The sequence below is a fragment of the Enterobacter sp. 342 genome, assembly GCF_036663495.1.
Lineage (GTDB): Bacteria > Pseudomonadota > Gammaproteobacteria > Enterobacterales > Enterobacteriaceae > Enterobacter.
Map to the genome: position 1 here is coordinate 1 of NZ_JAWUEI010000013.1, position 115,343 is coordinate 115,343.

General features: G+C 54.6%; 106 protein-coding genes, 1 tRNA gene, 2 pseudogenes and 1 riboswitch (1 of these 110 running past the window's edge). Of the genes and pseudogenes, 50 read left to right on the plus strand and 59 right to left on the minus strand.

Annotated features, from left to right (window positions below; translation table 11 throughout):
- The 13 genes from V6E55_RS12395 to gss all read right to left on the minus strand — a co-directional run.
- On the minus strand, positions 1-1,037 hold a 1,037-nt coding region (locus tag V6E55_RS12395), incomplete at its 3' end, for a type VI secretion system Vgr family protein (RefSeq protein ID WP_316942926.1).
- Positions 1,034-3,688: a type VI secretion system ATPase TssH gene (tssH, locus tag V6E55_RS12400; protein WP_316942927.1), complete on the minus strand. Its 2,655-nt coding sequence runs from the start codon at positions 3,686-3,688 to the stop codon at positions 1,034-1,036. The genes tssH and V6E55_RS12395, both read right to left, overlap by 4 nt.
- Positions 3,689-3,859: 171 nt before the next feature.
- Positions 3,860-4,351, minus strand: coding sequence for a type VI secretion system effector Hcp (gene hcp, locus V6E55_RS12405; RefSeq protein WP_001007319.1), 492 nt, complete (start codon positions 4,349-4,351; stop codon positions 3,860-3,862).
- Positions 4,352-4,356: 5 nt separating this feature from the next.
- Positions 4,357-6,069 carry an OmpA family protein gene (locus V6E55_RS12410; RefSeq protein WP_316942931.1) on the minus strand — a complete coding sequence of 571 codons (1,713 nt, stop codon included), beginning with the start codon at positions 6,067-6,069 and terminating at the stop codon, positions 4,357-4,359.
- Complete coding sequence (tssL, locus tag V6E55_RS12415) at positions 6,066-6,755, minus strand: type VI secretion system protein TssL, short form (RefSeq protein ID WP_316942932.1); 690 nt, start codon at positions 6,753-6,755, stop codon at positions 6,066-6,068. Before tssL ends, V6E55_RS12410 begins: the two co-directional genes overlap by 4 nt.
- Positions 6,752-8,092, minus strand: a complete 1,341-nt coding sequence (gene tssK, locus V6E55_RS12420) for a type VI secretion system baseplate subunit TssK (protein WP_316942933.1) — start codon at positions 8,090-8,092, stop codon at positions 6,752-6,754. Before tssK ends, tssL begins: the two co-directional genes overlap by 4 nt.
- Before the next feature lie 17 nt (positions 8,093-8,109).
- Entirely contained in the window at positions 8,110-9,657 is a 1,548-nt protein-coding gene (tssC, locus tag V6E55_RS12425; protein ID WP_028019674.1) for a type VI secretion system contractile sheath large subunit, read from the minus strand.
- 33 nt (positions 9,658-9,690) lie between these two features.
- Positions 9,691-10,191: a type VI secretion system contractile sheath small subunit gene (gene tssB, locus V6E55_RS12430; protein ID WP_028019673.1), complete on the minus strand. Its 501-nt coding sequence runs from the start codon at positions 10,189-10,191 to the stop codon at positions 9,691-9,693.
- Positions 10,192-10,851: 660 nt separating this feature from the next.
- Positions 10,852-11,481: a DUF1109 domain-containing protein gene (locus tag V6E55_RS12435; RefSeq protein ID WP_316942934.1), complete on the minus strand. Its 630-nt coding sequence runs from the start codon at positions 11,479-11,481 to the stop codon at positions 10,852-10,854.
- On the minus strand, positions 11,468-12,025 hold the full coding sequence (locus V6E55_RS12440; protein WP_316942936.1) for a sigma-70 family RNA polymerase sigma factor: 558 nt from the start codon (positions 12,023-12,025) through the stop codon (positions 11,468-11,470). Before V6E55_RS12440 ends, V6E55_RS12435 begins: the two co-directional genes overlap by 14 nt.
- Positions 12,026-12,045: 20 nt before the next feature.
- On the minus strand, positions 12,046-13,278 hold the full coding sequence (locus V6E55_RS12445) for a protein-disulfide reductase DsbD family protein (protein ID WP_316942937.1): 1,233 nt from the start codon (positions 13,276-13,278) through the stop codon (positions 12,046-12,048).
- Positions 13,279-13,298: 20 nt separating this feature from the next.
- Positions 13,299-13,850: a peroxiredoxin gene (locus V6E55_RS12450; RefSeq protein ID WP_114979996.1), complete on the minus strand. Its 552-nt coding sequence runs from the start codon at positions 13,848-13,850 to the stop codon at positions 13,299-13,301.
- A gap of 128 nt (positions 13,851-13,978) precedes the next feature.
- A complete protein-coding gene (gene gss, locus V6E55_RS12455; protein ID WP_236921585.1) occupies positions 13,979-15,841 on the minus strand; it encodes a bifunctional glutathionylspermidine amidase/synthase in 1,863 nt (620 codons plus the stop codon).
- 184 nt (positions 15,842-16,025) lie between these two features.
- On the opposite strand from gss, the gene yghU reads away from it, so the two are divergent.
- Complete coding sequence (gene yghU, locus V6E55_RS12460; protein ID WP_114979994.1) at positions 16,026-16,892, plus strand: glutathione-dependent disulfide-bond oxidoreductase; 867 nt, start codon at positions 16,026-16,028, stop codon at positions 16,890-16,892.
- 160 nt (positions 16,893-17,052) lie between these two features.
- Positions 17,053-17,385, plus strand: a complete 333-nt coding sequence (locus V6E55_RS12465; protein ID WP_114979993.1) for a YMGG-like glycine zipper-containing protein — start codon at positions 17,053-17,055, stop codon at positions 17,383-17,385.
- Positions 17,386-17,565: 180 nt separating this feature from the next.
- Here V6E55_RS12465 and V6E55_RS12470 read toward each other — a convergent pair whose 3' ends face one another.
- Positions 17,566-19,113 (minus strand): methyl-accepting chemotaxis protein, encoded by a 1,548-nt coding sequence (locus tag V6E55_RS12470; protein WP_316942938.1) that lies wholly within the window; start codon positions 19,111-19,113, stop codon positions 17,566-17,568.
- A gap of 245 nt (positions 19,114-19,358) precedes the next feature.
- On the opposite strand from V6E55_RS12470, the pseudogene V6E55_RS12475 reads away from it, so the two are divergent.
- Positions 19,359-20,384, plus strand: a pseudogene (locus tag V6E55_RS12475) (aldo/keto reductase); the annotation flags it as partial.
- 44 nt (positions 20,385-20,428) lie between these two features.
- Here the strand turns inward: V6E55_RS12475 and V6E55_RS12480 are convergent.
- Both V6E55_RS12480 and V6E55_RS12485 read right to left on the minus strand, forming a co-directional pair.
- Positions 20,429-20,917: a TIGR00645 family protein gene (locus tag V6E55_RS12480; RefSeq protein WP_114979988.1), complete on the minus strand. Its 489-nt coding sequence runs from the start codon at positions 20,915-20,917 to the stop codon at positions 20,429-20,431.
- An 81-nt stretch (positions 20,918-20,998) separates the two neighbouring features.
- Entirely contained in the window at positions 20,999-21,502 is a 504-nt protein-coding gene (locus V6E55_RS12485; RefSeq protein ID WP_129994967.1) for an ESA_00282 family adhesion-associated protein, read from the minus strand.
- 103 nt (positions 21,503-21,605) lie between these two features.
- Here V6E55_RS12485 and V6E55_RS12490 point away from each other — a divergent pair, with 103 nt between their 5' ends.
- Positions 21,606-22,010 (plus strand): hypothetical protein, encoded by a 405-nt coding sequence (locus tag V6E55_RS12490; protein WP_129994966.1) that lies wholly within the window; start codon positions 21,606-21,608, stop codon positions 22,008-22,010.
- A 1-nt stretch (position 22,011) separates the two neighbouring features.
- Positions 22,012-22,461 (plus strand): cytoplasmic protein, encoded by a 450-nt coding sequence (locus V6E55_RS12495; protein WP_316942940.1) that lies wholly within the window; start codon positions 22,012-22,014, stop codon positions 22,459-22,461.
- A gap of 42 nt (positions 22,462-22,503) precedes the next feature.
- Here the strand turns inward: V6E55_RS12495 and exbD are convergent, their stop codons facing one another.
- Both exbD and exbB read right to left on the minus strand, forming a co-directional pair.
- Positions 22,504-22,929: a TonB system transport protein ExbD gene (gene exbD, locus V6E55_RS12500; protein ID WP_114979984.1), complete on the minus strand. Its 426-nt coding sequence runs from the start codon at positions 22,927-22,929 to the stop codon at positions 22,504-22,506.
- Positions 22,930-22,933: 4 nt separating this feature from the next.
- A complete protein-coding gene (gene exbB, locus V6E55_RS12505) occupies positions 22,934-23,665 on the minus strand; it encodes a tol-pal system-associated acyl-CoA thioesterase (protein ID WP_114979983.1) in 732 nt (243 codons plus the stop codon).
- Between the two features lie 251 nt (positions 23,666-23,916).
- Here exbB and metC point away from each other — a divergent pair, with 251 nt between their 5' ends.
- On the plus strand, positions 23,917-25,104 hold the full coding sequence (gene metC, locus V6E55_RS12510) for a cystathionine beta-lyase (protein ID WP_316942941.1): 1,188 nt from the start codon (positions 23,917-23,919) through the stop codon (positions 25,102-25,104).
- A 143-nt stretch (positions 25,105-25,247) separates the two neighbouring features.
- Positions 25,248-25,907: a DedA family general envelope maintenance protein YghB gene (gene yghB, locus V6E55_RS12515; RefSeq protein ID WP_028019647.1), complete on the plus strand. Its 660-nt coding sequence runs from the start codon at positions 25,248-25,250 to the stop codon at positions 25,905-25,907.
- 46 nt (positions 25,908-25,953) lie between these two features.
- On the opposite strand, the gene V6E55_RS12520 is transcribed toward yghB, so the two are convergent.
- Entirely contained in the window at positions 25,954-26,853 is a 900-nt protein-coding gene (locus V6E55_RS12520) for an AraC family transcriptional regulator (protein WP_129994964.1), read from the minus strand.
- A 194-nt stretch (positions 26,854-27,047) separates the two neighbouring features.
- Here V6E55_RS12520 and yqhD point away from each other — a divergent pair, with 194 nt between their 5' ends.
- Positions 27,048-28,211: an alcohol dehydrogenase gene (gene yqhD / locus V6E55_RS12525; RefSeq protein ID WP_028019645.1), complete on the plus strand. Its 1,164-nt coding sequence runs from the start codon at positions 27,048-27,050 to the stop codon at positions 28,209-28,211.
- Between the two features lie 105 nt (positions 28,212-28,316).
- Positions 28,317-29,144, plus strand: a complete 828-nt coding sequence (gene dkgA / locus V6E55_RS12530) for a 2,5-didehydrogluconate reductase DkgA (protein ID WP_316942942.1) — start codon at positions 28,317-28,319, stop codon at positions 29,142-29,144.
- Between the two features lie 34 nt (positions 29,145-29,178).
- Here dkgA and V6E55_RS12535 read toward each other — a convergent pair whose 3' ends face one another.
- On the minus strand, positions 29,179-31,350 hold the full coding sequence (locus tag V6E55_RS12535) for a YgiQ family radical SAM protein (RefSeq protein WP_316942943.1): 2,172 nt from the start codon (positions 31,348-31,350) through the stop codon (positions 29,179-29,181).
- A 200-nt stretch (positions 31,351-31,550) separates the two neighbouring features.
- On the opposite strand from V6E55_RS12535, the gene V6E55_RS12540 reads away from it, so the two are divergent.
- Positions 31,551-33,026, plus strand: coding sequence for a TrkH family potassium uptake protein (locus V6E55_RS12540; RefSeq protein ID WP_316942944.1), 1,476 nt, complete (start codon positions 31,551-31,553; stop codon positions 33,024-33,026).
- A 31-nt stretch (positions 33,027-33,057) separates the two neighbouring features.
- Here V6E55_RS12540 and ftsP read toward each other — a convergent pair whose 3' ends face one another.
- The 4 genes from ftsP to V6E55_RS12560 form a co-directional block, all read right to left on the minus strand.
- Entirely contained in the window at positions 33,058-34,470 is a 1,413-nt protein-coding gene (gene ftsP / locus V6E55_RS12545; protein ID WP_114979978.1) for a cell division protein FtsP, read from the minus strand.
- A gap of 58 nt (positions 34,471-34,528) precedes the next feature.
- Positions 34,529-35,266, minus strand: coding sequence for a 1-acylglycerol-3-phosphate O-acyltransferase (gene plsC / locus V6E55_RS12550; protein ID WP_049005051.1), 738 nt, complete (start codon positions 35,264-35,266; stop codon positions 34,529-34,531).
- 163 nt (positions 35,267-35,429) lie between these two features.
- Positions 35,430-37,688 (minus strand): DNA topoisomerase IV subunit A, encoded by a 2,259-nt coding sequence (gene parC, locus V6E55_RS12555; RefSeq protein WP_316942945.1) that lies wholly within the window; start codon positions 37,686-37,688, stop codon positions 35,430-35,432.
- Between the two features lie 118 nt (positions 37,689-37,806).
- On the minus strand, positions 37,807-38,208 hold the full coding sequence (locus V6E55_RS12560; protein ID WP_316942946.1) for a YgiW/YdeI family stress tolerance OB fold protein: 402 nt from the start codon (positions 38,206-38,208) through the stop codon (positions 37,807-37,809).
- Positions 38,209-38,346: 138 nt separating this feature from the next.
- Here V6E55_RS12560 and qseB point away from each other — a divergent pair, with 138 nt between their 5' ends.
- The 4 genes from qseB to V6E55_RS12580 all read left to right on the plus strand — a co-directional run bounded on the left by qseB (position 38,347) and on the right by V6E55_RS12580 (position 41,374).
- Positions 38,347-39,006 carry a quorum sensing response regulator transcription factor QseB gene (gene qseB, locus V6E55_RS12565; RefSeq protein ID WP_316942947.1) on the plus strand — a complete coding sequence of 220 codons (660 nt, stop codon included), beginning with the start codon at positions 38,347-38,349 and terminating at the stop codon, positions 39,004-39,006.
- Positions 39,003-40,340, plus strand: coding sequence for a quorum sensing histidine kinase QseC (gene qseC / locus V6E55_RS12570; protein ID WP_316942948.1), 1,338 nt, complete (start codon positions 39,003-39,005; stop codon positions 40,338-40,340). Before qseB ends, qseC begins: the two co-directional genes overlap by 4 nt.
- A 105-nt stretch (positions 40,341-40,445) precedes the next feature.
- Complete coding sequence (locus V6E55_RS12575; RefSeq protein ID WP_129994958.1) at positions 40,446-41,027, plus strand: NAD(P)H-dependent oxidoreductase; 582 nt, start codon at positions 40,446-40,448, stop codon at positions 41,025-41,027.
- Between the two features lie 32 nt (positions 41,028-41,059).
- Entirely contained in the window at positions 41,060-41,374 is a 315-nt protein-coding gene (locus tag V6E55_RS12580) for a putative quinol monooxygenase (RefSeq protein WP_316942950.1), read from the plus strand.
- Positions 41,375-41,420: 46 nt separating this feature from the next.
- Here V6E55_RS12580 and V6E55_RS12585 read toward each other — a convergent pair whose 3' ends face one another.
- From V6E55_RS12585 to V6E55_RS12605, 5 genes are read right to left on the minus strand one after another with little or no spacing between them, the layout of a single operon-like run.
- Positions 41,421-42,308, minus strand: coding sequence for a MurR/RpiR family transcriptional regulator (locus V6E55_RS12585; protein ID WP_316942952.1), 888 nt, complete (start codon positions 42,306-42,308; stop codon positions 41,421-41,423).
- Positions 42,305-43,255: an iron-siderophore ABC transporter substrate-binding protein gene (locus V6E55_RS12590; RefSeq protein ID WP_316942953.1), complete on the minus strand. Its 951-nt coding sequence runs from the start codon at positions 43,253-43,255 to the stop codon at positions 42,305-42,307. Before V6E55_RS12590 ends, V6E55_RS12585 begins: the two co-directional genes overlap by 4 nt.
- A gap of 10 nt (positions 43,256-43,265) precedes the next feature.
- Positions 43,266-44,306: a FecCD family ABC transporter permease gene (locus V6E55_RS12595; protein ID WP_316942955.1), complete on the minus strand. Its 1,041-nt coding sequence runs from the start codon at positions 44,304-44,306 to the stop codon at positions 43,266-43,268.
- The gene (locus tag V6E55_RS12600; RefSeq protein ID WP_316942957.1) at positions 44,303-45,286 is read right to left on the minus strand and encodes a FecCD family ABC transporter permease; all 984 of its coding nucleotides are present in this window, start codon (positions 45,284-45,286) and stop codon (positions 44,303-44,305) included. The genes V6E55_RS12595 and V6E55_RS12600 overlap by 4 nt, the downstream gene beginning before the upstream one ends.
- Entirely contained in the window at positions 45,283-46,095 is an 813-nt protein-coding gene (locus V6E55_RS12605) for an ABC transporter ATP-binding protein (RefSeq protein WP_316942959.1), read from the minus strand. Before V6E55_RS12605 ends, V6E55_RS12600 begins: the two co-directional genes overlap by 4 nt.
- Positions 46,096-46,477: 382 nt before the next feature.
- Between V6E55_RS12605 and V6E55_RS12610 the strand changes: the two genes are divergently transcribed.
- Complete coding sequence (locus V6E55_RS12610) at positions 46,478-48,619, plus strand: TonB-dependent siderophore receptor (RefSeq protein WP_316942960.1); 2,142 nt, start codon at positions 46,478-46,480, stop codon at positions 48,617-48,619.
- 37 nt (positions 48,620-48,656) lie between these two features.
- On the opposite strand, the gene parE is transcribed toward V6E55_RS12610, so the two are convergent.
- From parE to nudF, 5 genes are read right to left on the minus strand one after another with little or no spacing between them, the layout of a single operon-like run.
- Positions 48,657-50,549, minus strand: coding sequence for a DNA topoisomerase IV subunit B (gene parE / locus V6E55_RS12615; protein ID WP_316942962.1), 1,893 nt, complete (start codon positions 50,547-50,549; stop codon positions 48,657-48,659).
- Positions 50,550-50,577: 28 nt separating this feature from the next.
- Positions 50,578-51,159: an esterase YqiA gene (gene yqiA / locus V6E55_RS12620; protein WP_114979966.1), complete on the minus strand. Its 582-nt coding sequence runs from the start codon at positions 51,157-51,159 to the stop codon at positions 50,578-50,580.
- Positions 51,159-51,986 carry a 3',5'-cyclic-AMP phosphodiesterase gene (gene cpdA, locus V6E55_RS12625; RefSeq protein WP_114979965.1) on the minus strand — a complete coding sequence of 276 codons (828 nt, stop codon included), beginning with the start codon at positions 51,984-51,986 and terminating at the stop codon, positions 51,159-51,161. The genes yqiA and cpdA overlap by 1 nt, the downstream gene beginning before the upstream one ends.
- A gap of 27 nt (positions 51,987-52,013) precedes the next feature.
- The gene (locus V6E55_RS12630; protein ID WP_014833293.1) at positions 52,014-52,436 is read right to left on the minus strand and encodes a DUF1249 family protein; all 423 of its coding nucleotides are present in this window, start codon (positions 52,434-52,436) and stop codon (positions 52,014-52,016) included.
- Positions 52,433-53,065 carry an ADP-ribose diphosphatase gene (gene nudF, locus V6E55_RS12635; RefSeq protein WP_028017156.1) on the minus strand — a complete coding sequence of 211 codons (633 nt, stop codon included), beginning with the start codon at positions 53,063-53,065 and terminating at the stop codon, positions 52,433-52,435. The genes V6E55_RS12630 and nudF overlap by 4 nt, the downstream gene beginning before the upstream one ends.
- A gap of 204 nt (positions 53,066-53,269) precedes the next feature.
- Between nudF and tolC the strand changes: the two genes are divergently transcribed.
- From tolC to V6E55_RS12650, 3 genes are all read left to right on the plus strand, one after another.
- On the plus strand, positions 53,270-54,748 hold the full coding sequence (gene tolC, locus V6E55_RS12640; protein WP_114979964.1) for an outer membrane channel protein TolC: 1,479 nt from the start codon (positions 53,270-53,272) through the stop codon (positions 54,746-54,748).
- 161 nt (positions 54,749-54,909) lie between these two features.
- Positions 54,910-55,575, plus strand: a complete 666-nt coding sequence (locus tag V6E55_RS12645; protein WP_236920538.1) for a DUF1190 family protein — start codon at positions 54,910-54,912, stop codon at positions 55,573-55,575.
- Positions 55,576-55,577: 2 nt separating this feature from the next.
- A complete protein-coding gene (locus tag V6E55_RS12650) occupies positions 55,578-56,738 on the plus strand; it encodes a glutathionylspermidine synthase family protein (RefSeq protein ID WP_316942965.1) in 1,161 nt (386 codons plus the stop codon).
- 77 nt (positions 56,739-56,815) lie between these two features.
- On the opposite strand, the gene ygiD is transcribed toward V6E55_RS12650, so the two are convergent.
- Positions 56,816-57,604, minus strand: a complete 789-nt coding sequence (ygiD, locus tag V6E55_RS12655) for a 4,5-DOPA dioxygenase extradiol (RefSeq protein WP_316942966.1) — start codon at positions 57,602-57,604, stop codon at positions 56,816-56,818.
- A gap of 196 nt (positions 57,605-57,800) precedes the next feature.
- Here ygiD and zupT point away from each other — a divergent pair, with 196 nt between their 5' ends.
- The 5 genes from zupT to V6E55_RS12680 all read left to right on the plus strand — a co-directional run bounded on the left by zupT (position 57,801) and on the right by V6E55_RS12680 (position 63,788).
- Positions 57,801-58,574, plus strand: coding sequence for a zinc transporter ZupT (gene zupT, locus V6E55_RS12660; protein ID WP_316942967.1), 774 nt, complete (start codon positions 57,801-57,803; stop codon positions 58,572-58,574).
- A 326-nt stretch (positions 58,575-58,900) separates the two neighbouring features.
- Complete coding sequence (locus V6E55_RS12665) at positions 58,901-59,461, plus strand: fimbrial protein (RefSeq protein WP_114979959.1); 561 nt, start codon at positions 58,901-58,903, stop codon at positions 59,459-59,461.
- 75 nt (positions 59,462-59,536) lie between these two features.
- Positions 59,537-61,975 (plus strand): fimbria/pilus outer membrane usher protein, encoded by a 2,439-nt coding sequence (locus tag V6E55_RS12670; protein WP_316942968.1) that lies wholly within the window; start codon positions 59,537-59,539, stop codon positions 61,973-61,975.
- 9 nt (positions 61,976-61,984) lie between these two features.
- A complete protein-coding gene (locus tag V6E55_RS12675; protein WP_316943004.1) occupies positions 61,985-62,743 on the plus strand; it encodes a fimbrial biogenesis chaperone in 759 nt (252 codons plus the stop codon).
- A complete protein-coding gene (locus V6E55_RS12680; RefSeq protein ID WP_129994946.1) occupies positions 62,727-63,788 on the plus strand; it encodes a type 1 fimbrial protein in 1,062 nt (353 codons plus the stop codon). Before V6E55_RS12675 ends, V6E55_RS12680 begins: the two co-directional genes overlap by 17 nt.
- 44 nt (positions 63,789-63,832) lie before the next feature.
- On the opposite strand, the gene ribB is transcribed toward V6E55_RS12680, so the two are convergent.
- Complete coding sequence (gene ribB, locus V6E55_RS12685) at positions 63,833-64,486, minus strand: 3,4-dihydroxy-2-butanone-4-phosphate synthase (RefSeq protein ID WP_010435670.1); 654 nt, start codon at positions 64,484-64,486, stop codon at positions 63,833-63,835.
- A 106-nt stretch (positions 64,487-64,592) separates the two neighbouring features.
- A riboswitch (FMN riboswitch) is annotated at positions 64,593-64,743 on the minus strand.
- Between the two features lie 120 nt (positions 64,744-64,863).
- On the opposite strand from ribB, the gene ubiK reads away from it, so the two are divergent.
- Complete coding sequence (gene ubiK / locus V6E55_RS12690) at positions 64,864-65,160, plus strand: ubiquinone biosynthesis accessory factor UbiK (RefSeq protein WP_316942969.1); 297 nt, start codon at positions 64,864-64,866, stop codon at positions 65,158-65,160.
- Between the two features lie 72 nt (positions 65,161-65,232).
- Here the strand turns inward: ubiK and hldE are convergent, their stop codons facing one another.
- From hldE to V6E55_RS12705, 3 genes are read right to left on the minus strand one after another with little or no spacing between them, the layout of a single operon-like run.
- Positions 65,233-66,663 carry a bifunctional D-glycero-beta-D-manno-heptose-7-phosphate kinase/D-glycero-beta-D-manno-heptose 1-phosphate adenylyltransferase HldE gene (hldE, locus tag V6E55_RS12695; protein WP_114978733.1) on the minus strand — a complete coding sequence of 477 codons (1,431 nt, stop codon included), beginning with the start codon at positions 66,661-66,663 and terminating at the stop codon, positions 65,233-65,235.
- Positions 66,664-66,703: 40 nt separating this feature from the next.
- Complete coding sequence (gene glnE / locus V6E55_RS12700; RefSeq protein WP_316942970.1) at positions 66,704-69,559, minus strand: bifunctional [glutamate--ammonia ligase]-adenylyl-L-tyrosine phosphorylase/[glutamate--ammonia-ligase] adenylyltransferase; 2,856 nt, start codon at positions 69,557-69,559, stop codon at positions 66,704-66,706.
- A 21-nt stretch (positions 69,560-69,580) separates the two neighbouring features.
- Positions 69,581-70,882: a CYTH domain-containing protein gene (locus tag V6E55_RS12705; protein WP_316942971.1), complete on the minus strand. Its 1,302-nt coding sequence runs from the start codon at positions 70,880-70,882 to the stop codon at positions 69,581-69,583.
- Positions 70,883-71,111: 229 nt separating this feature from the next.
- On the opposite strand from V6E55_RS12705, the gene V6E55_RS12710 reads away from it, so the two are divergent.
- Both V6E55_RS12710 and V6E55_RS12715 read left to right on the plus strand, forming a co-directional pair.
- The gene (locus V6E55_RS12710; RefSeq protein WP_025912514.1) at positions 71,112-71,732 is read left to right on the plus strand and encodes a TIGR04211 family SH3 domain-containing protein; all 621 of its coding nucleotides are present in this window, start codon (positions 71,112-71,114) and stop codon (positions 71,730-71,732) included.
- A 60-nt stretch (positions 71,733-71,792) separates the two neighbouring features.
- Entirely contained in the window at positions 71,793-73,034 is a 1,242-nt protein-coding gene (locus V6E55_RS12715; protein ID WP_316942972.1) for a multifunctional CCA addition/repair protein, read from the plus strand.
- A 10-nt stretch (positions 73,035-73,044) separates the two neighbouring features.
- Here the strand turns inward: V6E55_RS12715 and bacA are convergent, their stop codons facing one another.
- Both bacA and folB read right to left on the minus strand, forming a co-directional pair.
- On the minus strand, positions 73,045-73,866 hold the full coding sequence (gene bacA / locus V6E55_RS12720; protein WP_316942974.1) for an undecaprenyl-diphosphate phosphatase: 822 nt from the start codon (positions 73,864-73,866) through the stop codon (positions 73,045-73,047).
- Positions 73,867-73,973: 107 nt separating this feature from the next.
- Positions 73,974-74,342: a bifunctional dihydroneopterin aldolase/7,8-dihydroneopterin epimerase gene (gene folB, locus V6E55_RS12725; protein WP_316942975.1), complete on the minus strand. Its 369-nt coding sequence runs from the start codon at positions 74,340-74,342 to the stop codon at positions 73,974-73,976.
- A 107-nt stretch (positions 74,343-74,449) separates the two neighbouring features.
- Here folB and plsY point away from each other — a divergent pair, with 107 nt between their 5' ends.
- The 9 genes from plsY (at position 74,450) to ureG (ending at position 80,660) form a co-directional block, all read left to right on the plus strand.
- Positions 74,450-75,064 carry a glycerol-3-phosphate 1-O-acyltransferase PlsY gene (plsY, locus tag V6E55_RS12730; protein ID WP_028017138.1) on the plus strand — a complete coding sequence of 205 codons (615 nt, stop codon included), beginning with the start codon at positions 74,450-74,452 and terminating at the stop codon, positions 75,062-75,064.
- Positions 75,065-75,174: 110 nt separating this feature from the next.
- Complete coding sequence (locus V6E55_RS12735) at positions 75,175-76,002, plus strand: urease accessory protein UreD (RefSeq protein WP_129994942.1); 828 nt, start codon at positions 75,175-75,177, stop codon at positions 76,000-76,002.
- A 10-nt stretch (positions 76,003-76,012) separates the two neighbouring features.
- Complete coding sequence (locus V6E55_RS12740; RefSeq protein WP_003862556.1) at positions 76,013-76,315, plus strand: urease subunit gamma; 303 nt, start codon at positions 76,013-76,015, stop codon at positions 76,313-76,315.
- Between the two features lie 10 nt (positions 76,316-76,325).
- Positions 76,326-76,640, plus strand: a complete 315-nt coding sequence (locus V6E55_RS12745) for an urease subunit beta (protein WP_316942976.1) — start codon at positions 76,326-76,328, stop codon at positions 76,638-76,640.
- Positions 76,633-78,336 carry an urease subunit alpha gene (ureC, locus tag V6E55_RS12750; protein WP_316942977.1) on the plus strand — a complete coding sequence of 568 codons (1,704 nt, stop codon included), beginning with the start codon at positions 76,633-76,635 and terminating at the stop codon, positions 78,334-78,336. The genes V6E55_RS12745 and ureC overlap by 8 nt, the downstream gene beginning before the upstream one ends.
- 9 nt (positions 78,337-78,345) lie before the next feature.
- The gene (gene ureE, locus V6E55_RS12755; RefSeq protein ID WP_114978742.1) at positions 78,346-78,810 is read left to right on the plus strand and encodes an urease accessory protein UreE; all 465 of its coding nucleotides are present in this window, start codon (positions 78,346-78,348) and stop codon (positions 78,808-78,810) included.
- Positions 78,811-78,819: 9 nt separating this feature from the next.
- Positions 78,820-79,359: a HupE/UreJ family protein gene (locus V6E55_RS12760; RefSeq protein WP_236920548.1), complete on the plus strand. Its 540-nt coding sequence runs from the start codon at positions 78,820-78,822 to the stop codon at positions 79,357-79,359.
- On the plus strand, positions 79,359-80,033 hold the full coding sequence (locus tag V6E55_RS12765; protein WP_316942978.1) for an urease accessory protein UreF: 675 nt from the start codon (positions 79,359-79,361) through the stop codon (positions 80,031-80,033). The genes V6E55_RS12760 and V6E55_RS12765 overlap by 1 nt, the downstream gene beginning before the upstream one ends.
- 9 nt (positions 80,034-80,042) lie before the next feature.
- Complete coding sequence (gene ureG / locus V6E55_RS12770; RefSeq protein ID WP_028017131.1) at positions 80,043-80,660, plus strand: urease accessory protein UreG; 618 nt, start codon at positions 80,043-80,045, stop codon at positions 80,658-80,660.
- 47 nt (positions 80,661-80,707) lie between these two features.
- On the opposite strand, the gene tsaD is transcribed toward ureG, so the two are convergent.
- On the minus strand, positions 80,708-81,721 hold the full coding sequence (gene tsaD / locus V6E55_RS12775; RefSeq protein ID WP_316942979.1) for a tRNA (adenosine(37)-N6)-threonylcarbamoyltransferase complex transferase subunit TsaD: 1,014 nt from the start codon (positions 81,719-81,721) through the stop codon (positions 80,708-80,710).
- A 236-nt stretch (positions 81,722-81,957) separates the two neighbouring features.
- On the opposite strand from tsaD, the gene rpsU reads away from it, so the two are divergent.
- The 5 genes from rpsU to V6E55_RS12800 all read left to right on the plus strand — a co-directional run bounded on the left by rpsU (position 81,958) and on the right by V6E55_RS12800 (position 89,255).
- Complete coding sequence (rpsU, locus tag V6E55_RS12780) at positions 81,958-82,173, plus strand: 30S ribosomal protein S21 (protein WP_001144069.1); 216 nt, start codon at positions 81,958-81,960, stop codon at positions 82,171-82,173.
- 115 nt (positions 82,174-82,288) lie between these two features.
- Positions 82,289-84,034, plus strand: coding sequence for a DNA primase (gene dnaG, locus V6E55_RS12785; protein ID WP_023294585.1), 1,746 nt, complete (start codon positions 82,289-82,291; stop codon positions 84,032-84,034).
- A gap of 154 nt (positions 84,035-84,188) precedes the next feature.
- Positions 84,189-86,036, plus strand: coding sequence for an RNA polymerase sigma factor RpoD (gene rpoD / locus V6E55_RS12790; RefSeq protein WP_114978745.1), 1,848 nt, complete (start codon positions 84,189-84,191; stop codon positions 86,034-86,036).
- A 161-nt stretch (positions 86,037-86,197) separates the two neighbouring features.
- Complete coding sequence (yncE, locus tag V6E55_RS12795; RefSeq protein WP_316942980.1) at positions 86,198-87,247, plus strand: 7-bladed beta-propeller protein YncE; 1,050 nt, start codon at positions 86,198-86,200, stop codon at positions 87,245-87,247.
- Between the two features lie 10 nt (positions 87,248-87,257).
- Positions 87,258-89,255, plus strand: a complete 1,998-nt coding sequence (locus tag V6E55_RS12800; RefSeq protein WP_236921716.1) for a TonB-dependent receptor domain-containing protein — start codon at positions 87,258-87,260, stop codon at positions 89,253-89,255.
- A gap of 30 nt (positions 89,256-89,285) precedes the next feature.
- Here V6E55_RS12800 and mug read toward each other — a convergent pair whose 3' ends face one another.
- A complete protein-coding gene (gene mug, locus V6E55_RS12805; RefSeq protein WP_316942981.1) occupies positions 89,286-89,792 on the minus strand; it encodes a G/U mismatch-specific DNA glycosylase in 507 nt (168 codons plus the stop codon).
- 124 nt (positions 89,793-89,916) lie between these two features.
- Here mug and V6E55_RS12810 point away from each other — a divergent pair.
- Positions 89,917-89,992, plus strand: a tRNA-Ile gene (locus tag V6E55_RS12810).
- 110 nt (positions 89,993-90,102) lie between these two features.
- Here V6E55_RS12810 and V6E55_RS12815 read toward each other — a convergent pair.
- From V6E55_RS12815 to V6E55_RS12825, 4 genes and pseudogenes are all read right to left on the minus strand, one after another.
- Complete coding sequence (locus V6E55_RS12815) at positions 90,103-90,639, minus strand: serine acetyltransferase (protein WP_316942982.1); 537 nt, start codon at positions 90,637-90,639, stop codon at positions 90,103-90,105.
- A 638-nt stretch (positions 90,640-91,277) separates the two neighbouring features.
- Positions 91,278-91,897, minus strand: a pseudogene (locus V6E55_RS12820) (hypothetical protein); the annotation flags it as partial.
- Positions 91,810-91,986, minus strand: coding sequence for a hypothetical protein (locus V6E55_RS25835; RefSeq protein ID WP_410493453.1), 177 nt, complete (start codon positions 91,984-91,986; stop codon positions 91,810-91,812). The pseudogene V6E55_RS12820 and the gene V6E55_RS25835, both read right to left, overlap by 88 nt.
- Before the next feature lie 117 nt (positions 91,987-92,103).
- Positions 92,104-92,358: a hypothetical protein gene (locus V6E55_RS12825; protein WP_236920847.1), complete on the minus strand. Its 255-nt coding sequence runs from the start codon at positions 92,356-92,358 to the stop codon at positions 92,104-92,106.
- A gap of 71 nt (positions 92,359-92,429) precedes the next feature.
- On the opposite strand from V6E55_RS12825, the gene V6E55_RS12830 reads away from it, so the two are divergent.
- Complete coding sequence (locus tag V6E55_RS12830; protein WP_316942983.1) at positions 92,430-93,140, plus strand: hypothetical protein; 711 nt, start codon at positions 92,430-92,432, stop codon at positions 93,138-93,140.
- A 274-nt stretch (positions 93,141-93,414) separates the two neighbouring features.
- On the opposite strand, the gene V6E55_RS12835 is transcribed toward V6E55_RS12830, so the two are convergent.
- Positions 93,415-94,098: an outer membrane protein gene (locus V6E55_RS12835; protein ID WP_316942984.1), complete on the minus strand. Its 684-nt coding sequence runs from the start codon at positions 94,096-94,098 to the stop codon at positions 93,415-93,417.
- A 364-nt stretch (positions 94,099-94,462) separates the two neighbouring features.
- On the opposite strand from V6E55_RS12835, the gene V6E55_RS12840 reads away from it, so the two are divergent.
- Positions 94,463-95,632 (plus strand): DNA repair protein, encoded by a 1,170-nt coding sequence (locus V6E55_RS12840; protein WP_316942985.1) that lies wholly within the window; start codon positions 94,463-94,465, stop codon positions 95,630-95,632.
- Here V6E55_RS12840 and V6E55_RS12845 read toward each other — a convergent pair whose 3' ends face one another.
- Positions 95,633-96,397 carry a siderophore-interacting protein gene (locus V6E55_RS12845; RefSeq protein ID WP_316942986.1) on the minus strand — a complete coding sequence of 255 codons (765 nt, stop codon included), beginning with the start codon at positions 96,395-96,397 and terminating at the stop codon, positions 95,633-95,635.
- Positions 96,398-96,543: 146 nt separating this feature from the next.
- Here V6E55_RS12845 and V6E55_RS12850 point away from each other — a divergent pair, with 146 nt between their 5' ends.
- Positions 96,544-97,038, plus strand: coding sequence for a PadR family transcriptional regulator (locus V6E55_RS12850; RefSeq protein ID WP_316942987.1), 495 nt, complete (start codon positions 96,544-96,546; stop codon positions 97,036-97,038).
- Here the strand turns inward: V6E55_RS12850 and V6E55_RS12855 are convergent.
- Entirely contained in the window at positions 97,035-98,594 is a 1,560-nt protein-coding gene (locus tag V6E55_RS12855; protein WP_316942988.1) for a methyl-accepting chemotaxis protein, read from the minus strand. The two genes, V6E55_RS12850 and V6E55_RS12855, sit on opposite strands and share 4 nt — an antisense overlap.
- A gap of 336 nt (positions 98,595-98,930) precedes the next feature.
- Positions 98,931-100,451 (minus strand): methyl-accepting chemotaxis protein, encoded by a 1,521-nt coding sequence (locus V6E55_RS12860; protein ID WP_316942990.1) that lies wholly within the window; start codon positions 100,449-100,451, stop codon positions 98,931-98,933.
- Positions 100,452-100,886: 435 nt separating this feature from the next.
- On the opposite strand from V6E55_RS12860, the gene ygjG reads away from it, so the two are divergent.
- Positions 100,887-102,266 carry a putrescine aminotransferase gene (gene ygjG / locus V6E55_RS12865; protein WP_167587185.1) on the plus strand — a complete coding sequence of 460 codons (1,380 nt, stop codon included), beginning with the start codon at positions 100,887-100,889 and terminating at the stop codon, positions 102,264-102,266.
- A gap of 38 nt (positions 102,267-102,304) precedes the next feature.
- Here ygjG and V6E55_RS12870 read toward each other — a convergent pair whose 3' ends face one another.
- Positions 102,305-102,907, minus strand: a complete 603-nt coding sequence (locus tag V6E55_RS12870) for a helix-turn-helix domain-containing protein (RefSeq protein ID WP_316942993.1) — start codon at positions 102,905-102,907, stop codon at positions 102,305-102,307.
- Between the two features lie 42 nt (positions 102,908-102,949).
- Between V6E55_RS12870 and V6E55_RS12875 the strand changes: the two genes are divergently transcribed.
- Entirely contained in the window at positions 102,950-103,636 is a 687-nt protein-coding gene (locus V6E55_RS12875; protein WP_316942994.1) for a B3/B4 domain-containing protein, read from the plus strand.
- Between the two features lie 12 nt (positions 103,637-103,648).
- Positions 103,649-104,497, plus strand: coding sequence for a dihydrodipicolinate synthase family protein (locus V6E55_RS12880; protein WP_129994924.1), 849 nt, complete (start codon positions 103,649-103,651; stop codon positions 104,495-104,497).
- A gap of 50 nt (positions 104,498-104,547) precedes the next feature.
- Here the strand turns inward: V6E55_RS12880 and lsrG are convergent, their stop codons facing one another.
- The 6 genes from lsrG to lsrA are packed head-to-tail and all read right to left on the minus strand — an operon-like array spanning position 104,548 to position 110,233.
- Positions 104,548-104,841 (minus strand): (4S)-4-hydroxy-5-phosphonooxypentane-2,3-dione isomerase, encoded by a 294-nt coding sequence (lsrG, locus tag V6E55_RS12885; RefSeq protein ID WP_008503162.1) that lies wholly within the window; start codon positions 104,839-104,841, stop codon positions 104,548-104,550.
- Positions 104,838-105,725: a 3-hydroxy-5-phosphonooxypentane-2,4-dione thiolase gene (lsrF, locus tag V6E55_RS12890; RefSeq protein WP_028017118.1), complete on the minus strand. Its 888-nt coding sequence runs from the start codon at positions 105,723-105,725 to the stop codon at positions 104,838-104,840. Before lsrF ends, lsrG begins: the two co-directional genes overlap by 4 nt.
- Positions 105,726-105,736: 11 nt before the next feature.
- A complete protein-coding gene (lsrB, locus tag V6E55_RS12895; RefSeq protein ID WP_028017117.1) occupies positions 105,737-106,738 on the minus strand; it encodes an autoinducer 2 ABC transporter substrate-binding protein LsrB in 1,002 nt (333 codons plus the stop codon).
- 1 nt (position 106,739) lies between these two features.
- Positions 106,740-107,717 carry an autoinducer 2 ABC transporter permease LsrD gene (lsrD, locus tag V6E55_RS12900; protein WP_316942995.1) on the minus strand — a complete coding sequence of 326 codons (978 nt, stop codon included), beginning with the start codon at positions 107,715-107,717 and terminating at the stop codon, positions 106,740-106,742.
- Positions 107,718-108,749: an autoinducer 2 ABC transporter permease LsrC gene (gene lsrC / locus V6E55_RS12905; protein ID WP_316942996.1), complete on the minus strand. Its 1,032-nt coding sequence runs from the start codon at positions 108,747-108,749 to the stop codon at positions 107,718-107,720.
- Complete coding sequence (gene lsrA, locus V6E55_RS12910) at positions 108,746-110,233, minus strand: autoinducer 2 ABC transporter ATP-binding protein LsrA (protein WP_316943005.1); 1,488 nt, start codon at positions 110,231-110,233, stop codon at positions 108,746-108,748. Before lsrA ends, lsrC begins: the two co-directional genes overlap by 4 nt.
- A 215-nt stretch (positions 110,234-110,448) precedes the next feature.
- Here lsrA and lsrR point away from each other — a divergent pair, with 215 nt between their 5' ends.
- The 3 genes from lsrR to V6E55_RS12925 all read left to right on the plus strand — a co-directional run bounded on the left by lsrR (position 110,449) and on the right by V6E55_RS12925 (position 115,214).
- Entirely contained in the window at positions 110,449-111,420 is a 972-nt protein-coding gene (gene lsrR, locus V6E55_RS12915; protein ID WP_316942997.1) for a transcriptional regulator LsrR, read from the plus strand.
- A 32-nt stretch (positions 111,421-111,452) separates the two neighbouring features.
- Positions 111,453-113,027 (plus strand): autoinducer-2 kinase, encoded by a 1,575-nt coding sequence (gene lsrK, locus V6E55_RS12920; RefSeq protein WP_316942998.1) that lies wholly within the window; start codon positions 111,453-111,455, stop codon positions 113,025-113,027.
- Between the two features lie 165 nt (positions 113,028-113,192).
- Positions 113,193-115,214 carry an NADPH-dependent 2,4-dienoyl-CoA reductase gene (locus V6E55_RS12925; protein ID WP_316942999.1) on the plus strand — a complete coding sequence of 674 codons (2,022 nt, stop codon included), beginning with the start codon at positions 113,193-113,195 and terminating at the stop codon, positions 115,212-115,214.
- Here V6E55_RS12925 and rlmG read toward each other — a convergent pair.
- Positions 115,211-115,343: the 3' end of a 23S rRNA (guanine(1835)-N(2))-methyltransferase RlmG gene (gene rlmG, locus V6E55_RS12930; protein ID WP_028017110.1), read on the minus strand. 1,004 nt of this gene lie beyond the right edge of the window; 133 of the gene's 1,137 nt are visible here — the last part of the coding sequence; its start codon lies beyond the right edge, outside the window — the gene reads right to left on this strand; the stop codon is at positions 115,211-115,213. The two genes, V6E55_RS12925 and rlmG, sit on opposite strands and share 4 nt — an antisense overlap.

The window sequence follows — 115,343 nt, forward strand, 5'->3', positions numbered from 1 at the left end:
ACACCCTTGCTGAACACCTCAGCCACTTCGTAGCCGCCGCTGACCTTCAGCACCTGGCCCGGAAAGAGGGTCGGACAACTGGTGATGGCCTGCGTCCGGGTCTGGCCATTCAGGTAGCGCTCATGACGGATGCGGGCGTAAAACGCCCCTGACTCCGGGGCCGGGTTGCGGTCATACGCACTGCCCTGCGTCAGGTAGTTGTCGGCCCAGTGATAGGCATCACCGTAAGTAGTCGCATCCCCGCGGGTCGCATCCACCCGGGTGTTCATGTCTTCCGTCGCCTGACGGTAGTTGTAGTCCCGGGTGCTGACCTGTTTCGGCACCACGTTATGATGGCATTCCATGCCCCAGACCGAGTCCACGCCTTTGGAATGCTGGCCCGACGGCGGCACCGACGGCAGGGTCAGGCCTTTCTCGTAACCCTGCTGGCTGTCGTAAAACTCCACCACGTCTATGTTCAGGCGCCTGTCGGTGGTGAAGCGGAACCAGATACCCACTTCGCCCAGCAGACGGGTGATAAAGTGCAGGTCATTCTCGCCGTACTGCATCACCTGCTCACGACGCGGGTACTCTTTTGAGAGTGAGAACAGAAAATCCTGACCGCGCATGTTGTGCCGCTCGCGCAGAATTTTTTCCACAATCTGCGGAACGGACATGTCCTGATAAATAGCGTTCTGGTGCGAACGGTCGAGCAGCGCCAGACGCGGTTGCAGGGTCAGGGCGTAGTGAGTTTCATCCTTCGAGGTGCCGAGGCGTTCAAAACCCGTGACCACCCCCTGAAGCACCCGCACCGGCTGCTGTATTTTGATGCCATAACCCTGGTCTACCGGGGCCTGCAGCGTCATGGAGCTCGCTTTCATCAGCATCATCTCTTTGCTGATGGCATGGTCAGAGCTGGTGAACTCTATGCGGTAGCTGAACGGTTTACTTAAGGCCTCATCGCCCTCAAAGGCCAGCACATCGAGTTCCGCCGCACAGCCTTTCACCGCCAGCAGGTGGTGGTTATGGCTGAATCTGATTGGGGGATTACTGCTCATGCGTGCACTCCTTGTGTACGGTCAAACTCCAGCGAGATACCTTCTTCGTCGCTCCAGCCGAGCGTCAGGGAGTGTGGTTTTTGCTTCGCCGCCATATAGGTCAGCAGTTGCTGACTCAGCACCGGCAGAATCTGCTGATTGAGCAGGCTGTCGACGTTACGCGCACCAGTATCCGGCAGCAGGCAGGCTGCGGTCAGGGCGTCATACAGGCTCTCATCAATATGCGTGGTCAGGCCGTAGTGACGATGTAAACGCTTCCTGACCTGTGCGAGCTTCATCTCCACAATGGTACGCATGGCCGCTTCCGACAGCGGGCGATAAATCACGGTCTGGAAGCGGGCGAGCAGTGCTGGCTGGAAGTGGTCACGCAGAATCGGGCGCAGCAGTTCGTGCAGGTCGGCTTCGGTGGCCTCCGGCTGTTCGTCAAGCAGATGCATCAGGTGATCGCTGCCGAGGTTGGAGGTCATCAGGATAACGGTGTTGCGGAAGTCGATTTCTCGGCCTTCGCCATCACGCATAAAGCCGCGATCGAACACCTGGTAGAACAGGTTCATGACGTCTCGGTGCGCCTTTTCCACTTCATCGAGCAATACCACGCTGTAAGGGCGCTTACGCACCGCTTCAGTGAGAATACCGCCCTGACCGTAACCCACGTAACCCGGAGGTGAGCCCTTCAACTGGGAAACGGTGTGCGGCTCCTGGTACTCGGACAGGTTGATGGTGATCAGCGATTTTTCACCGCCGTACATCACGTCTGCCAGTGCAAGCGCAGTTTCAGTCTTACCGACGCCACTCGGGCCAATCAGCAGGAACACGCCCTGCGGACCGTTCTCGGACGTAAGCCCAGTTTTCGCCGCACGCAGGCGCTGGGCGATGGCGGTCAGCGCCACGTCCTGCCCAACCACGCGCTTGCCGATTTCGTTTTCCAGGGTTAACAGCTCAGTTTGCTCGTCCTTCATCAGCGAGGAGAGTGGTACGCCCGTCCAGTCTGCGATCACAGTGGCAACGGTGCGCACGTCTACATCAACGGAGAGCAGCGGGTTGCTGTGCTGCATGCCATTAAGCTCCTGTTGCAGCGCGAGCATTTCACTCTGGCGGGAGATATCCTGGCGGCATTCCAGCAGTTGTTCAGTCAGTCTCAATTCCTGACCGTACTGGGTTTCCAGTTTGTCGAGCCCGATGATAAGGTCATTCTCTTCCTGCTCGATGGCGCTCAGGCGTTCACCGTGGCTCTGATTGCCGACTGCGATATCTTCCAGCAGCGCCTGCTTCTCCATTTCAAGAGAGGTAATCTGCGCGCGAATGCGGGTCAGCTGTTCCGGCATAGTGTCGAGGCTCATGCGCACGCGCGCAGCGGCGGTGTCCAGCAGATCAACCGCCTTGTCCGGCAACTGGCGGCCGGTCAGGTAGCGACGGGAGAGTGTGACCGCGGCACGGACCGCATCGTCTGTGATATGCACGTTGTGATGTTCGGCGTAGCGGGATTTCAGGCCGCGCAGCATCAGACACGCTGTGTCATCGTCCGGCTCGTCGACTTTCACCATCTGGAAGCGGCGCTCCAGGGCGGCATCGCGCTCGAAATATTGTTTGTATTCAGACCAGGTGGTGGCGGCGATGGTGCGCAGTTCACCGCGCGCCAGCGCAGGTTTCAGCAGGTTGGCGGCATCCGCACCACCGGCCTGGTTACCGGCACCGATGATAGTGTGGGCTTCGTCAATAAACAGCAGGATCGGCACTGGTGACTGCTGCACAGCATCAATGACGTTTTTCAGACGCTGCTCGAATTCGCCCTTCACGCCTGCCCCCGCCTGCAGCAGGCCGAGATCCAGTGTGCGTAGTACCACTGACTTGAGGGATTCCGGCACATTACCCTCGGCGATACGCAACGCCAGGCCCTCGACCAGCGCCGTTTTGCCGACGCCAGGTTCGCCCACCAGAATTGGATTGTTTTTGCGACGCCGCGAGAGAATGTCCACCATCTGGCGAATTTCAGTATCACGACCAAACACCGGGTCGATCTTGCCCTCTTTCGCTTTGGCGGTTACGTCGAGGGTGAATTTATCCAGCGCGTTCTGCAATGCCGGGCTTAGTTCGCCTTCTCTTATCTCAGCACCAACAGGACGTCCGACAAATTCCACTTCGCCACCGTGGTTTTGTGCCAGTTCAGCCTCCTGTTGCACATCCGGGCGCTCGTCGGACTGCGCATCCAGCAGCGGGCGCAGGCGTTCCAGCTGGCTCTGCCCGAGCGTCAGCAGTGGCCACAGACCATCGCAGCGCGCCAGTTTAGGCTTATCGACCAGCGCCATCAGCAAATGCACACTGCGGATGTGCTCTTCCCCATTAAGGGAGGCAATCAACCATGCTTCCTGCATCAGCGTCTGAATGCTGTCTGAAAGCTGCGGGCGACTGCGAACAGAGCGGGGAAGTGTATCCAGCCAGCCGAGCAAATCCTGCCACAGCGTATCCATATCCCACTCGTAGCGGCGTGCCAGTACCGTCAGGTCACCTTCCCCCTGTTCGAGCAGCTTCAGCAGCCAGTGCTCCGGCAAAATTTCCGCATGGGCGCGGGTCTGGCAGAGCGACGCTGCGCCTTCCATCGCACGGGCACAGTAAGGGTTCAGACGTCGCAACAGGATGGCTGGATTTTCCATGAATCTCTCTCTTTGTCGGTTCCTGGACACGCTACCGCCCATCGCTGTTTCCCGTGAAGGGGACCAAAGCGCATATGGTCAGGCTGGCAGTTTGTGGTTTTCTTTGCTGAAAGCCCGTTTCAGACAGGCACTCAGCAAAAAACTGCGGACAGGGCCCTGTCCGCATGCGACTTACGCAGTAGCGCGTTCGTTCCAGGAATCGGAATGAATGATGTTGCCGTCTTTGTAGGTCCAGGTGATTTTTTCGTAACGCAGTTCGATCTGCTCGAGGTGGTTGTGCTTCTCGAAAGAAGGATCCTTGATGTCGTGCATCACAGGGTTCACTTTCACCACTTTCACGTTTTCCAGTTTGGTGTTGAAGTATTCAACTTCCTGGCCCGCGTCGTTGATCTTGTACCACTTGAATTCCGCAGACTTCAGGGTCTGACCGGTAGTCACAGCCTTGTAGAGGTACGGGCTGGAGGAGTCGATTTCCTTGGTGAACAGGAATGGGGTGTGGATACGGGTACCGGTCAGCTTGCCGGTGTTGTTATCGGTCGGGATGTACAGGTTATGCTCCTGCGCCACCACCTCGATGCTGCCTTCACGATCCTGAACGTCCACAGAACCTTTGATGTCCGCGCCGCCATCGTCTTTCAGCCAAAGATAAACAGGAATTGCCATGAGAGTTACTCTCCATTTGATTGTGATACGTCATCATCCTGCGATGACGCTGGGGTTTTGCCAGGTATCTGACAGGCATTGGCCTGCGGTACCAGACTGATTTCGACACGGCGGTTGAGCGCTCTGCCCTCCGGAGTGTCATTGGTTGCGACCGGGCGGCTCTCGCCATAGCCCTGCACCGCAAAACAGCTTTCCGGTACATCACCGGTGTCACGCATCCAGTCACGCACCGCTTCGGCACGTTTCAGGGACAACGTCTGGTTCAGTTGCGGATTGCCGGTGTTATCGGTATGCCCGGACACGACAATCAGCCAGCCCGGCTTCGCCTTCACGCCGACCAGAGAATTCACCAGCATTTTGGTCGAACCGGCTTTCAGCGCCGACTTGCCTGAATCGAACAGCGACATGCTGTCGAGGCGGACAATCTTTGGTACCGGTTTGGGTTTCGGCTGCGGTTCAGGCGGCGGAGGCGGTGGCACATAAGAGCGGATCGCATCCAGCACCGGTATTCGCAGACGCTCACCCTGATACAGACCGAGGCTCATCCGTATCGGTACGCCATTACGCGCCCAGCCATCCAGCTCTGCAGCATCGTCACGCAGGACAGCAACGGCATCGGCTTTTGGGCCGAAATCATGTATCGGGATACGGTCGTAACGGGCAATGTCGAAGCTCACACGCTGCAGCAACTGACGATTGTTCCAGCCACTACTGAGCAGCGCCGCAATCGCCGCCAGCGTGAAAAGACCAAGTGCACAACGCCAGGTTCGCCCACGCGGCGTCAGGCCTCGCCCTTCGGGCAGCAGTGGCAGGATAAAATCCGGGAACGGGGAGATAACCGTACTGTCCGTTCCTATCGGCTGCCATCCCGCCACCTGCTGCATTGCAGTGTGACGAGAAAGCCACGCCGTCCAGGCCGATGTGGCCAGACTTCCGGCAAGGATTGGTCCCATACCCCACAGAACCGCAACAGGTGTAATTACAGGAATATCGGGGTTCTCATCCATAAAGACAGCTTTGACGTGCTGATGGAACCAACCCATCAGACTGTTCATCAACACTTGTTGCTGCATCGCAGGCGACCCGTCGGTGCTGACCCATGCAGCAATTGAGGCCGGCGCTGAAGACTCACGCCAGACTCTCACGCCTTCCCCTGAGATAGCCGCCTGCCAGAGCAAGTCATTCGTCATCGCGCTGCCAATCTGACCATTCAGAACCAGCGGCACAGAATGACCTGTTTCTTTCCGCAATCGGCTGATTTGCCAACGCAAAGCCAGCAGACGACTGGTCAGGACTTCGCTATCGATGTGTTTCTGAGGACAGACGCTGACCATCACCGACAACTGACAACCCCAGTCAGGGCGCAACTCCAGTACCTGGCGAGCAACCTGCTCCAGATCCTGATGATCCTCCACGCGGATCCAGCATCCCTGCGTGACAGTGAGCACCGGTGACTGCTGCATACATGCCAGCGGCAGATCGCCACAGACCAGCACCACGGGCTGACGGTAAGTGGCCTCGGGGAGGTCATCCAGACACAGGGGGTCGTCATGCCCCGAACGACGACAGGCAACAGTCCAGAGCACCAGGATTAGCCCCAGTAACGCCAGCAGAGTGAGCACAGAACCCAGGCGGTTGCCCGGCAGGAAACCCAGGCAGACCACTGCACTCAGCAGGGCGGCCCACAGCGCAAGCCCGCGCTGTTGTGCGGGACTCATTTCACGGCTCCCGGCAGAAGGGCCAACAGCGTCTGATCCAACCAGTGATCCAGTCCCCACCAGAGTGCGGCGACAACCACCACGCTCAGGCCGATACGCACGGGCCATGACGCCAGCCAACCACCCATTCCTCGTCCGGTAAGGCTTTCCACCAGAACCGGATGAGCTTGTGGGTAGCTGAATGGCGTGACATGTTCACTGAGTGCGTTGATGAGTTTCTGGCGCTCCGGATCGTTCAGAGAACGAAAACTGCCGAGGAAACCCAGCATCATGACCCGCTGGAAGCAGGTCACAACAGCGTGGTCAGGCGCCGGTTCGCGCAGCACATCACGCATCCGATCGCACAGCGTATCACCGGCATCCATGGTGCCGAGGAAGTGCCCCAGCAGGGGAATGTCATACCACTGCACGCAAGCATCATCCTCCACACCGCGACCTTTAACCGCTTCATCAAGCAGCGCACACTGCGCAGTGAGAATATGCTGACAACTGGCTTCATCGAGTTCGCTCACTTTCAGCTCACGCTGCACACGCTCGACATCAGCAATGCAACGCTCCCACAAGGTGCGCCCTTCTCCATCCTGGAACGTCGGACCGTGGCGCAGGCTGATCACCTGCAGCCAGGTGTCCTGCAGCAGGGCATCAATATCAATGGACGCAGCAGAACTGCGTTTAGGCTCACTCATGTTCTCAATACCGCAAAGAGTTCAAGTTCAGGCTCGCCGAGCATGCCCGGAACGTAAAACATACAGGTGCCACCCTGAAGCATTTCGGTGGCCAGAGGATGAGAGGCATCAAGGCTGAAATACTGGTTTTCCAGGCGCAGTGGAATGGCTGCCGGTACATGACGGAGTGGCATTAGAGGTACACCCACCCGTGATGAATTGACGATACTCCTGACATGATCGGGACTGCCGACCTTGCACTGCCGCGGGAACTGCTCCTGCAACTGCGCCACCGGTATCGGTGAACGTACGGAAAGGTAGTAATCCGCTCCTTCGCGCAGACGTGGGTCATGCAGACGGGCCTGCCAGAAGTGAAGTCGGGCATCATGTTCAAGCTCAATAGCTACCACCCGCGACGGCAGGCTGGCTTCCAGCAGGTCACCCAGCAAATCAAACAGCGGCGGGAAGACATTATTCAGTTGCTCATGTTGCCAGACCGGAATAGCACTCACCTGGTGCTCCAGCGAGAAGGTCAGCAGACTGCCCGCAAGCCTTGCCAGCTCCGGATACAGACGCTCGGGCGGACTTTGCGGGTGTCGCTGAAACTGTCCAAGAACTGGCTCTGCACTGTTCAGAGCATTGAGCAACCAGAACAGGGACACGTCGGCCACGGCAAAATCGGCCATACGTTCATTGCTTTCACGACGCATCGCCATCAGCCGGCTCAGCCGGATGCGCAACTGAGACATCAGTTGCTCAAGCTGGGTTACCAGCCAGCGGCTACCCTGAATGCTCAGAAGCGGTGGGAGAAATGTTTCATCCAGCAACCATGCTCCCTGAGAGTCTTGCTGCAGACGGACTACCGGGCAGGTCAGATAATCGCTGTTGGTCTGATGGGCAAAGCGCAGGGTCAGCTCCGGCTGCATCACAGCAATCTGACGGGAATCTTCGCCAAAAGTATTGCGGACATCCCGCCAGCACTGGCGATAACGTACCGGACGTTCAGCCACTTCATCGGGTTTGAGGCAATTCCCGCCGTTGGCCCGTAGCAGCGGGAGAGCCAGAACTACCACCACGTTATGCGATTCACCCTCGAGCGATAGCACCGGAGGCAGGGCGTCCGCATTTTCGGTATCAATCAACGTGCCGTCCGGGAAACGGATGTGCAAATGACGGGCCTGCAGGCGGCCCAGTTTCAGTGCATCCGGTTCGAAAGTGGCATCAATCATCCCCCAGGGTTGGGAGAGCCCCAGTCGGGCAATGCATTCCGCGGACCAGGCCGCATACGCGGCCTGTTGCTGGAAGTGCTGGGGAGAGACCATAACGCCCCTGCCCCATAACGGTTGTTCCGTTCTCATTGGCTTCCTGCCTTAGCTTATGATTTCGCCTTCGGCATCTGGGAAACCAGTGACAGGTTGACGTCCATCCCTTCCACCTGGAAGTGCGGGATAGCAAACAGCTTCACGCGGAAGAAGCCCGGGTTATCCTCAATATCTTCCACCACCACTTTCGCATCGCGCAGTGGGTGTGATGCCTGCAACTCATCACCTGGATCGGTCATTTCTGTCACCAGACCGCGAACCCAGGTGTTCAGTTCCAGCTCCAGCAGACGACGATCTTTAGTGGTGCCGATATTTTCACGCTGAATCAACTTCAGGTAATGTGCGATACGCGACAGCAGGAAGATGTACGGCAGACGGGCGTTGATGCGGCTGTTGGCGGTAGCATCAGCAGTGTCGTACAGCGCCGGTTTCTGGGTGGAGTTCGCCGAGAAGAAGCACGCATAATCGCGGTTGCGGTAGTAGGACAAAGGAATGAACCCCAAATTCGCAAATTCAAATTCACGGGTTTCCGGGATCATCACTTCTGACGGGATCTTGACCTGATTACCGGTGCCCAGGTCATACAGATGGATTGGTAAGTCCTGGACGGCACCACCGGCCTGCGGGCCACGAATTTGTACACACCAGCCATTGTTGATGAAGCTGCGAACCATGTTGGATGCAAAGGCAAACGAGGCGTTGGTCCACAGGTATTTGTCGTGATCCGGGCCCTTCACTTCCTCGACGTAGTTGAAGCTGCGCACCGGCACAGTGTCCGGGCCATACGGCAGACGACCCAGCACGCGTGGCATCACCAGGCCGATATAACGGGAATCATCCGTCTCGCGGAACGATTTCCACTTGATGTACTCCGCACGGTCGAAGTAGTTACCAATGTCTTTGATGGCTGCGACATCTTCCATGGTATCTTTCAGGAAGAATTTCGGACCTGCAGAGCCGATAAACGGCATATGCGCGGCTGCAGAGACTTTTGAGATGTTGCGCAACAGGGCAACATCCTGCGCAGACGCGTCAAATTCGTAAGCGGAAATCAGCGCAGCAATCGGCTCTCCACCCGGCGTGTCATACTCATCAATGTATGTCTGTTTATATAATCCGCTCTGGATAATTTCCGGGCTGTCTTCGAAGTCCTGACGCAGATCTTCTTTAGACATATCAAGCAGTTCGACTTTCACGTTCTGGCGGAAATCGGTTTTGTCGACAAGGGATTTAACACCGCGCCACAAACTTTCTACCGCCTGAAAGTCCTCATGGTGCATGACAGCGTCAAGCTGACGACTAATCTGGTAATCCAGCTCTGCGATATGATGGTCAATCAGGTTTTTGTCGAGTTTTTCAACTTTCGAACCCGATTTTGTCAGGCACTCCAGAAACACCTGCATCCCGGCTGTTAGACGTTCATCAGCGGTCGCATCCGACATCGCCTGCGCATCTTGCCAGATATCCAGTGCACTCAGTTCAGACACCGGGTTCAGATTGATTTTCTCAAACAGAGACGCATAAACCCCACCTGCTGCAGGACGTTCAAGCACCACACTCTCGCCACCAGCGGCATTCTCATTTTTTACAGACATCAACATCTTCCTTATTAATCCGTTAAAACAACGTGACCGTTATGGCTGTTTTGGAGCCAGAGCAGACAGCTCAGTTCTGAGTTCTGCGCTCAATTCCGGGTCGAGGAGAATTTTTTCCAGCTCCTTTCGGAATGCCTGGTTATCCAGCAGGTTTGCTTTTAAATCACGAAGCAAATTGCGCATGGACAGCATCGCCTTCAGCTGTGGAATTTGTCGTGAGACCTGTTCCGGGGTGAAATCCTTCATGCTCTGGAATGTCAGGCTGATATTGTCTTCACTGCCATCACCGGCAAGTGTGTTTTTGACGGTCAGATTTACTTTTGGGGAATATTCGGAAAGCACAGAGTCAAAGTTATTTTTGTTCAGATTAACTTTTTTACGCTCGGATAATGACGCGGACTCCTGGCCATGACTGAAATCGCCAGCCACCAGTAATTTCAGAGGCAGCTCCGTTTTCTTACTCGCGCCACCGGTATGCAGATCCAGTTTTAGATTAATACGTGCCTTAGGAATTTCGGATTGATAGGAAGAGTTAGACATAGCTGTCCCTGTTCTATGGAGTTATAAAAACGATCAATACCAGCGAGAATTTAATAAGAATGGCAAACCCAGCCAGAACATCTTCCTGGTTCACATAATCCGACGAGAATCAAAATCCCGGAGTTAAAAGCGAGCGCATTCTATTCACCAGCATGTCGACACTGTATTTTGGGTATTGTTCTGAAATAAAAAAATTTCGGATAAGACCCAATGACTGGAGTGTAGGAACGTTCCCTTCAGGACTGGAATCGAAAATATGTAACAAAAAGCTACAAAAGAAGCGTTTACCACAAAGAGATCATCTTTCTGATTTATAAGAATTTTCTCTATAACACCCTGCAAACCCCATGGAATAAGGGTGTTCAGCAAGTGATCGATTTCACTTAAGCTCGGAAACGTGCAAAATCTCACCGGATACGTGAAATATCTGATTTTGTACTTTTAAAGAAAAATGAGAGATTGGAAGTGACGAAGCACGTTTAAAATAGCCCTCACAACCAGCATGATGAGCACTATTAATTCATTTATAAAATCATAAAATACACACAAAATTATTCACAGGAACTATCAATCAATAGTCCCAACAGAACAATACCGGAAAGAATATAAGAAAATTATCGCTATGAGCGATGCAATCACGCTCTGTCGATGAGTTTAAATTCACTTTACTCTGACCCATCGCCATCCCACAGCCATCGTCGTCACCACAATCGTTACTCCCGCCGCCACATGCAGCAGAAAATCTAATGGATGTACCTCCACCGGATGGCAAAATGACAGTAACGTCAGCGCCATACAGGACACCCCCGCTCCAGCGATAGCTAACGTACGCAACGGAAACAGCGTCCGCGTTCTGCGTAAATACGCGATCACAATCGCGACCATTGGTGTGCTCACCGCCATCATAAACAGATAGCAATTCACCTCGTCGGGATGATGGGCCTGAGCATGCGTCCGTCCAAGGCTTAACACCGCGCCCCCCAGCCAGAGTGCAATCAACGGTGCGAACCCTTTCCAGCCCAACAGCTTACGTCCGGCAATACTCAGCAGAAACGCATTGCGAATTGCCAGTGTCCCCATGACAAATGCCAGAATAAGCTGAAACGCCGCAAGTATTGCGCCGGATTGCGTCCAGTCTGTCGCCACTCGCTGAAACACCAGACTGCTTAGCCAGCCACACGGCAGTGCCATCAGCAGCCATGCAACAACGCGTCGGTTGCTTGCCCAGGGCCGACGTATCGGATTGGCATCCTGACTGAGTTTTGCAATTAAAAGATTATGATCGGCCATGGTTCGCTCCCATCCGGCGAAGGTTGGTTAGTGCTCTGTGTAGTAACGATTTCACGGCGGCAACGCTTAAATTATGACGAGCAGCAGCCTCCGCAAGACTCATTTCCTGTAGATGGATATGCTCCACAATCTGGCGCTGACGCGAAGGAAGCTGGTCTAATATCATCGCCAGCTCTTCTTCCCTTTCTGCATCTTCCGGGGTGTTGTCAGAGACCTCCTCTGCAATCTGCCCATCATCCGTTTCACGTAACCAGTGACGGCCACGTCGGCGTAATGCGTCAACGGTTCTGGCCTGGACGATAGCCATCAACCAGGGCAAAAAAGGACAGGCTGGATCGTAGGTATGCCGCACCCGGTGAACCGTCAACAGAACGTCCTGAATAACGTCGTCCACCAGCACGTTGTCGGCAATCTGCTTGCGAACAATCGCCCGGATCACCGGGACGATCGCCCGTAACAACTGTGTATAAGCCTCGCGATCGCCCTCCTGAGCGCGAGCCATTAGCGCGGGCCAGGCTTCACGCGGCGCTAAACCGCTATCCATTTTTCGCCATGGCAGTTACCTCATGCTTTTTTACCGGATGCCTGATTCAGGGCGTTTACGACAATTGAGGGCGTCAGTACCTGAGGAAGCACTTTCGGTGCGCTGCCATCTGCGGGATAAACCACGTAGAGAGGTAACCCGCCCTGCCCGAAGGTATTCATCGCATCATCAATATCGGCGTTAAATCTGGTGGAATCCGCCACCATATAGACGGTTCCCGTCTCGGCCAGGGCCTGTTTTACCGCCGCGGTTGAGAGTGACGTTCGCTCGTTCACCTGGCAAGTGATACACCACGACGCCGTAAAATCCACAAAAATGGCTTTGCCATGCCCGCGCATTTTTTCAACCGTCTGCGGTGACCACGTTACCCGTGTGATGTTTTCTGCGCTCAGCACTTCCGGCTGAGAGACCTGAGTGCGCATCACACCTGGCAGCGGGCCGATAGCCGCAATAAACAATACCAGGGTAACCGCCAGCAGCGCTTTATAGGGCTGACCGGTAAAGCGTCTGCGCTGTGCCATACCATATAGCCACGCCGCAAAGCTCACCACCACCGCACTGGCAAGCATGGCTGCCAACGCCGTCGTACCTGCCTGCTGTGTAAGTACCCACACCAGCCAGGCGAAGGCACCGAGCATTGGGAACGCCAGCCCACGCTTGAGGATATCCATCCAGGCACCAGGGCGGGGCAAGCGTTCGGCAATGACCGGGAAGAGTGAGATCAGCGTAAACGGTGCGGCGAACCCGAGTGCCAGCGCGAGAAAAATACCCAGCGAAACGGCCGGGGTCTGCACCAGTGCATACCCTACCGCCCCGGCCATAAAGGGTGCAGAGCATGGTGTCGCGACCACAATCGCCAGCGCGCCAGTTAATGCCGAGCGGGTAAACGCGCCGCGCCCGACCGAAATTTCCCCTGCCCGTTGCAGTGATAACCCCACCTCAAACACACCGAGCAGGTTCAGTGCCGCTCCCAGAATAACCAGCGCCAGTGCAGCAATCACCAGCGGTGACTGAAGCTGGAACCCCCAGCCAACAGCCATTCCACCCGCCCGTAACGCCAACAATACGCCTGCTAAGACCAGCATGGTAAAAATCACACCCAGCAGAAACCCAAGCCCTTCGGTGCTCGCGCTCCGGGTATCACCCTGATGACGTAAAATTCCTAACGCCTTAAGGGAGATAACAGGAAAGACACAGGGCATGAAGTTGAGAATAATGCCGCCCACAAAGGCGGCCAGCATCGCTGTTAACATAGCAAACCCCGGCGGCTAAATTACGAATGCGAATTTGCGTATTTTTTCACGGCATCCATGGTTTTCTGGATGTGCTCGTCAGGGTTGCGATCGGTATAACTCATCAGGATCTTGCCATCCGGTGCGATAACGAATGAAGTACGATCAGACACCGTTTTACCGTTCATCTGCATCAACGTCTGGTATTCGGCTGCCACTTTCGCGCCAGGATCAGCCGCAACGGCAAATTTATCGCGACACTCCAGCTTCGAGAACTCATCCACCTGATCGACGTTGCCGGCGGTTACCCCCACCACAGTTGCGCCCAGTTTTCTGAAGTCATCCGTCGCTTCAGCGAAAGCATGAGCCTCAAGGGTGCAGCCTTTGGTAAAGGCCGCCGGGAAGAAATAGAGCACCACCGGGCCTTTCTGCAGCGCCTGCTGAAGGGAGAAAGTGAGCGGTTTACCGCCAAGCGCGCCCTGCAGACTGAAATCTGGCGCTTTCGCACCCGCTTCAAGGGCAGCATGAGCACTCAGGGTGAAAAGGGAAAGACTCAAAACGGCGGCGGCTGACAAGGTTTTCAAACGTTTCATGGTCGGCTCCATCAGGGAAAAAGGTGCTGTATGAATAATAGTTCGCACGCTAACGCCTGAAGGTTTCGCTCACGGATAAAAAAATCCGCAAGGGTCGCTTGCGGATCTTTGCTTACGTTCTGCGGAGGCTATTCATCTTTCACCACAATCAATGGCTCAATATCGCTCTCTTTCTTCACCACCAGCGAGTCGTCACCTCGCAGACAGGTACCGCCGTAGTTACCGCCCACGGTAAAGGTACAAACCTGAATGTGTTTGCCATCAACGTTTGGCAGGCACCACAGCTGCTGGTAGATGTTTTTGCGGTCGACAAACTTGCCGCTGGATTTATCCAGCAGCTCATCCTCAGGGCTGATCAAATCGATATTGCTGCCGCAGCGTCCGGCAATCGGTTTAACGGCATAGCCGGTCTGTTTCAGCAGGTCGTTAACCTCAAAATCGGTATCAAGCAGGTAACGATGATTCGGGAACAGCTGCCAGAGCACCGGGAGGATCGCCTTGTTGCCGGGAATAACCGTCCACAGCGGTTCAAACACCAGAACTTCCGGGCGCAGCAGGACGTCGATCAGCCGGACTTCACCCTCGGGATGCCCGGTACGGATCGGCACTGCGGCATACTCGGTTTCGCTCACCTCGCGGATTTGTTCGATTGCGGTTTCCCACGCCCAGGTCTTCCACACGCAATTCACGTGACGGCCTTCGTCGTCAATCAATTGTCCGGCTGCATCCCAGCTCAGGGCACTGAGCCCATGCAGAATTTTGGTTTCAAACCCGGCCTGCAACAAAGAACGCTGAATAAAGAGCGCGTGATAATCCTCCTCGACATCGTTGTCCTGCATGATGTGCACAAACGGACGCGCATGGCTGTGTTTCCACGCCCCGGTCAGCTCTTCCAGCAACCCTTCCGCCGGATTGTGTCCGTTGCCGCGGTAACCGTTTTTGACCCACTCTTCGAGGATTAACCCACCCTCAGTGTGACAGGATGCGGAATCAGCGTTGTACTCGTAAACCTTGATGCCCCGCTCATCCATGCAGAAATCCATACGACCGGTAATCATGTGGTGACGGCGCCATTGCCAGGAGAGACGCAGACGTGGCCAGAGAATTTTAGGGATGTCGAAAAGTGCCAGTAAGTTGTCGTCTTTCAACACCTTGTCGGTCGCGTGCAGGTACATCAGGTGCAGTTCGTTAGTCGCTTTGATCAGCTCCTGCTCGGCGCTTTCCGTGATGGTGAAGTACTGGCAGGGATCTTTATTGATAAAGTGGCCGTTCGCGCGGACATATGCCTGCTGCAACGTGTCGTTTTCGTTAAGCCATTTACCGTCGAACTGACGTTTGTTTTTCAGCCGCGCGCCGCTGATTTTTAACAGCGCACCGTCGATTTCCGGCTGGGGAATGCTGTGTTCGGTGTCGTCCGTCTGGATCATCCAGCCGAGAATTTCAGTGTCGGTGAAGGTGTCATGAATGGTGTAGCACCCGTTCTCGACACTCAAACGCAGCTCGCGCGTCCACTGCTGCCCAAGCGGCAACGGAGAGTGGATGACGTTCTGCTCCGCGATACGGACCTTATCGTCCAGAAGTTGGGTAATCACCGCAACGTGGCCGGTCTCATGAAACTCCCCACCCTTTTGCCAGATAAGCAGCGCTCCGGCTCTCGGCGCGCGTTTCGAACCATTGGCAAACGCCTGTAACGGCAGAATGTTATCGTTCACCACCTGGCGCAAAAAGCGCAGGGAGAAGATCTCCCACGCCATGCCGACATCGGTAAAAACGAAACCATAGTTGAGGAACAGGAAACGGCGGGCAAACTCAACACATTGCCACTTGTGGCCCATGTATTCGTTGCCGATATAGCTGCGAAAATCCGCATCTTCCGGGTACTTACGCGGATCAAGACTGCCGTAATTTGAGGAGTAAATCGCCACGCCACCCGGCGCATAGCCTAATAACGTCCCGAATGGCGCGTCACTGCTTAACTTTCCTTTACGCATGTATCCAACCTAAAACAGGCAGGCGGCAATTTTTTTAAAGGGTTGTCGTCGTCTGCACGTTGTAATTAACCTGACAGAGGTGGATTTATCATACACCTGCCCTGCCCATTACGCTCACATCGTTAAACGGTTCCTCTATCACCTGCTACACTGCCTCAACACATCACTCAAAAGGCAGGCCAACATGTCAGACAACACGTATCAGCCACCGAAAGTGTGGGAATGGAAAAAGAACAACGGCGGTGCATTTGCCAACATCAACCGTCCCATCTCCGGTGCGACACATGAGAAAGAACTCCCTGTGGGTTCTCATCCGCTTCAGCTCTACTCCCTGGGAACACCGAACGGTCAGAAAGTAACGATTATGCTCGAAGAGCTGCTAGCGCTGGGCGTAACAGGGGCCGAGTACGATGCGTGGTTGATCCGCATTGGCGAAGGCGATCAGTTCTCCAGCGGCTTTGTTGAGGTGAACCCAAACTCGAAAATACCCGCGCTTCGTGACCACTCCACGACCCCACCGACGCGCGTATTTGAATCCGGTAGCATTCTGCTTTACCTGGCAGAAAAATTTGGTCACTTCCTGCCAAAAGATCCTGCAGGCCGCACAGAAACCCTGAACTGGCTGTTCTGGCTGCAAGGGGCCGCCCCGTTCCTCGGCGGTGGTTTTGGCCACTTCTACAACTACGCGCCGGTGAAAATTGAATATGCGATTGACCGCTTCACCATGGAAGCCAAACGCCTGTTCGACGTGCTGGATAAACAACTCGCCCGCGGCCGTTACGTGGCAGGTGAAGAATACACCATCGCCGATATGGCAATCTGGCCGTGGTTTGGCTGCGTCGCGCTGGGGAGCGTATATAACGCCGCCGAGTTCCTGGACGCGGAGAAGTACACCAACGTTCAGCGCTGGGCGAAAGACATTGCACATCGCCCAGCCGTGAAGCGTGGACGTATCGTGAACCGCACCAGCGGTGAGTTGAACGAGCAGCTCCACGAACGCCACGCTGCGAGTGACTTCGATACCCATACTGAAGACAAACGTCAGGCATGATGACTGGCCGGGCGGGTCACCGCCCGGCTGCAAGGATCCTTTCCCAGGGCATGATTAGCCTAAAGGCTGACCCTATATTGCTGGCACTATTTGTCCGTTTTTCTCACACCAGACGGTGAGACACGACGAATTAACCGACAGCAGTCACAAAGGATCTGTTATGAAACTTATTAAAACAACGCTGGTTATCAGCGCTCTCATTTTTTCTACCTCGGGAATGGCCATCGACAAAACAGCTGCCGGCGCGGTAGCAGGCGCGGCTATTGGCGCAGCCACGGGCAAAGATCTGAAATCAACCGTTGGCGGCGCCGTCGTTGGTGCAGGCACGGGGGCGATGTTCAAAAACGGCGAAAAAGGCAAAGACGCACGTAAGGGCGGTGCCGTAGGTGCTGTGGTTGGCGCGGGCGCGGCTGCGGTGACAGGCAATAACGTGCTGAAAGGTGCGGCCGTTGGCGCGGGTACAGGCGCGCTGATTGGTGAAGCGACGCACTGATAAGATCTCGCCGGGCGACACTGCGTGTTGCCCGGCATGAATGATATCCCGGCCACACTGTGCGCTTATCAATAGCGCCATATCCCTGAACGATTCTCGTAAAATTCATCAATCGCTGGCAGATACCGAGAACAGCACAAGAAAATGCAAGGCCGCACCAGGCGACCCTGCAACATAGTGTTATGCCGTCAGGCGGAACTTCTGCACCGAGCGCTGAAGCTCTTCGGTCTGGCGCTCCAGCGCCGCCGCTGCCGCAGAAACCTCTTCAACCAGCGAGGCGTTCTGCTGGGTAACACCGTCCATCTGCGTAATGGCAATCCCGACCTGAGAAATGCCCTTACTTTGCTCCTCAGAGGCGGAAGCGATTTGCTTCATAATGGTCGTCACTTCCGTCACGTCGCGCAAAATCGCATCCATGGTGGTACCGGTGTCACCCACCAGTTGGGCACCCTGCTCTACGCGGGTAACGGAATCAGCGATCAGCCCTTCAATTTCTTTTGCCGCGTTGGCGCTGCGGCTTGCCAGGTTACGGACTTCTCCCGCCACCACGGCGAAACCACGGCCCTGTTCACCCGCGCGCGCCGCTTCAACGGCCGCATTGAGTGCCAGAATATTGGTCTGGAAGGCAATACTATTGATAACGTTAGTGATTTCAGCAATTTTCTTCGAGCTTTCTGAAATACCGCTCATGGTGGTCACCACTTCTTCCACCAGCGAGCCGCCACGGCTGGCGGTGGTCGATGCCACATCTGCCAGTTGGCTTGCCTGACGCGCGCTTTCCGCGTTCAGTGTCACAGTTGCAGTCAGTTGTTCCATGCTGGCAGCCGTCTCTTCCAGTGCAGCAGCCTGCTCTTCGGTACGGGAAGAGAGATCGTTATTACCGCTGGAGATTTCCGTCGCACCGCGCCAGATATTTTCACTGCCGGAGCGGATCGTGCTGACCGCTTCGCGCAGACTGTCCTGCATCGCGCTCAACAAAGGAACCAGCTGTCCCACGCAGTTGCGGCCGAAGGGTTCAATTGGCTGACTGAGATCGCCCTGGGCAATCTGGCGGAACTGCTGGCGAATGCGGCCCAGCGGTTTGACCAGCATCGCGACCAGGTAGCGGTCGGTGAAAAGCAGGATCAGCAGGCCGATAATGGTGGCGGTGATAATCACCGTACGGGTCATACTGGTCAGGTTGTCCACCACCACACGGGTGCTGTCGAGCGCCTTCGCGGCCGCGTTGTTAAAGTTCTCAGCTGCGGCACCAAACGCGCGGCTTAGCGGTGGGGTAACGTTATTGGCCTGCTGGCGATAGCCATCCAGAGTCTCCAGCTTCGCCTGCTGCATTTGCGGCGTGACACCTTGATCAAGCAGCGCCTGCCAGGTACCGATGACCTGAGCAGAAATCTGTTCATCCATCGGTCCTGGCGAGATCGCTTTCATCTCGGCGAGTTTCTTACCCATGTTATCCAGAGCCTGTTGGGCAGAGGCTAAATCCGGCGTGCCACCTGCGGCTTTGACTTCCATCGCACGGCTCAAACGGGTCACGAAGCGGAAATATTGATCATTACCCTGACTGAGTACCGTCATCTGTTTGACCAGTTGACGATCCACGTCATTGCCATCCGAAACACGCGAAAGGGACCAGGTACTGTACAGACCAACACCCGCCCACATTAAACAAAAGATCCCGAGGATCGTCAGCATGACGAAGCGGATCGTGAAATTACGGAGCATATTCATAAGTCTTCCTTGCCGTGAGGGTGAATTCGCCCAGAGGCGAGTACTTCTCTCGTTATCGGCAGGAACCGGGGAAATTATAACGTTTTGTGATCATTTTTGATTAGCGTGGCTTCATTGGTCACACAGCTGTCATTAACCATTATCCCCGCGCTTAGTTATGTCATTTGTGTTGTGATAAGTTCAGAATGAAAACGTTGTTTCGAAAATTCAACGATAAGAAAGGAGACATCATGTCCTGAACCCCTAACCCCGCCCGCTATGAAAATATGCAGTACCGCTACTGTGGAAAAAGTGGCTTGCGCCTGCCAGCACTGTCGCTTGGTTTGTGGCATAGCTTTGGCCACATACACCCTCTCGAATCCCAGCGCGCGCTACTGCGTAAAGCCTTCGATCTCGGTATTACCCATTTTGATCTTGCCAATAACTACGGCCCACCAGCGGGTAGTGCGGAAGAAAATTTTGGCCGCCTTCTGCGGGAGGATTTTGCTGGCTATCGCGACGAACTGATTATCTCCACTAAAGCGGGTTACGACATGTGGCCGGGGCCGTATGGGTCAGGCGGTTCGCGCAAATATCTGCTTGCCAGTCTCGATCAAAGTCTGAAGCGGATGGGTCTGGAGTATGTTGATATTTTCTATTCCCATCGCGTCGATGAAAACACGCCGATGGAAGAAACCGCCGCGGCGCTGGCTCATGCAGTGCAAAGCGGTAAAGCGCTGTATATCGGGATTTCATCCTATTCAACGGAGCGCACTCAGAAAATGGCGGACCTGTTGCAGGAGTGGAAAATTCCGCTGCTTATTCATCAGCCATCCTACAATCTGCTCAACCGCTGGGTAGATAACACCGGCCTGCTGGATACGCTTAAGAAAAACGGGACGGGTTGCATTGCGTTTACCCCGCTGGCGCAGGGGTTGCTTACCGGCAAATACCTGAACGGGATCCCTGAAGATTCTCGCATGCAGCGCGAAGGTAAAAAGGTGCGCGGTCTGACGGAAAAAATGCTGACCGAAGCCAATCTCAACAGTCTGCGTTTGCTGAGTGAAATGGCCCATGTCCGCGGACAGACAATGGCGCAGATGGCACTAAGCTGGTTGCTCAAGGATGAACGCGTCACCTCAGTGCTGATCGGTGCAAGTCGCCCGGCACAGATCGAAGAAAACGTTCGGGCCCTGGATAACCTGCACTTCAGCGAAGATGAACTGGAAAGGATTGATCGACATGTTGCGGACGGGGAGTTGAACCTGTGGCAGGCATCATCGGATAAATAGATCTTTTTCGCCCCCTCAGCCCGTAGGCCGAGGGGGACAATACTTTACTTCTTACTGATCTTATCCAGATACCCCATAACAAACGCTGACAACACAAACGTCAGATGGATAATGACGTACCACATCAGTTTGTTATCCGGGACATTTTTCGCGTCCATAAATACGCGTAGCAGGTGGATAGAGGAGATCGCCACAATCGACGCGGCCACTTTATTCTTCAGCGACGAGGCATCCATTTTGCCCAGCCAGTTGAGCTTCTCTTTACGCTCATCAATATCCAGCTGGGAGACAAAATTTTCATAACCGGAGAACATCACCATCACCAGCAATCCGCCCACCAGCGTCATATCCACCAGAGACAGCAGAACCAGAATCAAATCCGCTTCAGCAATGGAAAAAATGTTCGGCAGAACATGCCAGATTTCCTGAAAGAACTTAATCGTCAGTGCGATCAGCGCCAGCGAAAGGCCAAAATAGACGGGAGCCAGTATCCAGCGAGAGGCGTACATGGCATTTTCAAAAAAGCGTTCCATAAAGTCCTGTTTGCAAAAGAAACCAGCGCCCAGTATATCGCAACGGCGCTGACTGTTTGCAATAACTCAACGGTACGTCACTCAGACGTTATCCGGGTTAACCTCCGGACGCGCATACTCCGGCCAGACAAGCGCCACCAGCTCAGGGTAGGCTTCCAGACTGAACTCACGAAAACACTGACGCAGATTTAATACGTCGAGGTCGGAATATGACACCTTCTCACCGTTCAGACAGCGCTTTTTGATATTATCATAATATTTATACACTGCTGAATTCAGGTCGCTGCAGCGACGCTGAGCCTCAAACAGTCCGGGCGTATCATTAATTTCCGACATTTTCATGCGTTTAATTGTCGCATGCAAAAAGTCGATATATTCATGGTTCACTCGCCAGTACCAAACAGGCGTAACTGAGTTCATCAATACGGAGAAATGATCTTCCCCTTCCTCTTTTGTCATCCGCTCAGGTTGCGGTGGTTCACTGGTGTCTTTCGACACTTTCGTTTTATTGAATTCCTGCATCAATAAAAGAACACCAGCGGTCAGTAATAGTAATGTGATGACCGTGTAAAAGATGCTGTTCATGGGTAGGCTCCATTTTTTTTGATTTTAAAATTGCCTCATGATATTGTCAACGAATCTCACGCCTTTACCAACCCCACCCTGTTGAAATTAAAGGAAATTAAAAATGCTGCCCGACTATCTCGTCCCGGCTAAGTACCACATTGCGTCTGTGGAACAGCAACCCGCGGAAGCAGAAAAAGAGGCGAGTTTCACTCAGGGAAAAAGAAAGCTCTCCGATTTCGAGCCTGACATATTAATTGGCGTTTCCCAAACAGGGAAATCACGTAATATGTTACTGGAAGAGCACGATCGCCATATAAAGGACCGCTTATTTCGCGCTATAAAAATTGAAGCCTTTGTCCATCTGTTGAATGACCTGCAAGCCGAAGGTGAAATAGATGCCCAGAAACTAAGTCAAATAATGGCCGAGAAAACCGAAGAAATTAATGAAGCGGGCAATGAAATTTGGCTTAATTTAATTACACGCGAAAAAAACAACCCAATTTTTTATAACCTGGGGGAAGATTAACGTGAAAGAAATTAAAAACAACGACGTTTATTTGACTTTAGATGATAAAAAAAGTGATGAATTTATCTTAAAGCAAAATCTCGAGGCACTGCGAACCACAAAAAATACCGAGATGACGCGTATTACACAAGACCTGGTATCGATCCCGGCCACGCTGGTCCGTCTGAAATGGCAGAATCGCCGCGAAATTTATCCGCTACAGGTGAAAGAAGAAATTTACGGTGCGGTGATGAACGCCATCGTTGAACAGCGGCCAGAACTGAAAGAGAAGCTTCTCGGACGTCTTGAGGCCAATTATCAGTACCTGCTTGCCAGAGAAATCGCCACCCTGCGTCTGACGCGCAAGCTGTCAGACGGTGAGTACCGTACCTCAAACGTCACCTGCGTTGCGCTTGATGAGGATGCGCTGGCAACTTCCCCTACCGCACCGACAGATAACAAAAAAACATAAACCGACAGACCTAAAAAAAGCCGGCTTTCGCCAGCTTCTTTATCACTTCGAGGCCGCTTTCTCTTCGCCGACCAGTCCTATCTTCAGATAACCCGCCTGATGCAGTGTGTCCATTACCTTCATCATGGTTTCATAATCGACGGTTTTATCCGCACGGAAGAAGACCGTGGTGTCCTTCTTGCCGCCAGTGAGCTGATCCAGCGCCGGGATGACTGAGTCGGCCGTCACCGGGTCGTTCCCGAGGAACATGGATTTATCCGCTTTTACCGAGATATAGATTGGCTTCTCCGGGCGCGGCTGTGGCTGGCTGGAAGAAGCGGGTAGATTCACCTTCACATCCACCGTCGCCAGCGGCGCTGCCACCATGAAGATAATCAGCAGAACCAGCATAACGTCGATAAACGGCGTTACGTTGATTTCATGCATTTCGCCGTTATCGTCCAGATTTTCGTTCAGACGCATCGCCATAGCATCAACCTGCGCGCAGTTTAGACGCCGCATGCACCGGCTTAACCGAGCTGGCATTCAAATCAAGATCGCGACTTTGCAGCAGCAGAACCTGCGCGGCAACATCACCAAGAGTAGCTTTGTAACTGCCAATCATACGCGCGAAGATGTTGTAGATAACCACAGCCGGGATTGCGGCAACCAGACCGATTGCCGTCGCCAGCAGCGCTTCCGCGATACCCGGCGCAACCACCGCAAGGTTGGTAGTTTGAGACTGCGCGATACCGATAAAGCTGTTCATGATGCCCCAGACCGTACCGAAAAGCCCGATGAAAGGAGAGATCGCACCGATCGTCGCCAGATAACCATTACCACGGCCCATATGTCGCCCAACAGCAGCAACACGACGCTCCAGACGGAAGCCGGTACGTTCTTTAATACCTTCGTTATCTTCACTGCCAGCGGAAAGTTCCAGCTCATTCTGAGCTTCATTAACTAACAGGGTGGTCAGGCTTTTTACGTGGAAGGATGAGGTCATATCGGAAGCCTGATCCAGAGAGCGGGCTTCAGCCAGTTGCTGTTGCTCCCGCTTAAGGCGACGCTTCTGCGCAAGCAGCTCAGCACTCTTGCTGAAGAAGATAGCCCAGGTGACAACGGACGCCAGAATCAGGCCGATCATCACAATCTTAACCACGATGTCAGCATGTTGATACATGCCCCAAACGGAGAGATCCGTCTGCATCAAATTATTACCCACTCTGTATCTCCAGGACGCAAATCACAAAATCTGAACGTAATAATATCAAAACGTCGTCGAATTGATAGTAGTTCTCATTAGTATTTACATGGTGCCGTAATTTTCGCTCACTTTCCTTGCGCTTACGCAGTAAAAATTTCTTATGCGTTTTTTTGCTAATATTTTCTGCTTATTCGATAAGCATCCGGGTGCAGTTTTTTACAATCGTGGTAGTCTGGACGTCCAGACGTATAAAAACAGGGTTAGCGAACATGACAAAGAAGCATCTTGATACCACGCTGGTACAGGCTGGACGCAGCAAGAAATACACTCGGGGATCGGTCAATAGCGTGATTCAACGAGCCTCCTCACTGGTATTTGATACCGTTGAGGAGAAAAAAATCGCCACGCGTAACCGCGCAAAAGGCGGACTTTTTTATGGTCGTCGTGGCACGCTAACCCATTTTTCACTCCAGGAGGCCATGTGCGAACTGGAAGGCGGCGTGGGCTGTGCGCTGTTCCCGTGTGGGGCGGCAGCCGTCGCCAATACTATTCTGGCGTTTGTGGAACAAGGCGATCATATCCTGATGACCAACACCGCCTATGAACCCAGCCAGGACTTCTGTACCAAAATCCTCAGTAAGCTCGGCGTAACAACCGGTTGGTTCGACCCGCTGATCGGTGAAGGCATCGCAGAACTTATTCAGCCAAACACGCGCATTGTGTTCCTGGAATCTCCAGGGTCTATCACCATGGAAGTCCACGACGTCCCGGCTATCGTGAAATCGGTTCGCAGCAAAGCGCCAGAGGCGATCATCATGATCGACAACACGTGGGCGGCTGGCGTGCTGTTTAAAGCACTGGAATTCGACATTGATATCTCGATTCAGGCGGCGACCAAATACCTGATTGGCCATTCTGACGGCATGATTGGCACTGCGGTATCCAATGCACGCTGCTGGGATCAACTGCGTGAAAATGCCTACCTGATGGGGCAAATGGTGGATGCGGACACCGCCTACATGACCAGCCGCGGGATCCGTACTCTGGGTGTGCGCCTGCGTCAGCATCACGAAAGCAGCCTGAAAATAGCCGAATGGCTGGCGCAACACCCGCAGGTTGAACGCGTCAACCATCCGGCGTTACCGGGCAGCAAAGGTCATGAATACTGGCAACGTGACTTTACGGGGAGTAGCGGTTTGTTCTCATTCGTTCTTAAAAAACGGCTGGATAATGACGAACTGGCAAACTATCTGGATAATTTTACCCTCTTCAGCATGGCCTACTCCTGGGGCGGCTTTGAATCCCTGATCCTGCCTAACCAACCGGAGCAGATTGCGGCTTTACGTCCCGGCGGCGAAGTGGACTTCAGCGGAACCCTGATTCGACTGCATATCGGTTTAGAAAATGTAGACGATTTAATTGCGGATTTAACAGCAGGGTTTGAACGTATCGTGTAGAGTGCTGGCTGAAAATGTACTCCCTGGACGTTTTTGTGAACATTGCCACCAGAAAAGTCCGCATTAGTTGCGCCCGGGATCAAACCCGAAGCGCAAATAAAGGAGTACAATAGCTCTATATCTGCTGTTCCACAGGAAAGTCCATGGCTGTTATTCAAGATATTATCGCAGCGCTCTGGCAACACGATTTTGCCGCGCTGGCGGACCCTCACGTCTTAGGTATCGTCTATTTCGTGATGTTCGCGACTCTGTTTCTGGAAAATGGATTACTGCCAGCGTCATTTTTACCCGGTGACAGTTTGCTTTTACTTGCCGGGGCGTTAATCGGCAAAGGTGTCATGGACTTCACGCCAACGATGGTGATCCTCACTTCCGCAGCCAGTCTGGGTTGCTGGCTGAGTTATTTGCAGGGCCGCTGGCTTGGAAACACGCGCGTCGTGAAAAGCTGGCTGGCGCAGTTACCGCATAAATATCATCAACGTGCGACCTGCATGTTTGATCGACACGGCCTGCTGGCACTGCTGGCCGGGCGTTTTTTGGCGTTTGTTCGCACGCTTCTGCCAACAATGGCCGGCATTTCTGGTCTGTCGAACCGCCGCTTCCAGTTCTTCAACTGGCTGAGCGCTCTGTTGTGGGTTGGTGTGGTCACGACGCTCGGCTACGCGCTGAATATGATCCCGTTCGTAAAACACCACGAAGATCAGGTGATGACCTTTCTGATGGTGCTGCCGATTTTCCTGCTGGTGGCAGGGCTGGTAGGGACCATTGCGGTAGTGATTAAGAAAAAGTACTGCAGTGCATAAACAAAAGCCGGGTGGCGCTACCGCTTACCCGGCCTACGCTTCCCCGTCACGCTCCCTGCATGGTTCTGATACGTGACGCATCTTCCCCAGGCGTGACGCCGAAGTAGCGCTTAAATTCCCGACTGAACTGCGACGCACTTTCATAGCCCACCCGCATCGCCGCCGCGCTGGCCTTCATACCATCGTGGATCATCAGCATCCGCGCCTTATGCAGACGGTAGGTTTTGAGATATTGCAGCGGTGAAGTGCTGGTGACCGACTTAAAATTATGGTGAAACGCCGAGACACTCATGTTCGCTTCTGCAGCGAGTTGGTCGACACTCAGGTTTTCCGTGTACTGACTTTCAATACGTTTTAGCACGCGGCTTATCAGGCTGAAGTGGGTCTGTCGGCTCACCAGCGCAAGTAAGGCCCCCCCACCCGGCCCCAGCAGTACATGGTAGAGGATCTCGCGGATAATCTGCTTGCCGAGAATTCGTGCATCCAGCGGCCTTTCCATCACGTCCAGCAGACGCTCAATGGCGCAGAGGATCTCTTCAGATAATGTCGCTGAGTTAATCCCGCTTGATGCCATTGATGGCTGGAAAAGCTCGTCCTCGCCAATATCCATCAGCAGCTCCTGCAACTGAAGAATATCGACATTGACGCGAATACCAGCCAGCGGAACGGCCTCTGTCGCGAAAGTTTCACATTCAAAGGGTAAAGGTACTGTCAGCAGCAGGTATTCATTGGTGTCGTAACGGAAAACACGTTCATTGATATAGCCAATTTTATGGCCTGAAAAGAGAAAAACGATGCCGGGCTGATACATGACCGGCGTACGCGTCCCGGGTTGGGTACCGTAGAGCAGGCGAATGTCCGGCAGCAAATTGCTGACACCATTTTCATTATCTATCAGTCTCTTAATCTGCATTGTGAGCTGATGACAGATCGCTTCACGGTTCATGTTACGTTACTCCGGATACGGTTTCCGACGTTGATAGTGTGCGTGCTTTTCCGCACTTTCTCCAGCGCTCTGTAGAAATGGGCAAGACATCGGCAGGAATGTGCATTGAGAGGATAGCCCCGGACAGCCACAATGTGCAGCATCAGGTAGCCTTCGCGCCACCACGATTTTTCACCCACATAAGGGAACGAGCAATGAACAACTTTAATCTCCACACCCCAACCCGCATTCTGTTTGGTAAAGGCGCTATTGCCGAGTTGCGCGCACAGATCCCTGCTGACGCCCGCGTACTGATCACCTACGGTGGCGGCAGCGTGAAAAAAACCGGCGTGCTGGATCAGGTTTACAGTGCCCTGGAAGGTCTGGACGTGCGTGAATTCGGCGGTATTGAACCAAACCCGTCTTACGAAACGCTGATGAACGCAGTGAAAATCGCCCGCGAAGAGAACATCACCTTCCTGCTGGCCGTTGGCGGTGGCTCTGTGCTGGACGGCACCAAATTCATCGCCGCAGCGGCACATTACGCTGACGGTATCGACCCATGGCATATCCTGGAAACCCGTGGCAGCGACGTGAAAAGCGCTATCCCGATGGGCTCCGTACTGACTCTGCCAGCCACGGGCTCTGAATCCAACAAAGGTGCCGTGATCTCCCGCAAAACTACGGGTGATAAGCAGGCCTTTATGAACGAACATGTTCAGCCTGTTTTCGCCATCCTCGACCCGGTTTACACCTACACCCTGCCTGCACGTCAGGTGGCTAACGGTGTGGTCGACGCCTTTGTGCATACCGTTGAGCAGTACGTGACCTACCCGGTGGATGCCAAAATTCAGGATCGCTTCGCAGAAGGCATTCTGCTGACGCTGGTTGAAGAAGGTCCGAAGGCGCTGAAAGAGCCAGAAAACTACGATGTTCGCGCCAATGTGATGTGGGCGGCAACGCAGGCGCTTAATGGCCTTATCGGTGCGGGTGTGCCTCAGGACTGGGCAACCCATATGCTGGGCCACGAACTGACGGCAATGCACGGTCTGGATCACGCTCAGACGCTGGCCGTTGTTCTGCCTGCGCTGTGGAACGAAAAACGTGATACCAAACGCGCCAAACTGCTGCAATACGCTGAGCGCGTGTGGAACATTACCGAAGGTTCTGACGATGCGCGTATTGATGCCGCCATCGAAGCGACCCGCAACTTCTTCGAAGGCCTGGGCGTGCCAACGCGTCTCTCTGGCTACGGCCTGGATGGCAGCTCTATCCCTGCCCTGCTGGCAAAACTGGAAGAACACGGCATGACCCACCTGGGTGAGCATGGCGACATCACGCTGGACGTGAGCCGTCGTATCTACGAAGCGGCACGCTAAGCGTTTTTGTCCTCCCGACTTTCGTTTTTTGACATTTCGTCCAGACTTAATGCACAACCCATCGCCGGAGGAACCCTCCGGCGATGCGCACCTGAAGGAGGAAAAATGGCAAACCAAACCGTAATCAGGCTGCAGGACGGCAACGTGATGCCCCAACTGGGGCTAGGTGTATGGAAAGCCGGTAACGACGAGGTCGTCTCCGCCATTCATAAAGCCCTGGAAGTCGGCTACAGGTCGATTGATACCGCCGCTGCGTACAAAAACGAAGACGGCGTGGGTAAGGCACTGGCCAGCGCTGGCGTCCCCCGCGATGAGTTATTCATCACCACAAAACTGTGGAACGACGATCAAAAGCGCCCCCGCGAAGCCCTGCAGGAAAGCCTGGACAAGCTCCGGCTCGAATACATCGATCTCTGGCTGATGCACTGGCCGGTTCCGGCTATCGACCATTATGTTGATGCCTGGGAAGGAATGATTGAGCTGCAAAAAGAGGGGCGGGTGAAAAGTATCGGTGTCTGTAATTTCCAGGTTCACCACCTGCAGCGCCTGATCGACGAGACAGGTATCGCTCCTGTCATCAATCAGATCGAGCTGCACCCGCTGATGCAGCAGCGCCAGCTTCACGCCTGGAACGCCACGCATAAAATCCAGACCGAGTCCTGGAGTCCGCTGGCTCAGGGTGGTGAAGGCGTATTTGATCAGAAAATTATTCGCGACCTGGCGGATAAATACGGTAAGACGCCGGCACAGATTGTGATTCGCTGGCATCTGGATAACGGCCTGGTGGTGATCCCGAAATCGGTCACCCCTTCGCGCATCGCCGAGAACTTCGACGTCTGGGATTTCCGCCTGGATAAAGATGAGTTGGGTGAGATTGCGAAACTGGATAAGGGCAAACGGCTTGGGCCAGACCCGGATCAGTTTGGCGGATAGATAAAAAAAACCCCGGCTTGCCGGGGTTTTTATTTTACGCTTTACGTTTGGCTGGCTTCTTCGCCGTCATCCCACCATTCGAACGCTGGTGCACGATCGGCGTGTGCTTGGTCAACGCCGGGCGCGTATTGCGATTCTGACGGCGCGCCTCGCGCATTTCATCCAGGGTTGGAGCCGGTACCAGACAGTCGCGACGCGAGCCAATCAGGTGCTTTTTACCCATCTCTTCCAGCGCCTGACGGATCAGCGGCCAGTTTTTCGGATCGTGATAACGCAGCAGCGCTTTGTGCAGACGGCGCTGTTTATCCCCTTTCGGCACCACCACGTCTTCACTCTTATAACCAATTTTACTCAGCGGGTTTTTGCCGGTGTAATACATGGTCGTCGAGTTGGCGAGCGGTGACGGGTAGAAGTTCTGCACCTGATCCAGACGGAATCGACGTTGTTTCAGCCACAACGCCAGGTTCACCATGTCCTCATCGCGCGTACCCGGGTGGGCAGAGATGAAGTAAGGGATCAGGTACTGCTCTTTCCCTGCCTGCTTAGAGTAGGTATCGAACAACTGTTTAAAGCGATCATAGCTGCCCATGCCCGGCTTCATCATTTTCGACAGCGGGCCTTCTTCGGTGTGCTCTGGCGCAATCTTCAGATAGCCGCCAACGTGGTGTGTCGCCAGCTCTTTGATATAACGCGGATCTTCCACGGCGATATCGTAACGTACTCCGGAAGCGATCAGGATCTTCTTGATACCTTTCAGATCGCGAGCGCGGCGATAGAGATTGATTGTCGGCTCATGGTTGGTATCCATGTGCTGGCAGATATCCGGATAGACACAGGACAGACGACGGCAGGTTTGCTCTGCACGCGGCGACTTACAGCGCAGCATGTACATGTTGGCGGTTGGGCCGCCAAGATCGGAGATCACGCCAGTAAAACCCGGTACGGTATCGCGAATAGCTTCGATCTCATTGATGATCGAATCTTCAGAGCGGCTCTGGATAATGCGTCCTTCATGCTCGGTAATAGAGCAGAACGAGCACCCGCCGAAACAACCACGCATGATGTTGATCGAGAAGCGGATCATCTCATACGCCGGGATACGGGCGTTACCGTATGCCGGGTGCGGCACGCGCTTATACGGCAGTGCAAAGACGCTATCCATCTCTTCAGTTGACAGCGGGATCGCTGGCGGGTTGATCCAGATATAGCGCTCGCCGTGTTTTTGCAGCAATGCGCGGGCACAGCCCGGGTTGGTTTCATGGTGCAGAATACGGGACGCATGCGCGTAGAGCACTTTGTCAGCTTTTACCTTCTCGTAGGACGGCAGCAGCACATACGTTTTTTCCCACGGTTTCGGGCGTGGCGGCTGCACAACAATAGCCTTCGCTTCCGCTTTCTTTGGCTCAACCGGCTTGTTATCCGCACACGGCAAATCTTCACCATACGGATGCGGGATCGGGTCGATTTTGCCCGGCATATCAATAATACGGGAATCCACCCCACTCCAGCCCGGCAGCGCCTCTTTCACCATGATCGCGGTATTACGCACGTCGCGAATACTGCTCACCGGCTCCCCCTGTGACAGACGGTGTGCGACTTCCACCAGCGGACGCTCGCCGTTACCGTAAATCAGCATGTCGGCTTTGGAATCCACCAGTACCGAACGGCGAACGGTATCTGACCAGTAATCGTAGTGCGCAGTGCGGCGCAGACTTGCTTCAATGCCGCCCAGGATCACCGGTACATCTTTCCAGGCTTCTTTACAGCGCTGGGTATACACCAGGGTGGCGCGGTCCGGACGTTTGCCCGCCACGTTATCCGGGGTATAGGCATCGTCATGACGCAGCTTACGGTCAGCGGTATAGCGGTTGATCATCGAGTCCATGTTGCCGGCGGTCACACCGAAGAACAGGTTGGGTTTACCCAGACGCATAAAGTCGTCTTTGCTGTTCCAGTCTGGCTGAGAAATGATCCCCACACGGAAGCCTTGTGCTTCGAGCATACGGCCACAAATGGCCATGCCGAAGCTCGGATGGTCAACGTAGGCATCGCCCGTGACCAGAATGATGTCGCAGCTGTCCCAGCCCAGTTGGTCCATCTCTTCCCGGGACATAGGCAGGAACGGTGCCGGTCCAAAGCAGGCTGCCCAGTACTGGGGCCAGGAGAAGAGGTCACGATCCGGCTGGATCAGGGAAATTGCGCTCATAATGCTTCCGAAGAAAAAATAAACAAAAGGAGCGGGATTATACGCTGTTCATCCGCCAGATTTGAAGAAAAGGATGCATGAAGCAGACAGATATTCGTGGAAGTCGTTAAAATACAGCGCCCTGTTAATTTTGGATCATAATATCCACTATATCTTCCGGTGTGTTGTCCCCGGAATGTGTTCTTGCACGGAGTTCTGTTGTGAAGTCCAACAATTCGTTACATATATCTCAGCTGCGGGTTGTCCTTCACCTCTGCGGTTTTCTGGTTCTGCTGTACAGCCTTTCGATGCTGCCGCCAATGGTCATCGCCCTGCTGAATAAAGAGCGGACCTATTTTGCGTTTTTAACCACCTTTTTAACCTTTTTCAGCCTAGGTGGACTAACGTGGAGGGCAACCCGTCATGCCGGTATTCAGCTGCGTACCCGCGACGGTTTCGTAATTATTGTGCTGTTCTGGCTGCTGTTTTCATTGATCAGCGCCATGCCGCTATGGATGGATGACGGGCTCCAGCTCTCCTTTGCTGACGCGCTCTTTGAAGGGGTTTCCGGGATAACCACTACCGGAGCAACGGTGATCGGGGAAGTCAGCGCCCTGCCTAAGTCATACCTTTATTACCGCGCTCAGCTAAATTTCATTGGCGGCTTAGGCGTCATCGTATTGGCCGTCGCGGTGCTGCCGCTATTGGGTATCGGTGGCATGAAGCTCTATCAGTCAGAGATGCCAGGACCGTTCAAAGAGGAGCGTCTGACTCCCCGCCTTGCCGATACCGCGCGTACGCTGTGGGTAACTTATTTCGCGCTGGGCGCGGCCTGCACCCTGGCCTACTGGCTGGCGGGAATGTCTTTTTTCGACGCCATCTGTCACGGGCTTTCGACCGTGTCGTTGGGCGGATTCTCCACCCGCAGCGAGAGCATTGGTTTTTACGACAGCCACGCGATTGAACTCGTCGCCGGCGCGTTTTCGCTGCTCTCCGCGTTCAACTTTACCCTCTGGTACGTCGCGATTGTCAGACGCACTCTGAAACCGATTCGCCGCAGCCCGGAGGTCAAATTCTTTCTGGGTGCCGCCGCGGTGGTTATTGTCATTACCGCCTGGCAGGTCTGGCATGCGGGGATGTACAACGCGACGGATAGCCTGGTTCATGCTTTCTTCCTGGCCAGTTCGATGATGACCGACAACGGTCTTTCGACGGCCGATTACGCGCACTGGCCTGCCCACACCATTTTCCTGCTGTTGAGCGCCAGCTTTTTTGGTGGTTGTGTGGGATCGACCTGTGGCGGGATCAAAGCGTTGCGTTTTCTGATCATGTTCAAACAGAGTATTCAGGAAATGAATCAACTGGCGCATCCACGCGCGCTACTGAGCATAAAGGTCGGTAAAAGCGTGGTGAATGAACGCGTCCTGCGCTCGGTATGGAGCTTCTTTTTCCTCTACGTGATGATTACGGGCTTTTTTGTCTGGTCGCTCAATCTGATGGGCTACGACCTGTTTACGTCATTTGCAACGGTAGCGGCCTGTATCAATAACATGGGGCTGGGTTTTGGCGAGACGGCGTCCACCTTCGGGACATTAAAAGAAGAGGCTAAACTGTTGATGTGCGCAGCGATGATCTTAGGGCGTCTGGAAATTTATCCGGTGCTGATCCTCTTCTCGCGCTTTTTCTGGCGGGCATAAAACATTCCCGGCGAACCGGGAATGTCGGGGGTTATGGCGCAGGGTTGACCAGCATCTGCCCCACTGACCCCCTGTCCATCATCTCCAGCGTCTGGCTGTGGAACAGGAACGGGAAGTGCGGCCACGAAGGCTGACCATAGTAGACAAGCAGTTCGACCTGGCCATCCACCCAGACGGTGTCTTTCCAGCCACGGTCTTCCGGGAAAGGCATCGCGCCGTTCACGTTGCGGATCAGGAATGACACACCTTCAATATGGAACGACTGCGGCATGTCGGAGCGAACGGTCCAGCGCTCCCAGGTTCCCTGCTGCGCGGTAATATCGATACGGTTGACGTCCCACAGCGCGCCATTGATGCCAGGATCGTCGCCCAGGCTGATATCGCGGCTACGCACAGGCGAACCGCTCATGATCTCCTGCGGCAGCAGGCGCATGGGCAGGCTGTCGGTCACCAACGGCAACAGGCCGGTTGGGCGCAGGGTCAGCACCAGGGTAGAAACAAGAATGCTCGACGGCTCAAAGAACCCTCGAATACGGTCAACAATACTTGCCGCTTCACCGCAGGTTACAGACACTTCATCCCCATTCGTCATATCAATGAGAATTTCACGACGTTCACCCGGTGACAGCGCCAGTTGTTTGACGGAAACCGGCGCAGGTAAAAAGCCCTGGTCACCGGAGATCACGTGCAACGCGCGGCCATCACTCATTTTCAGCTGATAACGGCGCGAGTTTGAGGCGTTGAGCAGACGCAGACGCACCCAGCCACGCGAGACTTCAACGTAAGGGCTTTGCGCACCATTGACCAGAAGCGTATCGCCGACGAAGCCACCGCTGCCCGGCTCGCTGTATTCCGGCGTACCGAAATTATCCAGACGTTTGTCCTGGATTATGATCGGGAAATCATCCACACCGTAGTGATTCGGGATCGGCAGGGATTTGCTGACCTCATCTTCTACCAGCCACATCCCGGCCAGACCGTTATACACCTGTTGTGCAGTGCGGTTCGGGGTATTGGCGTGATACCAAAGCGTTGCCGCACTCTGACGAATTGGCAGAACCGGCGCCCAGTCGGCATTGGGTGACATCATCCTCGGCGCACCGCCAATCAGCGGGCCAGGCACCTGTAAACCGCTGATGGTCATGGCGACATTTTCGGACGTGCGGTTACTGTAGATGAGTTTAACGTCGTCGCCATTCCACACGCGTATGGTCGGCCCAAGGTAACGCCCGTTAATGCCCCATACCGGCGCACGCGTCCCCTGAGTAAAGGACCAGTGGCTGCGCTGTAATGTCAGGAAAAGCGGTTGTCCGCGACGGGATTCAATTAACGGCGGGATGGGCAGCGGCTGTTGCTGCCCGGCGGCGCTGGCTGTCAGCGGTATCGCACCCGCACAAAGGGCGATCCCTGAAGCCTGAATAAACTGACGCCGACTGAGTGACATATAAGCTCCATCTGAAACGACTAACAACGCGGGAATTCGTTTTCCCTTTAACGCCGGATTAAATCTTACCGGCGGCTTCTCTCTCTGCGACTTCTTTGTCGAGCAGCGCAATATGCTGAGCCATCAGCTCGCGGCAGTGTGCTGCCAGCTCACGCACCTGATCTTTACCGTATTTGCTGGTATCGACGGGTGGCAGCATTTCGACAATCACCAACCCATTATTCAGGCGATTAAGATTAATCTTATTAGAAGTATTGGAAACACACACAGGAATAATTGGAACACCTGCCGCAATTGCGGCATGAAACGCACCCGTTTTAAACGGCAGCAGGCCACGACCACGGCTGCGCGTCCCTTCCGGGAACATCCAGATGGATATTCTGCGTTTTTTAAAATGATTCACGACTTCCGCAATGGTGCTGTGCGCTTTTGCACGGTTATTACGGTCGATGAGCAGATTACCGGTGAGCCAGTACAATTGGCCGAAAAACGGGATCCACAGCAGGCTCTTTTTCCCCACCGTGACGGTCGGAGGAAGAACGATATTAGAGGCCGTCACCATATCGTAGTTGTTCTGATGGTTAGCGATAAAGATGGCATTACCGAAATTCTCAGCGCCTTCTGGCAGACGTTTTTCAACCTTCAGACCAAACAGCGGCGCAAGACGACCGAACATATGGCCGAAGGTGGCAACATGCTTCGGATTACGTGGGCTGAACAGGCAATAAATTGAGCCGAAAATACAGACCAGAATGCAGTAGATAACGGTAAGAATAAGACGAACAATGTATAGCATAGCGACCTCTGAAGCCCCAACAGCTGACAATTATACTTCACCTGTGGCCAGGTAAGGACTTTATTACGAGCGCGTATTGTTAATCGCAACGCACGAATTAACAACGATTTTACGGGAAATTTTATTGAAATTCCCCCTCCGGACAGAGGGGGATATCACGACATTACTCTTCGCTGTCACCTGCGGTGCTGCGTGCAGGAGAGTCAATCTCCACGCGGTCGATACGCTGCAGGCCACGCATCAGGGAGCCGCGACGACCGCGCTCACCGACGACCTTCTGCAACTCTTCCGGACGAAGTTTGATTTTACGCTTACCGACATGAATGGTCAGCGTGCTCTGCGGCGGCAGAAGGAAGAGGTGCGCGAGACCATCTTCACCTTTCGCCGCTTCCGCCGACGGGATGTTGATGATCTTGTTACCTTTGCCTTTTGACAGTTCAGGCAGATCGCTAACCGGGAACATCAGCATACGTCCGGCGGTGGTGATCGCCAGCAACATGTCACTCTCGTTCTCAATCACCAGCGGCGGCATAACGTGGGCGTTGTCCGGCAGGCTAATCAGCGCCTTACCGGCACGGTTGCGAGAGACAAGATCGTTAAAGGTACAGATAAAACCGTAACCGGCATCAGACGCCAGCAGCAGTTTCTGCTCGTCGGATTCCATCAGCATATGCTCAACCGTGGCACCCGGCGGCAGCGTCAGCTTACCGGTAAGCGGTTCACCCTGCCCACGTGCGGAAGGCAACGTGATCGGGTCAATCGCGTAGCTACGGCCCGTAGAGTCGATAAACGCCACCGGCTGGTTGCTCTTACCTTTCACGGCAGCTTTGAAGCTGTCGCCCGCTTTGTAGCTCAGCCCTGGCGCGTCGATGTCGTGGCCTTTAGCGCTGCGCACCCAGCCGCTCTGAGACAGGACAATGGTCACCGGCTCAGACGGCTGCATGTCGTGCTCGTTCATCGCCTTCGCTTCTTCACGCTCGTGCAGCGGAGAACGACGGTCATCACCGAATGCGTCGGCATCTGCCTGCAGCTCTTTCTTCAGCAAGTTGTTCATCTTGCGTTCGGACGCGAGGATCGCCTGCAGCTGATCGCGCTCTTTTTCCAGATCGTTCTGCTCACCACGGATCTTCATCTCTTCCAGTTTGGCGAGATGGCGCAGTTTCAGTTCGAGGATCGCTTCGGCCTGGGTTTCGCTGATACCAAAGCGCGACATCAGCGCAGGCTTAGGCTCGTCTTCGGTACGAATGATCTCAATCACTTCGTCGATATTGAGGAACGCCACCAGCAAACCTTCGAGGATATGCAGGCGTTTAAGCACTTTCTCCAGACGGTGGTTCAGACGACGGCGTACCGTGTCGCGGCGGAACGTCAGCCATTCGGTGAGGATCTCTAGCAGGTTTTTCACCGCCGGGCGTCCGTCGAGGCCAATCATGTTCAGGTTGATGCGGTAGCTTTTTTCCAGATCGGTGGTGGCAAACAGGTGGTTCATCACCTGCTCCATGTCCACGCGGTTGGAACGCGGCACAATCACCAGACGAGTCGGGTTCTCATGATCCGATTCGTCGCGCAGATCGTCCACCATCGGCAGCTTCTTATTGCGCATCTGGGCGGCAATCTGTTCCAGCACTTTGGCGCCAGAGACCTGATGCGGCAGCGCGGTGATCACCACCGCACCGTCTTCTTTGGTCCACACCGCGCGCATACGCACGGAGCCGCGACCGTTCTGGTAGATTTTGCGGATTTCCGCGCGGGAGGTGATGATCTCCGCTTCCGTCGGATAGTCCGGTCCCTGTACGATATCCAGCAGCTCGTCCAGCGAGGTTTTCGGTTGTTCAATCAGGGTGATGGCGGCTTTCGCCACTTCACGCAGGTTGTGTGGCGGGATGTCTGTCGCCATACCAACCGCGATACCGGTGGTGCCGTTCAGCAGAATATTCGGCAGGCGCGCAGGCAGCATCTTCGGCTCCTGCAGCGTGCCGTCGAAGTTTGGCACCCAGTCAACGGTTCCCTGACCCAGTTCGCCCAGCAGCACTTCGGCATATTTAGACAGACGGGATTCGGTATAACGCATCGCTGCGAAGGATTTTGGATCGTCCGGCGCCCCCCAGTTCCCCTGGCCATCCACCAGCGGGTAACGGTAAGAGAACGGCTGTGCCATCAACACCATCGCTTCATAACAGGCGCTGTCGCCGTGCGGATGGTATTTACCCAGTACGTCACCGACGGTACGGGCGGATTTCTTGAACTTGGCGCTGGCATTCAGCCCCAGCTCGGACATCGCGTAGACGATGCGGCGCTGAACAGGCTTCAGGCCATCCCCGATAAACGGTAACGCCCTGTCCATGATGACGTACATGGAGTAGTTCAGGTAGGCGTTTTCCGTGAATTCATGTAGCGCGAGGCGCTCTGCCATATCGCTCATTACGTGTGATTCCTCAACTCAGAAACCGAAGGGTTTCAGGCAATATTGCCGCAGATACTACCTTATCTGCCGGGTTGAGTCACAAAGAAAAAGGGCCGGATAAGCGGCCCTTTCTGGGTTATTTGTTCAGCTTGATAACCTGCTTCACATCGATTTCAAACTCGTTCCAGTCTTTATCGACCTTACCCTGGAGTTCCACTTTATCCTGCGGGGTCACGGTTACACCGTTCCAGCGCTTGTGGTCAATCTCTACCACTACCGTTCCGGTCTCGTCGCGGAAAGTGTAGCGGTCATCAGACAGGCGCTCAGTAACGTTCCCGCGCAGCTTCACCCAAATATCATCTTTCATCTCTTTCACCTTCACCGCCGTGGTGAGGTTGGCGTCATTATCGACAAAGCCGCCTGTCTGAGTTTGAGTCTGGGTTTGTGTGGCCGACGGGCCATTGAATCCCCCTTGCGCAGCAAATACAGGGGCAGTGGTCATCATCATGATGGCGGCAATTGCAGCGAATTTTTTCATATTAACTCTCCCTTTAATCTGGTTTCGCGGTCCATTTAACAGGGTAATCCTTAACAACTTCTTAAGGGGAAAATTTATTTATTATTGCTGTACAGCAGGCGCTTACAGAGGGTTTACTGACGATATCAAGGAGGGAACATGCGCATTTTACTGGTAGAAGATGACAGGTTAATCGGCGATGGCATCAAAGCAGGTTTAGGCAAAATGGGCTTTAGTGTGGACTGGTTTATCGACGGAAAAACGGGTCAGGCTGCACTGTATAGCGCACCGTATGATGCCGTGGTGCTGGATCTGACATTACCGGAAATCGACGGGCTGGAGATCCTGCGTGGGTGGCGCGAAAGCGGGCGCAGCGAACCGGTGCTGATCCTGACCGCGCGGGATGCACTTAACCAACGCGTTGAGGGGCTGCGTCTGGGCGCAGATGATTACCTTTGTAAGCCGTTCGCCCTGATCGAGGTCGGTGCTCGTCTCGAAGCCCTGGTCCGCCGCAGCCATGGACAGACACGCAGCGAGCTTCGCCACGGCAACGTCACGCTCGATCCGACCCGTCTTATCGCCACGCTGGGCGGTGAAACGCTGACGCTCAAACCCAAAGAGTTCGCGCTGCTTGAGCTGCTGATGCGTAATGCAGGCCGGGTGTTGCCGCGTAAGCTGATCGAAGAAAAACTGTATACCTGGGACGATGAGGTCTCCAGCAATGCCATCGAGGTTCACGTCCATCATCTGCGCCGTAAACTTGGCAGCGAGTTTATCCGTACCGTGCATGGCATCGGCTATACCCTGGGTGACGCATGAAACTGAGCCTGAAACTACGCCTGACGCTTCTCTTCCTGCTGCTCTCCCTGACGGCCTGGTTTGCCGCCAGTCTGGTCGCCTGGCAGCAGACGACCCACAAGCTCGATAAGCTGTTTGATACCCAGCAAATGCTATTTGCCAAACGGCTGCTGACAATGGATCTGGATGAGATCCGAGCCCCCGAGCGCATGCGCGAGATCCCCAAAAAAGCGAAGCATGGTCGTCTGGATGACGACGCGCTGGCTTTTGCCATCTATACCGTCGACGGCAAAATGATACTGAACGACGGGGAAAACGGGCGCGATATTCCGTACCACTATCGCCGCGACGGGTTTGATAACGGGCAGCTACAGGGCGACAACGATGAGTGGCGTTTTTTATGGCTGACCTCCCCCGACGGAAAGTACCGCGTGGTGATCGGCCAGGAGTGGGAGTACCGGCAGGATATGGCGCTGGATATAGTCAGTTCGCAGCTTACGCCGTGGCTGGTGGCGCTCCCCGTGATGCTGTTGTTGCTAATCCTTCTGTTAAGCCGTGAACTCAGGCCGCTGAAAAAACTGGCGCAGACCCTGCGTTCCCGCTCGCCAGATGCCACCGAAGCGCTGACGGTTCAGGGTGTCCCCACGGAAGTGCGCCCCCTGCTCGACTCGCTGAATCATCTGTTCGCCCGCACCCAAGAGATGATGACCCGCGAGCGCCGATTTACCTCCGATGCCGCTCACGAATTACGCAGTCCGCTGGCGGCCCTGAAAGTACAAACTGACGTGGCACAACTCTCTTCGGACGATCCGCTGGCACAGGCAAAAGCGCTCACACAACTGCATGCGGGTATCGATCGCGCGTCCCGGCTGGTGGATCAACTTCTTACGCTTTCACGTCTGGATTCACTGGATAACCTTGACGATGTCGAACCGATTACCCTGGCCGATTTACTGCAGTCGGCCGTGCTGGATATCTGGCACCCAGCCCAGCAGGCAGGCATTGATATTCGCCTGAACATCAATGCGTCAGAGGTTACACGCACGGGTCAGCAGCTACTACTGAGCCTGCTGGTGCGTAACCTGCTGGATAACGCCATTCGTTACAGCCCGCGAGGCAGCGTGGTGGACGTAACGCTGGACACCCGAAGCTTTACTGTGCGTGACAACGGCCCCGGTATTTCAACTGATGCGCTGGCGCGCCTCGGCGAGCGATTTTATCGACCACCGGGGCAGGATGCCACGGGCAGCGGGCTCGGGTTATCCATTGTTAAGCGCATCGCCGCCCTGCACGGTATGCGTGTTTTATTAAGCAATGCGGCGGAAGGCGGCTTTGAAGTGAAGGTTAGCTGGTAAGGGATTATTGCATTTAGCGCAAAAGACTTTGCACATTTTGCTCATTTTTCCGCTCCGTCCTCGCGCGTAGAATACTCGCCATACTCTCATCATCGAGGACAAATAATGAGCAACATTCTGATTATCAACGGTGCAAAAGAATTTGCGCATTCTAAAGGCCAGTTGAATGACACCCTGACCGAGGTCGCGGACGGTTTCCTGCGCGACGCCGGGCATGATGTTAAGGTCGTGCGTGCAGACAGCAACTATGACGTGAAAGCCGAAGTGCAGAACTTCCTGTGGGCTGACGTGGTGATCTGGCAGATGCCGGGCTGGTGGATGGGCGCGCCGTGGACCGTGAAAAAATACATGGATGACGTGTTCACTGAAGGTCACGGCTCTCTGTATGCCAGCGATGGCCGCACTCGTTCTGACGCCACCAAAAAATACGGTTCTGGCGGTCTGATTCAGGGCAAAAAATATATGCTCTCCCTGACCTGGAACGCCCCGCTGGAAGCCTTCACCGAGAACGACCAGTTCTTCGAAGGCGTGGGCGTAGACGGCGCGTATCTGCCGTTCCACAAGGCTAACCAGTTCCTGGGCATGGATCCGCTGCCAACCTTTATCGTCAACGACGTGATTAAAATGCCTGATGTCCCGCGCTATATCGCAGAATATCACAAGCATCTCGCGGAAATTTTTGCTTAACTGGTACCCTGGAATTAAAGGAGTAGTTAACCATGCTTACCGTTATTGCTGAAATCCGTACTCGTCCAGGCCAACATCACCGTCAGGCGGTGCTGGATCAGTTCACGAAAATTATCCCGACCGTACTGAAAGAAGAAGGCTGCCATGGCTACGCGCCAATGGTGGATGCTACCACTGACGCGAGCTTCCAGGCCACCGCGCCAGACTCAATCATCATGGTTGAGCAGTGGGAAACCGTCGCACATCTTGAAGCGCACCTGCAGACCACACATATGAAAGCGTGGAGTGATGCGGTGAAAGGTGACGTGCTGGAAACCCACATCCGTATTCTGGAGCAAGGGGTTTAAGTTTCCCCCCAGGCCCGGTAAGCGCTAGCGCCACCGGGCTTTGTTTTTAGCTGCTTTTCTTCCCCGGTTTTAATCCCCGATGAAACTCGTTGATCCGCTTCATTGATTTGATGGTGCGCTGCGGCTCAGTGGAGGCGACGGACACAATAATCATCTCCAGACACAACAGTACCGTACCATGAAGTGGGATTTTCCCCTTTTCACCGCCGCGCGGGACATGGATCACTACGCTGGCCTCTTTACTGAAACGGGAGTCTAGGGCGTTGGTCAGCAGGATAGTCGGAATACCGAGACGTTTTGCTTCACGCAGTGTGGTTTGCCCCTCCCGGTGCGCGGATTTCTGCGCCATCATCACTAGCACGTCACCGCGCTGAAGGGCGATGAGCTGTTCGGCAAGCACTATTCCAGTACGGTTAAGCGGTGTGGCGGGTAATCCCATACGGCTGAACAACCTGGCGGTGTACTCGGCCAGAATACCCGAAGCGCCGATACCAAAAATCGCGACCTGCCTCGCCTGTGCCAGCAGTGAGACCGCCTGAGCCATCGCATAGCGGTTGTGGGGTTCGGATAACACGTCCAGGGTGTGCTGATGTCCTTCCAGCACAAAATCAATGCTCGCGTTGACGTCGCTGGTCAGTGTATTCACCGTGGTGGACATCTTTTCGCTGGAGCTGACCACTGGACCAAACCACTGTTCCAGCGTCTGTTTGAGATCGCGCAGCCCGGCGAACCCCAGCGCCTGAATGGCGCGTACCACGGTGGCATCTGAGGTTTTTAACAGTGCAGCAATCTCCATTGCCGTTTGTTCCATCACCGCTTCGCGGTTCTCATTGATATAGCTTGCCACCTGCAACACGCGCGGCGTCAACTGGTGCGCACGCGAACGAAAGCGGTCGCCGTAGACATCCACGCGCCCTTTCTCTTTGCGGATCACTGTGATGCCTCCGGCAGTGGTCGCCCGGCTATCTGCGATTGCACCTGCGCAGCCATCAGGCCTAAAGACGCGAAGGAATTCGAGATGGCCTCTTCACGTGAGATCAGCACGTAGTGTCCGGTTCGGCAGGCGTTCAGGAACTGACACCAGCCAGGCATTACCGCCTCCATCGCTGCCAGCTCGTCCTGCGGTTTACCCCCGGTATCCCCGCGCCAGGTGGCGAAGACGAAATCGGCATCCAGCTCCGGCAGACGCTCGGCGCTAACGTCAATCCGTCCCCCTTCCGGGATGGACTCAATAAGCGGCGGGAAGGTGAACCCGGCATCACGCAGCACACGGCCCAGCGAGTGGTAACTGTGCATGGCATTAATCTTCCCCTGATTCGCCTGAATCACTGACACGCTAATTTTGCGGGTATCCACCGTCGCTTTCAGCGCGTTGATTTGTTCCTGATAGCGGCGCTCCAGGATCTTCAGTCGCGCCTGCGTGCCGGTAAGTTGCGCCAGCTTGCGGTAGATTTCCGGTGCACCACCGTCGAGGTGATCGATGCTTACCGTCGGGGCAATTTTTTGCAGCTGTTCCACCGACGTGTTGCGGGTCGGCTCGGTGATAATCAGGTCCGGTTTTGCGGCGGCGATGGCTTCAATGTCGATATCCGCAGTGCCGATAAACTTGATGTCGGAATTATCGAAATCGACACCCGTCAGCATACCGCTGGAGCGCAAAAAGTGGCTGCCGTCCGGTCGCGTGCGGCCGTGGCTGGCTACCGGTGGCACACCCAGCTCAATCAGCGGGATGGTGATATCCAGGTCATGCAGCGAGACAATCCGTTTCGGATGAACCGGCACAACGACCTTGCGCCCCAAATCATCGGTAAATGTCTGAGTCGGTTCTGCCGCGCTCACCGCAAACCCTACCAGCAACAACATCGAAAAAAGTACGCGCATCTTCTGTCCCCTAAAATCTGTCCCGACGCTGCCAGAGCAACAGCAGGAAAAACGGTCCGCCAATCAGTGAAATCACAATTCCCGCTGGCAATTGCAGCGGGAGAAATGCCAGACGCCCGACGTTATCCGCCAGCAACACCAGCAGAGCCCCCAGCACAGCACTTCCCGTCAGGAGCGCGGTTTGCCCACCACGCAGCAGCAGGCGTGCCATATGCGGGGCAATGAGTCCCACGAAACCAATACTGCCTACGCAGGAGACGCAGGCCGCCGTCAGCACCACCGGGGCAAGGACGCGCAGCAGCGCCAGTCGGGTTGTATGCACGCCGAGGCCTGTTGCGGCCTGATTACCGAGTAACGCAACATCGGCGGCACGCGCGGTAAACAGTAACAACGCAAACGCGGGAAGCGTCCAGAGTGCGGCCAGCCCCACCAGCGTCCAGTTTGCCGCATGCAGGCTTCCAGCCAGCCAGAGCATTGCCGTCTGCACGTCACGCACGTCGGCGGTGGTCATAAAGACGCCCATTGCGGCAGCAAAGGCCCATGACACACCGATGCCAATCAGGATGAATCGCGGACGCGAGATATCACGCGCCAGCAAGACCACCAGCAGCGCTGTGAGTAGCCCCCCTGCCATTCCTGCCAGCGGACGCCAGGCCAGACTCAGCGCCGGGAACTGAAAGATCAACACCAGCACGGCCGCACTACAGCCTTCTTTCACGCCGATAAGACCGGGGTCGGCCAGGCCATTGCGGGTGATGGACTGCATGGCCGCTCCGGCCATGCCGAGCATTGCGCCGCACAGTACCGCCATAAGCAGGCGCGGCAGGCGAATATCCATCACGATATAGTGCGCCTCTGCTGTCACACCTTCAGGCGAAAACAGCGCGCGGGTAATAGCGGAGGTGGGAATGGGTAGCGAACCGTGCGTCAGACCAAAGCCCAGCAGGCTTAATGCCACCAGCGCTAAAAACGCCAGGCATGCCACTGCCCTCGGGCGAACCAATGCCGACAGGCGACCAATACGGATCGCGCGGAGTCCGGCCCGGTTCATTTGAACATCCTCGACGCCATGAAAATGAAGATCGGTGCGCCAACCAGGGCTGTCATGATGCCGGTTGCCAACTCCCAGGGCGTAAACAACGTTCGGGCGGCAATATCCGCCAGCAGCAGAACCAGCGCGCCACACAGGGCAGACAGCGGCACCATCACACGTAAATCGACCGACACCAGACGGCGAATGAGTTGCGGCACGACCAGGCCGATAAAGCCAATCGGCCCGGCGATAGAGACGGCCGCACCGCAGAGCAGCGCAATAGACAGCAGGGCCAGCAGGCGGGTTCTGAGTAGTGAAACGCCAAGCCCTTGCGCCATCCGGTCGCCAAGAGCCAGCATATTGAGCGACGGCGACACTCCGATAGCGAGAACAAAACCGCCAGCAGCAGCCCACAGGGCACTCCGGAGCGTTTCTTGTTTTACCCCCGCTAAATCCCCCGCCAGCCAGGTTCGCAGGGCAAGTAGGGTCTGTTCATCCAGAATCAGAACTGCGGCAGTCACCGATGAGGCAAATGCCGACAGTGCCACGCCACACAGCGTCACTTTCATTGGTGTGAGCCCGGTGCGGCCAGACGAGGAGAACATCAGCACCAGCAAAAACAGCGCGGCGGCACCGGCGGCGGCAACGAGCGGGCGACCAAACGGCAGCGTCATCCCGAGCGCACTCGTCAGCACCACCGCCAGCGCTGCCCCGGCATTCAGCCCCAGAATATGCGGTTCACCGAGCGGGTTGCGGATAACGGACTGTAGCAGGACACCCGCCACGCCGAGCGCGGCACCTGTCACCATCGCGTCGCAGAGGCGCAGCAGTCTTAATTTGATAATGACGTTATGGTCGAAATTATGGGGATTAAAATCGAAAAACGCCTGAACCACCGTCAACGGAGGAATAACGCGCGCGCCGATACCCAGGTGGGCAATCGCCCCCATCATCAGCAGTAACGCAAAGAGAATAAAAGCCAGCGTCGTGCGTATCATGGTTTTGCAGTGACCTGACGGAACGGCATAAAAAACGGCTTGCCAGTCAACGGGTTAACCGACATATGCACGTCGACATCAAACACGGCTTTGATCAACTCCGGCGTGCAGGCATCGCCCTCATGCAATACGCCTTCAACTTTCCCCTGACGTAAAAAGATCAGCGAATCACCGTAGTTCACCGCGAAGTTAAGATCGTGCAGCACCACCACGACGGTGCGTCCGTGCTGGCGGGTCAGCATATGCAGCAGTTCCAGGATCTCCACCTGATAGCGGAGATCGAGAAAGGTTGTCGGTTCATCCAGCAGGATATATGGCGTTTGCTGCGCCAGGGCCATGGCGATCCAGCAGCGCTGACGCTGACCGCCAGACAAGCTTTCAACCGGCAGATGTGCAAACTCCGCCGTCCCCGTCAGCCGCAGCGCCTCTTCAACAGCCCGTTCATCCTCGTCGCTCCACTGGCGCATAAAATTTTGCCAGGGAAAGCGCCCGCGTGAAACCAGCTCAAAGACGGTTAATCCTTCCGGCAGCAGCGGAGACTGAGGGAGAATGCCAAGCTGACGGGCAACCGTTTTGGTCGGCTGTTCATGAATGGCTTTACCGTCCAGCAGCGCGGTGCCCCCGAGCGGCTGCAGCAGCCGCGCGATAGTGCTCAACAGCGTGGATTTCCCACAGCCGTTCGCCCCTACCAGCACCGTCATTTTCTGCTGAGGGATCGCAAGGGAGATATCATCAACGATGATTTTTTTCTGATAGCCCGCAGAAAGGTTCTCCAGAACCAGTCCCGGTTGTTTTGTGTTGTGAGCCACGTGAACGCCAACGTAATGAAAAACCAACAAATAAAAATAAAACTCATTCTCTTTTGAGAGTTTGACGCTGCGACATGTAGTAGTCAAGCGAAGAAACACCCTGATAAAACCAGGGATAAACCTGAAGAAATATGAATGAAAAAAGACTTATAAAAACATTAATTTCAAAAGGTTAATTAGTATTCTGCTGTACTTATACGCACGGTTAAATGTTGTAGCCGATTTTTGCTTTTTTCCATTTACTACTACATCCCCACATGATTGAATGATTCTCAATTACATGTTCGATGCCATACGGTTAACGAGCAGACAATTAAGGGCAATGACTCACATATTCTTCCGCGCCCCTTCATGCGCGGGATATCTTGGGAAAACAGATGTAATGGCTACGTTCACACCTTCTCTCTCTGGGGTAAAAGGGCGCGCGCTCTTTTCACTGCTGTTTATGGCGCCGTTGGTGCAGGCAGCTGACAACACAACGGCTAAAGACGGCGAAACGCTTACCGTCACCGCCAGTCCGAATGCTACGGTAGATGCTACAAATGGCTATCAGCCGTTGAATACCTCCACCGCGACACTGACCAACATGCCAATGCTGGATATCCCGCAGGTGGTCAATACTGTCAGTGATAAAGTGCTGGAAGACCAGCACGCCACTACGCTTGATGAAGCGCTCTATAACGTCAGTAACGTGGTGCAAACCAATACTCTGGGCGGTACGCAGGATGCATTTGTTCGCCGTGGGTTTGGCGCGAACCGCGACGGTTCGGTCATGACCAACGGCCTGCGCACCGTACTGCCGCGCAGTTTTAATGCCGCTACCGAGCGCGTGGAAGTGCTAAAAGGCCCGGCCTCAACGCTTTATGGCATTCTCGATCCTGGTGGTCTGATAAACGTCGTGACCAAACGCCCTGAGAAAACCTTCGGCGGCTCAATTTCTGCCACCTCTTCCAGCTTTGGCGGCGGTACCGGCCAGGTTGATATTACTGGCCCGATTGACGGCACGCGTCTGGCGTATCGCCTGACGGGCGAATATCAGGACGAAGATTACTGGCGCAATTTTGGCAACGAGCGCAGCACCTTTATCGCACCGTCTCTGACCTGGTTTGGCGATGATGCCACGGTCACCGTGCTCTATTCGCATCGCGACTATAAGACACCGTTCGATCGTGGAACGATCTTCGATCTCAACACCAAACAGCCGATAAACGTTGATCGCAAAACGCGTTTTGACGAACCGTTTAACATTACCGATGGTCAGTCAGACCTGGCGCAGCTCAACGCAGAATATCGCCTGAACAGCCAGTGGACCGCAAAGTTCGACTACAGCTTTAGCCAGGATAAATACAGCGATAACCAGGCCCGCGTAATGGCCTACGATTCAAAAACGGGCAACCTGACCCGCCGCGTAGATGCGACGCAAGGCTCGACCCAGCGGATGCATACGACGCGTGCGGATCTGCAGGGGAATGTGGACATCGCTGGCTTCTACAACGAGATCCTGACCGGCGTATCGTATGAGAATTACGATCTGCTGCGTACGGATATGATCCGCTGTAAAAACGTCAAAGATTTCAATATCTATAACCCGACGTATGGCAACCTTAGCAAGTGCACCACTGTCTCAGCGTCAGACAGCGACCAGACCATCAAGCAAGAGAGTTACTCCGCCTACGCTCAGGACGCGCTGTACCTGACCGATAAATGGATCGCCGTCGCCGGATTGCGCTATCAGTATTACACCCAGTACGCCGGTAAAGGTCGCCCGTTCAACGTCAATACCGACAGCCGCGACGACCAGTGGACACCGAAGCTGGGGCTGGTTTACAAGCTCACGCCAGCAGTCTCGCTGTTTGCCAACTATTCCCAGACGTTTATGCCGCAATCGTCCATTGCGAGCTACATTGGCGATCTGCCGCCAGAAACATCAAATGCGTATGAAATTGGCGCTAAGTTTGACCTGTTCGACGGTATTACTGCCAATATCGCGCTGTTTGATATTCACAAACGCAACGTGTTGTACACCGAAAGCATCGCAGGAGAGACCATCGCGAAAACCGCTGGCCGCGTGCGTTCGCAGGGTGTAGAGGTGGATCTGGCAGGGTCCCTGACGGAGAACACCAACATCATTGCCAGCTATGGCTATACGGACGCAAAAGTGCTGGAAGACCCGGACTATGCAGGCAAACCGCTGCCGAACGTGCCACGCCATACCGGCTCACTGTTCCTGACCTATGACATTCACAATGTGATCGGCGGAAATACATTGACGCTTGGCGGTGGTGGACACGGTGTGAGCCGTCGCTCAGCGACCAACGGCGCGGACTATTATTTACCGGGCTATTTTGTTGCCGATGCCTTTGCGGCCTATAAGATGAAACTGCAGTATCCGGTGACGCTGCAGGTGAACGTGAAGAACCTGTTTGATAAGACTTACTACACCTCATCTATCGCGACCAATAACCTGGGGAACCAGATTGGCGACCCACGTGAAGTGCAATTTACGGTGAAGATGGAGTTTTGACATAAAAAAAGCCCTGCATCGCAGGGCTTTTTCAGCATCAGGCTTCAATATCCGCCATATCGCCTTTCTCCTGTAGCCAGTTACGTCGGTCTTCCGAACGTTTCTTGGCAAGGAGCATATCCATCATCGCGTTGGTTTGCTGCTCGTCTTCGTCACTGATCGTCAGTTGCACCAGACGACGCGTGTTGGGATCCAGCGTGGTTTCGCGCAGTTGCATCGGGTTCATCTCACCCAGCCCTTTAAAGCGCTGAACGTTCGGTTTACCCTTCTTACGCTTCAGTTGTTCCAGCACACCCGCTTTTTCTTCTTCCGTCAGCGCGTAATACACTTCTTTGCCGAGGTCGATACGGTACAGCGGCGGCAGCGCCACGTGAACGTGGCCGTTTTTCACCAGCGTGCGGAAGTGCTTCACAAACAGTGCGCACAGCAGCGTGGCAATGTGCAGACCATCGGAGTCCGCATCCGCGAGGATACAGATCTTTCCGTAGCGCAGTTGGCTCAGATCATCGCTGTCAGGATCGATACCGATCGCCACCGAAATGTCATGCACTTCCTGCGAAGCCAGCACTTCATCTGAAGAGACTTCCCAGGTGTTCAGGATCTTACCCTTAAGCGGCATGATCGCCTGATATTCACGATCGCGCGCCTGCTTGGCCGAACCACCCGCCGAGTCCCCTTCCACGAGGAACAACTCGGTACGGTTGAGATCCTGCGCAGTACAGTCCGCCAGTTTTCCTGGTAGCGCAGGTCCACTGGTCAGTTTTTTACGCACCACTTTCTTCGCAGCACGCAGACGACGCTGAGCGCTGGAGATCGCCATTTCAGCCAGCATCTCTGCCGCCTGAACGTTCTGGTTCAGCCACAGGGTAAACGCATCTTTCACCACGCCGGAGACGAATGCCGCACACTGACGTGACGACAAGCGCTCTTTAGTCTGACCGGCAAACTGCGGATCCTGCATTTTCACAGAGAGCACGTAGGCACAACGATCCCAGATATCTTCCGCCGACAGCTTCACGCCACGCGGCAGGATATTGCGGTATTCGCAGAACTCGCGCATCGCGTCCAGCAGCCCCTGACGCAGGCCGTTGACGTGCGTACCGCCAAGCATGGTTGGGATCAGGTTAACGTAGCTTTCGGTCAGCAGCTCACCGCCTTCCGGCAGCCACAGCAGCGCCCAGTCCACCGCTTCGGTGTCACCGGTAAAATTACCGACGAACGGTTTTTCCGGCAGCGTCGGCAGGTCGTTTACCGCTTCGCACAGATAGTCGTTAAGACCGTCTTCGTAGCGCCAGCTCTGCTCTGTATTGTTTACGTTGTCTTTAAAGGTGATTTCCACGCCAGGGCAGAGCACCGCTTTGGCTTTCAGCAGGTGCGTAAGGCGAGAAACAGAAAAACGTGGGCTGTCGAAGAAGCTTTCGTCAGGCCAGAAGTGAACGCTGGTGCCAGTGTTGCGTTTGCCGCACGTACCGATAACCTGCAGATCCTGAACCTTCTCACCATTTTCAAACGCGATGTTATAGACCTGACCGTCACGGCGGACGTTCACTTCCACGCGTTTAGACAGGGCGTTGACCACAGAGATCCCCACACCGTGTAAACCACCAGAGAACTGATAGTTTTTATTGGAGAACTTACCTCCTGCATGCAGTCGGCAGAGGATCAGTTCAACGGCCGGTACGCCCTCTTCAGGATGGATATCCACCGGCATACCGCGTCCGTCGTCAATGACTTCCAGCGACTGATCAGCATGCAGGATGACGTCAACGCGTTTGGCATGGCCAGCCAGCGCTTCGTCCACACTGTTATCAATAACTTCCTGGCCCAGGTGGTTTGGGCGCGTCGTATCGGTGTACATCCCCGGGCGGCGGCGAACCGGCTCAAGCCCGGTGAGGACCTCAATGGCATCAGCGTTATAGGTTTGCGTCATGATTTAAACTAGCAATTCGCATTGATTGTCAGTGGCTGTGCAGTCCAAGAAAATCGACAATCTGGGTGAAATGATCCTCAAAGCCCGTGAAAGCATGGTTTCCGCCCTCTTCTATCGTCTGGCGGCAGGAGGCGTAATACGCCACTGCCTGGCGGTAATCCAGCACTTCATCACCCGTCTGTTGCAGCAGCCAGATAAGATCGGGCGCTTCAAGCGGGTCAACCTGCATAACTTTGAGATCGTAAATATGGCGTGACTCTAGCACATATTGCTGACCGGTGTAGGGGTTCTCGTTTTCACCAAGAAAGTCCCGAAGCAGCTCAAATGGCCGCACCGCCGGGTTAACGACAACAGCGGGCAGCATGAAACATTGCGAGAGCCAGGTGGCGTAGTATCCGCCCAGTGATGAGCCGACCACACCGAATGATTCGCCGCCGTGTTCAAGCACAATAGATTCCAGCATCTCCGCAGCCTCCGCCGGGTAAGGCGGCAGCTGCGGAATAATCATCTCAACATCAGGGTGATGTACGCTCAGCCACTGGCGAAACTGTGTCGCTTTTGCGGAGCGCGGCGAGCTGTTGAATCCGTGCAGATAAAGGAGCGTAGACATCAGTAGCCTTCTGAAGCGGTGTCCGGACGGAATTTGGCGCCTGTCAAACGGCAGACTTCCGTGGTCAGCGAACCATCAGCATGCAGTTCCAGCCAGCGCCAGCCTGGTGCGATGGTATCCAGAGTAAAGTTGGCACAATGCGGCTTAAACTGAACGCAGGTCGATGGCGTCGCCAGCATACGACGACCATTCCAGTCGAGATCCTGTTCCTGATGTATGTGTCCGCACAGCAGATTCTTCACACGCGGGAATTTCGCCAGCACGTGATCCAGTGCAGCAGAATTACGCAAACTGTGCTGATCGAGCCAGCTGCAACCTGCTGGCAGAGGGTGATGATGAAGTAATAACAGCGTATGACGTTCAGGTTCAGCAGCCAGTTTGGTCTCCAGCCAGTCGAGCTGGAACTCGCTTAACTCACCGTGCGGGACACCAAACACCTGGCTGTCCAGCAGCAGGATCTGCCACTGTTCACCCGCAAAGACACATTTTGCCGGAGAAATCCCCGCATCCTGGAGGGCATTGTACATAGCCGGCTGGAAATCGTGGTTTCCTGGCAGCCAGACGCAAGGCACGCTGAAACTCGCGATGCCTTCAGCAAAATGCTGGTAGGCCGCGGAGGATTGGTCCTGCGCCAGATCGCCCGTTGCGACAATCAAATCGCATGCACGATTTTCAGCGTGAATGGCGCTAAGTACCGCCTGATAGCTCTCCCAGGTGTTGACCCCAAGCAGAGTTTCATGCTTTTCGGCAAAAAGGTGGGTATCGGTGATTTGTAATATCCTGACTGGCGCCCCACCAGCAACAGTCAGGTTCAACAGGCTTTCCAAATGGTGTCCTTAGGTAGGTTTATGACGCTAACAAACCGGAATCGCCATTGCTCCATGTGCTAAACAATATCTTAGCCAGTCAGCTAAAAACTGGTTAATTTGATGCTTTTCGTCGCGTTGATGCAACTTTTTATTCGGGTAATCATACCGTGCCTTGAAGCGAAAGATCTGCTGACTTGAACACACTTCAGCGACCATTGCATCGTGATAGAGGCGCACCGTCATCGACGGCAGGCTCCAGTAACTAATACTGGGTGCCGTTTGCTCAATCTCCACCAGCGTAGTGTAGCGCGTTGATTCTGTTATCGTTAACCGATACTGCGCGTTGCTCACCTGATAGCTTACCGTTTCGCCGGGTGCGTCATTTTTCGGCAGCAGGCGGCGCAATTGTGCGAAATTGGTTTCGCACAGGCGCATCATTTCTGGGAAGTCAGGTGTATAACGCTTCATTTTTTCCACTCGTTTCGTAATGTCTGATAATGCAGTTGCAGCCATTGCAGGGCGATGACAGACGCTGCGTTGTCGATTTTCCCCTCTTCTACCCACTGATAAGCCTGTTCCCGGCTCACCACATGAACCCGAATATCTTCGTTTTCATCTGCCAGACCGTGGATCCCTTCCGCCGTCGTGGCGTCCACTTCACCCACCATAATCGACAGGCGTTCGCTGGTGCCCCCCGGGCTTGCCAGATAACTCAGCACCGGTTTTGTACGTCCTACCACTAAACCTGCCTCTTCCAGCGCCTCGCGACGGGCAACGTCTTCGACCGATTCGCCCTCTTCGATCATCCCTGCTACCATCTCCAGTAACCACGGGCTCTCGCTGACGTCGTAAGCCGCAATTCGGATCTGTTCCACCAGCACAACTTCGTCGCGCACTGGGTCAAAGGGTAGCAAGACTGCCGCATGCCCGCGCTCAAAAATTTCGCGTCTGATTTCGCCGCTCATTTCACCGTTAAACAGGCGATGCCTGAAACGGTAAAGTTCCATCGAAAAAAAACCGCTATAAAGCATTTCTCGTGCAATAATTTCTACATCGTTTTTGGCGAATGTCACGGGCAACTTTTCTGGTTTCTGCATGAGTCGAGTCCTGGTAGCAATGGTGATGAAATTGTGAATTTCAAGGCTGTTTGGCTGCCGTTTGTAAGGCTATATGCTAGATTGGTGCAAATTACCGCCAGATGGCACGTAACGCCAACCTTTTGGTATGGAAGATTCTGTTAGAATCGGCAATTATTTTTTAATTAGATCAGCGCTAATACTGCTTCACAACAAGGAATGCAAATGAAGAAATTGCTCCCCATCCTTATCGGCCTGAGCCTGACGGGCTTCAGTGCAATGAGCCAGGCGGAAAACCTGTTACAGGTCTACCAGCAGGCACGTCTGGGCAACCCTGATTTACGTAAATCAGCGGCCGATCGTGATGCTGCGTTTGAAAAGATTAACGAAGCGCGTAGCCCATTGCTGCCACAGTTAGGTTTAGGTGCGGATTATACCTACAGCAACGGTTTCCGCGACGCTAACGGCGTCAACTCCAATGCTACCAGCGCCTCACTGCAATTGACACAAACGCTGTTTGATATGTCCAAATGGCGTGCCCTGACCCTGCAGGAAAAGAGCGCAGGCATCCAGGATGTGACCTATCAGACTGACCAGCAAACGCTGATCCTGAACACCGCAACAGCTTACTTTAACGTACTGAGCGCGATTGACTCGCTCTCCTACACCGAAGCGCAGAAACAGGCCATTTACCGCCAGTTAGATCAAACCACACAGCGTTTCAACGTGGGTCTGGTTGCGATCACTGACGTGCAGAACGCCCGTTCACAGTACGACAGCGTGCTGGCCAACGAAGTGACCGCGCGTAACAATCTCGACAATGCGCTGGAATCCCTGCGTCAGGTCACCGGGAATTACTACCCTGAGCTGGCGTCTCTGAACGTGGACAGCTTCAAAACGGATAAACCGCAGGCGGTCAACGCCCTGTTGAAAGAAGCGGAAAACCGCAACCTGAGTTTGCTGCAGGCGCGTCTGAGCCAGGATCTGGCTCGCGAACAGATTCGTCAGGCACAGGATGGCCACCTGCCAACCCTGAGCCTCAGCGCATCTACCGGTGTTTCTGATACGAGCTACAGCGGCTCTAAAACCAATACCTCCCAGTATGACGACAGCAATATGGGTCAGAACAAAGTGGGTCTGAGCTTCTCCCTGCCACTGTACCAGGGCGGTCAGGTCAACTCTCAGGTGAAACAGGCGCAGTACAACTTTGTTGGCGCGAGCGAGCAGCTGGAAAGTGCTCACCGCAACGTGGTGCAGACCGTTCGTTCTTCTTTCAACAACGTGAATGCCTCTATCAGCAGCATCAACGCGTATAAACAAGCCGTGGTGTCTGCACAGAGCTCCCTGGATGCGATGGAAGCAGGTTACTCGGTCGGTACACGTACTATCGTTGATGTGCTGGACGCAACCACCACGCTGTACAACGCGAAACAGCAGCTTTCAAGCGCGCGTTACCAGTACCTGATTAACCAGCTGAACATCAAACAGGCTCTGGGTACACTGAACGAGCAGGACCTGCAGATGCTGAACAGCGCACTGGGCAAACCGGTCTCAACGTCGCCGGACAGCGTTGCGCCGGAGAACCCGGAGCAGGTTGCCGCCGTAGATAACTTCAACGCTAACAGCAACGCCCCTGCTGCACAGCCTGCTGCTGCGCGTTCTACCACGCCAGCAAGCAACGGCAGCAATCCGTTCCGTAACTAAGATTGTCATCAGGCCCTCTCCCGCAGGGAGAGGGCGCATCTGAATCACACCCGAACGTAAGCCAACGTAAAGATCCCCTTGATTCCGCCCCTCTTCGCTTCATTTTCAACCACTCATCCTCTATCCTGAGCGTTATTACCACTGGGTCCTGGAAGACAAAGATGAAACGGACAAAAACGATTAATCACGCATCGTTCCGCAAGAGCTGGAACGCGCGTCACCTCACCCCTGTTGCGCTGGCAGTTACTGCTGTCTTTATGCTGGCAGGTTGTGAGAAAAACGACGAAACGGTTTCGCTGTATCAAAACGCCGACGACTGCTCTGCCGCAACCGGTAAAGCCGCCGAATGTAAAACGGCATACACCAGCGCGCTGAAAGAAGCAGAACGTACCGCACCGAAATATGCTTCACGTGAAGATTGTGTAGCAGAGTTCGGCGAAGGTCAGTGCCAGCAGACGCCTGCTCAGGCAGGCACGGCTCCGGAAAATCAGGCACAGGCGCAGTCCAGCGGCAGTTTCTGGATGCCTCTGATGGCAGGTTATATGATGGGCCGTCTGATGGGTGGCGGAGCAGGTTACCAGCAGCAACCGCTGTTTAGCTCGAAAAACCCGGCCAGCCCGGCTTATGGTCAATACACCGACGCCAGCGGCAAAGGCTACGGCGCAGCAACCCCAGGCCGCACCGTGACCGTCCCGAAAACGGCGATGGCACCGAAGCCTGCGACCACCAGCACCATCACCCGTGGCGGGTTTGGTGAATCCGTAGCGAAGCAGACCAGCATGCAGCGTAGCGCGACAGGCACCTCTACTCGTTCAATGGGCGGCTGATCATGGAACGAGTCAGTATCACCGAGCGCCCGGACTGGCGCGAAAAAGCTACCGAATACGGTTTTAACTTCCATACCATGTACGGCGAGCCGTACTGGTGTGAAGATGCCTATTACAAACTCACGCTCGCCCAGGTTGAGAAACTGGAAGAGGTGACGGCCGAGCTGCACCAGATGTGCCTCAAGGTGGTGGATAAAGTCATCGACAGCGACGAGCTGATGGCAAAATTCCGCATTCCGAAGCACACCTGGAGCTTTGTCCGTCAATCGTGGAAAACGAATCAGCCTTCGCTTTACTCTCGCCTTGACCTGGCATGGGACGGCGTGGGTGAACCTAAGCTTCTGGAAAATAACGCCGATACGCCCACTTCTTTATACGAAGCGGCGTTCTTCCAGTGGATCTGGCTGGAAGACCAGGTCAATGCCGGAAATCTGCAGGAAGGCAGCGATCAGTTCAACAGCCTGCAGGAGAAGCTGATAGAGCGTTTTGCCGAGCTGCGCGAGCAGTTTGGCTTCAACCTCCTGCACCTCGCCTGTTGCCGCGACACGGAAGAAGATCGCGGGACGGTTCAGTATTTGCAGGACTGCGCCGCCGAGGCGGAAGTGGCAACCGAATTCCTCTATATCGAAGATATCGGCCTGGGTGAGAAAGGTCAGTTTACCGACCTGCAGGATCAGGTTATCAGCAACCTGTTCAAGCTTTACCCGTGGGAATATATGCTGCGCGAAATGTTCTCCACCAAGCTGGAAGACGCAGGCGTACGCTGGCTGGAACCGGCATGGAAGAGCATTATCTCCAACAAAGCCCTGCTGCCTTTGCTGTGGGAGATGTTCCCGAACCATCCTAACCTGCTGCCTGCGTATTTTGCGGAAGATGATTATCCGCAAATGGAAAAATACGTCGTGAAGCCGATCTTCTCCCGTGAAGGGGCGAACGTGTCGATTATCGAAAACGGCAAAACGCTGGAAGCGGTTGAAGGGCCTTACGGCGAAGAAGGGATGATCGTCCAGGAATTTTATCAACTGCCGAAATTTGGCGACAGCTATACGCTGATTGGCAGCTGGCTCATCAACGATCAACCAGCCGGGATTGGCATCCGCGAAGATCGCGCGCTGATCACGCAGGATCTGTCACGATTCTATCCGCATATTTTTGTGGAGTAAGACTTGCCGGGTGGCGGCTTCGCCTGACCCGGCCTACGGTTTTGTAGGCCCGGTAAGCAGCGCCACCGGGCATGTTTTCACCCTACCTGCACCGACAGCATACTCAGACTCCCCATCTCAATACCATCGACCGGGATCGTAACCGGCTCCTGACCATCCCACGCACCAAGAACATACAATAGCGGCAGGAAGTGTTCCGGCGTCGGGTTAGAGAGCGAACCACCTTCGTGATCCAGATAATTCACTAACGGATGCTCCTCAACCGGGCCTTGCCAGGTCAGATTCGCTTTGACGTAATCATTAAAAGAGGTCGCCCACGGATAGGGGGTGTTCTCGCCGTGCCAGCGTGCCGTACGCAGGTTATGCACCACGTTACCGCTTGCCACCAGCATAATGCCTTCATCACGCAGGGTTGCCAGCTTACGACCCATCTCCAGATGCCAGGCGGCAGGTTTGGTACTGTCGATGCTCAACTGCACCATCGGGATATCCGCATCAGGATACATTTTAATCAGCACGCCCCAGGAGCCATGGTCAAAGCCCCAGGCTTCTTTATCCAGCGCTACCGGGACAGGAGCAAGCAGTTCCACCAGATGCTGTGCCAGTTCAGGTGAGCCAGGGGCCGGATAATGCGTGTCGTACAGCGCCTGCGGGAAACCGCCAAAATCATGAATGGTTTTTGGCGCTTCCATGGCGGTCACGCCTGTCCCACGAGTAAACCAGTGCGCAGATACCACCACAATCGCTTTCGGACGCGGCAACGTTTCACCCAGATGACGCCATGCGCGGGTATAGACGTTGTCTTCCAGAACATTCATTGGGCTACCGTGGCCTAAAAACAGGGCTGGCATACGGGAAGAAGTCATGGTGATATCCTTACAGAAGGTGTCAATTTAATGGTGCTACATTACGCGCAAACTGGCAAAGATGAACGCAGATAAGCGTGAAGATCATCTTCAGGAAATTTGAATGTAAGGAATGTGTAAAGCAGAGCTCCACTGCTCGCTTTGCTGACAATGAATCATTTACATTAATGATAATCATTATCACAAGGAGTAATACATGTCAGTACCTTTGATCCTGACGATACTTGCGGGCGCTGCGACCTTCATCGGAGCGATCCTCGGTGTTCTTGGCCAGAAACCGTCTAACCGCGTGCTGGCGTTCTCACTGGGTTTTGCTGCCGGGATCATGCTACTCATCTCCCTGATGGAGATGCTGCCCGCCGCGTTGGGAACAGAGGGTATGTCTCCGTTGCTGGGGTATGGCATGTTTGTCTTTGGCCTGCTGGGGTACTTTGCACTCGACCGCATGCTGCCTCATGCCCATCCGCAGGATTTGATGCAAAAAAGCGTTACCCCCATGCCACGTAATATTAAGCGCACCGCGATACTGCTGACGCTGGGTATCAGTCTGCACAATTTCCCCGAAGGCGTCGCTACCTACGTGACGGCCAGCAGCAATCTGGAGATGGGTTTTGGCATCGCGCTGGCAGTAGCCTTACACAATATTCCTGAAGGACTGGCGGTTGCCGGACCGGTATATGCGGCCACAGGGTCGAAACGTACCGCCATTCTTTGGGCAGGCGTTTCGGGGCTGGCAGAAATTCTGGGAGGCGTTCTGGCATGGCTGATACTCGGCAGCCTGGTTTCACCGGTGGTGATGGCCGCCATAATGGCCGCAGTCGCCGGGATTATGGTTGCGCTTTCGGTCGATGAACTGATGCCACTCGCCAAAGAGATCGACCCGAACAACAACCCAAGCTATGGCGTACTGTGCGGAATGTCGGTGATGGGGCTGAGCCTGGTATTATTGCAGTCAGCAGGTATCGGTTAACATTAACCCTGCCTCTGTTTATTACGGAGGCAGATTTGCGAAACGTAAAATACAGGTAAAAATTTATAACCCATCCTGTTTATTTACAATGGATGCTATGGTTTTATAGAAATAGACTTTTAAACTGAGTAAGCATATTATCCGGGCCACTGTTTAAATTATGAGAGTAAGCCGATAGTTACAATCAACAGGCATTATATATTAATATAATCTTAAAATAGCTTTAAGCTACAGTAATCGCATCCCCCCTCCCTCCTCCCGTATACTCGATATGCGTCCTGAAATTAATATTCAGAGTATGAATTCGTTTGAAAAAGGATATTTTCATGTATATGGGTAAAAAAATTCTGTTAGCCGTTGCTATGGCTGCTATCGTCTCGGGTTCTGCCGTTGCTGAGGACCAGGGTTCGGGCAAGATCAAATTCAAAGGCGTTGTAATTGATGCCCCTTGCAGTATTGCGCCAGACAGCGTTGATAAAGAAGTTGATCTTGGTGAAGTGACCACTGCCGTCATCAATGCCAACAAAAAGTCTACCGCTGTTCCGGTTGATATCAATCTGGAAAATTGCCAACTCGACGACCCGGCGGACGAAACTGACACGCCAATCACCAAAGTCGATGTAACCTTTACCAGCGCAGCAACAGACGCGACGGACACCAGCCTGATGAGTAACACCTATGCAAGTGGTGCGCAAAACGTTGGCGTTCGTCTGCTGGATAATGCCGAAGCCAACATTACGCTGGGAGCAGCAAATGAGATCGCTTTGCTGGCAGGTTCCACTACTCAAACACTGCATTTCAAAGCATTAATGGAAGTGGCTTCAGGTAAAACTGCCACTGCGGGTCAGGTCGAAGCAACCGCCAACTATGTTCTGATGTACAAATAATAATATCACGCCACAGGATAAACCGGCTGCAATTTAATGCAGCCGGTATTCTATATCTTTTTGAGTAACAGGACGATGACATATAAATTACAATGGATAATCATTATCACGTCCCTGTTAATGACGAAAATTACCTCCGCAACTGAATTTAACATTAATGCAATTGATAAAGAACAACGTGGTAGTGTTGACTTATCTCTCTTCAAAGATCAAATCGCCGTAATCCCAGGTAACTATTTTGTCACGATTTCCATTAATAATATTCCTCAGGCAAATGGCTGGCAGCTTCGCTGGCGAGAGATTAATAACCAGGTACAGGTCTGTATTCCATCCGAGCTGGCCGATACCTTTGCTCTGCAGGACAACATTCGCAACGCCCTGCCAGAAAAAGAGGGGTGCATTGATTTTTCATCCAGACCCGATATTAAGTTTACCTTTGACCAGGCTAGTCAGACGCTCAACGTGACCATTCCTCAGGCATGGTTACAATACCGTGCCGCAGACTGGATGCCGCCATCAACCTGGGATAATGGCGTACCAGGCGTATTGCTGGATTACAACCTGTTCGCCAGCCATTACCAGCCTGATAACGGCTCAGACACAGACAACGCCAACACCTACGGAACTGCGGGTGCCAATATGGGCGCGTGGCGGTTACGAAGCGATTATCAGTACACGCAAACACATACCGATGCCGGATCTGAACATAATGGACGCTTTTCACGTGTTTATATGTTCCGCCCCCTTCCCTCACTCGGGGCCAAATTAACCCTGGGTGAAACAGATTTTCAGTCCGCCATTTTTGATGCTTTCACTTATACCGGTGCATCCCTGATTAGCGATGAGCGCATGCTGCCATGGTCGCTACGGGGTTACGCGCCACAAATTTCCGGGATAGCGCAAACCAACGCCACGGTTACCGTCAGCCTGGCTGATCGCGTGATTTACCAGAGCAAAGTCCCGCCTGGCCCCTTTGTGATTCAGGATCTTAACCAGTCTGTTCAGGGTACGCTGGACGTAAAAGTGACGGAAGAAGATGGACGCGTCAGTACCTTCCAGGTATCTGCGGAATCAGTGCCTTTTTTAACGCGAAAAGGTCAGGTTCGCTACAAACTGGCGGCCGGGAGAGCGCGCAAAGACACCTCGCATGATGTTGAAGATAACGCGTTTATGAGCGGTGAATATTCCTGGGGCGTGTTGTCACACACCTCCCTCTATGGCGGTACGCTCGCCGATGGCGATCATTACCGGTCTCTCGCCGCCGGGGTCGGGCAAAATATGGAGTACTTTGGCGCCCTCTCTTTTGATATCACGCAGGCAACCAGTCAGTTACCGAACCTGAATAAGCAGACAGGTTACAGCTACCGCTTAAACTACAGTAAACGTTTCGATACTACAGGCAGCCAGCTAACGCTCGCCAGCTATCGCTACTCAGACCCACAGTTCCTGAGCTACGCCCGTTTTCTGGATTATGACAATAACAATCGGCAGTCAGAAAAACAGACGCTTAGCTTGACGGCAAGCCAGTACATTTCAGCGTTATCACTCAACCTCTATGTGAATATGTTACGTCAAACCTGGTGGAACAATTCACCTTCCACCACGGGCAGCGTTACCGCAGGCTACAACTTTGATCTGGGTCGCTGGAAAAACCTCGGCGTCACCCTGTCGTGGAGTAAAACGCATTATGAAGATGAAGACGACGATACGCAGTTCTATCTCTCACTGAGCGTACCGCTCGATCCCGATCATCGTCTGAATTACGACCTGCACAACAGCGACAGCCTGAGCCAGAATGTATCCTGGTATGACACATCAGACCGCAATAATACCTGGGGTGTTTCCGCAGGCACCGAAAGCGAGAAGTCAGATGCTGGTGCGCAGGTAAGCGGCAACTATCAACATTATTCACCTTTTGGCGACCTGAATCTCTCCGGGAGCTATAAAGCTAACGAATACAATTCACTGAGCGCCAGCTGGAATGGCTCATTCACCTCAACGGCTAAAGGCGCTGCGCTGCACCGGCGCAGTTATGGTAACGAACCGCGAGTCATGGTCAGCACTGATGGCGTAGGCAACATCCCGCTGAATATGTCACGGGATGAAACCAACCGATTTGGTATTGGCGTTTTACCGTCGATTTCCAGCTATTCACCCGCCAGCGTGCAGGTCAATATGAACAACCTTCCCGATGGCGTGGACGTGGATACCCGCGTCGTCACCTCTACCTGGACTGAAGGCGCCATTGGATATCGTCAGATTGCCACTCGTTCAGGCAATGATATCGCAGGTATCTTACGCACCACCTCTGGTACGCCGCCGCTGGGCGCAGTTGTTCGCCTGCTGGAAAACGATCGGCAGATTGCAATGGTCGCCGATGACGGTCACGTCTGGCTCGGTGCCGTAGAGCCACAACAAGAATTCCGCGTAACGTGGGGCGACAATCAGCAGTGTCGCTTCACATTACCTTCACACCTCGAAAACAGTATGCAGTTGATACTGCCATGTCAGTAAAAAATCATGATGAATTTAACCCCGCTTAAAAGCCTGTGCCTGTTATTGCTTGGCACAGCATTTACCACCCATGCAGCCATTAATCTGGACCGCACACGCATTGTCTTCCCGGAAAGTGACAAAGCCAGCAGCCTGAAAGTGGACAATCAGAGCAAAGCTTTGCCTTACCTGGCGCTCTCCTGGATTGAAGATGAAAAGGGGCGCAAAGAAGACACGCATTTCATGGCGCTCCCTCCCATTCAACGCCTTGAAGCGGGTTCTGCGTCTCAGGTCAGGATCGTTAAGCAAGCGGCCACCAGCCAGCTGCCGAAAGACAGAGAATCCCTGTTCTATTTCAACCTGCGCGAAGTGCCGCCGAAAAGCAGCAGCGCCAGCGATGAACGTAGCGTCATGCAGATCGCGATGCAGAGCAGGATCAAACTGTTCTGGCGCCCAAAAGCGATTACCAAAAAGCCCGGCGAGCTGGCGGAAATGCGCATGGAGATCACAGCCAATGCGAAAGGGTTGATCGTGCATAATCCCACGCCGTATTACATCACCCTGGCGTGGCTCAGTAAGAATGCGAAAACCATGCTGCCGGGCTTTGACAGCCTGATGATCGCGCCTTTCTCGACGGCAAAAACGTCTACGGGTGACTACCACGGCAACTATTACAGCATCGGCTATATCGACGATTACGGCGCACTGAAGAAGGTCGACGTACAGTGCGCAGGAACAGCTCAGTGCAAGCTCACCGAACGGAAGATAGAAAATGCGAAATCTCGCTAATACACTGTTTATTATGCTGTTTTCGGTTCTGCCTTTAAAGGAAGCGCTGGCGCTGAACTGCTATCTTGGTGGCTCCGGCGGTCCCGTAGAGGAGACAAAAACAATCTCACCTTTTTCCATCCCAAGTAACGCGCAGATCGGCCAAAAAATTTGGGAATCGGACGACATTAAAATCCCGGTGACCTGCGATCACAATGTTGCCAGTGGTTTTACACAAGAGGATATCTACGCATGGGTGAACCCTTACCCTGCCGCAGCCGATCCTTACTATGAACTTGGCGTCACTTATGAAGGGATGGATTATGATGCGACGGGCCAGCCTAACGGGGTCGATACCCGCCAGTGTCTGGATAACAACAGCATCACGATTTATACCCCGGATCAAATCCGACAGATGGGATGGGAAAATCTCATCTGCTCCGGTAATCCGGATGAAATCCATACCACCCGGACATTCATCGCGCGTTTGCGCTTGTTCGTCAAAATTAAAGCGGCCCCCCCACATGGCTATGTGAGTTCGCTCAGCGACTACATCGTTGTGCAGTTCGATGGCAAAGGTGGGGTTAATCAGATGACCGACGCGAAAAACCTCAAGTACCACATCAATGGCCTGCAAAATATTACCGTTCTGGACTGCGGGGCGACGTTTAGCATTTTTCCTGAAAACCAGGAGATCGATTTCGGCACCTTTAGTGCACGCGATATTGTGAATCAACAGACGCGTACACGTACCTTCTCGGTGAAGACGACGAAGGTGCAGGATGCCCAGTGTTCAGATGGGTTCAAAATGGACTCGTCGTTCTACACGGCTGAAACGCTTACCGCCGAAGATACGGCGTTGCTGATAGGTAATGGCTTGAAGTTGCGGATCCTTAACGGAACCCAGCCGTATACTTTCAACCAGTATAAAGAGTACGCCGATTTTACAGGCGGTACACTGCAGTATGAACAAACGTACACGGCAGAACTCTCACCAGTGGAGGGAAAAGCGATTCAGTCAGGACCCTTCGAATCGGTAGTGCTGTTTAAAATTAACTACCATTAACAACAAAAAAGCCGGGTTTCCCCGGCTTTTTCACGTTAACTATTTCAGCTGGCTTTACGCTCGTGCGCCTGGCGATACTCCACCAGATCTTCAATCGTTACCACTGGCATATTGTGCAGACGAGCAAAGGTGATGCACTCCGGCGCGCGCGCCATGGTGCCGTCATCGTTGGTCAGCTCACACAAAACACCTGCAGGTTTGAAACCTGCCAGCGTCACCAGATCGATAGTCGCTTCGGTGTGGCCGCCACGAGTCAACACACCGCCCGCCTGCGCACGCAGTGGGAAAACATGCCCAGGACGGTGCAGATCGGATGGTTTCGCACCGTCGGCGATCGCTGCACGTACGGTAGTCAGACGGTCAGCCGCAGACACACCCGTGGTCACGCCATGCGCCGCTTCGATGGTGACGGTAAAACCGGTACCAAAGGCGCTGGTGTTGTTCTCAACCATCATTGGCAGTTCGAGCTGCTTACGACGGTCTTCGGTAATACACAGGCATACGATGCCGCTGCCGTGACGGATGGTTAGCGCCATCTGCTCAACGGTCATGTTTTCGGCGGCAAAAATCATGTCGCCTTCATTTTCACGGTTTTCATCGTCAAGCACCATCACACCGCGGCCTTCGCGCAGTGCATCCAGTGCATGTTCAACACGTTGAGTTGAAGTGCCAAAAGAGGAAAGTAGCGTCTGATTCATGGTAAAAAAACCTCATTAAAATTATGGTTACCAGAATCAGGGCAGTCTTAGGAGCGCCGTATAAGCGGCAAAAAAATAACGTGAGCGGGCCCATGCCCGACTGGATCGTTACTCTCTCCCATCCGGACTCTAACCGTCGGCCCCGGAATTACACCGGATCTGCTGACCTTTGAGTGTTCACTCAAAGCGCTCGCGGGCTTTCAGCGTGCAGCTGATTTACCGCCGGTGGGGAATTTCGCCCCGCCCTGAGAATAAGCGAGATAACTATAACGCTATTGATTACCCTGGGCAATGCATAAGCATCAAACAATTTTGTTTAACCCGCGGCATGACGCGCTACAATAGGCACTGACACCTTTTCATCAAGGGAAACGACAATGATTGACCCGAAAAAAATTGAGCAAATTGCGCGTCAGGTACACGAATCCATGCCGAAAGGCATTCGTGAATTTGGTGATGACGTAGAAAAGAAAATCCGCCAGACGCTGCAGGCGCAGTTGGTTCGCCTTGATTTAGTCAGCCGTGAAGAGTTCGACGTGCAGACCCAGGTTCTGCTGCGCACCCGCGAGAAACTGGCATTGCTGGAACAGCGTCTGACCGACCTGGAAAACCGCAATACGCAGGAAGAAGTGAAGCCAGCACCGGCCATTCCACCGGTGAATGAGCAGGAGTAAGAGCGGCCTGATGCCCTCACCCCACCCCTCGGGGAGAGGGAGAAAAACGAACGGGCCAATTGGCCCGTTTTTTTACTGACTGTCTTTCTGGATTTTCTTAATGATGTTGGTGGTTGAACACCCGTCCTCAAAGTTGAGCACCATCACTTCGCCACCGTTGGCCCAGACCTCTTCGCTGCCCGCAATTTGATCTGGCTTGTAATCGCCACCTTTCACCAGCAGGTCCGGCAGAATACCGGCAATCAGACGCTGCGGCGTGTCTTCTTCAAACGACACCACCCAGTCCACGGCTTCCAGCGCACCGAGAACGATCATACGCTGTTCCAGTGGGTTCACCGGGCGCGTTTCACCCTTCAGACGCTTCGTTGACGCATCACTGTTCACTGCCACAATCAGGCGATCGCCCAGCTTGCGCGCATTCGCCAGATACGAAACATGGCCCGCATGCAGAATGTCAAACACGCCGTTGGTCATTACCACTTTCTCACCGCGCTTACGCGCTGCGGCAACGGCGGCTTTCAGTTCGTCTTCGCTCATCACACCAAAACCGGTGTCTGCACGGCCACGCACGGCATTTTCCAGTTCAATAGGCGAAACGGTTGAAGTACCGAGTTTGCCAACGACAACACCCGCTGCTGCATTAGCAAAATAGCAGGCTTCTTCAAGAGAATTCCCTGCTGCAAGCGTCGCCGCCAGCACGCCAATCACTGTATCGCCAGCACCGGTCACGTCATACACTTCCTGCGCCTGAGTGGGCATATGCAGGGGTGCTTTGCCTGGTTGAATCAGGGTCATCCCCTGCTCTGAACGGGTCACCAGCAGTGCAGACAGCTCGAAATCAGCAATGATCTTCATGCCGCGTTCGACAATTTCTGCTTCCGTTTTGCACTTACCCGCCACCGCTTCAAACTCAGAGAGGTTTGGCGTCAGCAGCGTTGCGCCACGATAGCGCTCAAAATCGGTGCCTTTCGGGTCGATCAGCACCGGCACGTTGGCTTTACGCGCGAGCTGAATCATCGTCTGCACGCTCGCCAGCGCACCTTTGGCATAATCGGAAAGTACCAGTGCGCCGATGCTGCTCAACGCCTGATTAATACGCTCGTGCAGCGGTTCAGGGTCAACCCCTTCGAACCCTTCTTCAAAGTCGAGACGGATCAACTGCTGGTTGCGCGACAGCACGCGCAATTTGGTGATCGTCGGGTGGGTCGGTACAGAAACGAAGTCACACTTCACGTTTACGTCCGCCAGTGACTTGCTCAGCGCACGCGCCGCATCGTCGATGCCGGTCAAGCCCACCAGACGCGAATGCGCTCCCAGAGAGGCAATGTTCATCGCCACGTTTGCCGCGCCGCCTGGACGCTCTTCAATGGTGTCGACCTTAACCACCGGTACCGGCGCTTCCGGAGAGATGCGGCTGGTTGGCCCATACCAGTAGCGATCCAGCATCACATCCCCGACAACCATAACTCCAGCACGTTCAAACTCTGGCAGTGTTACTTTCATTCCTGACTCCAGAAAGATTCACAATTTGCGCGCGATAATATCACACTTGTTTTGTTACGCACGGTTCCACCAGCCACTTCTGCCAGCTTGCAGTTACCTGCGCGCGTTCACTGCTGAAACAGTCCAGTGCCACGTGCCCCGGTTCCTCCTGCAGCGCCAGGTGATGAAGCTCATCGCGAAGCGTGGTATAGGCGCGGGTTAAGGCCTGCGCCTCCTGCTCGTCCATAATGTCGTTTTGCGCCAGCAGTTCCAGAATGCGCACATTGTCCGACCAGCGTGTCAGCTTCGGTTTATCGTGCGCATGCAGCAGCACCAGATACTGGGTAATAAACTCAATATCCGTAATACCGCCTTCATCGGCTTTGATATCAAAGCGATCACGATGCTTATTGCCCAGATGCGCGCGCATTTTCTCGCGCATTTCCCGCACTTCAGTTTGCAACGTGGCCCCCTCTCGCACCGTCGTCATGACATCCTTACGGATGACGTCAAACTGCGTTTTAAGCAGCGGATCACCGTACACCACGCGGGCACGCACCAGCGCCTGATGCTCCCACGTCCAGGCTTCGTTCTTCTGGTAATCAGCAAAGGACTCCGTCGAGGTGACCAGCATGCCCGCCGCGCCGGAGGGTCGCAGACGTGCATCCACTTCGTACAAAATGCCGGATGAGGTACGGGTGCTGAACAGGTGCATAATGCGTTGAGCCAGACGCAGATAGAACTGACGCCCGTCAATTTCACGCTCGCCATCAGTCATCACGTCGACCGGGCAATCGTGCAGGAAGATTAAATCCAGATCGGAGCTATAACCCAGCTCCCAACCGCCGAGCTTGCCGTACCCCACCACCGCAAAACCACGACCTTCACGGTCAGCCAGATGTTTGGGTTGGCCGTAGCGAGCCACCATCTGCACCCATGCCTGTTGCACTACCGCGTCGATGATCGCTTCCGCAAGCCAGGTTAAGTGGTCACTCACTTTCATCACCGGCAGCGTTCCGGCGATATCCGCCGCCGCCACACGCAGCATCTGTGCCTGCTTAAACTGACGCAACGCTTCCAGCTGTTGCTCTTCGTCCTCTTCCGGCACACGCAGCAGATACTGACGCAACTCGTCCCGATAGGCATCCGTTGCCGTCGGCTGGTAGAGCGTATTCGGGTCGAGCAGTTCGTCGAGCAGCAGCGGATAACGTGCCAGCTTGTTGGCCACCATCGGCGACGCGGCGCAGAGCGTAATCAGGTGTTTAAGCGCCCCTGGAAACTCGCTCAATAGTTCAAGGTACGTGGTACGGGTGATAATCCCGCTCAGCAGCGGCATCATGCGCGAGAGCGGCACCGGCGCATCCGCGCGGGAGCAAACCTCGCTCAGCAGATGCGGCATCAAATGATCAAGTACCTGCCGACCACGTGGCCCAATCGCACGTTTATTCAGTTCAAGACGGAAATCAGCAATCAGTGCCACCACACGATGGCGGGCGTCATCACTCAGGTGTGCCAGTACTGGCGTGGTGTCATCTTCCTGAAGCGCGTCCTGCCACAGCTCGCGCCAGTGCTCAGAAAGCGCATCATCCTGCGACTCACTTTCGTCATCGCCAATCAGGTCGTTAAAGATGCGACGCACACCTGCCATATGAGCATCCAGCCGTTCGGTCAGCGTTGACCAGTCATCCGCATGCATCCCCCAGGCCAGACGTGCCCGGTTCAGATCATCCGCTGGAAGGGTCTGAGTCTGTTCGTCGTTGATACTTTGCAGCAGGTTTTCCAGACGACGCAGGAACAGATAGGCCTCGCGCAGGGTTTGCGCGTCACCGTCCGGTAACAGGTGAAGCTGCTCAATCGCTGTCAGCGTTGGCAGCAACGAACGTGATTGCAGGGACGGCTCACGCCCGCCACGAATAAGCTGGAAAACCTGGACGATAAATTCAATTTCGCGGATACCGCCCGCACCAAGCTTAATGTTGTCTTTCAACCCACGGCGGCGTACTTCGCGGGCAATCATCCCTTTCATATTTCTCAGGGACTGGATCACACTGAAGTCAATGTAACGGCGGAACACGAACGGGCGCAGCATGGCGCGCAGCTCGTTGGCGTAGGCATCGTCGCTATCGCCCATGATCCGCGCTTTGACCATGGCGTAACGCTCCCAGTCGCGCCCCTGCTCCTGGTAATAATCTTCCAGTGCGGCAAAGCTCAACACCAGCGGTCCGCTGTCGCCAAACGGACGCAGACGCATATCCACCCGGTAGACAAAACCATCCTGTGTCGGCTGATCCAGGGCCTTAATCAAACGCTGACCGAGTCGGGTAAAGAACTGGGCGTTGTCCAGCTCACGACGTCCGCCGCGCGTAGAGCCGTTCTCCGGCCAGGCAAAAATCAGATCGATATCGGAGGAGAAGTTAAGCTCGCAACCGCCCAGCTTACCCATCCCCAGAATCAACAGTGGCTGAGGAACCCCTTCCTCGTTGCACGGCGTGCCCCACTCTTTACAGCAGGCGGTGTAGAGCCAGTCTCGCGCAGCAACAATCAACGTCTGTGCCAGCTCACTCAGCTGCTGCAACGTGCTCTCTTCGCTCACCAGCGCCAGAGATTGCGCCCAGGCAATCCGCACCATCACCCGACGACGGAACTGGCGCAGGACGCGCATCAGCGTTGCTTCATCAGCAACCTCCGCAAGCGCGGTTTGCAACCAGTCAGCATAATGCCGCCACTCTTCTGCCTGTGGCGGCGACTTTTCAAGCTCCACCAGCCAGTCCGGGTTGGCGGTGATACTTTCCTGCACAAAATCACTGAACGTGAGCACGCTCTTCGCCTGCTCGCTTAGTGATGACGCCGGTAATGACTCAGGCAGACGTTCGCAAACGGTCTGCCACTGCTGCTGTAACTGCGAAGAAAGCGGCATGATTGGGGTTCCTTGCCAGAGTTAACGTTTTCCGCTGTGCAGCCAGAACGGCTCCTGCGAAATGGCCTCGTTACGGAAATGCTCAATCTCAATATGCTGACGGGTTTCAATGGCATGCTTCAGCCCCTGCCAGTTCTCCAGCCAGGCCTGTGCCTTAACGCCGTCATAGGCACCGGAAAGCAGCAACATGCTGTCGATATTGCGCGAAAGACGGGGAAGCTGATCGCCATACTGGTCACCCAGCGGGTAAGCAAAGGTGCTCTTCAGCTCGGCGGCATGACGAGAGAGATGAATATCCGCGAAACGTTTGAAGTTCTCCGCGATTTTGGTCTCTGCTTTTGCATCCAGGAAGGTACGCCAGCCGCGCGTGACCAGAAACTCGGTCAGTGCCAGTTTTGCCGTCGCCGTTTGCGGGCTATAGATCGCTGTTTGTGCCGATACGTCGGAGAGCATCAGCGTTTCGGTCTGCGTCAACAGATCACGTAAGTGAGTGCTCGCTTTGCGAGGAACGATGCCGCCGAACAGCGTCAGGGTATGGCGCACCAGAGCAATGGCCGCCAGCACATGGGTTTTGGCGTTTTTCACATTACGCGCCCATAGCTCTTCATGGTATTGCCACTGTGAAAGCGCCAGCTCCAGCGCGGCTTCCAGACCCTGCTCTACGCTGGCTTTCGGCGCAACGTGCAAAACCGTCGTCTCTTTCACCACGCGTGGCGCATTTCCGGCCGCCAGGTGATAACCGCGCGCGGCTTTGCTCAGGCTACCCTGACGCAACCCGGACTGGTTCACCAGCTTGCGCGCCAGCTTCAGCACATCGTTCGCATCCCCTTCCAGCAGTTCAAGCTCCAGCTCGCAGATCGGCTCCTGGAACTCACCCGCCTTCACCTCACCTAAATCCAGCGCGATTTCAATGCGGCTCTTGCCTTCCGTCACCAGCCATTTTTCGCGCCAGAAATCGGTACTGAACAGGGGCTGTACGTCTGCGGATAAGGTTTCTGGCAGTTTACCCTCAGGCCAAACCTCTGTCGGGAAACGTTCCAGCTCAAGTTCTGGCTTAGTGATGTCGATATTGTATTCCGGGCGCTGATGTAAACCACCGACCACGCGACCGGCAATTTTCATCGTCATCTCGTAGCGTCCGTTCGCGCCACGGATGCGCAGCCCCATATCGTGGCGGCGAAGCCAGTTGTCTGGCGTTTCGTAATAGATATTAAGCAGTTGTACCGGTGCATGGTGTTCGCCGGAAAGCGTGTGCAGATGCTGACGAAGAGCGTCAACGCTGTCTTTTTCGACGATAAACTTTAATTCAATTTCTTGTGCCATAGCCTTGTACTTTTGCGGGCGTCACAGACGCGTCAATGAGGGCGAACTTCCTCGCCATTTGTTTGTCAGTACATAGTATTTTGCGCCAAATTGCCATGCAATGAGCAATTTGACGGGCGTAAATGTGTAGAGTCGTGACACAGATGATTCTGATTGCTGACGAATGCTTTGCGTAGAGACACTGTTGCCACTACTATCGTTCCACTATTTATGAAAATAACGACTAATGATGCTTAAATTACGCCTGATTGGACTTACTTTACTCGCTTTTAGCGCCGCAACCGCTGTGCACGCTGAAGAGAAGCGTTACGTTTCTGACGAACTGAACACCTGGGTACGCAGTGGCCCTGGAGATAATTATCGCCTCGTGGGCACGGTGAATGCCGGCGAGGAAGTCACTCTGTTACAGACCAACGCGGACACCAATTATGGTCAGGTTCGCGACAGTTCCGGCCGTACGTCCTGGATCCCACTGAAAGAGCTGAGCACCGTGCCAAGCCTGCGCACCCGCGTGCCGGATCTGGAAAACCAGGTAAAAACCCTGACTGACAAACTGAACAACATCGACGGCACCTGGAACCAACGCACCGCTGAAATGCAGCAGAAAGTGGCGCAGAGTGACGGTGTGATTAACGGTCTGAAAGAAGAGAACCAAAAACTCAAAAACGAGCTGATTGTCGCGCAGAAGAAAGTGAATGCCGCCAACCTGCAGCTCGATGACAAACAGCGCACCATCATCATGCAGTGGTTTATGTATGGCGGGGGCGTGCTGGGTGTAGGTCTGGTGCTGGGTCTGGTTCTGCCACATCTGATCCCAAGCCGTAAGCGTAAAGACCGCTGGATGAACTAACTCGTCTTCTCTGCCAGACTTACGTATGATCCTGGAAAAGAGAAAACGGGAGTGTAGGGCGTGAAGAGTTATCTGGTCGGTGGTGCGGTACGTGATGCGTTGTTAGGTCTGCCGGTCAAAGATAAAGACTGGGTGGTGGTCGGTGCCACCCCCGAAGAGATGCTCAACGCGGGCTACCAGCAGGTAGGCCGCGATTTTCCCGTGTTCCTGCACCCAAAAAGCCGGGAAGAGTACGCCCTCGCGCGTACCGAGCGGAAATCCGGTTCTGGCTACACGGGTTTCACCTGTTATGCCGCGCCGGATGTCACGCTGGAGCAAGATCTCCTGCGCCGCGATCTCACTATCAACGCGCTGGCGCAGGACGAACAAGGTCAGATCATTGACGCTTATGGCGGTCAGGACGATCTGCGTAACCGTCTTTTGCGTCACGTCTCCCCGGCGTTTTCTGAAGATCCGCTCCGCGTTCTGCGCGTGGCGCGTTTTGCCGCGCGTTATGCCCACCTGAGCTTCCGTATTGCCGATGAGACGATGGCGTTGATGACCGCCATGACCGAGGCGGGTGAACTTGAACACCTGACGCCTGAACGCGTCTGGAAAGAGACGGAAAATGCCCTGACCACGCGCAACCCACAGGTCTTTTTCCGGGTTCTGCGCGACTGCGGCGCACTGAAGGTGTTGTTCCCGGAAATCGACGCACTGTTTGGCGTTCCTGCACCGGCGAAATGGCACCCGGAAATTGATACTGGCGTGCATACCCTGATGACGCTCAGTATGGCGGCTATGCTCAGCCCCGAGGTCGACATCCGTTTTTCCACCCTGTGCCACGATCTCGGCAAAGGCTTAACGCCAAAAGAGTTCTGGCCGCGTCATCACGGGCATGGCCCGGCAGGCGTGAAGCTGGTCGAGGGGCTTTGTCAGCGTCTGCGCGTGCCGAATGAGATCCGCGATCTGGCGAAACTGGTGGCCGAGTTCCACGACCTGATCCACACCTTCCCTATCCTGAAACCGGCCACCATCGTCAAACTGTTCGATAACATCGACGCCTGGCGCAAACCTCACCGCGTCGAGCAAATCGCCCTGACCAGTGAAGCTGACGTGCGCGGGCGCACCGGGTTTGAAGCCTGCGATTACCCGCAGGGACGTTTATTGCGTAAAGCCTGGGAAGTTGCGAAAGCGGTGCCAACGAAAGATGTTGTCGAGGCAGGATTCAAAGGGCCGGAAATTAGGGAAGAACTCACCAGACGGCGGATTCAGGCGGTGACAGACTGGAAAGAAAAGCATTGCCCCCAGCCTAAAGACTGAGGGCTATCGGTCAGAAGAAGACCACGTAAACCGCAGCCGCCACGATAAAGCGATAGATCGCGAACGGAATAAACGAGATACGCTTAATCAACTGCAGGAAAGTTTTAATGGCAATCAGCGCCACGATAAAGGCGGTGATGAAACCAACGGCGAACATCGGAATGTCACCCGTGGTGAGGAACCCAATGCTTTTGTAGACGTCGAGTGCAGTGGCACCCATCATCATCGGCACTGCCAGCAGGAACGAAAACTCAGAAGCTGCATAACGGCTTACGCCCATCAGCATCCCGCCAGAAATGGTCGCGCCTGAACGTGAGAAGCCCGGCCAGAGCGCCAGACACTGGAAGCAACCAATGATAAACGCCTGGCGGTAGGTCATGTCATCCAGACCTTCCGCACGCGGTGTCTTCGGCTTCAGCACTTCCGCCGCAATCAGCAGGAAACCACCCACTACCAGCGCGTACATCACGTTAATCGGGTTAAACAGAGATTTAATGGTGTCGTGGAACACCAGACCCAGCACCACCGCAGGGATCATCCCGAGCAGAATATGGATAAGCGTCAGACGGCCTGTGCCTTCACCTTCGCGCTGAGGGAGGCGACCAAAATGGATGCCGATCAGGCCAAACAGACGGCGCCAGAACATCACCACCACCGCCAGAATAGAACCCATCTGAATGACCACTTCAAACGTTTTAGCGGTATCGCCTTCAAAGCCCAGCAGATGGCCAACAATAATCATATGGCCCGTACTGGAAACCGGCAAAAACTCCGTCAATCCTTCGACCACACCCAGTATTGCCGCTACCAGCAGCGAGTGCATATCGCTCATCTATAAACCCCTAAGAAGATATAAAAAAAACGGTGCCCCATGCGGACAACCGAGAAAGATACAGCGTTAAGACCGATATAACCTAAAATGGTTTAGCTATTATGACGTTAAACCTTTCCTTTCAGATTTGTGCCACGCTCAATAATAACGCCAACATTGGTGGCACGCGCCACTGCACCAGGTTTGCTTAACTTAATGCGCACCCACGGTGAATTGAATTTTTTCAGCAGCAATTCTGCGACTTCTTCAGCCACCCGTTCGACCAGCGCAAAACGTTGCCCTTCAACATGGGCGATGACCGTTTCACTGATATCGGCATAGCTCAGACAGTCATTCACGTCATCACTTTTTGCTGACTTGCGGTTATCCCAGCCCATTTCGATATCGAACACCAGCTTCTGCTCAATGGTCTGTTCCCAGTCGTAAACACCAATAGTGGTGATTACCGAAAGTTGCTCTATAAATACAATATCCATCACGACCTGCCTGCTTTTTGGCTAAACCGGATACCACTTCCGGCGAATTATGCGTATTATCCACAGATGCTGAGAATACAGATACATTTTCAAAACGGAACAGCGTTATGAGTGCAATCGCGCCTGGAATGATCCTCCTCGCCTATCTTTGCGGCTCAATCTCCAGCGCCATTCTGGTCTGCCGCATTGCAGGGTTACCCGACCCGCGTGAAAGTGGTTCCGGGAACCCGGGGGCGACCAACGTACTACGAATTGGCGGCAAGGGTGCAGCCGTAGCGGTTTTGATTTTTGATGTTCTGAAAGGGATGCTACCCGTCTGGGGCGCATATGCGCTGGGCGTAACGCCGTTCTGGTTGGGGCTCATTGCCATCGCTGCCTGTGTCGGTCACATCTGGCCTGTATTCTTCGGGTTTAAGGGTGGAAAAGGCGTTGCGACCGCCTTTGGTGCCATTGCGCCTATCGGCTGGGACTTAACCGGCGTCATGGCTGGCACCTGGCTGCTAACTATCCTTCTGAGCGGCTACTCTTCGCTGGGCGCCATTGTCAGCGCGCTGATCGCCCCGTTTTACGTCTGGTGGTTCAAACCTCAATTCACCTTCCCGGTGTCGATGCTCTCCTGCCTTATCCTGCTGCGTCATCACGACAACATTCAGCGCCTGTGGCGTCGCCAGGAGACCAAAATCTGGACAAAGCTCAAAAGAAAGAAAAAAGAGCCGGAGTGATCGCGCGACACCCGCAGCAGATAACGTATCCATAAGCGACTCATATGACAGCCTTCTTTTCCGCCAGGGCATACTGAAACGTATCCCGATGGTGAGCAAATGGATGCAGCATGTTAGCAGCTCAGGTCACTGATAATACGTATAAAGGCTGGCAAGCGTCGCTTGCCCTGCAGTTTTGTCACACGCCTGAGAAAACCCTCCTGCATTCCGCTCATCACCTCGGGCCGCTTACGGTTCAGCGTCCATTTTACCCGGAAGGGGATACCTGCCACCTTTACTTGCTGCACCCACCCGGCGGGATCGTGGGTGGCGATACACTGGATATCTCCGTGCGCCTGGACGCCAAAAGTCATGCACTCATCACCATGCCCGGGGCCAGTAAGTTCTATCGCAGCTGTGGCCCACTGGCTCGTCTGAGCCAGCATTTTTATCTCGATGAAGACGCCACGCTGGAGTGGCTACCGCAGGACACCATTATCTTTCCCGGCGCGAACGCCGCGCTGCGTTCCATCTTCCATCTGAAGGCCTCCAGTACACTGATGGCCTGGGAGTTGTACTGCCTGGGCCGCCCGGTGATCAACGAGACTTTTAGCCACGGAACACTGGAGAGCCGCCTTGAGGTCTGGATCGATGACACTCCACGCCTGATCGAGCGTCTGCACCTCAGTGATGGTGATCTCACGCCCGTTGCCGGGCACCCGTGGGTCGGCACGTTGCTGTTCTATCCGGCCAGGGAAGAGCATCTCGACAGGGTGCGTGAACTGCTTACACCACTGGAAAACGTTGCCGGAGCAACCCTCACTGACGATCTGCTGTCGGTGCGCTTTCTCTCTCACGATAACCTGATTTGTCAGCGAGTGATGCGCGATATCTGGCAGTCGCTTCGCCCGCTTTTATCCCACAAAACCGCCTGTTCGCCGCGTATCTGGCAGACATAAGAGAAACGTTATGGAACTGACCCCCAGAGAAAAAGACAAGCTGTTGCTGTTCACCGCCGCGCTGGTTGCCGAACGCCGCCTTGCACGCGGGGTAAAGCTCAACTATCCGGAATCCGTCGCGTTGATCAGCGCCTTCATTATGGAAGGTGCCCGCGATGGCGAAACCGTCGCCTCACTGATGGAGGCAGGCCGCCATGTCCTCACGCGCGACCAGGTGATGGAAGGCGTACCCGAGATGATCCCCGACATTCAGGTAGAAGCCACCTTCCCCGACGGTTCAAAGCTCGTCACCGTCCATAACCCGATCGTCTAAGGAGCGCGTGATGATCCCAGGTGAATACCAGATCCAGCCCGGAAATATTGCCATCAACGTAGGGCGAACAACGCAGTGTGTGATCGTCGAAAACCACGGTGACAGGCCGATCCAGGTGGGATCGCACTACCACTTTTACGAGGTCAACCCGGCGCTGAAGTTCGACCGGGCGATAACCAAAGGCTACCGGCTGAATATTCCGGCCGGGACCGCCGTACGTTTCGAACCCGGCCAGAAGCGCGAGGTGACGCTGGTTCAGATAAGCGGCGCGAAGCGCATTGTTGGTTTTCGCGGTGAGGTGATGGGAGAGGTGAGCAATGGCTGAGATTTCACGTCAGGCCTATGCCGACATGTTCGGCCCCACCACGGGCGATAAAGTGCGGCTGGCCGACAGCGATCTGTGGATCGAAGTTGAAGAGGATCTCACTGTTTACGGTGAAGAGGTCAAATTCGGCGGCGGAAAAGTGATCCGCGACGGCATGGGCCAGGGACAGATGACCGCAGACGACTGCGTGGATCTGGTCCTCACCAACGCCCTGATAGTTGATCACTGGGGGATCGTGAAAGCCGATATCGGCGTGAAAGACGGGCGGATCTTCGCCGTCGGTAAAGCCGGTAACCCGGATATTCAGCCCGGCGTGACGATCCAGGTTGGCGCCGCGACGGAAGTGATCGCCGCCGAAGGGAAGATCGTCACCGCCGGCGGGATCGACACCCACATTCACTGGATCTGCCCGCAGCAGGCGGAAGAGGCGCTGGTCTCCGGCGTCACGACCATGATCGGCGGCGGTACCGGGCCCGCAGCAGGCACCAACGCCACCACCTGCACGCCGGGGCCGTGGTATATCGCTCGCATGTTGCAGGCCGCCGATACACTGCCGGTGAATATTGGCCTGCTCGGCAAAGGTAACGGCTCGAACCCGGATGCCCTGCGCGAGCAGATCGCAGCCGGTGCTATCGGGCTGAAGATCCACGAAGACTGGGGTGCCACGCCTGCCGCCATCAACTGTTCTCTGGAGGTCGCAGACGAGATGGATATTCAGGTGGCGCTGCACAGCGACACGCTGAACGAATCCGGGTTTGTCGAAGATACGCTGGCGGCGATTGGCGGGCGTACCATCCACACCTTCCACACTGAAGGCGCGGGGGGCGGTCACGCACCCGATATCATCACCGCCTGCGCGCACCCGAATATTCTGCCCTCCTCTACCAACCCGACGCTGCCCTACACGGTGAACACCATCGACGAGCATCTCGACATGCTGATGGTCTGCCATCACCTCGATCCGGATATTGCTGAGGACGTCGCCTTTGCGGAATCACGTATTCGTCGTGAAACCATCGCCGCTGAAGATGTGCTGCACGATATCGGCGCATTTTCGCTCACCTCGTCAGATTCTCAGGCGATGGGCCGCGTGGGGGAAGTGATTATCCGCACCTGGCAGGTGGCGCACCGCATGAAAGTGCAGCGCGGCCCCCTGCCGGAAGAGACCGGCGATAACGACAATTTCCGCGTGAAGCGCTATGTCGCCAAATACACCATCAACCCGGCGCTGACCCACGGTATCGCCCATGAAGTGGGTTCGATTGAGGCGGGAAAACTGGCGGATCTGGTGGTCTGGTCCCCGGCGTTCTTTGGCGTCAAACCCGCCACCATCGTCAAAGGCGGGATGATCGCCTGTGCGCCAATGGGCGATATCAACGCCTCGATCCCCACGCCGCAACCAGTCCATTACCGCCCGATGTTTGGCGCACTCGGTGCTGCACGTCACGCCACCCGGCTGACGTTTGTCTCGCAAGCTGCCAGTGCGAACGGCATCCCGCAGCAGCTCAACCTGCAGAGTGCCACCGCGGTGGTGAAAGGCTGCCGGACGGTGAAAAAGGCGGACATGATCCACAACGGCCTTCAGCCAAATATCACCGTTGATTCGCAGACCTATGAAGTGCGCGTCGACGGCGAACTGATTACCAGCGAACCGGCTAACGTTCTGCCGATGGCGCAACGCTATTTCCTGTTTTGAGGAGTGATGATGATCTATTTAACCCAACGCCTGGACCATGCCCACCCCGTAACCGCCAGCGTCACGCTGCCGATTGACGTGCGGGTAAAAAGCCGCGCCCGCGTGGCGCTGAACGACGGGCGCGAAGCCGGGTTGATGCTGCCGCGCGGTTTACTGTTGCGCGGCGGTGACCTGCTCTGCAACGAAGACGGCAGCGAAGTGATTGAAGTGATTGCCGCCCCGGAGTCCGTCTCTGTGGTGCGCTGCGCCGATCCGTTCCTGCTCGCCCGCGCCTGCTATCACCTGGGCAACCGCCACGTGCCGCTGCAAATCATGCCCGGCGAACTGCGCTATCACCACGATCATGTTCTCGACGATATGCTGCGCCAGTTTGGGCTAGAGGTGACGTTTGCCAGCCTGCCATTTGAACCCGAAGCGGGGGCCTACACCAGCGAGGCCCATAGTCATAGCCACTCTCACGCTCATTCACATTAAGGATTAATCATGCGTAAGTATTTACCTCTGTTACTGCTGGCTTTTTCCCTGCCTGCGCTGGCACATCCGGGACACGGTGCCGATAGCTTCCAGGCCGGATTTTTCCACCCGCTGACCGGCCTCGATCATCTGCTGATGCTGACAGGTGCAGGCGTGCTCTCCGCCCTGAGCGGCCGCAAGTTGTTACTGCCCTTTGCCACCCTCGGCATGATGCTTATCGGCGCCATTGCGGGCAGTCTGCTTGGTGGCTTTAGCGGCATGGAGATGCTGATTATTGCCTCGCTGGCGGTCTGCGGCGTGATGATGTTTAAAACTGAAAACCGTCTGCTACTGGCCGTACCCGCACTGGCGATGTTCCACGGCTGGGCGCACGGTGTAGAGATGTCCGGCCACAACTTCTGGCTGTTCACCAGCGGGTTCATGTTTGCCAGCGCCACCGTACTGTGCGCCAGTTTCGCCGCAGGGTTGCTGCTGCGCCGTCACGACGGACTACGTAAAACCTTCGGCGGCGGGCTGATTGTCTCCGCCCTGCTGGCGCTGATGAGCTAATGGAGCACTCCCGCCAGTGGCTGCGCCTGATGCAGCTTTCCAGCAGCAGCCTGCCGGTCGGGTCATTTACCTGGTCACAGGGGCTGGAATGGGCCGTTGAAGCCGGTTGGGTCACGAGTACCGATGCCTTCAAACGCTGGCAGACGCAACAGATGGAGCAGAGTTTTTTCTGTGTTGATCTGCCGCTGTTTATCCGCCTGTATCAAGCCTGTGAGCAACAGGATCTCGTCACAGCCAAACGCTGGACAGCGTATCTGCTCGCCTGCCGGGAAACTCGCGAGTTACGTGAAGAGGAGCGCAACCGCGGGGCGGCCTTTACGCGTCTTATCAAAAGCTGGGAGCCTGACTGTCCACCCGAATGGCTGCCGCCGTTTACACAAAGCCAACTCTGCGGCATGGCGTGGCTCGGCGTGCGCTGGGGCATCGGCGTGCGCGAGCTGGCGCTGAGCCTGGGCTACAGCTGGATGGAGAGCGCAGTCATGGCGGGCGTCAAACTGGTGCCGTTTGGGCAACAGGCCGCCCAGCAGCTGATTATCGACCTGAGCAACCATTTTGCCGACGGGCTTGAACAGGCATTTTTGCGCAGTGATGACGAGATAGGTGCAGCGACGCCGCTGTCCGCTATCGCCTCTGCGCGCCACGAAACACAATATTCACGGTTATTCCGTTCCTGAGGAGTGAACATGGCTGATTACAAACATCCCCTGCGCGTGGGCGTCGGCGGCCCGGTAGGGTCTGGCAAAACGGCGTTGCTGGAAGCACTGTGCAAAGCGATGCGCGACACCTATCACCTGGCGGTGGTGACGAACGATATCTACACCAAAGAGGATCAGCGCATCCTGACCGAAGCGGGTGCACTGGAGCCGGAACGCATCGTGGGCGTGGAGACCGGTGGCTGCCCGCATACCGCCATCCGCGAAGATGCCTCGATGAACCTGGCCGCTGTAGAAGCATTAAGCGAGAAATTCGGTAATCTGGATCTGATTTTCGTTGAAAGTGGCGGCGATAACCTGAGTGCGACCTTCAGTCCCGAACTGGCGGATCTGACAATCTACGTGATCGACGTGGCTGAGGGGGAGAAGATCCCACGCAAGGGCGGGCCGGGGATCACCAAATCCGATTTCCTGGTGATCAACAAAACCGACCTCGCACCGTACGTGGGCGCCTCGCTGGAGGTGATGGAGCGTGACACCAACCGCATGCGCGGCGAGCGTCCGTGGACCTTTACCAACCTGAAGGCGGGAGACGGTCTGGCGACAATCATTGGTTTTTTAGAAGAGAAAGGGATGTTGCGGGTGTAGTTGTAAAATTCCCTCTCCCCTGTGGGGAGAGGGTTAGACTGAGGGGGTTACGCCTCCGGCAGCTCCGCCAGCGGCCAGCGAGGACGCACAGAGACGCTCAGATCAGATGTTGCACCGGCGTTCAGACGTACCATCCCGGCATAAGCAATCATCGCCCCGTTATCAGTACAGAATTCCGGACGCGCATAGAACACTTCCCCCCGACGCTTTTGCATCATCTCAGCAAGCTTCGCACGCAGCGTACGGTTGGCGCTGACGCCACCAGCCATCACCAGACGCTTAAAGCCGGTCTGATCCAGCGCGCGTTTGCACTTGATCATCAGCGTATCGACTACCGCATCTTCGAACGCACGGGCGATATCGGCGCGAGTCTGCTCGCTGTCATCGTTATTACGAATGGTATTGGCCGCGAAGGTTTTGAGGCCAGAGAAGCTGAAATCCAGCCCTGGACGGTCGGTCATCGGACGCGGGAAGACAAAGCGCCCTTCTGTTCCCTGCGACGCCATTTTGGACAGCATCGGACCACCAGGATAATCCAGCCCCAGCAGTTTGGCGGTTTTGTCGAATGCTTCACCGGCTGCGTCATCGATCGACTCACCCAGCAACTCATACTTGCCAATACCCGTCACGCTAATCAGCTGGGTATGACCGCCAGAAACCAGCAGTGCCACAAACGGAAACTCAGGTGGGTTATCTTCCAGCATTGGCGCCAGCAGATGCCCTTCCATATGGTGAACCGGAATGGCAGGAACATTCCATGCAAAGGCCAGTGAACGGCCAACCGTTGCGCCAACCAGCAGCGCGCCGACCAGACCCGGGCCTGCGGTATACGCCACGGCATCAATATCTGTTGAACTCAACCCGGCCTCTTTCAGTGCCGCCTGAATCAGGGGAACCGTTTTACGCACGTGGTCACGAGAGGCCAGTTCTGGCACGACGCCGCCGTAGTCAGCATGTAATTTCACCTGACTATACAGTTGGTTGGCCAGAAGCCCTTTCTCGTCGTCGTAAATGGCGATGCCGGTTTCATCGCAGGATGTTTCAATACCCAGTACACGCATGACTTGTTTTACCTCGTTTCAATACCGCGCAGTGTAGAGCCTGGGCGGGTTGATGTAAAACTTTGTTCGCCCCAGGAAGAAGGCTCGTGTATACTCCTCACCCTTATTAAAGTCCCTTTCAAAATCGCATCGGTGCTTTACAAAGCAGCAGCATTTGCAGTAAAATTCCGCACCATTTTGAAATAAGCTGGCGTTGATGCCAGCGGCAAACCGAATTTATTAAAGGTGAGAGTTACATGCCGGTAATTAAAGTACGTGAAAACGAGCCGTTCGACGTAGCACTGCGTCGCTTCAAACGTTCATGCGAGAAAGCAGGTGTTCTGGCTGAAGTTCGTCGTCGTGAGTTCTATGAAAAACCAACGACCGAACGTAAGCGCGCTAAAGCTTCTGCAGTGAAACGTCACGCGAAGAAACTGGCTCGCGAAAACGCACGCCGTACTCGTCTGTACTAATTGATTGAGGGCCTCAGCCCTCAATTGACAGACAGAGTAATAGTCGTAAGGCCGTGCTTCCGGAAGGAATGCGCGGCTTGTTTTCGTTTATAAGTCGCTTAAATTTTTGGGGCATATGGCCGGAAGAATCCCACGCGTTTTCATCAATGACCTGCTCGCCAGAACCGACATCGTCGATCTCATCGACGCGCGGGTAAAGCTGAAAAAGCAGGGCAAGAACTACCATGCGTGCTGTCCGTTCCATAACGAAAAAACCCCCTCCTTCACCGTAAACGGTGAAAAGCAGTTTTACCATTGCTTCGGCTGTGGTGCTCACGGTAACGCCGTTGATTTTTTAATGAACTACGACAAGCTCGAGTTCGTTGAAACCGTCGAAGAACTGGCGGCAATGCATAACCTTGAAGTGCCGTATGAAGCAGGCAGTGGGCCAAGCCAGATAGAGCGCCATCAACGGCAAACGCTGTATCAGCTGATGGATGGCCTGAATTCGTTTTACCAACAGTCTCTTAAGCACTCTGCGGCTGAGCCTGCGCGTCAGTATCTGAACAAGCGCGGACTGAGCGACGATGTCATTGCGCGTTTCGCTATTGGTTACGCCCCGCCCGGCTGGGACAACGTGTTAAAGCGTTTTGGCGGCAATAGCGAAGATCGTAAATCCCTCATCGATGCAGGCATGCTGGTCACCAATGACCAGGGACGAAGCTACGACCGCTTCCGCGAAAGGGTGATGTTCCCGATCCGCGACAAGCGTGGACGGGTAATAGGTTTTGGTGGTCGCGTATTGGGTGATGCCCTGCCGAAATACCTCAACTCCCCGGAAACCGATATTTTCCATAAAGGCCGTCAGCTGTATGGCCTTTATGAGGCGCAGCAAGATAATGCGGAACCTCCGCGTCTTCTGGTCGTCGAAGGCTATATGGACGTCGTCGCACTGGCTCAGTACGACATTAACTACGCCGTTGCATCGTTAGGGACGTCCACCACGGCCGATCATATTCAGTTGCTGTTCAGGGTGACCAACAATGTCATCTGCTGTTACGACGGTGACCGCGCAGGACGGGATGCCGCCTGGCGCGCGCTGGAAACAGCACTTCCTTACATGACCGACGGGCGTCAGTTGCGCTTTATGTTCCTGCCCGATGGTGAAGACCCGGATACGCTGGTGCGTAAAGAGGGCAAAGCGGCGTTTGAAGCACGGATGGAGCAGGCTCAGCCACTCTCCACGTTTCTGTTTAACAGCCTGATGCCGCAGGTGGATTTGAGTACCCCTGACGGGCGCGCGCAGCTCAGTACGCTGGCGCTGCCATTAATCAGCCAGGTGCCCGGCGAAACGCTGCGCATCTATCTGCGTCAGGAGTTAGGCAACAAGCTTGGCATTCTGGATGACAGCCAGCTTGAACGTTTAATGCCAAAACAGGCTGAAAACGGTGCGGTTCGCCCTGCGCCTCAGCTAAAACGCACAACCATGCGTATACTGATAGGGTTACTGGTGCAAAACCCCGAACTTGCTCCGCAAGTGCCGTCGCTGGCGGGTTTGAACCACGAAAAATTGCCCGGACTTGGCTTATTTTCAGAATTGGTCAACACTTGTTTGTCGCAACCAGGTCTGACCACCGGACAACTTTTAGAACATTATCGCGGTACAAAAGAGGCCGCAACCCTTGAAAAACTGTCGATGTGGGACGATATAGCAGATAAGGATATTGCAGAAAAAACGTTCACCGACTCACTCAACCATATGTTTGATTCGATGCTTGAGCTGCGCCAGGAAGAGTTGATTGCTCGCGAGCGCACACACGGCTTAAGCAGCGAAGAACGCCGGGAACTCTGGATGATTAACCAGGAACTGGCGAAGAAATAAAAGAATTTAACGGCTTAAGTGCCGAATATCGATCGGGAAGCCCCCGGCAGCCGCACTGAGAGGCAGCGGCAAAAATATAAGTACGCCCTCGCTTTAAAGGTTGGCAGCCCCATCGCCGACACCAATCAAACGAATTAAGTGTGGATACCGTCTTATGGAGCAAAACCCGCAGTCACAGCTGAAACTTCTTGTCCAACGTGGTAAGGAGCAAGGCTATCTGACCTATGCCGAGGTCAATGACCATCTGCCGGAAGATATCGTCGATTCAGATCAAATCGAAGACATCATCCAAATGATCAATGACATGGGCATTCAGGTGATGGAAGAAGCACCGGATGCCGATGATCTGTTGCTGGCTGAAACCTCCAACAACACTGACGAAGATGCGGAAGAAGCTGCTGCACAGGTACTGTCCAGCGTGGAATCTGAAATCGGGCGTACCACTGACCCGGTCCGCATGTACATGCGCGAAATGGGTACCGTTGAACTGTTGACCCGCGAAGGCGAAATTGACATCGCAAAACGCATCGAAGATGGGATCAACCAGGTTCAGTGCTCTGTTGCCGAATACCCGGAAGCGATCACCTATCTGCTGGAGCAGTACGATCGCGTTGAAGCGGAAGAAGCGCGCCTTTCTGACCTGATCACCGGTTTTGTCGACCCGAACGCCGAAGAAGATATGGCACCAACCGCTACTCACGTCGGTTCTGAACTGTCTCAGGAAGAGATGGATGACGACGAAGACGAAGATGAGGAAGACGGCGACGACGACAGCAGCGATGATGACAACAGCATCGACCCTGAACTGGCGCGTGAGAAGTTTGCCGAACTGCGTACCCAGTACGAAGTAACGCGTGACACCATCAAAGCAAAAGGCCGCAGCCATGCCGCCGCTCAGGAAGAGATCCTGAAACTGTCTGAAGTGTTCAAACAGTTCCGCCTGGTGCCAAAACAGTTCGACTACCTGGTTAACAGCATGCGCGTGATGATGGATCGCGTACGTACCCAGGAACGCATCATCATGAAACTGTGCGTTGAGCAGTGCAAAATGCCGAAGAAGAACTTCATCACCCTCTTCACCGGCAATGAAACCAGCGAAACCTGGTTCAACGCAGCTATCGCGATGAACAAGCCGTGGTCTGAAAAACTGCATGACGTGAAAGAAGATGTGCATCGCGGCCTGCAGAAACTGCAACAGATTGAAGAAGAAACCGGCCTGACCATTGAGCAGGTCAAAGACATCAACCGTCGCATGTCCATCGGTGAAGCAAAAGCCCGCCGTGCGAAGAAAGAGATGGTTGAAGCGAACTTGCGTCTGGTTATCTCTATCGCCAAGAAATACACCAACCGTGGTCTGCAGTTCCTGGATCTGATTCAGGAAGGCAACATCGGTCTGATGAAAGCGGTAGATAAGTTTGAATACCGTCGTGGTTACAAGTTCTCCACCTATGCAACATGGTGGATCCGTCAGGCGATCACCCGCTCTATCGCGGATCAGGCGCGCACCATCCGTATTCCGGTGCATATGATTGAGACCATCAACAAGCTCAACCGTATTTCTCGCCAGATGCTGCAGGAAATGGGTCGCGAACCGACACCAGAAGAGCTGGCTGAGCGCATGCTGATGCCAGAAGACAAAATCCGTAAAGTGCTGAAGATCGCCAAAGAGCCAATCTCCATGGAAACGCCAATCGGTGATGATGAAGATTCGCATCTGGGTGATTTCATCGAGGATACCACCCTCGAGCTGCCGCTGGACTCTGCCACCACTGAGAGCCTGCGTGCCGCAACGCACGACGTTCTGGCTGGCCTGACCGCCCGTGAAGCGAAAGTGCTGCGTATGCGTTTCGGTATCGACATGAACACCGACCACACGCTGGAAGAAGTGGGTAAACAGTTCGACGTTACCCGTGAACGTATCCGTCAGATCGAAGCGAAGGCGCTGCGTAAACTGCGTCATCCAAGCCGCTCTGAAGTGCTGCGTAGCTTCCTGGACGACTAATCAGTCCTGAAATTGAAAAGCTCCCTCCGGGGAGCTTTTTTTTTGGTTTTTTCCGCGGAGTGCAAAAATTGGTAGGGTAAATTGCTCATACATGCAATTGTAAATGATATTTATTTTCATTATCATTTTTCTTTTCGTAAATCACTGTAAAGAAAAATTACATGAATTTCAAAATATTAAAAAATCGGTCCCTCTGCGCGTTCGCTATTTCTGTGGTTCTTCATACGGGCTCCACTTTTGCTAAGGATTTCTCTGAGGAGCAGTTTGCTTCCAGGGCACTGGGTCATGGAGTTTACGAACTGGCTTATGACGCCGGACAACAGGCGCTCTATGCCGCTTCTGCCCCCTCTTTCGACAAAGATAAAACTGCTGGGGAAGTTTTCCTGCTTTCAACTGATTCGCTGAAGATTCGCGAACGGATCGTCACCAATCGTCGATCTTTTGCCGTTGCACTGGATGAACCCAATCATATTCTCTGGTCTGGCAACGCACTGGATGGCTCAGTGACCCTGCTGGATACCCGCACCAACAAAGAAGTCAAAACCCTACAGCTCGCGAATACGGAGAATAACGCCCACGTCCGCGAAGTGGTGCTCGATAAAAAGCATCAGCGCGTCTATGTCTCAGGGATTGCCAGTGAAGGCAAAGGGATTCTGCGGGTTGTCGATACGCGAAACCAGACGCTTCTGCACGCCCTTAAAGGGATGGATCCGGTCGGCTTTGCGGTCGATGAAGCGGGTGATAAAGTCTATGCCGTTACTGGTAAAGGTGAACTGGTTACTCTGGATGGCAAAACCTCTCAGGTTCTTTCCCGTGTAGCAGTTGACCCAACCGAACCTAAGCACTACTTCCTGAACATCGCCCTGAATACCGCCAAAGGGGTTGGCTTCATCACCGATAGCAACACCGTCGACGTGCTGGTTGTCCAGCTTGATTCTGGCAAGATCCTCCACCGGGTTCCAACCCCTAACGCCATTGCTGCAGTCTACAATCCTGCGCGCAACGAAGTGTATGTCACCCATCGCAATGCCCGTCAGATTAGCGTTATCGATGCCAATACTTACAGCCTGAAACACACCATCAAAACAGCAGCGATGCCGAATAGCATGGTGCTTTCTCCTGATAACAAAACGCTCTTCGTCAGCGTGAAGCAGGATGAAAAATCTTCCCAGGCCGACTACGTACTCAAACTCGATTTAACACAATTCTGAGGAATGCGATGTGATTAACCAGACACGTTCGGCGCTGGCGATTTCGCTCGCCCTCACCAGCCTTCCTGCGGCCGTTTTCGCTGAAGAAACCACCCCTGTTAATGAAGATCAACTGGTGGTGACCGCCACCGGTTTCGCACAGGAACGCCGCGAAGCGCCTGCGACCATCTCTGTCGTCGGCGAAAAAGAACTCAACACCCGTTCTAACCAGAACGTCACTGAAGCCCTTCGTGAAATGCCCGGTGTATTAGTGGGCAACGGTAACGGTAGCCTTGCTACAGGTGACGTACAGATGCGTGGGATGGACTCGACCTATACCTCATATATGGTCAATGGCATCAAGCAAGGAACCCGTGAGTCCCGTCCTTATGGGCACCACATCGGCACCGAAGCGGCGTTTTTACCACCACTTGCCGCCATTGAGCGTATAGAGGTGATCCGTGGGCCCATGTCCTCTTTGTACGGATCTGACTCTATTGGCGGCGTGGTCAACGTCATCACCAAAAAAGCGTACAACCTGGATACCTGGACGGGCGTGCTGGAAGATAACTACTTCCTGCAGGAGAAAAGCGAGTACGGCAACACCAACCAGACCAATGCCTTTTTGATGGGCCCTATTATTCCGGGAAAACTCGGCGTGAGCGTGGCTGCGGATTATCTGGACCGTCGCGATGACGACAGCCAGAAAGATGAACGCTTTGTGAAGCACCAGGCTGGCAACCTGGACGCGACCATCAATATGTCGCCAACCGATACCCAACTGTGGGATTTAAACGTCGTCAAAGGGCATCAGGTCAAATCACATAACGATAAAGCCTGGCAGTGGGATTTTGATCGCGATGCCGCATCACTTTCCCAGCACGCCTGGTACGGCGACGATCTGCTGGAAGTGAAGAACTTCGTCAGCTACGAGAACGCCAAAACTGAATACCGGATACCGGGCATGAGTTCGCAGTTCATCAAGCAGCGTAACTACGAGGCCAACAGTGCGAACACCTTTTCGCTTGGCGATCACAAGTTAACACTGGGGATCAACTTTACGCGTAATGAGCTGGACGATACGTTCGGTATTGCAGACAAAGAGGTTCCAGGAGTCACACCGGTCAGCGAAATCAGCCGCAACGGCTGGGCCATGTTTGCCGAAGATGCCTGGATGATGGTGCCAGATTTCACCCTCACCACCTCAGCGCGTCTCGATCACGACAGCTACTTTGGCTACCACGTGACGCCGAAACTCTACGGTAACTGGACGATCGATGAAAGCTGGGCGCTGAAAGGCGGCATCTCTGCGGGGTATAAAAAACCAGACCTGCGTGAAAATAACGAAGGTTTTACCAGCGTCTATGGCTCCTATCCTTATTCGTATATCGGGATCGGTAACGATGACCTGAAGCCGGAGCAGAGCGTCAACACCGAAGTGGGCGTTTACTGGCAGCAGGATGCACTGGCGCTGGATGCCACCGTATTCTTCACCAAATTCAAAGACAAGATCAGCGACTACACCATCTGTACCGCAACGGCCACACAGAAATGTGTCTACAACGGGTACGAAGCAGAAGAGGTTTCTCAGTATTTCAACGTCAGCGATGCGGAAATCTATGGTCTGGAGCTGAACGGCGACTGGCAGGTCACGCCAGCGCTGAAGGCTAACGCAAACTATACCTACACCCACAGTGAGCAAAAAAGTGGTCAATACAAGGGAGAAGCACTGAACGAATTCCCGAGCAGTATGGCCAACCTGTCACTGACATGGAATGCGTTAAATGACCTTGAGCTGTGGACCAAAGCCAGCTGGCGCAGCAATACGCCAAACACCGGTAAATCAACCTCCACAGAAGCCTATGCGCTGGTCGACTTAGGGTTACGTTACCATCTCAACAAAAACATCACGCTAATGACGGGTATTTATAACCTGTTCGACGTGAACCCGATATACAAAACGAACTATAACCAGTCTTCCATCCTGGAAGGACGCCGCTACAACATGGGTGCTCGATTCGAGTTTTAAGGGTAATGCCGGAGCGTGGCGCTCCGGCAGTTACAACCCCCGTACGACCAGTGCCTCATCGAGTTCACGATACGCTTCAACCAGTTTGTCCAGTGTCGCTCTGTTCAACCCGCTCGGGTTCGGCAACACCCACACCTGCGTAACGCCAATCATGATGCTCTGCTTGCCCCACTTCGTTCCACGCTGGCTGAACGCCTGCTCGTAGGCCTGCTTACCGAGGATTGCCAGAGCAGCCGGCTGATAATCATCTATTTTCTTAATCAGCTCCCGACCGCCGCTACGAAGTTCATGCAGGTTGACCTCCGTTGCCTGCACCGTAGGACGCTCGACCAGCATGGTGATACCGCAGCGTGTATCCAGAAGGTGTTGCTCTTCTTCGGGCTTGAGCAACCGGTCAGTAAACCCCGCCTGATAGATAACCTTCCAGAAGCGATTCCCCGGATGGGCGAAGTGAAAACCGGTATGCGCCGAGGACTTGCCAGGGTTAATTCCGCAGAACACCACCCGCAGCCCAGGGGCCAGAATGTCGTTGATCATCGTTACTCCCACTGATACATCGTTATGGAAGTATAAAGGATTGATTATGCGTTGTTTATAAAAACAGCAGGCAGGTGTGAATGGCTGGATTGCTGAGGGGAGTTACTTTATAATTCACCGCCACGGCCCCTTAGCTCAGTGGTTAGAGCAGGCGACTCATAATCGCTTGGTCGCTGGTTCAAGTCCAGCAGGGGCCACCAAATTTTGATTTTAGAATCATATGATTTAGCCACTCGATTGAGTGGCTTTTTTATTTCGCAAGGTAAGGATGTCCCCTTTTTGTCCCCTGCCGTTTATGCTTCGGCTCCCGTCAGGCGGCATTCCGTATCACAATCATGTCCTTTGAGTTGTAGACAGTATGGTTATCCGGCACATTTTTATTGATTAAACTCATCGCGCCAATAGTCACATTATTGCCAATCGTTATATCTCCGATGATGCATGAGTTAGCTCCAAATTCCGCATTTTCACCAATAACCGTATAACCCTCGTCCGTATCGTTCCTGGCTCCGATTGTCACGTTTTGACGTATGACAGCATTTTTACCAATCACGGTATTCCCCCGGATCACTATCCCGGTGAAGTGGACAATCTTTAGCCCGGCTCCGATTTTCGCCAGGGGGTTAATGTCTATTGAGTTAGCCCGGTTGAGCTTACGCATTCTGCGTTTGGCAAAGCCTTTCATACCAAACTTGTTAGTCTGGTAAAGGTAACACCAGATTCTCAGCCAGAAGTAAAAACGTCGGTCAGTGCATTTAATTGCGCGTCTAATAGTGCGTGACCAGGAGAATGGCTTAGAACCCTTTTGCACTTCAGCCTTTAAACATTCGGTCAGTTCCTTGTACATACAATCCCTTTTCATATTCATTTGACTGACATTGTAACCAGCAGTTACAAGAAGTTAAACGCGAAATAGATGCCCTGCTTTTCAGTTTTAAAGAACCATTCAATTCTCTTCTAACCCATGCCGTAAGCGGCATGACGCGTAAAAGCCATGATGTAACACGCAGCCCAAAACGATCCTCCAAACCCACATAACCTAATAATTTCCCTTATTTCTCTGAATGTTACACTTTAGCCTAGATCCTTCTCAGATCCATGAAAGTGAAAAACACTGAAATTCTTTTCAATCTTTTCAGTTCTGGGTTTCTGTTGAGCCGCCAGCACTGGCGCGTTCTGGCGATATGTTTTGAAGAAAAATAAAACTGAAAAATTTTAATGGTCCAAAAACCGCAGACGGGTGCGGTGTAGTGCGATTTTTGTCTGCGAAGGAATTTTTTTACCATGCTGTGACGCTCTCAGCGCCGCGCAGTAGGCACGATCTGTTTCGGTTGATGCGTGGAGACTCCCAAGAGGATGGAGGCGGCATAATGCCACTGGTGGCGTATGGTGCAGCCACGAAAAATTTATTAGTCGGGCATGGAACCCGGCATGGTACAGGGGGCATAAAAAAACCGCATTTCGCGGGTTATGTTTTGGGTAGGTTTACTGGCCAATAACCGGGGAGTATTTTCCGTTCAGCGTGTCCGCTTTCGCTCCGGTGTTCCGGATGGCTCCCGCGTTGGTTGGTGCTCCTGTATTGCTGTGCGTGTGGCTTGCCGTTTGCTCTGCCAGCTCTTTTACCACGTCCAGCGTGTCCAGCATCAGTTGTGCCACGTTGATGGTGCCAGAACCAATCCACACTACCGGGGCGATTATCTGCTGTTGAACAGCCGCCACGCTTTACGTATCTGCCCGATTTTCTCGATCAGGTCTTTTCCCGTTGTGACTGACTGGCTCCCGGATATTTCCGTTTCATCATTGCCGCCGATACTCGCAACGCGGTTATTGACTGCCTGGCTGTAATCTCCTGTACATACCTGCTGAATGGCTCCGGCCATCAGCGTGGACGTGCCCAGCACCGTAACTTTGTCCGTAGCCTTAATGGTAGTTTCCCGGCTGACCAGCTCCCGCTGTTCCGTATCGGCCTTAACCATCCGCGCCATAGATGTTTCACTGATCGTCTGGTCTGTCTGCCTCACCCAGTCGCCCGCCTGGGTGCCGCGCTGCGACACTTCTGCACGCTGCTGTTGCAGCTGCTCGCCAGGCTGGATATCCGGTACGGTAAGCTGGTTCCCTCCGGCACGGACGTCCCCAGTTCAGCCTGTTTCAGGGCAAAAACAATCTGCTCTTCGGTGAATCGTGATTTTTTCATCGGCACTACCTCCGTTCAGGGAGTGTAGATCATGCCGGAATTCTGTTTCTGAATGGCGCAGGATTTTGGGTCAGGGTCATGCATCATCAACTCCCCTTGTGGGTTAGGTTTTCATGATTAGCTTTTGTAACGAATTAAATGCCGATAAACTTTTTTCGTTACAAAAATGGCAAGCACACCCAGCAGAATAGAAGCCAGTCCAAGGAAAATCAGTAAAGAAAGGATATGACTGAACAGGCCACCAAAGCTTGTGAAATCACTCAATCGCGCAAACTGCTCCGGTGTTAGAACACGAACAACGATCTCCGGAATAGTTAGAAAGAAAATAATCACCACCAAAACATAAATTGATATTCTACCGCTTTTTTTCATTATCTTTCTTGCCCCCTGTGACAATGATGATCAATTATTGACAGGGTAATGTTACAACAAGGGAAATTACAATGGCAGACGGCTATGCAAAAATGAAGTTGCAATCAGAAAGGAACCTGGCCCTGGCACTAACCAAAGCATTGCGAGAAATACAAGCCACCAATATGAGCACTATCGAAAATCTGAAGCTTGGTACACAGCGAATGATCAACTATGGCTCGTGCTTGATACCAGACGATTACTACCGTAATGCCTGTCGCGAGCTAATAAACGAAGACCGCCGTCTCGCATTGGCACTTGCTGAAATTTATAATCGAAACGATGTTGCTCTTGATATGGTCGAGATTTACTTTCGGAAAACTCTCAAAAGGCTCGGAGAGCAAAAAAGTAATAATCTCGCTGCATTTCTTAAAAAGGAATTAGGTGATAAGGCTTATGAGTACGCAGAAAAATCTAGCAAATTAGCGCTTTCCTTAACTATTGCAAAGCTGATAATCAGTAGTGGTGATTTCCACGAATCGCATATCAGGATGGTCAATTCACTATCATCAATGTATGTTAACGGGGCCATCATCTATTCGAAAGCACAAGTTGCAGCATTAGCTGCGAACAAACTCAAATTTCAAGACTCAGCGTATTATCAGAGTTTGTACCAACAAAATCTTGAGATGCTTTACTTTCTTATTGAACCACAAATGACAAAAATTATTTATCAAATTGAATCAGGTGGGAACAATGAGGAAATAATTGGTGACGCTTTATATGAGCTATTAAAAAGATGAAACGAGCAATATTATGGTTCCTGCAGTCATATATTTATTACATCCCTATAGCACTTATCATTGCTGGTGCTTATATATTCGCGCGTTTCATCCCTGACTATTTTGGTATCCTTACCTTGGCATGGATCATCATCGTTACCTATTTCTATGTAAAACATAATCGTTGGTTCTGATCTGGGTCGGGTAATCAATATGCCACACGCACCCAATAAAAAAGCCAACCCCGCATTCCCACGGTGTTGGCCTGTGTTAAAGCAGTGACAGTCACAACAGGTTAAAAGACATAACGCATGCCAAGGGTAAATTCATTAGAGACGATGTGCGCTTTCATCTGCTCGTCTTTTAAACCACGCGCGTTAGTGAAGTTGTTATACCCACTTTCGATCTTGCCCATATCAATATAACGGTAGCCCAGGTCGACATACAGGCGTTCAAGCGGCGTATAGCTCACGCCAGCCCCTAAGGCATAGGTCAGGTTGTTTTGCGTGGTAGAGGCATATTCGCGGCTCGAGTTACCCTGCCAGCCGTTGGCTTTAATCTTGCTTACACCCAAACCTGCCGTACCGTACAGGGAAACGCCATACCCCAGCTCATAATCACGATAAACATTGACCATCAGGCGCTCAGTTTCGGTTTTCAGGTGGTTATAGCTGTTGGCAAAGGTACTGGAGCCGCTGGTGTATTCGGCCTTTTGCCTGAACGTATATTCACCCTCGGTACGCCAGCCATTACCAAACTGATAGCCCGCAGCAATCGCCGCGCCACCGAAATGCTCTTTCTCTTTACCGCCCACAAACCGCCCTACTCCAGGACGTGCACTGGTATCCATCTCCTTCGCACGCTGTTCAATCTGCAGGTATTTTGCGGAACCGTAATACCCTTCTTCGGTATTTGCTGCCAGAACTGTGGCCGGAATCATCGCGATCGGCAGGGCGGCTAAAATAGCTTTCATATTCATCTCTACTCCGTTGAAAAAATATTCCGCACGTCGAACAATCGTCCGCCGATGTCAGGAAAAACAGTCAGTGAGAGGGATAGTAAATGGCCCTTCACGGGCAAACTATTCGGGTGATTACGGGTTTTACCTGGTAATTTTACGTAGGGACTGGTCTCGTTTTTTAACAATGCGTAGTAATTTCAATGAATTAAGTTGTGTGACTTTCAACGGGCTGCGCGAAGCCTCTCACTTCCCCCTCCTTCACAAACTGCAAATCTAAAGAAATCCCCCATCGCGCCGATCATCATCCGTGTGTATTATTTCCTGTAGCTTTTACAACAACTACCCTTAACTCAAATACTTAAGCGCCAAAGCGAAAGGCATCATGAGCACACCGATCAAACGGCTAGAAATCATTAAAAATGCCATTGAACTGGAAGATGACGACATCATTCAGAGCCAGCTGACCCGGCTGAAAAATGAAGCGTTTGACGATGAGCTACAGGCAATCGTCGTGGCGCTTGAGCAGAAGAACTACACCGCAGCCATTGCGGCCATTACCGCCTGGTTACAGAGCCAACGCGCAATTACCCAGTGGCGCGATCCGCAGGTGGCGGCCAGCAAGCTGGAGCTGAAGGCGCTGGAAGAACGTCTGCGCGATCTGATAGACCGCCGCAATGCGCGGGTGCAGCAGTTGGATGAGTTCAACGATCTTTATTTCTCCCGCCTCGGCCCGCTGATGCAGCAGATCCTCGCCCTGCGCAAAACGCTGGCGGAACTGAACCTGCGTCGTCAGCAGGCGGAAGCGCGTCGTCGTGAGGAAGATTACCGTCGCTGCCAGCAATACATGGCACAGGCTGTAGAAGTACTGGCAGCGCTTACCCAGCGCTGGCGCGAACTGCCTGCCGATTCCGTGCAAGCCGCTGAAGCGCGCAAACATTTGCAGCAGCAAAGTAACCTGATTGCCAACCTGCTGGCCGAGGCGCTGGAGCTGGAGAGCGGCTTAACACGCGAAGAGGAGCCTGCGCGTCAGGCGCGCGATGAAGCCAACGAAGAGTACGAGAAATACCGCGAGCAGCACCACGATGCCGAAGTGCGTCTGCGTAAAGGTAAGGATCTCTCGGAAGAAGATCAGAACGAGCTGAAGCGCCTCTGGCGCCAGGCGAGCAAGCTTTGCCACCCGGATCTGGTGGCCGACGATCTGAAAGAAGAAGCCAACGCGATGATGGTGCAGCTCAACCAGGCCAAACAGCGTGGCGACGTCAAAGCCATACGCTCTCTGGTGGCGCGCCTGCAGCAAGGCTTCGAACCGCTGATGGCCAGCGACAGGCTGAACGATCTGGAACGTATCCGCAAAAAAATGGCGCAGGTCCGCGAGCAAATCGACATTTTAGTGAACGAGCTGGCGGAGCTGGAGAAAGAGGAGTCCTGGCTTCTGGTGTCGTCGCTGAGCAATATGGAAGCCTACTTCGCTCAGCAGGAGAAAGCGCTGCACGAAGTTCGCGCCTCGCTCGAACATCAGGTGAGCGAAGCGCAACTGGATTCCGCAGCCTGATTATTTGGCGTGCCAGTAAGCGCTGGCACGCACCAGCTGCGGAGCAATCGTTTCGGTTTCAAACTGGCGGCTCAGGCTTTTGACCACCTTCCCTTCACCGGTCAGCCAGATAAAGTAATCTTCCGCCGGGACGGTTAACGTCGCCAGATGGTCCGCCACCGCCTGCTCGCTATGACCAACAATCCAGGTGATGTTAAACGTGCTCAGGTGTGCCAGATAATCCTTATACGATTCATCCCCAACCGTCACCACTGCATGAACTTCCGGGCGAACAGGCAGTTTTGCGATGCCTTCTAAACGACGGCGCAGCGCGGGCATGCCGGACTCATCGCAGACATACAACTGCCAGGCGTAATCTTCCGGTACCACCAGCGAACCGCGTGGACCGCCGATCGTCAGTTTATCTCCCGCCTTCGCCTCGACCGCCCAGTGGCTGGCAATACCGCCGTCATGAACGAAGAAATCGAGCACCAGCTCATGATTTACCGCATCGTACAGTGGCGTATAGTCGCGCGCCTGTGGACGCACACCGTCACCCCAGTCAATGCCGTCATCGGTGACTACCGGAGGCACAAACGTCGTCCCTGGAGCCGGGAAAAAGACTTTGGTGTGGTCATCAAAGCCATGGGAGCTAAAGCCCTCCAGCGCCTCGCCGCCTAAAACAATGCGCTGGAAACCCGCGCTTACGCGCTCAGCGCGGAGCACCGTCAGCTCGCGAAAACGCAGGTCATTACGAACACGTTGTGGGTAACGGGTAGATGTCATTTTTAGACCCTTCTCAGGTGAATACGATATATCTAAATCAATTTTAAATGATAATGATTGCTAATCAGCAAGAATGCAAGATCTTTTAGATTGCATCTGAATATATCTTAGATATAGTTTAGATATATCAAAACGAAGGGCACAGTATGCGACACGAACACGATGGCGGCGGACGTCGACCGCGCTTTTTTGGCCACGGCGATCTGCGTCTGGTGATTCTGGATATCCTGACGCGCAATGCGAGCCACGGCTACGAGTTGATCAAAGAGATCGAAAACATGACTCAGGGGAATTACACCCCAAGCCCGGGCGTAATCTACCCGACTCTGGATTATCTACAGGATCAGGCCTTTATCACCATTACGGAAGAAGAAAACGGCCGTAAGAGCATTACGATTACCGTGGCGGGTCAGCAGTGGCTGGATGAAAATCAGGAACAGCTGGCGCAGATACAGGCGCGTATCAAAGCGCGTTCCGTCGGTTTCCAGTTGCGAAGAAACCCACAGATGAAGCGGGCGCTGGATAACTTCAAAGCGGTATTAGACCTGAAGGTCAATCAGGGAGAGCTCAGCGATGCGCAGCTTAAGCAGATCATCGGCATAATCGACCGCGCAGCGCTGGAGATCTCCCAACTGGATTAAGCCGGTGCGTACTCGCTCACGCGGAAGACGCGTACCAGCTCTTTCAGGTGCATCGCCTGTTCGTTAAGGGATGCCGCCGCCGCGACAGACTCCTCCACCAGCGCAGAGTTTTGCTGGGTGGTGGCATCAATCAGGCCAATCGCGCTGTTGATCTGCGAGATACCTTCTGTCTGTTCGTGGCTGGCCTGGCGGATCTCACGCAGAATAACATCCATCTCTTCCACGTTACCGACCATCCCGTTGATCAGCCCACTCGCTTTTTCGACCAGGTTCATCCCGTCCTGGGTCTGGCTGGTGGAGCTCTCAATCAGCTCGCGGATTTCACTGGCAGATGATGCACTTTTCTGAGCAAGCTGACGCACTTCACCCGCCACAACCGCAAAGCCACGGCCATGTTCACCCGCACGCGCCGCTTCCACTGCCGCGTTCAACGCCAGGATGTTGGTCTGGAAAGCAATGGCATCGATCAGGTCGATAATGTCGGACATCCGGTTCGAGGTCTCGTTAATCAGGCGCATTTTACTGGTCACCTGCTTCATCATCTCGCCGTTGTTTTTAACCACCGTGGCGGCATCTGCTGAGAGGGTGGTCGCCTCACCGGTATGCGAGGCGGTGTTTTTCACCGTAGCGGTAATCTGCTCCATGGAGGCGGCGGTCTGTTCAACAGAACTTGCCTGCTCTTCCGTACGCGCGGCAAGATCCTGGTTACCGGCGACAATCTGCGCGGCAGCGCTGGAGATATTCTCCGAGCCAGTCTGCACCTGCTGCACAATGTCCATCAGGCGTGTTTTCATCTCCATCAGCGCATGCAGCAGCAGACCCGTTTCGTCTTTACCGTGCGGCGTGATACTGCCGGTCAGGTCACCCTCGGCGATGGCTTCAGCAAAAGTCACGGCCTGGCCCAGAGGACGGGTAATCGAGCGTACGATAAACCAGCCAATCAGGCTGCCTGCCGCGACGCTGAAAAGGGTAATCAGGATCAGCAGAAGGCGGTTGGTTCTGAAATCTCCCTCCACCTGCGCGCCTGCGTCCTGCATTTCGGTGTTCTGAATGGCAATCAGCGCCTGCACCTTCGCTTTGTACTCCTGCTGCAGGTTAAGGGTCGTGGTCATCATCTCCCTGATAGCACCCGCGCGATCGTTATTCTGCACTGCCTGTAAAATACGGTAACGCGAGTCCAGATACTGCTGACGCACACCGCGGATATCCGCCAGTGCCTGCTGTGATTTTGCATCATGCAGCGCGTTGTTCAGCTCACCCAGGATCACGGTGATATTCCCACTGATCTCCTTCAGACGCTGTTGCGATTGCGCCGTATAGGTTCCCTGATCATCCAGCAACATGAGCTGCTGAGTGCTAATAAATTCCTGGAAGTTGTCGATTAACTGGTTCGCTTTTACCGTCGTAGGATAGTCACTGGTAATGATAGATTGCATCCCGTTATTGGCCCGGTTCAGGCTCAGCAAGGACAAACTCGCACTCACTACCATCAGGACAATTAATAGTCCAAATGCCAGAAATAATTTCGTGCCGATCTTTACGTCATGTAAGAACATATTTTCTCCATCGATATGATTATTTCTCAGACGATCGCTGTTATCGGTAACGAATTCGCTAACTTTATGACTTTGATCGTTTTTTTATTTCATAACCATCACAATGGATAGGTAGAGACTATTAATATTGCCTCATTGATCGTTACTCAACCATCGGATGAGGTTTTTTCAAAATAGCATCGTGGAAAATTGGCTTAGGCAGGAATAAATAACTGAGGTAATTTTTTTAGTTATTTAATATTAAATTAACAATAAAACACATCAATAATTACAACCTCAAATAATAAAGCCGTTTACCCCGTAAGGAATAAACGGCTTTTCTGGAACATGACTCACTCAATGGAGAACCGTCACCGCATCCTTAAGACGTCCGGCGCGGTGTTTCACCATGGCGGAAATGTGCGCACTCTCCTCGACCAGGTCGGCGTTTTTCTGCGTGATGCTGTCGAGTTCTGCCACGGAACGGGTTAACTCAGACAATCCAGTTGCCTGCTCGGAGGTCGCGTGGCTAATCTGGGCGATAAGCTGGGTGACGTTTTTCACCTGCTCAACGATGTCATCCATTGTACGGCCTGCGGCGTGAACCTGTTCCGAGCCGGACTGCACCTTGCTGGCGCTGGCATCAATGAGCTTACGAATATCATTAGCCGCACTGGCGCTGCGGCTGGCGAGATGGCGAACTTCGCCCGCGACCACAGCAAAACCTTTGCCCTGTTCACCCGCTCTTGCTGCTTCAACTGCCGCGTTGAGCGCCAGAATATTAGTCTGGAAAGCGATGTCATTAATCAAAGAGGTAATCGAACCAATGCGCTGCGTACTGTCGGCGATATCATCCATGGTTTTCACCACGGTCTGCATCGCATTCCCCCCCTTCGTTGCCGCACTGCTTGCGGCCACGGAGAGTTTGTCCACTTCAGCGGCGGTTTCAGAATTACTCTGAACAGAAGCAGCCATCTGGTTCATTGTCGCGACGGTCTGCTGCACATTCGCTACAGTCTGGCGCGTGCGATCGTTCAAATCTTCATTACCCTGCGCAAGCTTGTCGCTACCGTCGCGTACGCTCACCACCTGGCTTGATACATCATTGATTAACCAGCGGCACATCAGCCCCAGTTGTCCTACCGCACGCAAGGTCAGCCCCAGTTCGTCGCTGCGGTTCAGGTGCTGCACGCTGTTGCGCTCACCGGTCGCAACTTTCAACGCCTGACGTGCCACATTCTCTACCGGACGGACAATCTGCTGCTCAAACATCAGTGTTCCCAGCAGCATCACCGCCGCAGCCGCCGCGAGCGGTACCCAGCCTGCGGAAGTCGTGACCAGCGTGGCCGCGAGCACAGCAAAAAGCACCGCCATCACGCTGCGAACACGCCAGCGCAGCGGCATTGCCGGGAGTTTCCCCAACCAGCCTTTACGTACTACCAGCCCTTTATGAATACGTTTCTTACAGCTTCCGTCATTCAGCGCCCGGTAGAGAGGCTCCACGGTGGCAATCTCTTGTTCCGTGGCTCTGGTGCGGATGGACATATAGCCCGTCACCTGCCCGTGACGCACCATCGGCACTGCGTTAGCGCGAACCCAGTAGTGGTCGCCGTTTTTACGTCGGTTTTTGACAATCCCGCTCCACGGCTCGCCCTGTTGCAGGGTGTACCACATATCGGCAAATGCCGCCTTTGGCATATCCGGGTGGCGCACCATGTTGTGCGGCTGGCCTGTCAGCGCGTCGAGCTCGTAGCCGCTCACCTGCACAAACGTGTCGTTAGCGTGTGTAATGTAGCTATGGATGTCTGTGGTAGACATTAAGGTGGTGTCATCATCCAGAGGATATTCATTCTGGCTGACATAGATAGGAGAAGACATCGTGAGCATCCCTTGCAGGTTATTTGAATGTTAATTTTGTGGATTTATGTTTTTTCGGCGGTAAACAATTTATCTTTAGTTGTTAAACTTGATAGAGATCGCAGATTTCACTTAAACCGCACTTTTTGTGAGATTTTATAATTCGTTGATTTCAAATACTTTCGCAAAGAAATTACCTGCAAAGCATGACGTGTTAACGCCCACTTAAGTAGCAGAGAATGCCCCACTTTAGTGCAATTGCCTTTTTCCGCCTCTTTTTAAGCTCGCAGCCCTGGATAGCGAAATCCCGTTTCGGTTGCATCGGCATGATTAAATATTGTGCAACATAATTTTAACCTGGTGTTTATCCCGATTTTCGTTAAGTCAACTGAAGTGGCGTAATCCCTGCAATACTTAACGCAGTATCATGTGATACGCGATCCCCGGGAGCACATTTTGAACAGGTTACCTTCCAGCGCCTCGGCTCTTGCCTGTACCGCGCACGCATTGAATCTCATTGAGAAGCGAACGCTTGATCATGAGGAGATGAAACAACTTAACCGAGAGGTCATCGATTACTTTAAAGAGCACGTCAATCCAGGTTTTCTGGAGTATCGCAAATCTGTTACCGCCGGCGGGGATTACGGAGCCGTAGAGTGGCAAGCGGGGAGTCTGAACACGCTTGTCGACACCCAGGGACAGGAGTTTATCGATTGCCTGGGGGGTTTTGGAATTTTCAACGTGGGGCACCGTAATCCAGTTGTGGTTTCCGCCGTACAGAATCAACTTGCGAAACAACCTCTCCATAGCCAGGAACTGCTCGACCCACTTCGCGCCATGCTCGCGAAAACGCTGGCAGCCTTAACGCCCGGCAAACTGAAATACAGCTTCTTTAGTAACAGCGGCACGGAATCGGTCGAAGCGGCGATTAAACTTGCCAAAGCGTACCAGTCTCCGCGCGGGAAATTCACCTTTATCGCCACCAGCGGCGCGTTCCACGGTAAATCTCTGGGCGCACTGTCTGCTACCGCGAAATCCACCTTCCGTAAACCGTTTATGCCACTGTTGCCGGGCTTCCGCCACGTGCCGTTTGGTGACATTAACGCTATGCGCACCGTGCTGAGCGAATGCCGTAAAACCGGCGATGACGTGGCAGCGGTGATCCTGGAGCCGATTCAGGGTGAAGGCGGCGTGATCCTCCCTCCGCAGGGTTATCTGCCTGCCGTGCGTCAGTTGTGCGATGAGTTTGGCGCACTACTGATCCTCGATGAAGTCCAGACCGGGATGGGGCGTACCGGCAAGATGTTTGCCTGCGAGCATGAGAACGTTCAGCCGGACATTCTATGTCTGGCGAAAGCGCTCGGTGGCGGCGTGATGCCGATTGGTGCGACGGTTGCCACCGAAGAGGTGTTCTCGGTGCTATTCGATAACCCCTTCCTGCACACCACAACCTTTGGCGGTAATCCGCTGGCCTGTGCAGCGGCGCTGGCGACCATCAACGTGCTGCTGGATCAAAACCTGCCTGCTCAGGCGGAGCAGAAAGGTGACATGCTGCTGGACGGCTTCCGCCAGTTAGGACGGGAATACCCGGATCTGGTTCAGGACGCACGCGGCAAAGGGATGCTGATGGCAATTGAGTTTGTTGATAACGAAATCGGTTATAGCTTCGCAAGCGAGATGTTCCGCCAGCGGGTACTGGTGGCCGGGACGCTCAACAACTCGAAAACCATCCGTGTTGAACCACCGTTGACGCTGACCATTGAGCAGTGCGAGCAGGTGCTGAAAGCGGCGCGTAAAGCGCTGGCAGCGCTGAGGGTGAGCGTGGAAGAGGCGTAATCAAAGCCGGGTGGCGCTAGCGCTTACCCGGCTGCTTTTTATCGGTGAAACTCCGCCACCGTCATGGTGAAGCGAAGCACGGTATCGCCTTCGTTTGCATAGCCGTGCGCTGCTTCCGTTTTCGCCACCGCCGATGCGCCCTGGTTTACCTGCGTCACCGTCTCGTCTACCGTCAGGGTTAATACCCCCTCATCCACGTGCAATAACTCGAATGTCCCTGCCGCGTGTCCCTGAGAGGTAAAACGCTCCCCCGGATGCATTTCCCACTGCCAGAGTTCTATCATGTCCGGGCCCGCGGTACCGGCCAGTAATCTGGCAAAACCGCCCCGAGCGCCTTGCCACAGCACCGGGATCGCTGCTTCTTCAATAACGTGCACTAACGGTTCGCTGGAGACGTTAACGATATCCGCCACCGAGATGCCCAGCGCGGCGGCCAGCTTGCACAGAATGGCAATGCTGGGGTTGGCTGCCCCTTTCTCAATCTCCACCAGCATCCCTTTGCTGACGCTGGCACGGCGGGACAGCTCATCCAGCGACAGCTTTTTCTCTTTGCGCCAGTTGCGCATACGGTTCGCCACAGCCAGGCTTACCTGGGCAATATCGGCCCCCGAATCAGTCATTATATTGACTTTATCAGTCATTGGTCACTACCATGGTATAAAACAGTCAATACAGGATTATTTATGTCTCTCGTGAAGCCGTCAATAGATTCGCGACTGGCCGGAATTGCCCCAGGCTTTCGGGCGCTGAGTATTCTGGTTGAAGCTGCGCCGATTACCCACCTGGAGGTTGCAACCACCACGCTGGCACAGGCCTGCCAGCAGATGTTGAATGATGATGCGCCGTGGGCAGATGCACACCTTTCGGACTGGGATGAGGTGTTTAAAGCGTTCGGCGCGAAACCGAAACGCACACCCTGCTCGGCCTCTGCCCTTCGCAAGCGGGTACTGAAAGACGGTTCGCTGCCGTCGTTGGATCCTGTTGTGGATATCTATAACGCGGTGAGCATTCGCTATGCCATTCCGGTGGGTGGGGAAAATCTCGCGGCCTATACCGGTGCACCACGTCTGACCCTCGCCGAAGGTCATGAACCCTTCGATACCCTGAAAGAGGGCCAGCCGGTGGTGGAATATCCGGATGCTGGTGAAATCATCTGGCGCGACGATCTCGGCGTCACCTGCCGCCGCTGGAACTGGCGACAGGGAGTGCGTACCCGTCTGGACAGTCAGGCGCAATCCATGTGGTTTATTCTTGAAAGCCTGCCGTCGATGCCGGTTGCGGCACTGGAAGAGGCAGGAGGGGTGCTGGTCAACAACCTGCAGCGGCTGATGCCGGGAGCCACGGCTCAGGTTCAACTGCTGACGCTGTAAGAGGACAACACGATGTTTCACGGATTAAGCGCTTTTTCGTTAACCCCCCTGAAAAATGGGATGTTTGACGAGCAGTCATTCATCAATCTTCTGCGCCCGGTGGTCGACGCCGGCGTAGATTCACTGGGCATTCTTGGCTCAACGGGAAGTTATGCCTATCTGACTGTTGAAGAGCGCGGCCGGATCACACGCTGCGCGGTGGAGCATGCTGATGACATTCCGGTCATCGTCAGCATCGGCGCACTACGGCTGGATGATATTCTGCGTCTGGCTGACGACGCGCAAACGGCAGGTGTATCCGGCGTGCTGATGGCCCCCGTGTCGTACCAGCGATTAACGGAAGATGAAGTGTTTAATCTCTATGAAACGGTGACTCGCCGGCTCTCCGTACCGCTGTGCATATACGATAATCCCGCCACGACCGGCTTTGCGTTTAGCGATGAATTGTTATTTGCCACTGCGGCCCTGCCGAATATAGGGTCCATTAAGCTTGGCCGCGTGCCAGAGGACCTGTCGCAGGTACGCGCTCGTCTTCCTGATACCGTCACGCTGGGCATCGCCGGCGACTGGCGGGCAGCATCCGCCCTGCAGGCCGGGTATGACGTCTGGTATTCGGTCATCGGTGGGTTGTTCCCACAGGTGGCGCTGACGATTGCGCGAACAAAGGAGACAGCGCAATCCGAGCGGCTGGAGCCACTTTGGGCACTGTTTCGCCGTTACGGCAGTTTGCGGGTGGTCGCGGCAGCGGCCGAGATGATGGGGAAAGTAAAAGCGCCTGCGCTACCATTCCCGCTGCAGGCGATTCAGGGTGAGCCGCGCGAAGCGCTAGCCGGGATACTTGCGGATCTAGAACTGGCCTGAAAACGCCGGGTGGCGCTAGCGCTTACCCGGCCTGCCCTTCCTGCCTTTTTTTACTCCGGTAACAACCCCACAAAACTGCGTTTTTTGCGCGGCTCTGACATCAACTCCTCGAGCTTATCCACGCACGCCAGATAATGCGGCGTTTGCTTATGCGCCAACACCGCCTCTTCGTCCTTGTAAGCTTCGTAGATAAAGAACCGGGTTTTCACCCTTGGATCCTGCAACACGTCAAAACGCAGGTTTCCCGGCTCCTGGATCGCCCCTTCGTGGTTGGCGCGAAATACCTCCAGAAACTCATCCACCCGTTCAGGTTTGATGTTGATCTCCACTAACGTCACGTTCATTTCGCTTCTCCCTGTTTCTCTTCCTGCCAGAACTGGAACGCGTCCCGCGCGCTCATGTTCTCATGAACCACTTTCTTCACCGCTTTCAGCATCGCCAGCGGCGCGCTGGACTGGAAGATATTGCGCCCCATATCCACACCGGATGCGCCCTGGTCGATAGCCCGCCAGCACATCTCCAGCGCCTCATGCTCTGGCAGCTTTTTGCCTCCGGCGATGACAATTGGCACCGGACAGCTGGCGGTCACTTTTTCAAAGCCTTCATCCACATAATAGGTTTTGACGAACTGCGCCCCCATTTCGGCAGCGATACGGCTGGCGAGCGAGAAATAACGCGCGTCGCGTGCCATCTCCTTGCCGACACCCGTCACTGCTAGCGTCGGCATGCCGTAGCGCGCACCCGCATCGACAAGCTTGATGATGTTGTTGATCGACTGATGCTCAAACTCGCTGCCGATGTACACCTGCGCCGCCACCGCGCAGACGTTCAGGCGCAGCGCATCTTCCATCGCTACCGCCACGCACTCGTTGGAGAGCTCACCCAGAATCGAGTTACCGCCGGAGGCGCGCAGCACCACCGGTTTGTTCGTCGCGGCAGGTACGGTGCTCCGCAAGATACCGCGGGTGCACATCAGCACGTCGGTTTCACCAAACAGCGGGGCAATCGAAAGATCGATACGCTCAAGACCGGTGGTCGGCCCCTGGAAATAGCCGTGATCAAAGGCCAGCATCACCGTGCGGTTGCTTTTCGGGTTGAAGATGCGCGCCAGCCTGGACTGCATGCCCCAGTCCAGCGAACCGCAGCCTTTCAGGGTGAACGGCACGTTCTGCTGCGGTGTGCCAATGCCAAAATCTTTACCGTCTTTGATGTCGTCTAAATCAGCCATTTGCTCCCCCGTCAGAAATCATATTTATTGATGTTCTCTTTGGTGAACACCACACGCTCCGGCAGCAGCACAATGCCGTTGCCCTTCGCTTCATACTGGTAGCCCTGCACGCTGTTTGGCTCGACCTTCAGCGCCCCGATATTTTTTACATCCACGCTATCGCCAACGTTAAGATCGCCTTTTTTCAGTAAACGATCGGCGACATTGACCGCAATTTTCCCTTGTTGCACGACATCCCACAGACCGAAGGCTTTCACCGTGCCGCGCTCAACGTACGGACGCATCACGTTCGGCGTACTAAAACCAACAATCGCCACCCCTTCCCGCTTGAGGTTTTCCGCCGCCTGCGCTGCCGCAGGCAACGCGTTGGCATCCGGGGCGATGATCGCATCCAGATCCGGATACGCTTTTAAGATCCCCTCTGCGGTTTGCAGGGATTTGGTGGCATCGTTATAGCCAAACTGCGTGGTGACGATCTGCCACTGAGGATGATCTTTCTCGATTTTGGCTTTCGCCTCTTTCACCCACTGGTTCTGGTCGGTGACGGTGGGGCTGGAGTAGAAGAACGCCACTTTGGCATTCGGTTTCGTCACTTGCTTCGATGCCATCTCCACCAGCAGGCCACCAAGCTGTTCCGGCGTTCCCTGGTTGATGTAAATGCTGCGGCACTCCGGTTTGGTGTCGGAGTCCCAGGTCAGGACTTTTACGCCGCGCTGCATCGCGCGCTTCAGCGCCGGACAGAGGCCATCCGGTGACACGGCGGAGACGATAATCGCGTTATAGCCCTGGTTAACGAAGTTATTGATGAGCTGCACCTGGCCGGAGACGCTTGGCTCGGTCGGGCCATCGTAGGTGACGTCCACACCCAGATCTTTTCCCGCCTCTTTTGCACCGTTGCCGCCGCTGGTAAAGAAACCCACGCCCACCAGTTTCGGGATAAAGGCAATGCGGTCCGCCGCCTGCGCTGATGCGATGCTAAGGGCCATCGCCAGGACTATCAGTTTTGTTTTCATCTTACGCTCCGGGTAGTTTTGTGAAGAGAGATCGCACCCATTCACGGTGCAGACTCAACGAACGTCCCATCACCACCACAACCAACAGCGCCCCTGACAGCGCGCTCGACACCTGGTTGGGGATGCCGACCATCTGTAAACCCTGTTGCAGATACCCCACCAGCAGTGCCGCCAGTGCAGTACCGATTACCGAGCCTGAACCGCCGTAGATATTGGCCCCGCCAAGTACAGCGGCGGTCAGCGCAGGCATCAGTAAATCGCGCCCTAAATCCGAGCGCGCGGAACCGAAATAGGAGACCATCACCAGCGCGGCAATCGCCGAGGCCACACCGACCAGGCCATACAGCGCGTACGGCATGCCGTTGACCGACAGCGCCGCATAGCGTGCTGCACGTGGGTTTTGCCCAATCAGAAACAGATGACGGCCAAAGCGTCCGCGATGGGTAATCAGCCAGAAGAAAACGGTGATCGCCGCGAAGAGCACCAGCGGAACCGGTAAGCCGAAAAGCGTGAGGTTGGCGAACGCGGTAAAGCTGTCCGGGAAGCCACCAATGCCCTCATAGCCCGTCGCCCCCGCCATTCCGGAGAGCAAGAGCGCCCCGCCACCGTAGAGGTAGAGCGTGCCGAGGGTGATCACCAGTGGGCTAATGCCGGTGTAGTGGATAAGCGCAGCGTTGAATAAACCGCACAGCAGGCCGAGCAGTAAGGTCAGCGGAATTGCCACCGCCATCGGCCACCCCGACTGCATCATCACTCCCAGTGCGATGGCGCACAGGCCAATGGTCGAGCCGAGGGAGATATCGATCCCGCCACTGATAATCACCAGCGTCAGCGGCAGTGCCACAATACCAATGCAGATGAAATCGCTGGTGCTGAACAGCAACATATTGATATCCAGCATACGGGGGTTGATGGCACCAAAGAGCAGGATCTCCAGCACCAGTAAAATCAGCAGCGTGCTTTCCCAGTTAAGCTTCATTTACGCCACCTCTTTTTTGCGTTTCGGAAACGGGGTGACGTGCTTTCCCCCTTTGTTTCCCGGCTGGAAACGGCTGTACTTCAGCACCCGCTGATGACGCGCCAGTGCCTGGCGCAGACGTCCGTCGAGCACCAGCACGCCAAGTAACACCAGCCCAGCAATAAAGTCGTTCCACCAGGCCGGGAGCTTAAACAACACCAGCACAGTGTCGATTTGCGTCAGGAAGAAAGCGCCGAGTAACGCGCCAATTAGCGTGCCCGTGCCACCCAAAAGCGAAATACCGCCGAGCACGCAGGCGGCGATAGCTTTCATCTCCAGCCCGCTTCCGGTCTGGTTCGGCACAAAACCGATCTGCGCGGCAAAGACAATCCCGGCGCAGGCCGCCAACATGCCGTTCAGCGTGAAGGCGATCATCCGCGTGCGATTCACCGCCACACCCAGCTGGCGCGCGGCTGCCAGGTTATCGCCTACAGCATAAAAATCACGACCAAAGGCGGTGCGCGACAGCGTCCACGCCCCTGCCGCCGCGAAAAACAGCACCACCATACCGAGCGGCGATAGACCGAAGGCGACAGGTTCAGAGAGAGATTTTAGCTGCGGCGGCAGCCCTTCAATCCACTTCCCGCCCGTCCAGAGCAGCATCGCCCCGCGATACAGCCCCAGCGTACCAAGCGTGGCGACAATCGCCGGGATGCGCAGGCCCACGACCAGAAAACCGTTGAATGCCCCCGCCAGCGCGCCAACCGATAACGCAAAAAGCATGGATACCGACAGGCTGTAGCCGCTGTTCAGTGCCACGCCAACGGCAATGGCAGACAGCCCGACAGTCGAGCCCACAGAGACGTCAATATTGCGGGTCAGCATCACCAGCGCGGCACCGAGTGCCAGCAGGATCAGAATTTGCGAGCTGGCGAAGATCATCCCCAGCGTCTGCAAACTGAAATACGCAGGATTGAGCGCCACCAGCACAGCAAACAGGGCGAGGATCGCCAGAAAGGCGCTCAGTTCACGGTTTTTCAGTAAGATCTTCATGATTGCCCTCCAAACGCCAGCGCCATCATTCTGTCGAGGCTGACGGCGTGGCGCGGCAATTCGCCGCTGAGTACGCCCTGGTGCATCACCAGCACCCGGTCAGCAAGCCCGGGAAACTCATCGAGATCGCTTGAGATCATCAGCACCGCCACGTTCTGTGCCGCCACGCTTTTGAGCAGTTGATAGATATCGGCGCGCGCCGAGACGTCCACACCGCGCGTCGGTTCATCAACAATCAGCAGTAACGGATTGGCCTCCAGACAGCGCGCCAGCAGCACCTTCTGCTGGTTGCCACCAGAGAGTGTGCGCACGGTTTGCTCCGCATGGTTAAGCTTGATCCCCAGCGCCCGGTGGTAACGCTCCACCACCGCAGATTCCCGCTTGCGCTGCTGCCAGAGGGAAGGTTCATTCAGCGCTACGGTGTTCCAGCGGACAGGCGCATCCAGAAATAAGCCGGAAACCTGCCGATCTTCCGGCAGATAAACCAGACCTTTATCGAGCCGTGAAAATACCGGATCGTCGGTGATCTCCTGATTTTCGAGCCAGACGCGGCCGCCGCGCACAGAACGCAAGCCGTAGAGGGTTTCGGCTAACTCGGTGCGTCCGGACCCCACCAGCCCGGCAAGACCGACGATCTCACCCGCGTAAATCTCCAGACTCAGATCGATAAAACCTTCCCCGGTGAGCTCTTCCACGCGCAACACCGGGAAATCCTGCGGCTGGGTGCGGCGGTTACCCGGCAGGGCCAGCCACAATTTTTGTGCATCGCTTAAACCTTTTTCCCGGCTCACCGGCGTCATGGCCGCAATCAGGGCGTTATCGTCGAACTGCGCGGTTTCGCCGCTGAGTACCACTGCGCCGTCGCGCATTACCGAGACGTGGCTCGAAAGCGTGCGGATTTCCGGCAATTTATGCGAGATAAAGACAATGCCAACGCCGAGATCCTGCAGGGCGCGGATCTGACGGAACAGCCGTTCGGTTTCCCCCGGCGTGAGTGAAGCCGTAGGTTCGTCGAGGATCAGGATCGTCGCGTTGCGCATCAGCCCGCGGAGGATCTCCACCATCTGTTGATCCGCCACTTCCAGGGTGCTGGCAGTGGCATCCAGATTAAGCTGGCACTGCAACTGGTGAAGTTTCTCCGCCAGGCGTTTATCCAGCTCGCGTTCACGCGGCAGGCGAAAAAGGATGTTTTCCCGCACCGTCAGGTTGGGAAACAACAATGGTTCCTGCGGCACCAGATAAATGCCGAGCTTGTGTGCCTGCGCTGGGGTAAGCCGCGCAAATGACTGTCCGGATACCGAAAGTTCACCGCTGTCCGGCGTCTCCACTCCGGCAATGATCTTCATCAGCGTCGATTTCCCCGCGCCATTACCGCCCATCAGCGCATGCACCTGACCCGCAAACAGCGTGAAATCAATGCCTTTTAAGACCGGCACGCCGGAGAATTGCTTGCAGATATCACGCGCTTCGAGAAGTAAGGTCATCATCGCCCCGCTATTGAACAAATGATTTTTAGATTTAATAATGTTCAAAAGCGTAGACGGTGAACTATATTTACAACCGTGCAGGGATCACAGTTTTATTGATTAAGATCCAGATAAACCAGAAACAAACTAAAAGATCCGTTTTGCCGCGCGGCTCACACTTTCCACCCGCGTCATCACGAACATATGATCTAAATTTTTATAAGAGTTCAATTATGAGCGATAAACGCACTGCGGAAGACGGTCGGTTTGCCGGGCTGGCACTGGCGGAAGAGGAACTGGTGGCTCGCGTGGCATGGTGTTACTACCACGATGGATTGACCCAGAACGATATTGGCGAACGGCTCGGATTGCCGCGTCTGAAGATCTCGCGCCTGCTGGAAAAGGGCCGCCAGTCCGGAGTGATCCGCGTGCAGATCAACTCTCGTTATGAGGGCTGTCTGGCGCTGGAAACCGAATTGCAGCAGCGTTTTGGGCTCAAGCTGGTGCGCGTGATGCCCGCCCTGAATACTCCGCCAATGAACGTCCGACTGGGCATTGGCGCCGCGCAGTCACTGATGGGCGTGCTGGAACCCGGACAGCTTTTAGCGGTGGGATTTGGTGAAACTACCATGAGCAGCCTGCAGCACTTAAGCGGTTTTATTAGCTCGCAGCAGATCCGCCTGGTGACGCTCTCCGGCGGTGTAGGACCGTATATGACCGGCATCGGCCAGCTCGATGCGGCCTGTAGCGTCAGTATGATCCCTGCCCCGCTTCGCGTTTCGTCTGCCGAAGTAGCCGGGATCTTAAAACGCGAAACCAGCGTGCGGGACGTGATCCTCGCCGCGAAGGCGGCCGATGTCGCAGTGGTGGGGATTGGTTCCGTGAACCAGCGCCGCGACGCGACGATCTTGCGCTCCGGCTATATCAGTGAAGGTGAACAGCTGATGTATGCCCGTAAAGGGGCGGTGGGAGACATTCTTGGGTACTTCCTGAATGCCGAAGGGGAATGCGTCGAGGAGCTGGAGATCCATAAAGAATTACTGGGCGTCACGCTCGATGAACTGGCGCAGTTGCCCACCATCGTTGGCGTGGCCGGAGGTGAAGAGAAAGCCGATGCGATTTATGCCGCACTGAAAGGTCGCCGTATCAATGGCCTGGTGACGGAAGAGACGACAGCCCGCGCGGTGCTGGCTCTGGCCGGATAAGAGCAGCCCTGCGCCTGACACGAGGCAAGCTCATGAGTTACCTTTTAGCGTTAGATGCAGGGACAGGCAGCGTTCGCGCCGTTATTTTTGATTTGCAGGGCAACCAGATTGCAGTCGGCCAGGCCGAGTGGAAACACCTGAGCGTGGAGAACGTGCCGGGCTCGATGGAATTTGACCTCGACACCAACTGGCAGCTCACTTGTCAGTGCATTCACCAGGCGCTGGAACGTGCGCGACTGAGCGCGGCGGATATTCAGTCCGTTGCCTGTTGCTCAATGCGCGAGGGAATTGTGCTGTATGACCGCAACGGTGAAGCCATCTGGGCCTGCGCCAATGTCGACGCCCGCGCCAGTCGCGAGGTGGCTGAACTCAAAGAGATCCACGACAACCGTTTTGAATCCGAAGTGTATGACGTCTCCGGACAGACCCTGGCCCTGAGTGCCATGCCGCGCCTGCTTTGGCTGGCGCACCATCGTCCGGATATCTACCGCAAAGCGGCGACCATCACCATGATCAGCGACTGGCTGGCGGCGAAACTCTCCGGCGAGCTGGCGGTCGACCCGTCTAACGCCGGCACCACCGGCATGTTGGATCTCTTCTCCCGCGACTGGCGACCCGCACTGCTGGACATGGCCGGGCTGCGCGCCGATATCCTCTCCCCGGTAAAAGAAACCGGCACCGTACTGGGCGCGATCACCAAAACCGCTGCGCAGCAGAGCGGCCTGCGCGAAGGGACGCCGGTGGTAATGGGTGGCGGTGACGTGCAGCTTGGGTGTCTGGGGCTGGGTGTGGTGCGCGCCGGGCAAACGGCAGTGTTAGGCGGGACTTTCTGGCAACAGGTGGTCAACCTGCCGCAGGTACGAACCGATCCTGAGATGAACATCCGCGTAAACCCACATGTTATTCCTGGTATGGTTCAGGCGGAGTCAATCAGCTTCTTTACCGGGCTGACGATGCGCTGGTTCCGTGATGCCTTCTGCGCAGAGGAAAAGCTGATTGCTGAGCGGATGGGCATGGATACTTACACCCTGCTGGAAGAGATGGCCAGCCGCGTGCCTGCGGGCTCACATGGGGTGATGCCGATCTTCTCTGATGCCATGCATTTTAAGCAGTGGTATCACGCTGCACCATCGTTTATTAACCTCTCCATCGACCCGGAAAAGTGTAACAAAGCGACGCTGTTCCGTGCACTGGAAGAGAACGCCGCGATAGTTTCGGCCTGCAATCTGGCACAGATTTCGCGTTTTTCCGGCGTGACGTTTGAGAGCCTCGTCTTCGCCGGTGGGGGAGCGAAAGGCGTCTTGTGGAGCCAGATTTTAAGCGACGTCACCGGGCTGCCGGTACGTGTTCCGGAAGTGAAAGAGGCCACGGCACTGGGCTGTGCAATTGCAGCCGGAACGGGGGCGGGACTGTTTGCAGATATGGCCTCAACGGGCGAGCGGCTGGTGAAGTGGAGCCGGGAGTTTACGCCGAATCCGGAACACCGCGACTTGTACGACGGCATGATGCAGAAGTGGCAGGCGGTGTATGCCGACCAGCTTGGGCTGGTGGACAGCGGGCTGACGACGTCGATGTGGCAGGCTCCGGGGCTGGTGCGCTCCCTCTGAGGGAGAGGGAGATTAAGTTTTGTAGCCCCGGTAAGCGCAGCGCCACCGGGGAAGTTCTTTGAGTTCTATCACAATCATTTGATCCCGCTTTTACCTTTCTGCTGACGCTGGCTAAATTAGTAACTCATCCGACCACATAACAATAATTTTACACTGGAAGACACTATGAGCCGCTACCCGTCGCTATTCGCCCCCCTTGATCTGGGGTTCACAACGCTCAAAAACCGCGTATTAATGGGCTCTATGCACACCGGTCTGGAGGAGCATCCGGACGGGGCTGAACGTCTCGCGGCCTTCTATGCCGAGCGTGCCCGGCACGGGGTGGCGCTGATTGTCACCGGTGGTGTCGCGCCTGCACCTTCCGGTGTCGGCATGGAGGGCGGCGCGGTGTTGAATGACGTGTCACAACTGCCTCACCACCGCATCGTGACCGATGCGGTACACAATGAAGGCGGGAAAATCGCCCTGCAAATCCTGCATACCGGCCGCTACAGCTATCAACCGAATCTGGTCGCCCCCTCGGCGATTCAGGCTCCCATTAACCGCTTCAAACCGCATGCCCTCAGCCACGACGAGATCCTGGCGCTGATTGATGACTTTGCCCGCTGCGCCGCGCTGGCACGTGAAGCGGGCTACGATGGCGTCGAGGTGATGGGTTCAGAAGGCTACCTGATTAACGAATTCCTCGCCGCCCGCACTAACCATCGTGACGACGAATGGGGTGGTGATTATGCCCGCCGCATGCGCTTTGCGGTAGAAGTGGTGCGCGCCGTGCGTGAACGTGCGGGTGCTGATTTTATTATCGTCTTCCGCCTGTCGATGCTCGATCTGGTGGAGGGAGGTGGAACATTAGACGAAACCGTGCAACTGGCACAGGCAATTGAAGCCGCAGGTGCAACCATCATTAACACCGGCATCGGCTGGCACGAAGCGCGCATTCCGACCATCGCCACACCGGTGCCGCGCGCGGCGTTCAGTTGGGTGACGCGCAAGCTGAAAGGCAAAGTCTCTATTCCGCTGGTGACCACCAACCGTATTAACGATCCGCAGGTGGCGGACGATGTTATTTCACGCGGCGATGCCGATATGGTGTCGATGGCACGTCCGTTCCTGGCCGATGCCGAACTGCTGTCGAAAGCGCAAAGCGGCCGCGCGGATGAGATCAACACCTGCATCGGCTGTAATCAGGCGTGTCTGGATCAGATCTTCGTTGGCAAAGTCACCTCTTGTCTCGTCAACCCGCGCGCCTGCCACGAAACCAAAATGCCCGTCGTACCGGCGCTCAACCAAAAACGCCTCGCCGTGGTCGGCGCGGGTCCGGCAGGGCTGGCATTCGCGGTGAATGCCGCCTCACGGGGACACTGCGTGACGCTGTTCGATGCCGCAACGGAGATCGGCGGCCAGTTTAATATCGCCAAACAGATCCCGGGCAAAGAGGAGTTCTATGAAACCCTGCGTTACTACCGCCGGATGATCGAACTCAATGGGGTCGATCTGCGTCTTAACCACTTTGTGAAAGCAGACGATCTGGTGGATTTTGACGAAGTGATCCTGGCGAGCGGGATCGCCCCGCGTACACCCGCGATCGAGGGCATCGATCATCCGAAAGTGTTGAGCTACCTGGATGTATTGCGTGACAAAGTACCGGTCGGCGAAAAGGTGGCGATTATCGGCTGCGGCGGGATCGGTTTTGATACCGCGATGTATTTAAGCCAGCCGGGAGAAGCAACCAGCCAGAATATTGCCGAGTTTTGCGTGGAATGGGGCATCGACACCAGCCTGAATCAGTCCGGTGGGTTACGCCCTGAAGGGCAGCAACTCCCCAAAAGCCCGCGTCAGATCGTGATGTTACAGCGTAAAGCCAGCAAACTAGGCGAAGGGCTGGGCAAAACCACTGGCTGGATCCATCGCGCCACCCTGCTCTCTCGCGGTGTGAAGATGATCCCGGCAGTCAGTTATCAGAAGATCGACGATGAGGGGCTGCACGTGCTGATCGGCGGTGAACCGCAGCTGCTGCAGGTTGATCATGTGATTTTATGTGCCGGACAGGAACCGAAGCGCGATCTGGCCGATCCGCTGCGTGAAACGGGCAAAACAGTGCATTTGATTGGCGGATGTGATGTGGCGATGGAGCTGGATGCACGGCGCGCAATTGCGCAGGGCACCCAGCTGGCACTGAAGATTTAGCGACGACGACCCAGCTTCACGGATTTCAGCACCACGAATTTGTTGTTGGTGGCAATCGTGGTGCAGTTACCGAAAATCTTCTTCAGCTTGTGGAAGTAGTCCAGATGGCGGTTCGCTACGATGTACAGC

What these genes read in the sequence shown, in the direction of transcription:
- tssH (WP_316942927.1), bottom strand. Translation starts at nt 3,688, where the DNA reads ATGGAAAATCCAGCCATCCTGTTGCGACGTCTGAACCCTTACTGTGCC.
- hcp (WP_001007319.1), bottom strand. Translation starts at nt 4,351, where the DNA reads ATGGCAATTCCTGTTTATCTTTGGCTGAAAGACGATGGCGGCGCGGAC.
- V6E55_RS12410 (WP_316942931.1), bottom strand. Translation starts at nt 6,069, where the DNA reads ATGAGTCCCGCACAACAGCGCGGGCTTGCGCTGTGGGCCGCCCTGCTG.
- tssL (WP_316942932.1), bottom strand. Translation starts at nt 6,755, where the DNA reads ATGAGTGAGCCTAAACGCAGTTCTGCTGCGTCCATTGATATTGATGCC.
- tssK (WP_316942933.1), bottom strand. Translation starts at nt 8,092, where the DNA reads ATGAGAACGGAACAACCGTTATGGGGCAGGGGCGTTATGGTCTCTCCC.
- tssC (WP_028019674.1), bottom strand. Translation starts at nt 9,657, where the DNA reads ATGTTGATGTCTGTAAAAAATGAGAATGCCGCTGGTGGCGAGAGTGTG.
- tssB (WP_028019673.1), bottom strand. Translation starts at nt 10,191, where the DNA reads ATGTCTAACTCTTCCTATCAATCCGAAATTCCTAAGGCACGTATTAAT.
- V6E55_RS12435 (WP_316942934.1), bottom strand. Translation starts at nt 11,481, where the DNA reads ATGGCCGATCATAATCTTTTAATTGCAAAACTCAGTCAGGATGCCAAT.
- V6E55_RS12440 (WP_316942936.1), bottom strand. Translation starts at nt 12,025, where the DNA reads ATGGATAGCGGTTTAGCGCCGCGTGAAGCCTGGCCCGCGCTAATGGCT.
- V6E55_RS12445 (WP_316942937.1), bottom strand. Translation starts at nt 13,278, where the DNA reads ATGTTAACAGCGATGCTGGCCGCCTTTGTGGGCGGCATTATTCTCAAC.
- V6E55_RS12450 (WP_114979996.1), bottom strand. Translation starts at nt 13,850, where the DNA reads ATGAAACGTTTGAAAACCTTGTCAGCCGCCGCCGTTTTGAGTCTTTCC.
- gss (WP_236921585.1), bottom strand. Translation starts at nt 15,841, where the DNA reads ATGCGTAAAGGAAAGTTAAGCAGTGACGCGCCATTCGGGACGTTATTA.
- yghU (WP_114979994.1), top strand. Translation starts at nt 16,026, where the DNA reads ATGTCAGACAACACGTATCAGCCACCGAAAGTGTGGGAATGGAAAAAG.
- V6E55_RS12465 (WP_114979993.1), top strand. Translation starts at nt 17,053, where the DNA reads ATGAAACTTATTAAAACAACGCTGGTTATCAGCGCTCTCATTTTTTCT.
- V6E55_RS12470 (WP_316942938.1), bottom strand. Translation starts at nt 19,113, where the DNA reads ATGAATATGCTCCGTAATTTCACGATCCGCTTCGTCATGCTGACGATC.
- V6E55_RS12480 (WP_114979988.1), bottom strand. Translation starts at nt 20,917, where the DNA reads ATGGAACGCTTTTTTGAAAATGCCATGTACGCCTCTCGCTGGATACTG.
- V6E55_RS12485 (WP_129994967.1), bottom strand. Translation starts at nt 21,502, where the DNA reads ATGAACAGCATCTTTTACACGGTCATCACATTACTATTACTGACCGCT.
- V6E55_RS12490 (WP_129994966.1), top strand. Translation starts at nt 21,606, where the DNA reads ATGCTGCCCGACTATCTCGTCCCGGCTAAGTACCACATTGCGTCTGTG.
- exbD (WP_114979984.1), bottom strand. Translation starts at nt 22,929, where the DNA reads ATGGCGATGCGTCTGAACGAAAATCTGGACGATAACGGCGAAATGCAT.
- metC (WP_316942941.1), top strand. Translation starts at nt 23,917, where the DNA reads ATGACAAAGAAGCATCTTGATACCACGCTGGTACAGGCTGGACGCAGC.
- yghB (WP_028019647.1), top strand. Translation starts at nt 25,248, where the DNA reads ATGGCTGTTATTCAAGATATTATCGCAGCGCTCTGGCAACACGATTTT.
- V6E55_RS12520 (WP_129994964.1), bottom strand. Translation starts at nt 26,853, where the DNA reads ATGAACCGTGAAGCGATCTGTCATCAGCTCACAATGCAGATTAAGAGA.
- yqhD (WP_028019645.1), top strand. Translation starts at nt 27,048, where the DNA reads ATGAACAACTTTAATCTCCACACCCCAACCCGCATTCTGTTTGGTAAA.
- dkgA (WP_316942942.1), top strand. Translation starts at nt 28,317, where the DNA reads ATGGCAAACCAAACCGTAATCAGGCTGCAGGACGGCAACGTGATGCCC.
- V6E55_RS12535 (WP_316942943.1), bottom strand. Translation starts at nt 31,350, where the DNA reads ATGAGCGCAATTTCCCTGATCCAGCCGGATCGTGACCTCTTCTCCTGG.
- ftsP (WP_114979978.1), bottom strand. Translation starts at nt 34,470, where the DNA reads ATGTCACTCAGTCGGCGTCAGTTTATTCAGGCTTCAGGGATCGCCCTT.
- plsC (WP_049005051.1), bottom strand. Translation starts at nt 35,266, where the DNA reads ATGCTATACATTGTTCGTCTTATTCTTACCGTTATCTACTGCATTCTG.
- parC (WP_316942945.1), bottom strand. Translation starts at nt 37,688, where the DNA reads ATGAGCGATATGGCAGAGCGCCTCGCGCTACATGAATTCACGGAAAAC.
- V6E55_RS12560 (WP_316942946.1), bottom strand. Translation starts at nt 38,208, where the DNA reads ATGAAAAAATTCGCTGCAATTGCCGCCATCATGATGATGACCACTGCC.
- qseB (WP_316942947.1), top strand. Translation starts at nt 38,347, where the DNA reads ATGCGCATTTTACTGGTAGAAGATGACAGGTTAATCGGCGATGGCATC.
- qseC (WP_316942948.1), top strand. Translation starts at nt 39,003, where the DNA reads ATGAAACTGAGCCTGAAACTACGCCTGACGCTTCTCTTCCTGCTGCTC.
- V6E55_RS12575 (WP_129994958.1), top strand. Translation starts at nt 40,446, where the DNA reads ATGAGCAACATTCTGATTATCAACGGTGCAAAAGAATTTGCGCATTCT.
- V6E55_RS12580 (WP_316942950.1), top strand. Translation starts at nt 41,060, where the DNA reads ATGCTTACCGTTATTGCTGAAATCCGTACTCGTCCAGGCCAACATCAC.
- V6E55_RS12590 (WP_316942953.1), bottom strand. Translation starts at nt 43,255, where the DNA reads ATGCGCGTACTTTTTTCGATGTTGTTGCTGGTAGGGTTTGCGGTGAGC.
- V6E55_RS12595 (WP_316942955.1), bottom strand. Translation starts at nt 44,306, where the DNA reads ATGAACCGGGCCGGACTCCGCGCGATCCGTATTGGTCGCCTGTCGGCA.
- V6E55_RS12600 (WP_316942957.1), bottom strand. Translation starts at nt 45,286, where the DNA reads ATGATACGCACGACGCTGGCTTTTATTCTCTTTGCGTTACTGCTGATG.
- V6E55_RS12610 (WP_316942960.1), top strand. Translation starts at nt 46,478, where the DNA reads ATGGCTACGTTCACACCTTCTCTCTCTGGGGTAAAAGGGCGCGCGCTC.
- parE (WP_316942962.1), bottom strand. Translation starts at nt 50,549, where the DNA reads ATGACGCAAACCTATAACGCTGATGCCATTGAGGTCCTCACCGGGCTT.
- yqiA (WP_114979966.1), bottom strand. Translation starts at nt 51,159, where the DNA reads ATGTCTACGCTCCTTTATCTGCACGGATTCAACAGCTCGCCGCGCTCC.
- V6E55_RS12630 (WP_014833293.1), bottom strand. Translation starts at nt 52,436, where the DNA reads ATGAAGCGTTATACACCTGACTTCCCAGAAATGATGCGCCTGTGCGAA.
- nudF (WP_028017156.1), bottom strand. Translation starts at nt 53,065, where the DNA reads ATGCAGAAACCAGAAAAGTTGCCCGTGACATTCGCCAAAAACGATGTA.
- tolC (WP_114979964.1), top strand. Translation starts at nt 53,270, where the DNA reads ATGAAGAAATTGCTCCCCATCCTTATCGGCCTGAGCCTGACGGGCTTC.
- V6E55_RS12645 (WP_236920538.1), top strand. Translation starts at nt 54,910, where the DNA reads ATGAAACGGACAAAAACGATTAATCACGCATCGTTCCGCAAGAGCTGG.
- V6E55_RS12650 (WP_316942965.1), top strand. Translation starts at nt 55,578, where the DNA reads ATGGAACGAGTCAGTATCACCGAGCGCCCGGACTGGCGCGAAAAAGCT.
- ygiD (WP_316942966.1), bottom strand. Translation starts at nt 57,604, where the DNA reads ATGACTTCTTCCCGTATGCCAGCCCTGTTTTTAGGCCACGGTAGCCCA.
- zupT (WP_316942967.1), top strand. Translation starts at nt 57,801, where the DNA reads ATGTCAGTACCTTTGATCCTGACGATACTTGCGGGCGCTGCGACCTTC.
- V6E55_RS12665 (WP_114979959.1), top strand. Translation starts at nt 58,901, where the DNA reads ATGTATATGGGTAAAAAAATTCTGTTAGCCGTTGCTATGGCTGCTATC.
- V6E55_RS12670 (WP_316942968.1), top strand. Translation starts at nt 59,537, where the DNA reads ATGACATATAAATTACAATGGATAATCATTATCACGTCCCTGTTAATG.
- V6E55_RS12675 (WP_316943004.1), top strand. Translation starts at nt 61,985, where the DNA reads ATGAATTTAACCCCGCTTAAAAGCCTGTGCCTGTTATTGCTTGGCACA.
- V6E55_RS12680 (WP_129994946.1), top strand. Translation starts at nt 62,727, where the DNA reads ATGCGAAATCTCGCTAATACACTGTTTATTATGCTGTTTTCGGTTCTG.
- ribB (WP_010435670.1), bottom strand. Translation starts at nt 64,486, where the DNA reads ATGAATCAGACGCTACTTTCCTCTTTTGGCACTTCAACTCAACGTGTT.
- ubiK (WP_316942969.1), top strand. Translation starts at nt 64,864, where the DNA reads ATGATTGACCCGAAAAAAATTGAGCAAATTGCGCGTCAGGTACACGAA.
- hldE (WP_114978733.1), bottom strand. Translation starts at nt 66,663, where the DNA reads ATGAAAGTAACACTGCCAGAGTTTGAACGTGCTGGAGTTATGGTTGTC.
- glnE (WP_316942970.1), bottom strand. Translation starts at nt 69,559, where the DNA reads ATGCCGCTTTCTTCGCAGTTACAGCAGCAGTGGCAGACCGTTTGCGAA.
- V6E55_RS12705 (WP_316942971.1), bottom strand. Translation starts at nt 70,882, where the DNA reads ATGGCACAAGAAATTGAATTAAAGTTTATCGTCGAAAAAGACAGCGTT.
- V6E55_RS12710 (WP_025912514.1), top strand. Translation starts at nt 71,112, where the DNA reads ATGCTTAAATTACGCCTGATTGGACTTACTTTACTCGCTTTTAGCGCC.
- bacA (WP_316942974.1), bottom strand. Translation starts at nt 73,866, where the DNA reads ATGAGCGATATGCACTCGCTGCTGGTAGCGGCAATACTGGGTGTGGTC.
- folB (WP_316942975.1), bottom strand. Translation starts at nt 74,342, where the DNA reads ATGGATATTGTATTTATAGAGCAACTTTCGGTAATCACCACTATTGGT.
- plsY (WP_028017138.1), top strand. Translation starts at nt 74,450, where the DNA reads ATGAGTGCAATCGCGCCTGGAATGATCCTCCTCGCCTATCTTTGCGGC.
- V6E55_RS12735 (WP_129994942.1), top strand. Translation starts at nt 75,175, where the DNA reads ATGTTAGCAGCTCAGGTCACTGATAATACGTATAAAGGCTGGCAAGCG.
- V6E55_RS12740 (WP_003862556.1), top strand. Translation starts at nt 76,013, where the DNA reads ATGGAACTGACCCCCAGAGAAAAAGACAAGCTGTTGCTGTTCACCGCC.
- V6E55_RS12745 (WP_316942976.1), top strand. Translation starts at nt 76,326, where the DNA reads ATGATCCCAGGTGAATACCAGATCCAGCCCGGAAATATTGCCATCAAC.
- ureC (WP_316942977.1), top strand. Translation starts at nt 76,633, where the DNA reads ATGGCTGAGATTTCACGTCAGGCCTATGCCGACATGTTCGGCCCCACC.
- ureE (WP_114978742.1), top strand. Translation starts at nt 78,346, where the DNA reads ATGATCTATTTAACCCAACGCCTGGACCATGCCCACCCCGTAACCGCC.
- V6E55_RS12760 (WP_236920548.1), top strand. Translation starts at nt 78,820, where the DNA reads ATGCGTAAGTATTTACCTCTGTTACTGCTGGCTTTTTCCCTGCCTGCG.
- V6E55_RS12765 (WP_316942978.1), top strand. Translation starts at nt 79,359, where the DNA reads ATGGAGCACTCCCGCCAGTGGCTGCGCCTGATGCAGCTTTCCAGCAGC.
- ureG (WP_028017131.1), top strand. Translation starts at nt 80,043, where the DNA reads ATGGCTGATTACAAACATCCCCTGCGCGTGGGCGTCGGCGGCCCGGTA.
- tsaD (WP_316942979.1), bottom strand. Translation starts at nt 81,721, where the DNA reads ATGCGTGTACTGGGTATTGAAACATCCTGCGATGAAACCGGCATCGCC.
- rpsU (WP_001144069.1), top strand. Translation starts at nt 81,958, where the DNA reads ATGCCGGTAATTAAAGTACGTGAAAACGAGCCGTTCGACGTAGCACTG.
- dnaG (WP_023294585.1), top strand. Translation starts at nt 82,289, where the DNA reads ATGGCCGGAAGAATCCCACGCGTTTTCATCAATGACCTGCTCGCCAGA.
- rpoD (WP_114978745.1), top strand. Translation starts at nt 84,189, where the DNA reads ATGGAGCAAAACCCGCAGTCACAGCTGAAACTTCTTGTCCAACGTGGT.
- yncE (WP_316942980.1), top strand. Translation starts at nt 86,198, where the DNA reads ATGAATTTCAAAATATTAAAAAATCGGTCCCTCTGCGCGTTCGCTATT.
- mug (WP_316942981.1), bottom strand. Translation starts at nt 89,792, where the DNA reads ATGATCAACGACATTCTGGCCCCTGGGCTGCGGGTGGTGTTCTGCGGA.
- V6E55_RS12815 (WP_316942982.1), bottom strand. Translation starts at nt 90,639, where the DNA reads ATGTACAAGGAACTGACCGAATGTTTAAAGGCTGAAGTGCAAAAGGGT.
- V6E55_RS25835 (WP_410493453.1), bottom strand. Translation starts at nt 91,986, where the DNA reads ATGAAAAAATCACGATTCACCGAAGAGCAGATTGTTTTTGCCCTGAAA.
- V6E55_RS12825 (WP_236920847.1), bottom strand. Translation starts at nt 92,358, where the DNA reads ATGAAAAAAAGCGGTAGAATATCAATTTATGTTTTGGTGGTGATTATT.
- V6E55_RS12830 (WP_316942983.1), top strand. Translation starts at nt 92,430, where the DNA reads ATGGCAGACGGCTATGCAAAAATGAAGTTGCAATCAGAAAGGAACCTG.
- V6E55_RS12835 (WP_316942984.1), bottom strand. Translation starts at nt 94,098, where the DNA reads ATGAATATGAAAGCTATTTTAGCCGCCCTGCCGATCGCGATGATTCCG.
- V6E55_RS12840 (WP_316942985.1), top strand. Translation starts at nt 94,463, where the DNA reads ATGAGCACACCGATCAAACGGCTAGAAATCATTAAAAATGCCATTGAA.
- V6E55_RS12845 (WP_316942986.1), bottom strand. Translation starts at nt 96,397, where the DNA reads ATGACATCTACCCGTTACCCACAACGTGTTCGTAATGACCTGCGTTTT.
- V6E55_RS12850 (WP_316942987.1), top strand. Translation starts at nt 96,544, where the DNA reads ATGCGACACGAACACGATGGCGGCGGACGTCGACCGCGCTTTTTTGGC.
- V6E55_RS12855 (WP_316942988.1), bottom strand. Translation starts at nt 98,594, where the DNA reads ATGTTCTTACATGACGTAAAGATCGGCACGAAATTATTTCTGGCATTT.
- V6E55_RS12860 (WP_316942990.1), bottom strand. Translation starts at nt 100,451, where the DNA reads ATGTCTTCTCCTATCTATGTCAGCCAGAATGAATATCCTCTGGATGAT.
- V6E55_RS12870 (WP_316942993.1), bottom strand. Translation starts at nt 102,907, where the DNA reads ATGACTGATAAAGTCAATATAATGACTGATTCGGGGGCCGATATTGCC.
- V6E55_RS12875 (WP_316942994.1), top strand. Translation starts at nt 102,950, where the DNA reads ATGTCTCTCGTGAAGCCGTCAATAGATTCGCGACTGGCCGGAATTGCC.
- V6E55_RS12880 (WP_129994924.1), top strand. Translation starts at nt 103,649, where the DNA reads ATGTTTCACGGATTAAGCGCTTTTTCGTTAACCCCCCTGAAAAATGGG.
- lsrG (WP_008503162.1), bottom strand. Translation starts at nt 104,841, where the DNA reads ATGAACGTGACGTTAGTGGAGATCAACATCAAACCTGAACGGGTGGAT.
- lsrF (WP_028017118.1), bottom strand. Translation starts at nt 105,725, where the DNA reads ATGGCTGATTTAGACGACATCAAAGACGGTAAAGATTTTGGCATTGGC.
- lsrB (WP_028017117.1), bottom strand. Translation starts at nt 106,738, where the DNA reads ATGAAAACAAAACTGATAGTCCTGGCGATGGCCCTTAGCATCGCATCA.
- lsrD (WP_316942995.1), bottom strand. Translation starts at nt 107,717, where the DNA reads ATGAAGCTTAACTGGGAAAGCACGCTGCTGATTTTACTGGTGCTGGAG.
- lsrC (WP_316942996.1), bottom strand. Translation starts at nt 108,749, where the DNA reads ATGAAGATCTTACTGAAAAACCGTGAACTGAGCGCCTTTCTGGCGATC.
- lsrA (WP_316943005.1), bottom strand. Translation starts at nt 110,233, where the DNA reads ATGACCTTACTTCTCGAAGCGCGTGATATCTGCAAGCAATTCTCCGGC.
- lsrR (WP_316942997.1), top strand. Translation starts at nt 110,449, where the DNA reads ATGAGCGATAAACGCACTGCGGAAGACGGTCGGTTTGCCGGGCTGGCA.
- lsrK (WP_316942998.1), top strand. Translation starts at nt 111,453, where the DNA reads ATGAGTTACCTTTTAGCGTTAGATGCAGGGACAGGCAGCGTTCGCGCC.
- V6E55_RS12925 (WP_316942999.1), top strand. Translation starts at nt 113,193, where the DNA reads ATGAGCCGCTACCCGTCGCTATTCGCCCCCCTTGATCTGGGGTTCACA.